The 112047-nt window shown below is 63.9% G+C and carries 104 protein-coding genes, 1 tRNA gene and 3 pseudogenes (1 of these 108 running past the window's edge); 55 read left to right on the top strand and 53 right to left on the bottom strand.

Features of this window, described 5'->3' with window-relative positions; translation table 11 throughout:
• From AC1RBA_RS02610 to ppc, 10 genes are all read right to left on the bottom strand, one after another.
• Positions 1-306: the 5' portion of a hypothetical protein gene (locus tag AC1RBA_RS02610; protein ID WP_070291444.1), read on the bottom strand. It extends 63 nt beyond the left edge of the window; the window shows 306 of its 369 coding nt (coding positions 1-306); the start codon lies at positions 304-306; the stop codon falls past the left edge of the window.
• 75 nt (positions 307-381) lie between these two features.
• Positions 382-2841: a TonB-dependent siderophore receptor gene (locus AC1RBA_RS02605; protein ID WP_492416416.1), complete on the bottom strand. Its 2460-nt coding sequence runs from the start codon at positions 2839-2841 to the stop codon at positions 382-384.
• A gap of 221 nt (positions 2842-3062) precedes the next feature.
• A complete protein-coding gene (locus tag AC1RBA_RS02600) occupies positions 3063-4040 on the bottom strand; it encodes a FecR domain-containing protein (RefSeq protein WP_492416414.1) in 978 nt (325 codons plus the stop codon).
• Positions 4037-4543 (bottom strand): sigma-70 family RNA polymerase sigma factor, encoded by a 507-nt coding sequence (locus AC1RBA_RS02595; RefSeq protein WP_492416412.1) that lies wholly within the window; start codon positions 4541-4543, stop codon positions 4037-4039. The genes AC1RBA_RS02600 and AC1RBA_RS02595 overlap by 4 nt, the downstream gene beginning before the upstream one ends.
• 135 nt (positions 4544-4678) lie before the next feature.
• The gene (locus tag AC1RBA_RS02590) at positions 4679-5161 is read right to left on the bottom strand and encodes a DUF3617 domain-containing protein (RefSeq protein WP_492416410.1); all 483 of its coding nucleotides are present in this window, start codon (positions 5159-5161) and stop codon (positions 4679-4681) included.
• Positions 5162-5567: 406 nt separating this feature from the next.
• Positions 5568-6476 (bottom strand): heparin lyase I family protein, encoded by a 909-nt coding sequence (locus tag AC1RBA_RS02585; RefSeq protein ID WP_070218465.1) that lies wholly within the window; start codon positions 6474-6476, stop codon positions 5568-5570.
• A gap of 25 nt (positions 6477-6501) precedes the next feature.
• Positions 6502-7299, bottom strand: a complete 798-nt coding sequence (locus tag AC1RBA_RS02580) for a heparin lyase I family protein (RefSeq protein ID WP_083287220.1) — start codon at positions 7297-7299, stop codon at positions 6502-6504.
• 164 nt (positions 7300-7463) lie between these two features.
• Positions 7464-8924: a pyruvate kinase gene (gene pyk, locus AC1RBA_RS02575; RefSeq protein WP_083287864.1), complete on the bottom strand. Its 1461-nt coding sequence runs from the start codon at positions 8922-8924 to the stop codon at positions 7464-7466.
• A gap of 85 nt (positions 8925-9009) precedes the next feature.
• Positions 9010-10020 carry a type I glyceraldehyde-3-phosphate dehydrogenase gene (gene gap / locus AC1RBA_RS02570; RefSeq protein WP_492416408.1) on the bottom strand — a complete coding sequence of 337 codons (1011 nt, stop codon included), beginning with the start codon at positions 10018-10020 and terminating at the stop codon, positions 9010-9012.
• Positions 10021-10146: 126 nt separating this feature from the next.
• Positions 10147-12900, bottom strand: a complete 2754-nt coding sequence (gene ppc, locus AC1RBA_RS02565) for a phosphoenolpyruvate carboxylase (protein ID WP_492416406.1) — start codon at positions 12898-12900, stop codon at positions 10147-10149.
• 341 nt (positions 12901-13241) lie between these two features.
• On the opposite strand from ppc, the gene AC1RBA_RS02560 reads away from it, so the two are divergent.
• Positions 13242-13697, top strand: a complete 456-nt coding sequence (locus AC1RBA_RS02560) for an RrF2 family transcriptional regulator (protein ID WP_058049224.1) — start codon at positions 13242-13244, stop codon at positions 13695-13697.
• Positions 13698-13765: 68 nt separating this feature from the next.
• On the opposite strand, the gene AC1RBA_RS02555 is transcribed toward AC1RBA_RS02560, so the two are convergent.
• The 4 genes from AC1RBA_RS02555 to AC1RBA_RS02540 all read right to left on the bottom strand — a co-directional run bounded on the left by AC1RBA_RS02555 (position 13766) and on the right by AC1RBA_RS02540 (position 17511).
• Positions 13766-15448 (bottom strand): cation acetate symporter, encoded by a 1683-nt coding sequence (locus tag AC1RBA_RS02555; protein WP_230502868.1) that lies wholly within the window; start codon positions 15446-15448, stop codon positions 13766-13768.
• The gene (locus tag AC1RBA_RS02550) at positions 15445-15753 is read right to left on the bottom strand and encodes a DUF485 domain-containing protein (RefSeq protein WP_230502866.1); all 309 of its coding nucleotides are present in this window, start codon (positions 15751-15753) and stop codon (positions 15445-15447) included. Before AC1RBA_RS02550 ends, AC1RBA_RS02555 begins: the two co-directional genes overlap by 4 nt.
• A 128-nt stretch (positions 15754-15881) precedes the next feature.
• Positions 15882-17063, bottom strand: a complete 1182-nt coding sequence (gene hmpA / locus AC1RBA_RS02545; protein WP_492416404.1) for an NO-inducible flavohemoprotein — start codon at positions 17061-17063, stop codon at positions 15882-15884.
• A gap of 34 nt (positions 17064-17097) precedes the next feature.
• Positions 17098-17511 carry a hemerythrin domain-containing protein gene (locus tag AC1RBA_RS02540; protein WP_070310643.1) on the bottom strand — a complete coding sequence of 138 codons (414 nt, stop codon included), beginning with the start codon at positions 17509-17511 and terminating at the stop codon, positions 17098-17100.
• A gap of 227 nt (positions 17512-17738) precedes the next feature.
• Between AC1RBA_RS02540 and AC1RBA_RS02535 the strand changes: the two genes are divergently transcribed.
• The 7 genes from AC1RBA_RS02535 to AC1RBA_RS02505 all read left to right on the top strand — a co-directional run bounded on the left by AC1RBA_RS02535 (position 17739) and on the right by AC1RBA_RS02505 (position 25081).
• Positions 17739-18617, top strand: coding sequence for an STAS domain-containing protein (locus AC1RBA_RS02535; RefSeq protein ID WP_070291455.1), 879 nt, complete (start codon positions 17739-17741; stop codon positions 18615-18617).
• Between the two features lie 7 nt (positions 18618-18624).
• Positions 18625-18987, top strand: a complete 363-nt coding sequence (locus AC1RBA_RS02530; RefSeq protein ID WP_034785745.1) for an STAS domain-containing protein — start codon at positions 18625-18627, stop codon at positions 18985-18987.
• 10 nt (positions 18988-18997) lie between these two features.
• The gene (locus AC1RBA_RS02525; protein ID WP_070291456.1) at positions 18998-19435 is read left to right on the top strand and encodes an ATP-binding protein; all 438 of its coding nucleotides are present in this window, start codon (positions 18998-19000) and stop codon (positions 19433-19435) included.
• Positions 19432-20517, top strand: a complete 1086-nt coding sequence (locus AC1RBA_RS02520; protein ID WP_492416402.1) for an ATP-binding SpoIIE family protein phosphatase — start codon at positions 19432-19434, stop codon at positions 20515-20517. The genes AC1RBA_RS02525 and AC1RBA_RS02520 overlap by 4 nt, the downstream gene beginning before the upstream one ends.
• A complete protein-coding gene (locus AC1RBA_RS02515) occupies positions 20514-22337 on the top strand; it encodes an ATP-binding protein (RefSeq protein WP_409028589.1) in 1824 nt (607 codons plus the stop codon). The genes AC1RBA_RS02520 and AC1RBA_RS02515 overlap by 4 nt, the downstream gene beginning before the upstream one ends.
• Positions 22324-23841, top strand: coding sequence for an ATP-binding response regulator (locus tag AC1RBA_RS02510; protein WP_492416399.1), 1518 nt, complete (start codon positions 22324-22326; stop codon positions 23839-23841). Before AC1RBA_RS02515 ends, AC1RBA_RS02510 begins: the two co-directional genes overlap by 14 nt.
• 118 nt (positions 23842-23959) lie before the next feature.
• Complete coding sequence (locus AC1RBA_RS02505; protein ID WP_492416397.1) at positions 23960-25081, top strand: metallophosphoesterase; 1122 nt, start codon at positions 23960-23962, stop codon at positions 25079-25081.
• Positions 25082-25084: 3 nt separating this feature from the next.
• On the opposite strand, the gene AC1RBA_RS02500 is transcribed toward AC1RBA_RS02505, so the two are convergent.
• Together AC1RBA_RS02500 and AC1RBA_RS02495 are read right to left on the bottom strand one after the other, a co-directional pair.
• Entirely contained in the window at positions 25085-25837 is a 753-nt protein-coding gene (locus tag AC1RBA_RS02500; RefSeq protein ID WP_492416395.1) for a DUF4303 domain-containing protein, read from the bottom strand.
• A 16-nt stretch (positions 25838-25853) separates the two neighbouring features.
• A complete protein-coding gene (locus AC1RBA_RS02495) occupies positions 25854-26777 on the bottom strand; it encodes a LysR family transcriptional regulator (protein WP_492416393.1) in 924 nt (307 codons plus the stop codon).
• 123 nt (positions 26778-26900) lie between these two features.
• Here AC1RBA_RS02495 and AC1RBA_RS02490 point away from each other — a divergent pair, with 123 nt between their 5' ends.
• Positions 26901-27662, top strand: coding sequence for an SDR family oxidoreductase (locus AC1RBA_RS02490; protein WP_230502852.1), 762 nt, complete (start codon positions 26901-26903; stop codon positions 27660-27662).
• Here AC1RBA_RS02490 and AC1RBA_RS02485 read toward each other — a convergent pair.
• From AC1RBA_RS02485 to AC1RBA_RS02440, 10 genes and pseudogenes are all read right to left on the bottom strand, one after another.
• Complete coding sequence (locus tag AC1RBA_RS02485) at positions 27590-28558, bottom strand: NAD(P)/FAD-dependent oxidoreductase (protein WP_492416391.1); 969 nt, start codon at positions 28556-28558, stop codon at positions 27590-27592. The two genes, AC1RBA_RS02490 and AC1RBA_RS02485, sit on opposite strands and share 73 nt — an antisense overlap.
• Entirely contained in the window at positions 28545-28997 is a 453-nt protein-coding gene (locus AC1RBA_RS02480) for an RrF2 family transcriptional regulator (RefSeq protein ID WP_070218570.1), read from the bottom strand. The genes AC1RBA_RS02485 and AC1RBA_RS02480 overlap by 14 nt, the downstream gene beginning before the upstream one ends.
• 117 nt (positions 28998-29114) lie before the next feature.
• The gene (locus AC1RBA_RS02475; protein ID WP_492416390.1) at positions 29115-30524 is read right to left on the bottom strand and encodes a c-type cytochrome; all 1410 of its coding nucleotides are present in this window, start codon (positions 30522-30524) and stop codon (positions 29115-29117) included.
• Positions 30521-32131, bottom strand: a pseudogene (locus tag AC1RBA_RS02470) (GMC family oxidoreductase). Before AC1RBA_RS02470 ends, AC1RBA_RS02475 begins: the two are co-directional and overlap by 4 nt.
• Positions 32132-32140: 9 nt before the next feature.
• Entirely contained in the window at positions 32141-32665 is a 525-nt protein-coding gene (locus AC1RBA_RS02465; protein WP_230502843.1) for a sorbitol dehydrogenase family protein, read from the bottom strand.
• A 28-nt stretch (positions 32666-32693) separates the two neighbouring features.
• Complete coding sequence (locus tag AC1RBA_RS02460; protein WP_409028579.1) at positions 32694-33860, bottom strand: porin; 1167 nt, start codon at positions 33858-33860, stop codon at positions 32694-32696.
• 324 nt (positions 33861-34184) lie between these two features.
• The gene (hpaR, locus tag AC1RBA_RS02455) at positions 34185-34640 is read right to left on the bottom strand and encodes a homoprotocatechuate degradation operon regulator HpaR (protein WP_226939756.1); all 456 of its coding nucleotides are present in this window, start codon (positions 34638-34640) and stop codon (positions 34185-34187) included.
• Between the two features lie 86 nt (positions 34641-34726).
• On the bottom strand, positions 34727-35704 hold the full coding sequence (locus AC1RBA_RS02450) for a DMT family transporter (RefSeq protein ID WP_492416387.1): 978 nt from the start codon (positions 35702-35704) through the stop codon (positions 34727-34729).
• A 60-nt stretch (positions 35705-35764) separates the two neighbouring features.
• On the bottom strand, positions 35765-37582 hold the full coding sequence (locus tag AC1RBA_RS02445; RefSeq protein WP_492416385.1) for a DUF885 domain-containing protein: 1818 nt from the start codon (positions 37580-37582) through the stop codon (positions 35765-35767).
• A 65-nt stretch (positions 37583-37647) separates the two neighbouring features.
• A complete protein-coding gene (locus AC1RBA_RS02440) occupies positions 37648-38688 on the bottom strand; it encodes a LacI family DNA-binding transcriptional regulator (RefSeq protein ID WP_492416383.1) in 1041 nt (346 codons plus the stop codon).
• A gap of 104 nt (positions 38689-38792) precedes the next feature.
• On the opposite strand from AC1RBA_RS02440, the gene AC1RBA_RS02435 reads away from it, so the two are divergent.
• A complete protein-coding gene (locus tag AC1RBA_RS02435; RefSeq protein ID WP_492416381.1) occupies positions 38793-39986 on the top strand; it encodes a phytanoyl-CoA dioxygenase family protein in 1194 nt (397 codons plus the stop codon).
• Positions 39987-40020: 34 nt separating this feature from the next.
• A complete protein-coding gene (locus AC1RBA_RS02430) occupies positions 40021-41139 on the top strand; it encodes a Gfo/Idh/MocA family protein (RefSeq protein ID WP_492416379.1) in 1119 nt (372 codons plus the stop codon).
• Positions 41140-41152: 13 nt separating this feature from the next.
• Here the strand turns inward: AC1RBA_RS02430 and AC1RBA_RS02425 are convergent, their stop codons facing one another.
• Positions 41153-43165 (bottom strand): glycoside hydrolase family 3 protein, encoded by a 2013-nt coding sequence (locus AC1RBA_RS02425; protein ID WP_492416377.1) that lies wholly within the window; start codon positions 43163-43165, stop codon positions 41153-41155.
• 217 nt (positions 43166-43382) lie between these two features.
• Between AC1RBA_RS02425 and AC1RBA_RS02420 the strand changes: the two genes are divergently transcribed.
• Complete coding sequence (locus AC1RBA_RS02420) at positions 43383-44420, top strand: helix-turn-helix transcriptional regulator (RefSeq protein WP_492416375.1); 1038 nt, start codon at positions 43383-43385, stop codon at positions 44418-44420.
• Between the two features lie 219 nt (positions 44421-44639).
• Here the strand turns inward: AC1RBA_RS02420 and AC1RBA_RS02415 are convergent, their stop codons facing one another.
• The 3 genes from AC1RBA_RS02415 to AC1RBA_RS02405 form a co-directional block, all read right to left on the bottom strand.
• A complete protein-coding gene (locus AC1RBA_RS02415) occupies positions 44640-47708 on the bottom strand; it encodes an efflux RND transporter permease subunit (RefSeq protein ID WP_492416373.1) in 3069 nt (1022 codons plus the stop codon).
• The gene (locus tag AC1RBA_RS02410; RefSeq protein WP_492416371.1) at positions 47705-48811 is read right to left on the bottom strand and encodes an efflux RND transporter periplasmic adaptor subunit; all 1107 of its coding nucleotides are present in this window, start codon (positions 48809-48811) and stop codon (positions 47705-47707) included. Before AC1RBA_RS02410 ends, AC1RBA_RS02415 begins: the two co-directional genes overlap by 4 nt.
• An 82-nt stretch (positions 48812-48893) precedes the next feature.
• Positions 48894-49514, bottom strand: coding sequence for a TetR/AcrR family transcriptional regulator (locus AC1RBA_RS02405; protein WP_492416369.1), 621 nt, complete (start codon positions 49512-49514; stop codon positions 48894-48896).
• A gap of 94 nt (positions 49515-49608) precedes the next feature.
• Between AC1RBA_RS02405 and AC1RBA_RS02400 the strand changes: the two genes are divergently transcribed.
• Both AC1RBA_RS02400 and AC1RBA_RS02395 read left to right on the top strand, forming a co-directional pair.
• Positions 49609-51084, top strand: a complete 1476-nt coding sequence (locus AC1RBA_RS02400) for an efflux transporter outer membrane subunit (RefSeq protein WP_492416367.1) — start codon at positions 49609-49611, stop codon at positions 51082-51084.
• A 129-nt stretch (positions 51085-51213) separates the two neighbouring features.
• Complete coding sequence (locus AC1RBA_RS02395; RefSeq protein ID WP_492416365.1) at positions 51214-51669, top strand: GNAT family N-acetyltransferase; 456 nt, start codon at positions 51214-51216, stop codon at positions 51667-51669.
• On the opposite strand, the gene AC1RBA_RS02390 is transcribed toward AC1RBA_RS02395, so the two are convergent.
• The gene (locus AC1RBA_RS02390) at positions 51666-52061 is read right to left on the bottom strand and encodes a winged helix-turn-helix transcriptional regulator (RefSeq protein ID WP_070218572.1); all 396 of its coding nucleotides are present in this window, start codon (positions 52059-52061) and stop codon (positions 51666-51668) included. The two genes, AC1RBA_RS02395 and AC1RBA_RS02390, sit on opposite strands and share 4 nt — an antisense overlap.
• 162 nt (positions 52062-52223) lie before the next feature.
• Between AC1RBA_RS02390 and AC1RBA_RS02385 the strand changes: the two genes are divergently transcribed.
• From AC1RBA_RS02385 to AC1RBA_RS02370, 4 genes are all read left to right on the top strand, one after another.
• A complete protein-coding gene (locus AC1RBA_RS02385) occupies positions 52224-52796 on the top strand; it encodes an FMN-dependent NADH-azoreductase (protein ID WP_492416363.1) in 573 nt (190 codons plus the stop codon).
• 121 nt (positions 52797-52917) lie between these two features.
• Positions 52918-53205 (top strand): putative quinol monooxygenase, encoded by a 288-nt coding sequence (locus AC1RBA_RS02380; protein ID WP_121669654.1) that lies wholly within the window; start codon positions 52918-52920, stop codon positions 53203-53205.
• Between the two features lie 124 nt (positions 53206-53329).
• Positions 53330-53857 carry a hypothetical protein gene (locus tag AC1RBA_RS02375; RefSeq protein WP_492416361.1) on the top strand — a complete coding sequence of 176 codons (528 nt, stop codon included), beginning with the start codon at positions 53330-53332 and terminating at the stop codon, positions 53855-53857.
• Positions 53857-54192 carry a hypothetical protein gene (locus tag AC1RBA_RS02370; RefSeq protein WP_492416359.1) on the top strand — a complete coding sequence of 112 codons (336 nt, stop codon included), beginning with the start codon at positions 53857-53859 and terminating at the stop codon, positions 54190-54192. The genes AC1RBA_RS02375 and AC1RBA_RS02370 overlap by 1 nt, the downstream gene beginning before the upstream one ends.
• Here the strand turns inward: AC1RBA_RS02370 and AC1RBA_RS02365 are convergent.
• Together AC1RBA_RS02365 and AC1RBA_RS02360 are read right to left on the bottom strand one after the other, a co-directional pair.
• Positions 54147-54443 carry a hypothetical protein gene (locus tag AC1RBA_RS02365; RefSeq protein ID WP_492416357.1) on the bottom strand — a complete coding sequence of 99 codons (297 nt, stop codon included), beginning with the start codon at positions 54441-54443 and terminating at the stop codon, positions 54147-54149. The genes AC1RBA_RS02370 and AC1RBA_RS02365 overlap by 46 nt on opposite strands.
• Positions 54444-54517: 74 nt before the next feature.
• Positions 54518-54865 carry a hypothetical protein gene (locus AC1RBA_RS02360; protein ID WP_492416355.1) on the bottom strand — a complete coding sequence of 116 codons (348 nt, stop codon included), beginning with the start codon at positions 54863-54865 and terminating at the stop codon, positions 54518-54520.
• 498 nt (positions 54866-55363) lie between these two features.
• Here AC1RBA_RS02360 and AC1RBA_RS02355 point away from each other — a divergent pair, with 498 nt between their 5' ends.
• Complete coding sequence (locus AC1RBA_RS02355) at positions 55364-55624, top strand: hypothetical protein (RefSeq protein ID WP_070312467.1); 261 nt, start codon at positions 55364-55366, stop codon at positions 55622-55624.
• A gap of 135 nt (positions 55625-55759) precedes the next feature.
• Here the strand turns inward: AC1RBA_RS02355 and AC1RBA_RS02350 are convergent, their stop codons facing one another.
• The 6 genes from AC1RBA_RS02350 to folE2 form a co-directional block, all read right to left on the bottom strand.
• Positions 55760-57298, bottom strand: coding sequence for a cryptochrome/photolyase family protein (locus tag AC1RBA_RS02350; protein ID WP_492416353.1), 1539 nt, complete (start codon positions 57296-57298; stop codon positions 55760-55762).
• A 31-nt stretch (positions 57299-57329) separates the two neighbouring features.
• Positions 57330-59780 (bottom strand): penicillin-binding protein 1A, encoded by a 2451-nt coding sequence (locus AC1RBA_RS02345; RefSeq protein ID WP_492416351.1) that lies wholly within the window; start codon positions 59778-59780, stop codon positions 57330-57332.
• A 74-nt stretch (positions 59781-59854) separates the two neighbouring features.
• A complete protein-coding gene (locus tag AC1RBA_RS02340) occupies positions 59855-60250 on the bottom strand; it encodes a hypothetical protein (protein ID WP_492416349.1) in 396 nt (131 codons plus the stop codon).
• Entirely contained in the window at positions 60247-61065 is an 819-nt protein-coding gene (blaOXA, locus tag AC1RBA_RS02335; protein ID WP_070218506.1) for a class D beta-lactamase, read from the bottom strand. The genes AC1RBA_RS02340 and blaOXA overlap by 4 nt, the downstream gene beginning before the upstream one ends.
• A gap of 86 nt (positions 61066-61151) precedes the next feature.
• Positions 61152-61319, bottom strand: coding sequence for a hypothetical protein (locus tag AC1RBA_RS02330; RefSeq protein ID WP_492416347.1), 168 nt, complete (start codon positions 61317-61319; stop codon positions 61152-61154).
• A 33-nt stretch (positions 61320-61352) separates the two neighbouring features.
• On the bottom strand, positions 61353-62264 hold the full coding sequence (folE2, locus tag AC1RBA_RS02325; protein WP_492416346.1) for a GTP cyclohydrolase FolE2: 912 nt from the start codon (positions 62262-62264) through the stop codon (positions 61353-61355).
• Positions 62265-62391: 127 nt separating this feature from the next.
• Between folE2 and AC1RBA_RS02320 the strand changes: the two genes are divergently transcribed.
• Genes AC1RBA_RS02320 through AC1RBA_RS02310 form a run of 3 tightly spaced genes read left to right on the top strand, consistent with a single transcriptional unit; the run spans position 62392 to position 63473 of the window.
• A complete protein-coding gene (locus tag AC1RBA_RS02320; protein ID WP_492416345.1) occupies positions 62392-62724 on the top strand; it encodes an ArsR/SmtB family transcription factor in 333 nt (110 codons plus the stop codon).
• Between the two features lie 21 nt (positions 62725-62745).
• Complete coding sequence (locus AC1RBA_RS02315; protein WP_230502795.1) at positions 62746-63003, top strand: hypothetical protein; 258 nt, start codon at positions 62746-62748, stop codon at positions 63001-63003.
• Positions 63004-63041: 38 nt separating this feature from the next.
• Positions 63042-63473 (top strand): hypothetical protein, encoded by a 432-nt coding sequence (locus AC1RBA_RS02310; protein ID WP_230502793.1) that lies wholly within the window; start codon positions 63042-63044, stop codon positions 63471-63473.
• Here the strand turns inward: AC1RBA_RS02310 and alkB are convergent.
• A complete protein-coding gene (gene alkB / locus AC1RBA_RS02305) occupies positions 63445-64107 on the bottom strand; it encodes a DNA oxidative demethylase AlkB (RefSeq protein WP_492416343.1) in 663 nt (220 codons plus the stop codon). The two genes, AC1RBA_RS02310 and alkB, sit on opposite strands and share 29 nt — an antisense overlap.
• 83 nt (positions 64108-64190) lie before the next feature.
• Here alkB and AC1RBA_RS02300 point away from each other — a divergent pair, with 83 nt between their 5' ends.
• Positions 64191-64661, top strand: a complete 471-nt coding sequence (locus tag AC1RBA_RS02300) for a heme-degrading domain-containing protein (protein ID WP_409028561.1) — start codon at positions 64191-64193, stop codon at positions 64659-64661.
• Positions 64662-64721: 60 nt separating this feature from the next.
• Here the strand turns inward: AC1RBA_RS02300 and AC1RBA_RS02295 are convergent.
• From AC1RBA_RS02295 to AC1RBA_RS02285, 3 genes and pseudogenes are all read right to left on the bottom strand, one after another.
• Positions 64722-64922 (bottom strand): annotated as a pseudogene (locus AC1RBA_RS02295) (aspartate racemase); the annotation flags it as partial.
• A gap of 17 nt (positions 64923-64939) precedes the next feature.
• Positions 64940-65707, bottom strand: a complete 768-nt coding sequence (locus tag AC1RBA_RS02290) for an SDR family NAD(P)-dependent oxidoreductase (protein WP_083287408.1) — start codon at positions 65705-65707, stop codon at positions 64940-64942.
• Complete coding sequence (locus AC1RBA_RS02285; RefSeq protein WP_492416340.1) at positions 65682-66410, bottom strand: GntR family transcriptional regulator; 729 nt, start codon at positions 66408-66410, stop codon at positions 65682-65684. Before AC1RBA_RS02285 ends, AC1RBA_RS02290 begins: the two co-directional genes overlap by 26 nt.
• Positions 66411-66553: 143 nt before the next feature.
• Here AC1RBA_RS02285 and AC1RBA_RS02280 point away from each other — a divergent pair, with 143 nt between their 5' ends.
• A complete protein-coding gene (locus AC1RBA_RS02280) occupies positions 66554-67009 on the top strand; it encodes an acyl-CoA thioesterase (RefSeq protein WP_492416338.1) in 456 nt (151 codons plus the stop codon).
• 139 nt (positions 67010-67148) lie between these two features.
• On the top strand, positions 67149-68513 hold the full coding sequence (locus tag AC1RBA_RS02275) for an amino acid permease (protein WP_070291489.1): 1365 nt from the start codon (positions 67149-67151) through the stop codon (positions 68511-68513).
• 100 nt (positions 68514-68613) lie between these two features.
• Here the strand turns inward: AC1RBA_RS02275 and AC1RBA_RS02270 are convergent, their stop codons facing one another.
• Entirely contained in the window at positions 68614-70218 is a 1605-nt protein-coding gene (locus AC1RBA_RS02270) for a hypothetical protein (protein WP_492416336.1), read from the bottom strand.
• A gap of 423 nt (positions 70219-70641) precedes the next feature.
• On the opposite strand from AC1RBA_RS02270, the gene AC1RBA_RS02265 reads away from it, so the two are divergent.
• The 6 genes from AC1RBA_RS02265 to AC1RBA_RS02240 all read left to right on the top strand — a co-directional run bounded on the left by AC1RBA_RS02265 (position 70642) and on the right by AC1RBA_RS02240 (position 76554).
• Positions 70642-72351, top strand: a complete 1710-nt coding sequence (locus AC1RBA_RS02265; protein ID WP_175444826.1) for a methyl-accepting chemotaxis protein — start codon at positions 70642-70644, stop codon at positions 72349-72351.
• 24 nt (positions 72352-72375) lie between these two features.
• Positions 72376-73005, top strand: a complete 630-nt coding sequence (gene cysC, locus AC1RBA_RS02260; RefSeq protein ID WP_492416334.1) for an adenylyl-sulfate kinase — start codon at positions 72376-72378, stop codon at positions 73003-73005.
• 33 nt (positions 73006-73038) lie between these two features.
• On the top strand, positions 73039-74157 hold the full coding sequence (locus AC1RBA_RS02255) for a sulfotransferase family protein (RefSeq protein ID WP_492416332.1): 1119 nt from the start codon (positions 73039-73041) through the stop codon (positions 74155-74157).
• 123 nt (positions 74158-74280) lie between these two features.
• On the top strand, positions 74281-75621 hold the full coding sequence (locus AC1RBA_RS02250) for a sensor domain-containing protein (protein WP_492416330.1): 1341 nt from the start codon (positions 74281-74283) through the stop codon (positions 75619-75621).
• A 40-nt stretch (positions 75622-75661) separates the two neighbouring features.
• On the top strand, positions 75662-76042 hold the full coding sequence (locus AC1RBA_RS02245) for a hypothetical protein (RefSeq protein ID WP_492416329.1): 381 nt from the start codon (positions 75662-75664) through the stop codon (positions 76040-76042).
• Positions 76043-76110: 68 nt separating this feature from the next.
• Positions 76111-76554, top strand: coding sequence for a DUF411 domain-containing protein (locus tag AC1RBA_RS02240; protein ID WP_070218523.1), 444 nt, complete (start codon positions 76111-76113; stop codon positions 76552-76554).
• 107 nt (positions 76555-76661) lie between these two features.
• Here the strand turns inward: AC1RBA_RS02240 and AC1RBA_RS02235 are convergent, their stop codons facing one another.
• Both AC1RBA_RS02235 and AC1RBA_RS02230 read right to left on the bottom strand, forming a co-directional pair.
• Positions 76662-78893 carry an NADP-dependent isocitrate dehydrogenase gene (locus AC1RBA_RS02235; RefSeq protein ID WP_099409459.1) on the bottom strand — a complete coding sequence of 744 codons (2232 nt, stop codon included), beginning with the start codon at positions 78891-78893 and terminating at the stop codon, positions 76662-76664.
• 308 nt (positions 78894-79201) lie between these two features.
• A complete protein-coding gene (locus AC1RBA_RS02230) occupies positions 79202-79438 on the bottom strand; it encodes a hypothetical protein (RefSeq protein ID WP_070218524.1) in 237 nt (78 codons plus the stop codon).
• A gap of 256 nt (positions 79439-79694) precedes the next feature.
• On the opposite strand from AC1RBA_RS02230, the gene AC1RBA_RS02225 reads away from it, so the two are divergent.
• The 18 genes from AC1RBA_RS02225 (at position 79695) to AC1RBA_RS02140 (ending at position 99988) form a co-directional block, all read left to right on the top strand.
• Positions 79695-79940, top strand: a complete 246-nt coding sequence (locus AC1RBA_RS02225; protein ID WP_070218525.1) for a Flp family type IVb pilin — start codon at positions 79695-79697, stop codon at positions 79938-79940.
• A 52-nt stretch (positions 79941-79992) separates the two neighbouring features.
• Complete coding sequence (locus AC1RBA_RS02220; protein WP_492416327.1) at positions 79993-81408, top strand: pilus assembly protein TadG-related protein; 1416 nt, start codon at positions 79993-79995, stop codon at positions 81406-81408.
• The gene (locus AC1RBA_RS02215) at positions 81405-82307 is read left to right on the top strand and encodes a hypothetical protein (protein WP_121669673.1); all 903 of its coding nucleotides are present in this window, start codon (positions 81405-81407) and stop codon (positions 82305-82307) included. Before AC1RBA_RS02220 ends, AC1RBA_RS02215 begins: the two co-directional genes overlap by 4 nt.
• The gene (locus tag AC1RBA_RS02210) at positions 82304-83125 is read left to right on the top strand and encodes a hypothetical protein (RefSeq protein WP_492416325.1); all 822 of its coding nucleotides are present in this window, start codon (positions 82304-82306) and stop codon (positions 83123-83125) included. The genes AC1RBA_RS02215 and AC1RBA_RS02210 overlap by 4 nt, the downstream gene beginning before the upstream one ends.
• 116 nt (positions 83126-83241) lie before the next feature.
• Positions 83242-83889: a hypothetical protein gene (locus tag AC1RBA_RS02205; protein WP_492416323.1), complete on the top strand. Its 648-nt coding sequence runs from the start codon at positions 83242-83244 to the stop codon at positions 83887-83889.
• Positions 83886-84074 carry a Flp family type IVb pilin gene (locus AC1RBA_RS02200; RefSeq protein WP_070291499.1) on the top strand — a complete coding sequence of 63 codons (189 nt, stop codon included), beginning with the start codon at positions 83886-83888 and terminating at the stop codon, positions 84072-84074. Before AC1RBA_RS02205 ends, AC1RBA_RS02200 begins: the two co-directional genes overlap by 4 nt.
• A 5-nt stretch (positions 84075-84079) precedes the next feature.
• Positions 84080-85015: a Flp pilus assembly protein CpaB gene (gene cpaB / locus AC1RBA_RS02195; protein WP_492416322.1), complete on the top strand. Its 936-nt coding sequence runs from the start codon at positions 84080-84082 to the stop codon at positions 85013-85015.
• Between the two features lie 71 nt (positions 85016-85086).
• Positions 85087-86616, top strand: coding sequence for a type II and III secretion system protein family protein (locus AC1RBA_RS02190; RefSeq protein ID WP_492416320.1), 1530 nt, complete (start codon positions 85087-85089; stop codon positions 86614-86616).
• Positions 86617-86624: 8 nt separating this feature from the next.
• Positions 86625-88409 (top strand): TadA family conjugal transfer-associated ATPase, encoded by a 1785-nt coding sequence (locus AC1RBA_RS02185; RefSeq protein ID WP_492417161.1) that lies wholly within the window; start codon positions 86625-86627, stop codon positions 88407-88409.
• Positions 88406-89278 carry a type II secretion system F family protein gene (locus AC1RBA_RS02180; RefSeq protein ID WP_492416318.1) on the top strand — a complete coding sequence of 291 codons (873 nt, stop codon included), beginning with the start codon at positions 88406-88408 and terminating at the stop codon, positions 89276-89278. Before AC1RBA_RS02185 ends, AC1RBA_RS02180 begins: the two co-directional genes overlap by 4 nt.
• Positions 89279-89286: 8 nt before the next feature.
• Positions 89287-90204, top strand: coding sequence for a type II secretion system F family protein (locus tag AC1RBA_RS02175; protein ID WP_492416317.1), 918 nt, complete (start codon positions 89287-89289; stop codon positions 90202-90204).
• 9 nt (positions 90205-90213) lie between these two features.
• On the top strand, positions 90214-91479 hold the full coding sequence (locus tag AC1RBA_RS02170) for a DUF192 domain-containing protein (protein ID WP_492416316.1): 1266 nt from the start codon (positions 90214-90216) through the stop codon (positions 91477-91479).
• Between the two features lie 83 nt (positions 91480-91562).
• The gene (locus AC1RBA_RS02165; protein ID WP_492416315.1) at positions 91563-96677 is read left to right on the top strand and encodes a phospholipase effector Tle1 domain-containing protein; all 5115 of its coding nucleotides are present in this window, start codon (positions 91563-91565) and stop codon (positions 96675-96677) included.
• A complete protein-coding gene (locus tag AC1RBA_RS02160; protein ID WP_492416313.1) occupies positions 96674-97267 on the top strand; it encodes a hypothetical protein in 594 nt (197 codons plus the stop codon). The genes AC1RBA_RS02165 and AC1RBA_RS02160 overlap by 4 nt, the downstream gene beginning before the upstream one ends.
• Positions 97268-97351: 84 nt before the next feature.
• Positions 97352-97945 (top strand): hypothetical protein, encoded by a 594-nt coding sequence (locus AC1RBA_RS02155; RefSeq protein ID WP_492416311.1) that lies wholly within the window; start codon positions 97352-97354, stop codon positions 97943-97945.
• An 84-nt stretch (positions 97946-98029) separates the two neighbouring features.
• Positions 98030-98623, top strand: coding sequence for a hypothetical protein (locus tag AC1RBA_RS02150; RefSeq protein WP_492416309.1), 594 nt, complete (start codon positions 98030-98032; stop codon positions 98621-98623).
• Positions 98624-98707: 84 nt separating this feature from the next.
• On the top strand, positions 98708-99301 hold the full coding sequence (locus AC1RBA_RS02145) for a hypothetical protein (protein WP_492416308.1): 594 nt from the start codon (positions 98708-98710) through the stop codon (positions 99299-99301).
• A 93-nt stretch (positions 99302-99394) separates the two neighbouring features.
• A complete protein-coding gene (locus tag AC1RBA_RS02140; protein ID WP_492416306.1) occupies positions 99395-99988 on the top strand; it encodes a hypothetical protein in 594 nt (197 codons plus the stop codon).
• 18 nt (positions 99989-100006) lie between these two features.
• Here AC1RBA_RS02140 and AC1RBA_RS02135 read toward each other — a convergent pair.
• A pseudogene (locus tag AC1RBA_RS02135) lies at positions 100007-100441 on the bottom strand (MFS transporter); the annotation flags it as partial.
• 189 nt (positions 100442-100630) lie between these two features.
• Between AC1RBA_RS02135 and AC1RBA_RS02130 the strand changes: the two are divergent.
• On the top strand, positions 100631-101545 hold the full coding sequence (locus tag AC1RBA_RS02130; protein ID WP_409028541.1) for a hypothetical protein: 915 nt from the start codon (positions 100631-100633) through the stop codon (positions 101543-101545).
• Positions 101546-101859: 314 nt separating this feature from the next.
• Positions 101860-102351, top strand: a complete 492-nt coding sequence (locus AC1RBA_RS02125) for a hypothetical protein (protein ID WP_070223482.1) — start codon at positions 101860-101862, stop codon at positions 102349-102351.
• A gap of 233 nt (positions 102352-102584) precedes the next feature.
• Here AC1RBA_RS02125 and AC1RBA_RS02120 read toward each other — a convergent pair whose 3' ends face one another.
• The gene (locus AC1RBA_RS02120) at positions 102585-103238 is read right to left on the bottom strand and encodes a TetR/AcrR family transcriptional regulator (RefSeq protein WP_492416303.1); all 654 of its coding nucleotides are present in this window, start codon (positions 103236-103238) and stop codon (positions 102585-102587) included.
• Positions 103239-103373: 135 nt separating this feature from the next.
• On the opposite strand from AC1RBA_RS02120, the gene AC1RBA_RS02115 reads away from it, so the two are divergent.
• Both AC1RBA_RS02115 and AC1RBA_RS02110 read left to right on the top strand, forming a co-directional pair.
• On the top strand, positions 103374-104267 hold the full coding sequence (locus tag AC1RBA_RS02115) for an NAD(P)/FAD-dependent oxidoreductase (RefSeq protein WP_121669685.1): 894 nt from the start codon (positions 103374-103376) through the stop codon (positions 104265-104267).
• A 365-nt stretch (positions 104268-104632) separates the two neighbouring features.
• A complete protein-coding gene (locus AC1RBA_RS02110; protein WP_492416301.1) occupies positions 104633-105496 on the top strand; it encodes a class I SAM-dependent methyltransferase in 864 nt (287 codons plus the stop codon).
• Between the two features lie 417 nt (positions 105497-105913).
• Here the strand turns inward: AC1RBA_RS02110 and AC1RBA_RS02105 are convergent.
• The 4 genes from AC1RBA_RS02105 to AC1RBA_RS02090 form a co-directional block, all read right to left on the bottom strand.
• Positions 105914-105988, bottom strand: a tRNA-Val gene (locus tag AC1RBA_RS02105).
• An 81-nt stretch (positions 105989-106069) separates the two neighbouring features.
• Complete coding sequence (gene dnaQ / locus AC1RBA_RS02100; protein WP_070288822.1) at positions 106070-106786, bottom strand: DNA polymerase III subunit epsilon; 717 nt, start codon at positions 106784-106786, stop codon at positions 106070-106072.
• Between the two features lie 202 nt (positions 106787-106988).
• On the bottom strand, positions 106989-107426 hold the full coding sequence (gene rnhA, locus AC1RBA_RS02095; protein WP_034784447.1) for a ribonuclease HI: 438 nt from the start codon (positions 107424-107426) through the stop codon (positions 106989-106991).
• Positions 107419-108195 carry a class I SAM-dependent methyltransferase gene (locus tag AC1RBA_RS02090; protein WP_121669758.1) on the bottom strand — a complete coding sequence of 259 codons (777 nt, stop codon included), beginning with the start codon at positions 108193-108195 and terminating at the stop codon, positions 107419-107421. Before AC1RBA_RS02090 ends, rnhA begins: the two co-directional genes overlap by 8 nt.
• A 19-nt stretch (positions 108196-108214) precedes the next feature.
• Between AC1RBA_RS02090 and gloB the strand changes: the two genes are divergently transcribed.
• Positions 108215-109024, top strand: coding sequence for a hydroxyacylglutathione hydrolase (gloB, locus tag AC1RBA_RS02085; RefSeq protein WP_492416299.1), 810 nt, complete (start codon positions 108215-108217; stop codon positions 109022-109024).
• Between the two features lie 80 nt (positions 109025-109104).
• On the opposite strand, the gene aceB is transcribed toward gloB, so the two are convergent.
• Positions 109105-110703: a malate synthase A gene (gene aceB, locus AC1RBA_RS02080; protein ID WP_121669760.1), complete on the bottom strand. Its 1599-nt coding sequence runs from the start codon at positions 110701-110703 to the stop codon at positions 109105-109107.
• A gap of 216 nt (positions 110704-110919) precedes the next feature.
• On the opposite strand from aceB, the gene AC1RBA_RS02075 reads away from it, so the two are divergent.
• Positions 110920-111831, top strand: coding sequence for a LysR family transcriptional regulator (locus tag AC1RBA_RS02075; RefSeq protein ID WP_492416297.1), 912 nt, complete (start codon positions 110920-110922; stop codon positions 111829-111831).
• Positions 111832-112047 lie beyond the last annotated feature (216 nt).

Genomic DNA, 112047 nt, shown 5'->3' with positions numbered 1-112047 from the left:
ACCATCGCCGTGCAGGATGACGATCTCGATCTCGGGAGGAATCGACGCGATCAGTTGCGCGCCCGTGACGGGAATCTTGGGAAAATTGATGCCGGCCAGGAAGGCCGGGTCTTCCGCCACCGTCACGCACTGGCGCTCGGGATTCGGCGACGGCACGAGGAACAGGTCGATCTGCTCGCTTTGCCCGCCGATCACGACGTGCAATTGCGCGGCCAGCAGTTCGGGCAGGATCAGCTCGATGTTATTCTCGGCGCGCGATTGCTGGAAAGCGCTTTTCAGGGGCGTGAGGACAGGCGTGGCGGACATGGGAACCGTGTAAAAGTGAAGACGGCGGCAGTGTAGCAGAGGCGCCCGGCCGGGCGCGCTCCGCTGGCGTCACCCCTACAGCTTGTAATTCAGGGACAGCAGCACGCTGCGCGGCGCGCCGTAGCGTTCCAGCCCGCCCGACCACGCATAGCCGAGGCCCTGGTAGTAGCGGCGGTCCAGCACGTTGTCGACGCTGACGCGCAGCTGCACCTGCTCGCTCAGGCGGTAGCCGGCCGTCAAGCCGACGATGGCGTAGCCGCCCTGTTGCGTCAGGTAGCCCGTGTCGCGGCGGTAGATCTTGTCCTGCGCGTACACGGAGCCGCCCAGATTCCAGCGCGCCAGGCTGCCGCGCAGCTGCACAGTCGTGTACAGCTTGAACAATTGCTTCGGCTCATCCGTGGCGATGCGCTGGCCGATGTTCGCCGCCACGCTGTCTTTCGTGTATTTGGCCAGCACATAGGTGTAGCCGCCGGCGATCTGCCAGCCCGGCAAAGGCGAGCCCGAGAGTTGCAGATCGACGCCTTCGCTCTGCACCTGCCCCGCCGCGCGGGCGCAATAGATGGCGCCGCCCGTGGGGCAATTGACTTCATCGGCCATCGCGCGGTTATTCTGCTTGATGCGGAACAGGGCGCCGCCGGCATTGAGGCGGCCGCCGAAGTACTCGCCCTTGACGCCCACTTCCAGGTTGGTGCCGCTCAACGGCGGCAAAGTATTGCCGCGCACGTCCAACGAGCTTTGCGGCTCGAAGATCTGCGTGCCGCTCGCATACACGGAGTGATGCTGGTCCAGGTCGTAGACGAGGCCCGCATACGGCGTAAACTTCGCGTTTTCCGTCAGGCCGCGCCGCCACGTGGGGTTGCTGGCATACCAGCCCGTCACGTCCTGCGCATACCAGCCGAAGCGCCCGCCCAGCACCAGGCGCAGCGGATCGGCCAGGCTGAAGTTGCCGGCCGCATAAATTCCCTTCTCATCCGTCTTGCGGCCCCAGTTGTACGGCTCGAACGGCGCGCCGTTCATGCGATAGGCATGGGGATTCCACTGGCGGATGTCGATCACGCGCGTCCCGGCGCCCTCCCAGCTCTGGCCCGCATCCGAATCGTCGTGGCGGTAGCTGGCGCCCACGATGAGGTCGTGCTGGCGGCCGAACCAGGTGACGGGGCCGCTCAGGCGCCAGTCAGCCACCACCTGTTCCGTGTTGTACTTCCAGCCCGTTTCCGACTGGCTGAGGCGATAGATCTCGCCATCGATGCGGCTGTTGGTGGTGTTGCGCGTGCTGGACGAGGCATCGATGCGCGTGATGGCAAAGCGGCTGCGCCAGCCCTTCTCCAGCCTGGTTTCCAGGTCGGCGAAGACGACGTTGTTGTCGCGTTTCTGGAACGAGTCGGCATTGTTCAGGAAGGTCGAGCGCGGCAAGTCCATGTGGCGGCCGTCGGCAAACGTCGGCAAGCCGACAAACACGCCATCGGTGCGGCTGTGCTGGCGCGAAAAGCCGATGCCGGCCGTGGTGGACGGCGTCAGGTCCGCTTCGACGATCGCATACACGGTGCCATTGGTGTTGTTGACCACATCGACGAAACTGTCGCTGTCGCGCCAGCTGGCCGCCACCCTCCCGCGCACGCTGCCCGAGGCGTTCAAGGCATTGCCGGCGTCCACCGTCAATTGCCGGTCCTTCCAGCTGCCAAGGTGAGCGGACGCGTTCAGCAGGGGCGTGGCCGTGGGGCGCTTGCGTATCATGTTGATGCTGCCCGACGGCGCGCCCGCCCCTTCCATCAAACCCGTGGCGCCGCGCACCACTTCCACCCGGTCGTACATCAGCATGTCGGCCGAGACGTTGCGTTCATTGAAACCCGTGACATCGAGCGGCAAGCCATCGACGTTGACGTGGCTCAAGGCAAAACCGCGCGCAAAATACGTGGTTTCCTGGTCGGACACGCCCTGCGTCTTGCCATAGATGCCAGGCGTGGCGCGCGCGACGTCCTGCAAGGTGGTCAAATCGAAATCTTCCATTTGCTGGCGCGAAATCACGCTGACCGTTTGCGGCGTGTGCCGTTGCGACAGGTTCAGGCCCGTGGCCGTCGACATCGCGCGCGCCGTATATAAACCCGTGCCTTCCGTGGCGCGGTCCGCCTCGGCGCTGACGACCACGGCCGGCATGCTGGCCAGGCCGCCATCGGCCGTGCTGGTATTGATCTTGCGCAACAGGTAATTGCCGCTGCCGCCGTCCACCACGTCCAGGCCGCTGCCTTGCAGCAACGTTTGCAAGCCGGCCGCGACGCCATAACGGCCCTGCAAGCCCGGCGTCACCAGGCCGTCGAGCGCCACGCCCTGCGTGGACAGGTTCACGCCGGCGGCGATGGCAAACGAGGCCAGCGCATCGCGCAGGCTGCCGGCGGGAATGCTGTAGTCGCGTGTGCTGGCTGCCTGGCTGGCCTCGGCCGCCAGCGCCATGTGCGGCAAAGTGGCGCCGGCGCCGCCCACGGCGAGAAACAAGACCAGCGCGGCGCGTACGGCGCCGGTGGTGGGATGGAGCGTCATGCGTGCTGCTGTCAAAGTGCGGTGCTGCAAAGCCATGTAAACCCTTTCGATGGTTCGGATTGTTCGTTCTCTACCTTGTATGACGAAGCAATCTGCAAAAAGGGACAGGCAAGAAGTAAATTGGAGCACGTCGGCTTACGCCCTGCGGGCTAAGCCGACCTACCATACCCGACAGGCGTAGGTCGGCTTAGCGTGGCAAGGCCACGCGTAAGCCGACAAGCTCAAGCCGCCTCGACACTGATCCAGTAGCGCGTGCGGCGCGCCAGCCGGATCGGCAAGGCGCGCTGCAGCAAGAGCAGGATGTTCTCCGGGTCGTGCAACTGGAAGATGCCGTCCACGGGCATGGCAGCGAGCGCCGGATCGCAGCGCAGCACGCCATAGCGATAGCGGGCCACCTGTTCGAGCACCTCGCCCAGCGGCATGCGCTCGGCGATCAGCACGCCCCGCAGCCAGGCGTCCGCATGCGGCGCCAGCGGCGTCAAGGCAGAAACGGCCGCGTCGTCGAAACTGCCCTGCCGGCCCGCATCGACCCTGCGCAAGGCGTCGGTAGCTTCCCTTGGCCGGATCTCGACGGCGCCCTCGCTGACGCTCACCTGCGTACGCGGTGCCAGCACGCTGCCGCCCTGGCGCACGCTGAAGTGCGTACCGAGCGAGCGCACGACGCCATTGCTGCTGCGCACGAGGAACGGGCGCGCCGGCACGGCCCCGTCGTGCGCCGTAGCGACGTGGATTTCCCCGACATGCAAAACCACCAGCCGCGCCGCGCCGTCAAAGCGCACGTCGATGGCCGTGTCCGTATTGAGTACCAGTTGCGTGCCATCGGGTAATGTCATGTGGCGGATTTCGCCCCTGGCCGTGCGGATGGCCGCGCGCCACGCCTGCCACGGCGCCGACTGGCTGGCCAGCCACAGCGCCGGTCCGCCAGCGATCAGCCCGGCCAGGCCATAGAGCACGGCACGCCGCTGCGGCGACTGCGGCGCCCCGTCCGTCGCCTGGCGCAGCACCGCCGGCACGCTGGCCAGGGTGCCGCACACGAGCTCGGCCCGTTTCCACGCCGCTTCGTGCGCGGGATCGCTGGTGCGCCAGGCCTGGAAGGCTTGCTGTTCGTCAACGTTCAAAGGCCCCCCGTGCAAGCGCACCAGCCATTGCGCCGCCGCGCGGGCGGCGCGTGGGTCGATGGCAGCCGTGCTGGCGTTCACAGGATCAAGAGGATGCAGCGCTCGAACGCCTGCACCATGTAGCGCTTGATGCTGCGCTCGCTCACGCCCAGGCGCCGGGCGATTTCTCCATACGCGAGGCCATCGACATGCGCCAGCAGGAAGGCGTCGCGCACCAGCGGCGGCAAACCATCGAGCATGGCATCGATGCGCTGCAAGGCTTCCAATACCAGCAAACGCTCTTCCGGCGACTGCATCAGCAATTCAGGCTGCTGCGCCAGGGTTTCCAGCCACGCCTGCTCCAGCGACAGGCGCCGGTAATGGTCGATCAGCAGGCGCTGCGCCACGGTGGTGAGATAGGCGCGCGGTTCGCGCAGGCTGTGCCGGCTCTCGGGCGGCGCCGTCAGCAGGCGCACGAAGGTATCGTGCGCCAGGTCGGCCGCATGGTCGGCGCACTGCAGCTTGGCGCGCAGCCAGCGCATCAGCCAGCCGTGGTGGCTGCTGTAGATGCCTGCTATCGACTCGCTGGACTGCGCAATGTTCACTCGGGACTCCAATGCGCGCAAGGCAAGGCGCGACTAATTGATAATAATTCTCATTATCACAAATCCTGGCCTCCGGCGTCAATGCCGGCGCCTGCCTATCGATGGAAACCGTTGTTTCAGCGCGCTTGCCGGCTCTTAGCGGCTGAGATACAAGCTCTTCATGACCATGCCACCGCGCATTTTCTTCGCGCCCGGCGCCAGCCCGGCGGGACAGGCACCGAGGAATACGCCCGCCAGTTCCGTGCGTTGCACCTCGGTCTTGCCGTTCAGTTCGATAGTGGTATCGGCGGTCAGAGTATAAGCCTTGGCCAGGTCGCCCTTGAAACTGCCCGCCAGCTTGGCGCCAGGACAGCTGGACTGGAAAGTATAGCTGTCGCCCTGGCGGCTTTGCGACGCGATCTGGCATTCCTGCTCGAAATCGCTCCACAAGTCGTCGTCGATCAGGCGGTCGCGTTGCTGATCAACGCAAATTTCCCAGGAAAACGGCGAGGTCGCGGGCGTCACCTTCCACAGCCCCGTGGCACGCTGCAAGCGCTGCGCCGGTTCCGCCGCCGAGGCGGACGCGGCTGCGCACAGGGGAAGGATCATCGTCAGGAACAGGGACGCGCTGCGTTTCATGGGCATTTCATTCGCTAAAAGTTTAAATATAGCAAAGAGGAACGCGCGCAGGCCGCACGCTTAGCCGTGCATCCCGGGCCTGGCGGCCAATACGAAGGGAATGGCAAACGGCCCCAGGAGCACCACCAGGATGGCCCTGACAGCCGTAGTTTTCAAGGAGCGGCGCTTGGCAATGAAGAGGCAAACGAAAGCCGACAGCGACCAGATCAAGGCAGGCAAGTATGCAGTCATCATGCACTCCGGATGCGCCTTGCAAGGCAGGAGAACCATGCTGACACGGAAACGCGGGCATCGCAATGGCAGATTGGGCGTCTGCAAGGCAATGCGCCGCTGAGCACGTTTTTTTCAGCAATTCTTAAGACTGAGGCTCATAGCACTGACGACAGTGGTGAAGCTGTCGCCTTGACTACGTTGCCGGCGGCACGGGGCATGGCGTCTGACCGGCCATTTGCGCATAGGTACTGGCGGCGCCGCCCAGATGGATGAAATCCGTGTACAGGACACGCTTGCCGTGCAGCGTGTCCTGAAATCCGCCCAGGTAGGCGCCCGTCTTCGGATAATTGCCGCGCAACGGCAAGTCCACATTCATATAGTGGGTCGGGAAATTGCTTCCCTCATACACCAACTTGCCATTGAGCCACAGGCGCGATGCGCCCGTGCCTGAGGCATGCTGCCAATCCGCATCGAGTACCACGCAATACCATTTCTCACGTTCAATTTTCCCCAGCACCAACCGTTGATGCATCGTGTTGTTCGGGGTCGCATCGGGCACCATCACACCGTCCTTCAGCGTGTAGGTGTCGCGGTGATTGGCCCGCGTCTCCAGCAGCAGGTCAGGGCCGTCGGCGACGATCGAGAACGGTGGCGACGTCACGACGATGCCCCTGGAGCTGTGCACCTGGAAGACGACGATCCAGCCATCCTTGCCCGTCAAGTCCCAGTCGGCGGGAAAATACACGCCGCCCGCATACCAACGGCGCCCCTGGGGCATGCGCTCATACGATGGCGTTACCTCTGTGCGCTTGCCATAATCGTCGGGATCGCTGGCATTGACCGTCATGCGAAATACCTTGCGCATCTCGACGCCTTGCGTCACGGCGGGATCGCCCACCAATTCCAGGCCAGCAGGATTGCCGGCGCTAATGCCATACAGCCAGCTGAAATAGCGTGTCGTCACATTGTCAAAACTGGCTGGCCTGGGCAAGCTGGTCGGCGCCATGGTGGTCACGGGTCCGCCGATGCTGTTGACGACCTGCGCGTGCAGCGGCGTGGCAGCCAGCAATGCCAGCATGGCGGTGGCGATAAATGAGCGCATGGGAAACCTTTGCTTCAGGGATTGCTCAAGGCGCTGCATGGCAAGGCGTCTTTTGCGTCAAGTCATTGAGTGATGCGGCGGCATCGCCCACCCATATAAAGTCGGCATACATCACGCGATGGCCGGGTGCCGCCCCCTCGGGTACGCTCAAGCCCACGCGCGGCACGTGCAGCGCGCCCGCATAGCTGTTGTGGCTTAAGCGGGCAAAGAAAGTTTCCTTCGCACTGCCATTCATGTACACCCGCAATTCACCGGTGCCGGCCACCGCAGACCAGTCAGCACGCACCACCATGCAATGCCAGCTGCCCAGAGTTGCCGGCCCAGCCAGCACCGTGCGGCGCGCAGAATTGGCGGGCGTGATATCGCTAGTCCGATGATTGAAATTCATGTTCAGCGTCAGCTGGTCGCCACGTATCTGCAGTGCAAGCGGCGGCGCCAATGCACCTGCCCCGCTGCCGTTGTCGACCTGGGCCACGGTGACGGGCACGCTGGTGGCAATCCAGTCGACCGGCAGGAAGATGCTCATGGCATACCAGCGCCGGGGCGATTGCACGGGATGCTGTTCGTTCAACAGGTAGGCATCGCTGTGCGGCGTGGCGTCCGTGCTGTACCAGTCAGCGCGCACCACGGGCCGCGTAACGCCGCCCAGCGTCGCCGTCGTCACCTGGACACGCTGCTGCGCATGCTGGCGCACGCCATAGTAATCAGTGAAATGCTGTGCGATGTCCGCCGCCGGGGTGGCAGGAAAGACGGCCGCCCCGGCATGCACCGGCAAGCCCGCAACGGTCAACAAGGAGATGGCGGCAAGACGAAATAACTGCATGCAAAGCCTTTATGGATGGGCTATCAAAAACACGATGCATGTAATTGTATTTAAATCTATTAATTTTTACAATTAATAAATATATTTTTTATAATTGCTGGATATACGGAGCAAAGCAGGATGAGGCCGGGTCCGCCAGGCGGGCACCGGCACCAGTGGACGATTTAGTGCTGACCGATCTTCATGATCTTCAACGCGTTCGTGCCGCCGACCTTGCCCATCGGCTCGCCCCAGGTCAGCACGACGGTGTCTCCCTTGGTCACGACTTTATGTTCCACCAGCAAATCTTCCGCCTGCTGCAAAACCTTGTCGCGGTCCGTGCCGGACGTCAGTTCCAGGGTGCTGACGTTGCGGTACAGGGCCAGCTTGCGGCGCGTGCCCACGCTCGGGGTCAGGGCCACGATGGGGATGTCGATGTTGCAACGGCTCATCCACAGCGCCGTGGAGCCCGATTCCGTCAGGGTGGCGATCGCTTTCACGCGCAGGTGGTGGGCTGTAAACAGCGCGCCGTAGGCGATCGACTGGTCGATGCGCGAGAACGTGGCGTTGAGGAAATCGGCATCGAGCTTGCAGGTATCCCACTTTTCCGCGTCCAGGCAGATGGCGGCCATCGCTTCCACCGTTTCGATCGGGTAGCGGCCCGAGGCCGTTTCCGCCGACGTCATGACGGCATCCGTGCCATCGAGCACGGCGTTGGCCACGTCGGACACTTCCGCGCGGGTCGGCACGGCGTTAACGATCATCGATTCCATCATCTGCGTTGCCGTGATGGCCAGCTTGTTCGACGCGCGCGCCATCTTGATCATGCGCTTCTGCAGGGCCGGCACGGCCGCGTTGCCCACTTCCACGGCCAAATCGCCACGGGCCACCATGATGCCGTCGGAGGCGTCGAGGATTTCTTGCAGCGCGGGAATGGCTTCCGCCCGTTCGATCTTGGCGATCATCATCGGCTTGTGGTCCCACGCTTCACCGGCGATATTGGCCAGCTGGCGCGCCATCACCATGTCCGTGGCGTTTTTCGGGAAGGACACGGCCACGTAATCGGCCTGGAAGCTCATCGCCGTTTTCACGTCTTCCATGTCTTTCGCCGTCAGGGCTGGCGCGGACAAGCCGCCGCCCTGGCGGTTGATGCCCTTGTTGTTCGACAATTCGCCGCCGATTTTCACGGTCGTGTGGATTTCGCTGCCGACGACCTTGTCCACCGTCAGGACGATGAGGCCATCGTTGAGCAACAATACGTCGGCGGTGCGCAAGTCGCGCGGCAATTCCTTGTAGTCGAGGCCGCAGCGCTCGATGTTGCCCAGTTCGCCGTTTTCGCCCCATTTCGCGTCGAGGATGAACTTGGCGCCGTTTTCCAGAAAAATCTTGCCTTCTTCAAACTTGCCGACGCGAATCTTCGGGCCTTGCAAGTCGGCCATGATGGCCACTTCGCGGCCGCACAGCGCTGCCGCTTCGCGCACCATGCGGGCACGGTCGATATGGTCTTGCGCCTTGCCATGCGAAAAGTTCAGGCGCACGACGTCGACGCCGGCCTTGAACATGCGGACGAGGGTATCGATATCGTTCGAAGCGGGGCCGATGGTGGAAACGATCTTGGTGGCGCGTTGCTGTACTTGCATGGTCATGGTGTGCTGCTTTCTATATGAGTTGCTACAAGGGCCGGCCTTGTGGGCCGGCCGTCCTGGTGCGCTGGATCAGCGCTGGTTCTTCTTACTTGGCCGCCATCAGGGCGACCGTGGTGTCGAGCATGCGGTTCGAGAAACCCCACTCATTGTCGTACCACGACGATACTTTCACCAGACGGCCCGACACCTTGGTCAGGGTCGAATCGAAGTTCGACGAAGCCGGGTTGTGGTTGAAGTCGATCGAGACCAGCGGTTCGGTCTGGTAGGTCAGGATGCCTTCCAGGGCGCCTTCCGACGCGGCTTTCATCAGCGCGTTGACTTCTTCCACGGTGGTGTCGCGCTTGGCGATGAAGGACAGGTCGACCAGCGAGACGTTGATCGTCGGCACGCGGATGGCGAAGCCGTCCAGCTTGCCATTCAGCTCAGGCAGCACCAGGCCCACGGCGGCGGCGGCGCCCGTCTTGGTCGGGATCATGCTCATGGTGGCCGAACGGGCGCGGCGCAGATCTTCATGCATCACGTCGGACAGCACCTGGTCGTTCGTGTAGGCGTGCACGGTGGTCATCAGGCCCGATTCGATGCCGATGGCGTCGTTGAGGGGTTTGACCAATGGCGCGAGGCAATTCGTCGTGCACGAAGCATTCGAAATCACTGTGTCCGATGCCTTCAAGACATGCTGGTTGACGCCGAACACGATGGTGGCGTCCACGTCCTTGCCGCCCGGCGCGGAAATGATGACTTTCTTTGCCCCGCCCTTCAGGTGGGCCGAGGCTTTTTCCTTGGTCGTGAAGAAACCCGTGCATTCGAGCACGACGTCCACGCCCAGTTCTCCCCACGGTATCAGGGCCGGGTCGCGCTGCGCGAAGACGCGGATGCGGTCGCCATTGACGAGCATATTGTCGCCGTCGATGGTGACGACGCCGGGAAACTTGCCGTGCACCGTGTCGTAGCGCGTCAAATGCGCATTCGACTTGGCGTCGCCCAGGTCGTTGATGGCGACGATCTCGATATCCTGTTGCTTGCCGCCTTCATAAAACGCGCGCAAGACGTTGCGGCCGATGCGGCCATAGCCATTGATGGCAACTTTGATGGTCATGCTGTCTCCTTGTTGTTTTCTACTGAGTTCGTAAAGCCAACCCAAGTGCAAAGCTGGGGTCAGACCCGGCGGGGGAATACGCCCCAGTGGGGCGCATTCCGATCACGCAGTGACTGACCCCAAAAATTAACCGCTGTTGCGCAACCCCGCCGCAATGCCATTGATCGACAAATGTATCCCCGTGCGGGCCGCCGCATCCTGTTTACCCTCGCGGAAACGTTTCAGCAGCTCCACCTGCACGTGATTGAGCGGGTCGATATACGGGAAACGGTTACGTATCGAACGCTGCATCAGCGGGTTGGCTTGCTGCAACTCTTCCTGGCCCGTGATCAGCTTCAAGGCGTCCAGGGTGGCCGCGTATTCGGTGCGGATGCGCGTAAAGATGGCGTCGCGCAGGGCCTTGTCCTTGACGAGTTCCGCATACTTGCCGGCGATGGCGATGTCGCTCTTGGCCAGCACCATGTCCATGTTCGACAGCAGGGACGTGAAGAAAGGCCAATCCGTGTACATGCCGCGCAGCACGTCCGCCCCGTCGGCGGGATGGGCGGCCAGGTAGGCTTGCACGGCGGAACCGAAACCGAACCAGCCCGGCAGCATCAAGCGGCATTGGGCCCAGCTCAACACCCAGGGAATGGCGCGCAAATCCTCGATCGAGGTCGACTTCTTGCGCGAGGCGGGACGGCTGCCGATATTCAGGGCGGCAATTTCCGCAATCACCGTCGATTCCCAGAAATACTGCTCGAATCCGTCCGTGCCGTAGACGAGGTCGCGGTAGGCGTTCAGGGCCGTGCCGGACAGTTCTTCCATGGCGGCCAAATGGCCCGCGCCGGCCGACGCCTTCGGCTGCAGCTGCGCCTGCGGCAGCAGGGTCGACTGGATGGTGGCGGCCACCAGCACTTCCAGGTTGCGGCGCCCTACTTCCGGGTTCGCATACTTGGCCGTGATGACTTCGCCCTGCTCCGTCAAACGGATCTGTCCCTGCACGGCACCTGCCGGCTGGGCCAGGATGGCTTCGTAGCTGGGTCCGCCGCCGCGGCCCACGGAACCGCCGCGGCCGTGGAACAAACGCAGCTTGATCCGGTATTCCTTGAACACCGTCACCAGCTCGATCTCGGCCTTGTAGAGTTCCCAGCCGGAGGTCAGGAAGCCGCCGTCCTTGTTGCTGTCGGAATAACCGAGCATGACTTCCTGCTGGTCCGCGCGCGACGCCAGCAAACCCCGGTAGAACGGCAAGCCGAACGCGCGCGCCATGATGGCGGGGCCGGCGCGCAAATCGTCGATCGTTTCGAACAGGGGAATGATGTTGACGTCCACTTCGCGGCGGTCCTGGCGCAGCAGACCCACTTCTTTCAGCAGCAAGGCCACTTCCAGCAAGTCCGACACGCTGGCCGCCTTCGAGATGATGCAGTTCGGCACCGATTCCTTGCCATATTTGACGTGGGCTTGGCGCACGGCGCGGAAGATGTCGAGTTCGGACGTCGTTTCTTCCGAATACTGCGCATACGGCGACGTCAGCAGGCGTGGCGACTCCAGCTCGGCCAGCAGCACGGCGATACGCTGCTCTTCATCGAGGTCCAGGTAGACGAGGCCCGGCTGGGCGCCGGCGAACAGTTCGCCCACGACGCGCTCGTGCACGTCGGAATTCTGGCGCAAATCGAGCGGCGCCAGCGAAAAGCCGAACACCTTGACGGCACGGCGCAGCTGGCGCAGCCGGCCCCGCGCCAGCGCGCGCAAGCCATTGCTGACGAGCGAATGCTGGACCACGTCCAGGTCGGCCAGCAGCTCGGCGGCGGCAGCGTAAGGCTGCACGCCGTCCGCTTGCTGGCCCTTGCCAGAGAGCACCACGCGCGTCGCATCGAGGCGCGCATGGATGCCGTGCAGGGCGCGGCGGTACGGCTCGTCGACCCGGTGCGGCGAGGCATCGGCCGAGCGCTCAGCCAGCGCGCGCAGCGGCTCGCTGCAGGCGTTCAGGATTTGTGCCAGCGACAGTTGCGAAGCGAGCTTGCGCAATTCACCCAAGTAAAAGTCGAGCACCTTGTCGGCTTGCGTCTGCAGGGTGCTGCGCAGGATGTCGGCCGTGACGAAGGGATTGCCGTCGCGGTCGCCGCCTATCCAGCTGCCCACTTTCATGAAATTGGGCAATTCCGCATCTTCCCAGCGGGCATCGCGCTGGGCCAGCATGGTTTCCAGCGACGAATACAGTTTCGGCAATTCGCGCAAGATCGTGTGGTCGTAGAACGACAGGCCGTTGGCCACTTCATCCATGACGGACAGCTTGCTCGTGCGCAACAGGCGCGTTTGCCACAGGGTCACGATGCCGCGGCCCAGCGCTTCTTCGTTCTGCTCCGCTTCTTCCGGCGTCATTTGTACGCGGTCGCGCTCGCTCAACAGGCGCGCGATGGCCATCTGACAATTCTGGATGCTCTTGCGCTGCACTTCCGTCGGGTGCGCCGTGAACACGGGGCTGACAAACGCATCTTCAAAGAACGTTTCCAGCGCATCGGCCTTGCCCGCGTCAAACACATTGCCGACGGCATGGCTGAGGCTACCCTGACGCGGCGGCGAACCGGCGATCAAATGGGCGCGCGTGCGGCGGATGTGATGCTGGTCTTCCGCAATGTTGGCCAACAGCGAGAAATAGCTGAAAGCGCGCGTCAATTGTGTGGTTTCTTCCTGCGACAGCGCTTGCAGCGCGTCCGACAGCTGCGCGCGCGCCGCTTCATCATTATCGCGGCGGAAACGAATGGCCAGCTGGCGCACATGTTCGATGCGCTCGAAGGCGGGGTCGCCCAGGTGGTTGCGGATGGCGTCGCCCAGCAGACGGCCCAGCTGGCGGATATCGCTGCTCAGCAGCTCGTCTTTCACTTCATTCATTTGCATGGTATGTATTTCCTGGGGCGGCCACGGTGGCACCGCACAGATTGCGTAGTACGCGCTCCCCGGCCGGGAAACGCCCATCATCCGATTTTTGTAGTAAATTTACCTTATTGCTTCACCATCCTCTTGATTTTCATCAATAAAATCCATGCTCAAAGGGCCAACAAGGGCCTGCAAGCTATTTACCAGGGCAACAATATGAAAATTTACTACGCATTTAAGCGAAAGGCAATCAACTTTTGTCTTTCGAGGATCAAAAGTGACGGCGCAACACACAGGGCCGGCGCTCTCCTGTATGCTGCGGATGAAACAAGGATGTAATCCACATCTTATGAACGATGCCCATGCGACTGACTGCCTACACTGACTACACCTTGCGCACCCTGATGTACCTGGGCGTGCACCGCGACCACCTTGTCACCATCCAGGACATCGCCGACCTGCATGCGATTTCCAAGAATCACCTGATGAAGGTGGTGCACCAGCTGGGCCTGTCGGGCATCGTGGAAACCGTGCGTGGGAGGAATGGCGGCCTGCGCCTGGCGCGCGACCCGGCCGAGATCAATATCGGCACCGTGGTACGCGAAACGGAAAATGACTTTTTTATGGCGGAATGTTTTAACAAGGAAAACAATACCTGCCCGCTGACGCCCGATTGCCTGCTGAAAGCCAAGCTGGGCCAGGCCACGGCCGCCTTCCTGGCCGTGCTCGACACGGTAACCCTGGCATCGATACTCGAAGCGACGCCGGGCGCGCCCGCGCTGGCGGCGGGCGTGATTCCCCTGCGCGTGGCCAAATAAGCGCGTGCCACAAACAACAATGCCCGGCGAACCGGGCATTGTTTCCTGCAGTAGCTACCTAAAAAACATCAATGCGCGCTGGCGCCTGCCGCGCCGATGCCCGTTTCCGAACGCATTTGCTGCGCTTCGTAGCCGGCGCGGTCGATGCGCGCGCGGGGGCTCTTGTCGAGCACCGAGAACAGCCAGATGCCGACGAAGCCCGCCGTCATCGAGAACAGCGCCGGCGAAGCGTACGGGAACAGCGCTTCGCCATGACCGAGCACGTCGACCCACACGGACTTCGACACCACCGTCAGCGCCACGGCCGTGATCAAGCCCAGGAAGCCGCCGATGGTGGCGCCCCGCGTGGTGCAGTCTTTCCACAGCACCGACATGAACAGCACGGGGAAGTTGGCCGAAGCGGCAATCGCGAAGGCTAGCGAGACCATGAAGGCGATGTTCTGCTTTTCAAAGGCGATGCCCAGCACCACGGCGATGATGCCCAGCACGATCGTCGTCACGCGCGACACTTTCAATTCGTTGGCGCCCGTGGCCTTGCCCTTCTTGATGACGGTGGCATACAGGTCGTGCGACACGGCCGACGCGCCCGACAGGGTCAGGCCGGCCACGACGGCCAGGATGGTGGCGAACGCGACCGCCGACATGAAGCCGAGGAAGACGTTGCCGCCCACGGCCTTGGCCAGGTGCACGGCCGCCATGTTGTTACCACCCAGCAATTTGCCGGCCGCATCCTTGAACTCGGGATTGGTGCTGACCAGCACGATGGCGCCAAAGCCGATGATGAAGGTCAGAATGTAGAAATAGGCGATCCAGGTGGTGGCCCAGAACACGGACTTGCGCGCTTCCTTGGCGCTCGGCACGGTGAAGAAACGCATCAGGATGTGCGGCAGGCCGGCCGTGCCGAACATCAGCGCCATGCCGAACGAGATGGCCGAGATCGGGTCCTTGATGAAGGAACCGGGGCCCATGATGGCTTCCTTGGTGGCATGCACGTCCACCGACTTGGCGAACAGCGCTTCCGGGCTGAAGTTGAATTGCGCCAGCACGGCCACGGCCATGAAGGTGGCGCCGCCCAGCAGCATCACGGCCTTGATGATCTGCACCCAGGTGGTGGCCGTCATGCCGCCGAACAGCACGTAGATCATCATCAAGGTACCGACCAGCACGACGGCGATCCAGTATTCGAGGCCGAACAGCAGCTTGATCAGCTGGCCCGCGCCCACCATCTGCGCGATCAGGTAAAAGGCCACGACGACGAGGGTGCCGGAGGCCGAGAAAATGCGGATCGGCGCCTGCTTGAAGCGGTAGGCGGCCACGTCGGCAAAAGTGTAGCGGCCCAGGTTGCGCAGGCGCTCGGCCATCAGAAAGGTGATGACGGGCCAGCCGACGAGAAAACCGATGGCGTAGATCAGGCCATCGTAGCCGTTCAAAAAGACGGCGGCGGAAATGCCGAGAAACGATGCGGCCGACATATAGTCGCCCGCGATGGCCAGGCCATTCTGGAAGCCCGTGATGCCGCCGCCGGCCGTGTAGAAATCGGAAGCCGACTTGGTCTTCTTGGCCGCCCACTTGGTGACGAACAGGGTAAAGATGACGAAGACGGCGAACATGATGATGGCCGTCCAGTTGGTCGGCTGCTTGACTGCCTGGCCGAGGTCGGCGCCGGCCGCTAACGCGGCATTGCTGGCCCCCAGCAAGGCCAGCGCGCTCAGGCCGGCCACGCCGCGCAGCGCATGCTTGGCGGCGCTCATGCCTGCACCCGTGCCTGGATGGCGCTGGTCAGGTCGTCGAATTGCTTGTTGGCACGGCGCACGTAGATGCCCGTGATCACCACGGTAAACACGATGACGAACAGACCGATCGGCATGCCCCAGGTCATCACGCCCGTGCCCGTTTTGGCAGCAAGAAATTCCTTGTCGAACGCGATGAGCAGGATGTAGCCGTAGTACACCAGCATCATCAGGCCCGTCAGGGCCCAGCCGAAGCGCGAGCGCACCTTGACCAGCCGATGATAATTGGGGTCGCTCTTGAGTTTTTGTACCAGATCGTCATGCATGGTGTTGCCTCCGTTATGTAAAAAACTGCTCTTTTCTTGTCGAGCTTGCATTCACGATACGGCGCGAGGCTTACCCGCCCCTTACGGCGGCGTTTTTTTCTCGCAGGGGCAACACACGGCAGTAGAAATCAGTTCAAGGCGGCTGCCGGTCCGAAGAATTCATGGTGCGTCTGCCGTTCCGGCACGCCCAGTTCGCGCAAGTATTGCTTGACGGCCCGCATGAACGGCTGCGGCCCCAGGAAATACGCATCGACGTCGCGCGAGGAGGGCAGCCAGTGATTCAACTGCTCTTTATTCAGCAAGCCGACGGCATCGGGCGCATCTTGTTCGCCGGCGTGTTCCGCGTAGCAGTAGTAACGCTTGAGCTGCGGATGCTGCGCGGCCAGTTCGTCGATCTGCGCGCGGAACGCATGCACGCCGTGGTGGCGCGCCGCGTGGATGAAGTGCACGGGACGCTTGCCGCGCAGGGCCGCGGTCAGCATGGCCAGGGTCGGCGTGATGCCCACGCCGCCGCTGATCAGCACCAGCGGCTTGTCGCTCTCGGTCAGGACGAAGTCGCCCGAGGGCGGCGTCAGCTGCACCGTGTCGCCCGCCTGCACGTGGTCATGGAAGAAATTCGACACCTTGCCGCCCTCTTCCCGCTTGATGCTGATGCGGTAGGTCTGGCCATTGCTGGCGGCGGACAACGAGTACTGGCGGCGCATGGGCACGCCATCGACGTCGACCAGCACGCCGATGTATTGACCTGGCGCAAAGTCGAGCACGGGCTGGCCATCGGCGGGCGCCAGCAGGAAGGATGTAATCTCGCCGCTTTCCACCGTCTTGCTGCGCACGGTAAAGTCGCGCGCGCCGCTCCAGCCGCCCGGCGCGGCCGCTTGCGCCTTGTAGATGCGCCCTTCCTCGCCGGCCAGGATGTCGGCCAGCTGGCCGTAGGCCGCACCCCAGGCGTCGATGACGGCGTCGCTGGCCACCTCTTCGCCCAGCACTTCACGGATCGCCTGCAGCAGGCTGGCGCCCACCAGCGGATAGTGCTCGGCGCGGATCTGCAGGGCCACGTGCTTGTTGACGATGGTGGCCACCAGGTCGCCCAACGCGGCAAGCTGATCGATATGTTTGGCATACATCAACACGCCATTGGCCAGCGCGCGCTGCTGGTCGCCGCTGTGCTGGTGCGCCTGGTTAAAGTACGGCAGCACTTCGGGATGGTCGCGGAACAGGTTCTTGTAGAAATGACGGGTCAGCGCTTCGCCGCCCTGCTCGAGGATGGGGACGGTGGCCGTGATGATGGCGCGTTGTTCTTGGGTCAGCATGTGGAATTCCTTTAGATAGATGAGCAGGCGGTTTTCAGGCCAGTGATTCAATGGCGGGATAAAGATCGTGGTCTTCGCGGCGCATGCGCTGGAACAGCGCGTGCAACACGGTATTGGCTTCGCTGCGGAAGGCGTCCGGTTCGGCTGCCAGGCGCACGGGCGTATTCCAGCGGCCGGCGAAATCGAGGTAGGCGCCGGCGATGCCGTGCATCTCGTGTTCGTACTGGCGCCCCAGCTGGGCCACCGTGGCCACGCCGGACGCCTGCGCGGCCGGATACAGGTAGCGCTGCTCGACGGCCAGGTGCAGCTTGATCAAGCCGCTCATGGCGACGATCTGTTCGGCGATGGCCTGCGCCTGCGCGGCGACACCGCCGCGCGCCAGCCGGCGCAAGTCATCGATGGCGGCCAGGATGGCCAGGTGCTGCTGTTTGAATTTGTCGATATTCATGGCGTGATTCTCTTGTTGAGTGCTGCCAGTGTAGCGGAATTCGCTTAAACATGCAAATTACATGCATCTTTAAAAGTTGCAAATGTTTCCCATAGGAATGTACATCGACATGCGCCACTATGTGCGGCACAGAACACAAGCCATGGCCATGTCTGCCTATAATTTATTCATCACAGCGCGTGCCCGTTTGCGGCCGTGCCGCACCCTCCACTCAGCGAAGGATCAGCATGAACATCAAGACGGGCATGGGCCAGGCGCAACAACTGGCCGGCATCATCAACGAACACCACACGGAACTGCTGGACGGCTGGATGGCCGGCCTGATCGCCCGCCTGGTGCGGCGCGACAAGATCGCCGAAAACGAGCTGCGCCAGCAGGCATCGCAATTCCTGCCGCTGCTGGCGGGCGCGCTGGATAGCGGCGACTCGTTCGACATCGAGGGCGGCGCCTGGGACGACACGCGCCAGCTGCTCGCCGAAATATCGCAGTCGCGCGTGCGCCAGGGCTATTCGCCGATCGACACGGCCAGCTTCATGTTCGCCCTCAAGGAACCGCTGTTCGCCTACCTGCGCAAGGCAATCACGGCGCAGCCGGAGCAGCTGGGCGACGCCATCGTCAGCACCAGCAAATTGTTCGACGAGCTGGGCCTGCTGACCATCGCCGTCTACCAGAAGGCGCGCGAACAGGTGATATTGCGCCAGCAGCAGGAATTGCTGGAGTTATCCACGCCCGTGGTGCAGCTGTGGCAAAACGTGCTGGCCCTGCCCCTGATCGGCACCCTCGACAGCGCCCGCACGCAGGTGGTAATGGAAAGCCTGCTGCAAAAGATCGTCGATACGGGCGCCCTGATCGCCATCATCGACATCACGGGCGTGCCCACCGTCGACACCCTGGTGGCGCAGCACCTGCTGAAGACCATCGCCGCCGCGCGCCTGATGGGCGCCGACTGCATCATCAGCGGCATCCGCCCGCAGATCGCGCAAACCATCGTGCACCTGGGCGTCAACCTGGAAGACGTGATGACCAAGGCCACCCTGGCCGACGCCTTCGTCGTGGCCCTGAAACGCACGGGTTCCAGCATCACCTACCAGCAGCAACAACACTGAGGCGCCTATGGAAAGAATCCCCATTTTACGCATGGGCCGGCTGTTGCTGGTGACGATACAGGTGGACATGCACGACCGCCTGGCGATGACCCTGCAGGATGACCTGACCACCCGCATCGTGACGGACCGCGCCACGGGCGTGCTGATCGACATTTCCGCGCTCGACATCGTCGACTCCTTCATCGGCCGCATGATCAGCAATACGGCGGCGATGGCGAAAATCCTCGACGCGCGCACAGTCGTCGTCGGCATGCAGCCGGCCGTCGCCATCACCCTGGTGGAACTGGGGCTGACCCTGGAAGGCGTGAGCACCGCGCTCAACGTGGAGCTGGGCATCAAGCTGCTGGAACGGGGCGGCGCATGCGCATGACGGGGGCGCCATGCTAGGCGCGCAGGCACAGGAGCGGGCGCAGCCGGGGGCGCAACAGATCCTGCCCCTGCATAACGACGAAGACGTCGTGCGCTTGCGCAAGCAGGTGCGCGACAGCATGGTCGCCATGGGTTTTGGCCTGATCGAACAGACCAAGATCATCACGGCGGCCAGCGAACTGGCGCGCAACACCCTGCGCTACGGCGGCGGCGGCGAGGCGCGCATCGCGCGCGTCAGCGATGGCGCGCGCCAGGGCCTGGAACTGCGCTTCGTCGACGCGGGACCGGGCATTGACGATATTCCCCTGGCGCTGACCGATGGCTATACCAGCGGCGGCGGGCTGGGACTGGGGCTGGGCGGCGCCAAGCGCCTGGCCGACGCATTTCACATCGACACGGCGCCCGGCGCGGGCACCACCGTCACCATCGCGAAATGGAAGCTGTTTTGAACCACCAGGAACCACAGCCTGACATTCTCAGGCAAAGAAGTTTTCCCATCGGCGAACCGAGCGAGATCGCCGCGGCCCGCCGCGCCGGCAACGAGCTGGCGCGCCGCATCGGCTTCGACGACGTGCGCACGGGCCAGCTGGCCATCATCATCAGCGAGGCGGCCACCAACATCGTCAAGCACGCGCAGCGCGGCGAGATCCTGCTGCGCAAGGTGCTGCGCGGCGGCACCAGCGGCATCGAAGTGCTGGCCATCGACAACGGCCCCGGCATGGTCAATGTGCGCCAGCACATGCAGGATGGCCATTCCACCACGGGCACCTACGGCGTGGGACTGGGCGCGATACGCCGCCTGAGCCAGGAATTCGACCTGTACACGGGACCCGGCAAGGGCACGGTGCTGATGATGGTGGTATGGGGACCCAACGCCAGCAGCGCCATTCCCGCCCATCCGAACTGGCGCATCGGCGCCGTGTGCCTGCCGCTGGCCTCGGAACAGGTGTGCGGCGACGCGTGGAACGTCGTGTGCGAAGGCCATGAACTGAGCCTGATGGTGGCCGATGGCCTGGGCCACGGACCGCTGGCGGCGCGCGCGTCGGAGCGCGCCAGCGCCCTGCTGGAACACGACACGCCCGGCCTGCCGCCCCTGCCCGCCCCCTTCATCGAACTGGCCCACGGCGCGCTGCGCACCACGCGCGGCGCGGCCATGGCGGTGGCGCATATCGACAGCGCGCGCCGCGAATTGCGCTATGCCGGCGTGGGCAACATCGCCGCCTGCGCCTTCGACGCGCAGCAGCGCCGGCATCTGCTGTCGCATAACGGCATCGTCGGCAGCAATCTGCGCAAGGTGCAGGAATTCTGCTATCCGTGGCAGCTGGGCACGACCCTGATCATGCACTCGGACGGCTTGCACACGCGCTGGGACCTGGAACAGTATCCGGGCCTGGCGCAATGCCACCCCAGCTTGATCGCCGCCGTGCTGTACCGCGATTTTTCGCGCGGGCGCGACGACGTCACGGTGGTGGTGCTGCGCGAACATGAGGAACATCAGGCTGTAACGGCAGAAAGGACAGGTGGGGCATGACGCAACGCATATTGACGGCCCATATCGGCAGCGAACTCGATGTGGTGGGGGCGCGCCAGCGCGCGCGGCAGATCGCCGCTCTGTGCGGCTTCGGCGTGCAGGATCAGGTGCGCATCGCCACGGCCGTGTCGGAACTGGCGCGCAACGTCTACAACTACGCGGGCAGCGGCAAGGTGCATTTCGCCATCGATGGCCAGACGGCGCCGCAGGTGCTCAGCATCCGCATCGAGGACCAGGGTCCCGGCATCGCGCAGCTCGACCGGATACTGGCCGGCACCTACCGCTCGCCCACGGGCATGGGCCTGGGCATCCTGGGCGCGCAGCGCCTGATGGACCGCTGCCATATCCACAGCGCGCCCGGCGACGGCACGCAAATCACGCTGCACAAGCTGTTCCCGCGCGACGCGCCCCTGCTCGACGGGCAAAGCATCGGCACCCTGTCCGGCAGCCTGCAGGCGCTGCCGTCGGATATCACGCTGTCCGAGGTGCAGCAGCAGAACCGCGAACTGCTGAGCACCCTGGCCGAACTGAAGACGCGCCAGGACGATTTGCTGCAGCTGACGCGCGAACTGGAAGACACCAACCGGGGCGTGGTGGCGCTGTTCGCTGAACTCGATGAAAAAGCCGACCACCTGCGCCGCGCCGACCAGATGAAGTCGCGCTTCCTGTCGAACATGAGCCATGAATTCCGCACGCCGCTCAGCTCCATCCGCGCCCTGTCCAAGCTGCTGCTCGATCGCATCGACGGCGAACTGTCGGAGGAACAGGAAAAGCAGGTGCTGTTCATCCTGCAAAGCGCCGTCAGCCTGAGCGACCTGGTGAACGACCTGCTGGACCTGGCCAAGATCGAGGCGGGCAAGGTCGACGTGCACGCCAACAGCTTCCAGGTGGCCGACCTGTTCAGCGCCCTGCGCGGCATGCTGCGCCCGCTGCTGGTGTCCGATACGCTCACGCTCACCTTCATCGACCCCGACCCGGCGCTGCAGATCCATACGGATGAAGGCAAGCTGTCGCAAATCCTGCGCAACTTCATCTCCAACGCGCTCAAGTTCACGGAGGCGGGTGCCATCGTCGTCAGCGCCACGCCCTTGCCGGAGCAGGACGCCATCCGCTTTTCCGTCTCCGACACGGGCCTGGGCATCGATGCCGAAGACGTGCAGCTGATCTTCGAGGAATTCAGCCAGGTGGAAAACCACATGCAGCGCAAGGTCAAGGGCACGGGCCTGGGCCTGCCCCTGTGCCGCAACCTGGCCACCCTGCTCAATGGCACGGTGTCCGTGGACAGCACGCCGGGCCACGGTTCGCTGTTTTCCGTGGTCCTGCCCACCAGCTACCATGCGCCCGAAGGCAGCCTGCCGCCGAGCGCGCCGGCCAACGACAACGGCAACGACCAGCGCATCGGCGTGCTGGTGGTGGAAGACAATCCGCCCGTGCGCCTGCTGTATGAAAAATTCTTGGCCGGCAGCGAATTTCGCGTCGTCCCCGCGCGCAGCGTGCGCGAGGCGCAGGAACGCTGGGAACAGCAGCGCCCCGCCGCCGTCATCCTCGACATCCTGCTGCACGGCGAAACGGCCTGGCACTGGCTGGCCGAGCTGAAAAACGACCCGCTGCGGCGCCAGGTGCCCGTCATCGTCGCCACCGAGATCGACGACGTGCGCAAGGGCCTGGCCCTGGGCGCCGACGCCTATTACGTCAAGCCGCTGTCGCGCCAGCAATTGCTGGCGACCCTGCGCGCGCTGATCGGCAACCAACACCACCGGCAAGAGCCGGTTCCGCCGCAAGGCACAACCACCTGGGACAATGCGCATGCTACCGGATAACAACAGCGATGCTCTGATCCTGAACGTCGATGACAGCGATGGCGCACGCTACGCCAAATCGCGCATCCTCAAACGCGCCGGCTTCAAGGTCATCGAAGCCTCGAACGGCGGCGACGCACTGCTGCGCGCCCGCCAGGACCGCCCTAACCTGATCCTGCTCGACGTCAAGCTGCCCGACATCAACGGTCTGGAAGTGTGCCGCCAACTGAAGGGCGGCGCCGAGACGAACACCATTCTGGTGCTGCAGACGTCGGCCTCGTGCATCGGCACGGCCGACAAGATCCGCGCCCTCGATGGCGGCGCCGACAATTACCTGGTCGAACCGATCGAGGCCGATGAACTGATCGCCAACGTCAAGGCGCTGCTGCGCCTTGGCCGGGTCGAGCGCGCGCTGCGCGACGTGGACCGCCGCAAGGATGAATTCCTGGCCACCCTGGCCCACGAATTGCGCAATCCGCTGGGCCCCATCCGCACGGCGCTGGCCCTGTTGTGCAAGCTCGACCCCGTCGTGCCGGCCGTGCAGGACAATGCGCGCCGCACCATCGGCCGCCATACGGACCACCTGGTGCGCCTGGTGGACGACCTGCTCGACGTGTCGCGCATTTCGCAGGGCAAGATCTCGCTGCAATGGGAAAGCGTGAGCCTGCTCAGCGTCATCCGCAGCGCGCTGGAAACGAGTTCGCACAGCATCGAGGCGCGCGGCCATGCGCTCGACGTGCATCTGCCCAAGGAAGAACTGTGGGTCTGCGGCGACGCCGTGCGCCTGTCGCAGATCGTTGCCAACCTGCTGCTGAACGCGGCCAAGTTCACGGCGCCGGGCGGACGCATCGCGATTTCCGCCGCGCGCGAAGGCGACAACGTGCGCATCCGCCTGAGCGACAACGGCATCGGCATCGCCGCCGCCAGCATCGACAGCATCTTCGGCCTGTTCGAGCAGAGCGGCCATTCGCCCGACCGGGTGCAGGACGGCCTGGGCATCGGCCTGTCGCTGGTGCGCAACCTGGTGACCTTGCACGGCGGCCAGGTCAGCGTGCACAGCCCCGGCGTGGGACTGGGCAGCACCTTCGAAGTGATGCTGCCCCTCGACGCCAACGTGCCCGTGCCGGCCGCCGCGCCGGCGCCCGAAGCGGCCAGCGGCGGCAGCCAGCGCATCCTCGTGGTCGACGACAACAGCGATGCGGCCGACACCCTGGCCGAACTGCTGGAGATGTACGGCCACACGGTGCGCACGGCCTACACGGGCGCGCAAGCGACCGAGCGCACCCTGGAATTCAAGCCCGACATCGTCTTTCTCGACATCGGCCTGCCCGACATGAGCGGCTACGACGTGGCCGGCAAATTGCGCCAGCTGCCGATACCGCAGCAATTCCAGCTCGTGGCGCTGACCGGCTACGGCCAGGAACACGACCGCCAGGCGGCACTGCAGGCCGGGTTCAACGAGCACTTCGCCAAGCCAGTCGATTTCGGCAAGCTGGCCATGCTGGGGCTGCATATCATGCCATGAGCGCAGCATGAGCGGGGGGGCCGGCTGCCGGTTGCCAAGGCGTCGGCTATAATCGGCGGCCGGCGATGGCGCCGCATCGCATCCGCCGCGCCGGGTACCCCACCATTGGAACGATCACATGAAAACCCGCACGCCGCTGCTGCGCATCACCATGATACTGGGCGCCCTGCATGCCCTGCTGGGCTGGCTGCTGCTGCCAGCGCTGCCCGTCGGCCTGGCCGGCTGGCTGCTGGGCGGCGCCGTCCTGCTGGCGTCGACCATGCTGATGCCGATGACCATCTTCGCCCGCGCCGTCACCAACGATGCGCGCCTGGCCGACCGTTTGAGCTGGGCCGGCTCGCTGTGCATGGGCTTTTTTTCTTCGCTATTCGTGCTCACCATGCTGCGCGAACTGCTGATGCTGGTTCCCGCCACCCGCCCCCACGCCCAGGCCTCCGCCGTGGCGGCGCTCGCCCTGGCGCTGCTGGCCACCGTCCTTGGTTTCATCAACGCCCGCCGTGTGGCGCGCGTGCGCGAAGTGACGGTGCCGATTACCGGCCTGCCGGCCGCCCTGCAAGGTTTTAACATCGTGCAGCTGAGCGACATCCACGTGGGCGCCACCATCAAGCGCGCCTACGTGGACGCCATCGTCGCGCGCGCCAACGGCCTGCAAGCGGACGTCATCGCCATCACCGGCGACGTGGTCGACGGCACGGTGGCGCAACTGGCCAGCCATACGGCGCCGCTGGGCGAGCTTCGGGCGCGCCACGGCGTCTTTCTCGTCACGGGCAACCACGAATACTATTCGGGCGCCGCGCCATGGGTGGCGGAATTTCGCCGCCTGGGCTTGCGCGTGCTGATGAACGAACATGCGGTGCTCGAGCACGACGGCGCGCGCCTGGCGCTGGCCGGCGTCACCGATTTCAATGCCGGTGCCTTCGATCCGGATCAACGCAGCGACCCGCAGGGCGCCATCGCCGGCGCACCGGCTGATATCCCCCGCATCCTGCTGGCGCACCAGCCGCGCAGCGCGCCCGAGGCCGAAGCGGCCGGCTACGACCTGCAATTGTCGGGCCACACCCACGGGGGCCAGTTCTGGCCATGGAATCTGTTCGTGCCGCTGCAGCAGCCTTACGTGGCGGGCCTGCACCGGCAAGGCCGCCTGTGGATTTATGTCAGCCGCGGCACCGGTTACTGGGGCCCGCCGAAGCGCATCGGCGCGCCGGCGGAGATCACGTTGTTGCGGCTGGTGGCGGCGTAGAACCTAGTCGGCCCAGCTGGCCATCCATGCCTCGAAACGCGCCACCACGGCCGGCGGATTCACACGCGCCAGCGCGCCTTCCACCGGCTCGCTGTCGCTGACCTCGAACAGCAGCACGAAATCGTCGCGCTGCGCGTCCGCACCAAAACAGCCTTCGGCATCGAGCTGGGCCAGCGCCGCGATACAGGCGTCGAACACGCCGGCGCGGAAGGTGGCGAATGCGACGTCGAACGGCAAGCCACGGTGCGCCTGCAGCAGCAAGCGGTAGGCGCTGTCGAAGTAGGCGCCGCCCTCGTCAAACGCCCACTCCGCCGGGTTCCACAGCATCTCTTCGTCGTATTCCGAGGCGGCCAGCGCTTCGCGGCTGTTCGCCATGGGGCCGATGGTCATGGCGCTGTCGTCGCTGACCAGCGCGAAAGCGTCGATATGCTGCTCCGGATGCGCACGGCGCACGCAGTCGAAAGCCAGGCGCGCGGCGTGCGCCACCAGGGATTGCAGCAGCGCGAAATCGAATGCGGCCGGGTCGATGACGCTCGCGCGCGCCAAGCTGTAGCCGTCGGCCAGCGCCGCCTGGCAACGGGCGACGTAGGCGGCGTGCGCCTCGGCTTCGCTGGCGTAGTGCGTGCGCGTCTCCGCGCCCCAGGTCATAGCCGCGCCGCTGGCCGTCCAGACGGTCGTACCGAATACGCGCGCTTCCTGGAAGCGGGCAGGCTGATCGCCGTCAAAGGTGTAAAACAGACTGTAGTTATCAGGCATGAGAATTTTTCTTTGTTTAATCGGGCCGCATCTGCGCGGCGAAATCGCGCTGGCGGAACTGCTCCAGCAAGAAATCGACGAAGACGCGCGTCTTCGCGGGCAGCAGCTTCTTGCTCGCATAGTACACGGACAGGGGGCCGGAATCGGCATGCCAGCCGGGCAGCAGGCGGATCAACGCGCCGCTGCGCAAGTGGGCCAGCGCGTGCGGCATGGGCAGCAGCGCCACGCCGACACCCTGGATGGCCGCCTGCGCCATCGCTTCCGGATCGTCGAAGATGGCGCGCGGCCGGCATTCGGCCACGCCTTCGCCGCCCGCTCCATCGCGCAATATCCAGCTGCGCAATCTGCCGCTGCCGGCCGAGCGGCGCGCCACGCCGTCGAGTTGCGCCAGATCCGAAGGATGGGCGGGCATGGCCTTGCCCTGCATGAAGGCGGGCGACGCCGTGGCGACGACGAGGGCGTGGCCGAGTTCACGGGCCACCACGCCGGGGGTCAGCTCGATGCCGCCGCCGATGGCCACGTCAAAGCCCTCGCCGATCAAGTCGACTTGCCGGTTGTCGAAATGGCAGTCGGGAATGACGCCCGGGTAGCGCGCGATGAAGTCGCCCAGCAAGGGCACCACATAGCTGCGCCCGAACGACGGCGCCATGCTGATTTTCAGGATACCGGCCGGCTGGCCGCCCTCTTCGGCCACGCCGGCGATCGCCTCGCGCAAGGTGGACAGGGCGCCGGCTATCTGCTGCAGGAAGCGTTCGCCCCCTTCCGTCAGGGTCAGGCGGCGCGTGCTGCGCTGGAACAGGCGCAGTCCCAGGCTCGCTTCCAGCCGCGCCACGTTCTTGCTGACGGCCGCCGGCGTCAGCCCCAGGCGGCGCGCGGCCGCCGAAAAACTGCCCAGTTCGGCAGACAGCACAAACGATTGCAAGTGATTGAGGGCATCCATGCGCCTATTCTACCCGCTCACTTGATCGTTTTAGTTGAAAGTGATTGTAGCGATTCATGGCTAGCGCGGCAGGAATGAAACCTAGATACTGAATTCCTCGACTCCTCACACAGAAAGCCCATCATGCAAACCCAAAGCAACCATACCCAGTCACTGCTGAACAAGATCGCCTTTGTGACGGGCGGCTCGCGCGGCATCGGCGCGGCCATCGTGCGCCGCATGGCCAGCCAGGGCGCCCATGTCGTCTTCACCTATCAAAGCTCGGCCGCCGAAGCGCAGGCGCTGGCCGCCAAGGTGGAAGCGGCCGGCGGCAAGGCGCTGGGCGTGCAGGCCGATGCGGCTGATGCCGCGGCCCTGACGGCCGCCATCGACCAGGTGGCTGCGCAATTTGGCCGTGTCGACATCCTCGTCAACAACGCGGGCGTATTCCTGCCCGGCGCCATCGATGATTTTTCGCTGGCCGACTTCGACAAGACGATTGCCGTCAACGTGCGCGCCGTGTTCGTGGCCATCAAGGCGGCCGTGGCGCACATGCAGACGGGCGGGCGCATCATCAATATCGGCAGCACGAATGCGCACCGCATGCCGTTCGGCGGCGCGGCCGCCTACGCCATGAGCAAATCGGCGCTGAGCGGCCTGACGCAAGGCCTGTCGCGCGACCTGGGACCGCGCGGCATCACCATCAACAACGTGGAACCAGGCCCCGTCGCGACCGACATGAACCCGCCCACGGGCGACTTCGCCGACCTGATGCACGGCCTGATGGCCCTGCCCCGCCACGGCACGGCCGATGAAATCGCCGGCATGGTGGCTTACCTGGCCAGCGACGAAGCGGCGTTCGTCACGGGCGCCGGGCTGAAGATCGACGGCGGTTTTGCCGCCTGATCCAGCCCGAACATCAGCGAACGGTGCGCCGCCACGCCCGCCATGGCGCCGTCGGCCACCGCGAACGCCACGCTGCCGGCCATGCGGCCCGCGTCACCGCAGCAAAAGACGCCGGGCACGCAGCTGGCCTTTTGCTCGTCGGTGCGCACGAACGGACCCATGGCGCCCTCTTCCAGCGCGCAGCCCAGCGTCACAGCCAGGGCACTGGCCAGGCGGGTGCGGGTGGCCACGAACAGGCCGGCCATCGCATGGCGACTGCCGTCGGCCATGACCACGTCGGCCACGCCGTCGATCCGCGCCACGGGCGTGCGCACCACCGTCACGCCGCGCGCCTCGAGTTGCGCCAGCTGCGCCGCATCGGGTTCGAACGCGCCATTCAGGAAAAAAGTGACCGTGCCCCAGTCGGGCAGCATCAGCGCATGGTGCATCGACAGGGGCCCCGTGGCCAGCACGCCGATGGTGCCCTGCTCCAGTTCATAGCCGTGGCAATAGGGGCAGTGAAAGACGCTGGCGCCCCAGCGCTCGGACAAGCCATCGACGGGCGGCAGCTCGTCGATCACGCCGGTGGCCAGCACCAGGCGGCGGCCGTGAACGACATTGCCGTCCGCCAGGATCACGTCGAAGCCATCGCCATTGGGGCTGGCCGCCGCCTGCACGGCCGTGCCGTCCAGCCAGGACACGGTGGCATACGCCAGCAGCTGCGCCTTGCCCTCGGCGGCGATGGCGGCCGTCCCGCTGCCGTCCTGGGTCAGGAAACCGTGGGAGTGGCTGGCGTAGCGGTTGCGGCGCTGGCCGCCGTCGATCACCAGCACGCGGCGGCGCGCGCGCGCCAGTTGCGTGGCGGCGGAAAGGCCGGCGTAGCTGCCGCCGACGATGATGGCGTCAAAGATGTGCATGGGGTGCTCCTCGGTGGATGGCATATTGTTGGCTGAAACGGTCGGCCAGGTCGGCCAGGGTGACGGCGCCGAAGCGCCGGATCAGCAGCGCCTCGGCTTCGTCGAAGGCGCCGGCCAGCGACTGGTTGACCACCTGCTCCACCAGGCAGCCAGGCTGGTCGACGCGGTTGCCCATGGCGAAGATGGTGGGCGAACCGACGGCCACGTAGATGTCTTGCAGGGTCACCCTGTGCAGGTCGCAGACGATGCGCCAGCCGCCGCCATGCCCCTTGCCCGAGGCCACGTAGCCGCGCTCGCGCAAGCCGGCCATCACGCGCCGCACCAGCACGGGGTTGGTGTCCAGGCAGCCGGAGAGTTCCTCGGACGTCATCGGGCGTCCCGCGTGGGCCATGTGCAGCAGCACATGGAGGATCGATGATAGTTTGCTGTCGCGTCTCATGTAACTCATGATAGTACATAAGTTCCGCATATGCAAACGAGTTGCAAAATCCTGCACAAAAAAAAAGGGGTCAGACCCTGTCGGGTCTGACCCCAGCCTTTGCTTCAGGGTGATTTTTTAAGCTGCGGATGTTTCCTTGCGACGCCGTCCCCGCCACCACAGCAGCAAGGCCAGCAGCACCAGCACGGCGACGATGATGGCGGCGCGGGCGAGGCCGATCAGGTTCGACGGCGCGCCGCCATTGCGCAGGGTCGTCACCTGTTCCGCCGTCACCTTCACGTCAGGATTGCCGTACATCTTTTGCACGTAATTGCCGAGGGTGACGATCTGCTCGTCCGACAGGGTCTGGCGGAAGGCTGGCATCAGGTGTCCCGCAGTATGATTACCCTTGCCATCCTGCCGCTCCACCCCATCGAGGATTGCCATCACCAGATTGTTGCTGTTGCTGCGGCCCGTCGCCGAGTTGTGGAACAAGGGCGGCAAGCTGCCGTCGAAACTGCCCTCGCCCTTCGCCTGGTGGCAGCTGGCGCACTGCGCATCGTACAGCTGCGCACCCGACATCTTGTTCAATTCCTGCGGCAGCGCCACGCCGCGGATCGCATTGAGCTCATCGCCCGCCTGGCCCCATTGCGTCACCGGTTTCGTATCCGCCTTGTCGCGGATGGCGGGTACGCTCTTGATGTAGTGCGCGATGGCGCTCAGGTCCGCGTCGCTCAGGTGCTTCAGGCTATGGTCGATGGCTTCGGCCATCGGTCCGGCTGCCTGCCCCCGGTGCGCGGCGCGGCCCGTGCGCAGGTAGTCGACCAGGTCTTGCTGGCTCCAGCTGCCGATGCCGCTGTTGGCGTCCGAGGTGATGTTCGGCGCAAACCAGGTACCCAGATCAAAGCCCCCCAGCTCCTTCGACAGCTGCTCGGCCATCAGCGCGTTGCGCGGCGTGTGGCAGGTGCTGCAGTGGGCCAGCCCTTGCGCCAGGTAGGCGCCACGGTTCCACTCCATGCTCTTGGCTGGATCGGCCACGAACGGCTTCTTGTCGAGGAAGAGCCAATTCCAGCCCGCCATCGACAGGCGGATGTTGAACGGGAACGGCAAGTCCGTCTGTGTTGCCGGCGCCGTGTCCACCGCCGCCACGCCATGCATGAAGTAGGCGTACAGGGCGGCCGTGTCGTCATCCGTCACCCTGGCGTAGGCCGTGTAGGGCATGGCCGGGTACAGGTGCGCGCCGTCGGCCCGCACGCCATGGCGCACGGCGTCGGAAAACTGCTTGAGCGTGTAGTTGCCGATGCCGTGCGTTGTCGATGGCGTGATGTTGGTGGCGACGATGGCCCCTAGCGGCGTGGCCAGGGACAGGCCGCCCGCCATCGGCTTGCCGCCAGGGACGCTGTGGCAGGCGATGCAATCGCCCGCCGTCGCCAGGTAGCGGCCACGTTCGATGGCCTGCACGTCGGCGCCAGGGGCGTTCGCCGCCAGCACGGGCAAGGCCAGTGCCAGCAAGGCGGCGCCGGCCGCCGTTCTGAAGGTCGCCATCATGCTGTTCCTCCCTGTTGTTCGTCGAGGATATGCTTGACGGTGCGCAGTGCCACGGCCAGGCCGTTTTCCGTCGAATTGCAGGTGCCGGACGTGGGCAGCACGCCGGTGCTGCACAGGAACAGGTTGGCATGATCAAACGTGCGGCCCCACTGGTCGCACACGGCCTTGGCCGGATCGGAACCCATCGACAGGGTGCCGCAGATGTGCTGGTTGTTGGCGAACACGCCTTCCTTGCTGTGGCGCAGATTGGTGCCGCCCATCAGTTTGGCGATCTGCTCGAAATCCTGCTTCGAGCGCTCGTGGCCCCGTTTCGTGTAGTCGTCGATCGCATAATGCGCCTGCGGCTTGGGGATGCCCATGGCATCCTTCTCGCTGCTGAGGGCGATGCGGTTTTCCGGGTTCGGCAGCACTTCCAGCACGTTTTTCAGGCTCATTTCGCGCGCCGAGCGGAAACGCAGCTGCTGTTCGAATTCCGCGCCAAACACGCCCTTGCCGATCAACTCCCTGGTCGCGCCATCGACGCGCGAAATGTTCGTGAAATCGAGGCGGTATGGCGAATGCTGGCTGCGGAAGTCGCCGTCGCGCATGGTGTTGATGGAATTGGGACTTTGCGGGCCCCGGCCCAGCCACAGGTCTTCATCGGCGTCGAAGGTGATCGAGGTGCTCGGGTGGTCCATCAGGTTGCGGCCCACCATGTCGCTGCTGTTGGCCAGGCCGTTCGGGTACTTGTCCGTGGCGGAAACGAGCAGCAAGCGGGGGCTTTCGATGCCGTTGGCGGCCAGGATGAAGGTCCTGGCCGTGACCCGGTGACTTTTTTTATCCACGTCGTAGTACAGGGCGGCCGTGATGCGGCCCTGCGCATCGTGTTCCAGCTTGTAGACATTGGCGTTGCAGACGATCTTCACGCCCGCGTCTTCCGCCTGCTGCGCGGCGATGCCGCCGTGGTATTGCGCGTCGATGGGGCAGATCGGCTGGCAGCTGTTGTTGCCGCAGCAGGCCGGGCGGCCATCGTAGCTGACGCTGTTGCGCGCCACCGTATTGCCGACCACCTTGAACGACGGGTCGAGGCGCTCGCGGATGCGGCGCATCGCGTACGGCTCCGTCACGGCATCCATCGGGAATGGCTGCTTGCGCGGCGAACCCGTGTTCTCGGCACCCGAGACGCCCATGATCTCTTCCGCTTCCTGGTAGAACGGCTCCAGGTCTTCGTAGCTGATGGGCCAGTCGACGCCCACGCCATACAAGGTATGGATGCGGAAATCGTTCGGCACGTTGCGCCACGCCTGTGCGGCCCAGTGCCACGAGGTGCCGCCGAACTGGCGGATGTACTCTGCCGGGTACGGGTACGGGCCCGCCTGCACCAGGTAGCCATTGTCCTTCGGCTAGTAGATCGGGTGCGGCGCCGTGGCCACCGACGGATACGGCGACATCCAGTCGCTGCGGCGCGTCGTGTTGCGGAAACGGGCGACGATTTCGCCGCGCGACACGCGCGGGCCTGCTTCCAGGATCAGCACCGAGGCGCCGGCCAGCGCCAGCTTGCGCGCGGCCAGCGAGCCGATGATGCCGGAGCCGATGACGAGGTAATCGGCGGAGAGTTGTTCAGCCATGATGGCTCCTTAAATGGGTTTTCTGGCCCAGCTGCCGTAGGCGCCGTAGGAATACGTGGGGGGCTTGAGCACGTCGGCCACGACGGCCGCGTTCAGCGCCTGCTCGTAGGCAACGCAGACGGCCGCCTCGCCCGTGCCGACGATGCCCAGGTACCAGGCGCTGGCGATCTGGCGCGGCAGGGCCGCCAGCGGCGACAGTGCCGGGTCGAGCGCATCGAGCGCTTCCTGCAGGCCGGCCGCCTGCAAGCCCTGCGCATTGATCAGGGCCAGCAGCGCGCGCACATTCGCGGGGAAGGCAGCGTCCTGCGCCACCAGCGCCTCATACAGGCGTTTAGCCAGCACGGGATCGAGCACCTGGCGCCCCACCAGCATGGCCGACACGCCGAGGAAGGCGCCCTGCTCCGCACTGGCGACCGGTTCGGCCAGCGCCCAGGGAATCAGCGCCGCGGCCGAAGCCGACAGCAAGCCGGCCAGCACCATGCGGCGGCCGGGATTCAGGGGGCCGCGGCCCTCCTTGTTGTGTGTAGCGTCCAATTGAAGCTCCCGTGAGTTCAGCAACCGTTCAGAAAGAATGCTTGAGACCGACCATCACCACCGTCTGGCCGCCGTTCGACGACGGCGTGCCGTTTTGCGAATCGCCGACCGAGGCGACGGCGTCGACGATGGCGCCGTTCTGGCCCAGGGTCTGGCCGCGCGCCAGCTGGCGCGCTTCGATCAGGTAGATCGCCGTGCGCTTGGACAGCGCGTAATTCTGTTCGAACGACAGCTGGCGGTAGCGCGCGCGGTCCGACACGCCGTTGGCGCGGCTGGCGTAGGTGTCGCTGTAGCCTGCGGACAGGAACCACTGCGGCGTCCACTGGTAGCTGGCGATCAGGCCGGCCGTGTTGAAGATGGCCGTGTCGCGGAACGTGGAATGGCTGCCCGCCTGGTATTGCACGTTGCTGGCGTTGGCGCCCACCATCCACTTGCCCATGGTGTAGCGGGCGCTGGCGGCGATGAATTCGATGCTGTCGGCCGAGGCGTAGCCCTGGTTGATGGCGGAGATGCCAAAGCTGGCCGAGGCCTTGTCGCTCCAGCCGGTGCCGTTCTCGCCATTCTTCAGTTTCAGGTAGCCGAGCGCAAATTCCGCCGGCGAGGTGCTGTACTTGACGGCGGCGCTGAAGCTGCTGCCCACGGCATTGCCCTCGGCCGCTTCGCCGAAGCCGTATTGCGCGCTGGCCTGCAAGCCGCGCCACGCTGGCATGCTGTAGGTGACGGAATTGCTGATGCGCACGGTCGTATCGAGGCCGTCGATATCGCCCGGGTGTGCGCCGGTGGCGCCCGTCAAGACGTTGCTCGACGCCAGGGAACCCACGAGCAGGTAGTACGGCGTGTACTGGCGCCCGGCCGTCAGGCTGCCGTAGGCGTGCGATTGCAGGCCCACGTAAGCCTGGCGGTTGAACAGGGCGCTGGCCGAACTTTGCGCACCCGTATCGCTTTCAAAGCCGTTCTCCAGCAGGAACAGCGCCTTCAGGTCGCCGCCCAGGTCTTCCACGCCCTGGAAACCGATCTTGCTGGCGGACAAGTTACCGCTGCGCATGTAGGTGTTCGACTTGCCGCCCTGGTTGCTCGCGTACGCGGTGGCCGCGTCGACCACGCCATAGATGGTGACATTGCTTTGGGCGCAAACGTTTGCGCCGATGAGCGTGGAAACGGCCAGCGCCGCAGCGCGCATGCATGTATGGTTCATTTTTTTCCTGACTTTCCTGTTTTATCTGGCGAAATACGGGCGTGGCGCCCCGTTGCCGCCCCATCAACAATGGGGCATCCGCGGTTCTTCTTGATTTAGATCAAGTACGGCAAATTATACGCTTATTTACTCATATGTAAGTGATTGACTGTAAGGCATAGTCTTATAGCAAAACATTGATGAGTCTTATAGCAAAACCGGAAGGCGCGCAGGCGCGCGCCCGGCAAGGTGCGGCAATGCGCGGAACAGGCATGGGAAAAGCAGCGGCGGCGCGTGTCGAAAAACACGCGCCCGATGATGCTCAGGCAAGGAGAAGTTCGGGGTTCAGCGCAGGATGGCGGGCGCCACCGGCAGGGTTTCGAGGGCAATGAAGGCTTCCAGGGTGCGGCGCATGTCTTCGAACACCTGCTTGCCGTAGGCCGCTTCCAAGTGGGCATATTGCAGGTCGATCAGCTTACCCATCTGCAGCAGCAAACTGGCACCCGCTTCCGACAGGTGCACCTTGCGGCGGCGCTGGTCGCCTTCGAACTTGCTGCGCCCGATCAGGCCGATTTCTTCCATGCGCGCCAGGATGCCGCTCATGCTGGGGCTGGAAATCTGGCAGATCTCGCACAGTTCGCGCGGTTCCAGGGTGGGGCTTTCGTTCAGCGCGCGCATGATGCGCCACTGCTGCTCCGTCACGCCGAAGTGATTGAGGATGGGGCGGAAATGCTGAAGCAGGCTGTCGCGCGCCTTCAGCAGCAGTTGCGGCATGTTCGGATAACGGATCGGTAGCTGCAAGCGGAACTCCCTGGGTGACCGGCAAATGAGCGTCATTATACGGCCGGCCCAGGGCAAACGGCGGACTGGCAACAATGTATTTTTCGCTACGTCCGCCCTGCCCCACGCCCTTCTCCCCGCCCCTCTGCCTCCTCGTGCGCATGCCGCTGCACGGACCACAGCACGCCCGCCGTCAGCAAGACCATCGCGCTCCACTCCAGCGGGCGCGGCATGCGCTGCGCGTAGGCAAAGCCGTACAGCAGCGCGAACAGGGTCTCCGACAGGATCAGCTGGCCCGACAAGGTGACCGGCACCCGGCGCGACGCCAGGTTCCACAGGTAGTTGCCGATCACGGAAGCGCCCAGCGCCAGCAGCAGGCAGACGAGCCAGAAGCGGGGCCAGTCGCGCGCCGGAGCGCCATCAGCGCCACCCGCCGGCTGCAGCGCCAGCATCACGGCGCCCACGACCAGCGCGATGACGCCGCTGGCCAGGCCATACAGCATGGCCCACTCCGCGGCGCTGACATGCGCATGGCGCTTGAGGAAACGGGCATTGTCGAGCGCATACCAGGTCCAGCACGCAAGCGCGCCGATGGCGCACAGCACGCCCGCCAGCTTGTGCGCCAGGCTGGCGCCGTCCGCACCCGCGCCGCCTGCATGGCTGAAGATATCGACATTGATGCAGGCAATGCCTGCGGCCACCACCAGCAGCGGCAAGGCCAGGCGGCGCAAGGGCGGCGCGCCGTGGTCCTTGTGGCCGAACAGCGTCACGCTCAGGGGCAGCAAACCGATGATCAGCGACGTGAGCGCCACACCGGCCAGCTTGACGCCATACGCCAGCAGCAGGTAATACACGACATTGCCCGCCAGCGCCTGGCGCAGCATGGCCAGCCAGTCGCCGCGCCGCAGCCGCCGCAGCAGGGGCAAGAGGCGCGGCAGCATCAGGCCGGCCGCCAGCGCGCCATAGCAGATGTAGCGGCCCACCATCAGCTCGGCCGGAGAAAAATCCGGCAGCAAGACGGGCACAATGAAAACGGCGCCCCAGAAGGCGCCGGCCAGCAAACCAGATACGATCCCACGCCACATGCAGCCACGCTCACGTCATTATTTCAGGGACGCCAGTATGGCATGCTGTGTGGGATGGCGTCAGCCCTTGGCTTTTCTCTGCCCGGGGATGAAGTGTTCGCGCACGGCCTTGGCCAGCAAGTCCGGCGGCAGCAAGCCCTGTCCCAGCAGGAAGTTGTTGAAGGCCAGGCGGTCGAATCGGTCTCCCAGCGCCAGTTCCGTTTCCGCGCGCAGCTGCAGGATGCGCGTATAGCCGTAGAAATAGCTGCCCGCCTGGCCTGGCATGTTGAAGGTGTAGCGGTCCAGCTCCTGGCGCGCCATCGGTTTCGACAGCATCACTTCGTCCGTCAGGATGCGTCCCGCCTCTTCGCGCGTGACTTGTCCCAGGTTCAGCATCGGATCGAGCATGGCGCGCGCCGCGCGCAGCATGCGGAACTGCAGCGCGATGAACTGGCCCTCGGCTGGCTCGTACGGGATCATCTCCGCTTCCGCGTACAGCGCCCAGCCTTCCACGTTGACGCTGTTGAACGCATACAGGCTGCGCGCCTGCGATACGCCCCGCTCCACCATGGCGCTGAACTGCAGTTCGTGGCCGGGACGGCCCTCGTGCGCGCTCAGGGTCCAGGCCGCGCCCGCGAAGTTGAAATCGTCATACGCCTCGCCCTTGCCGCTGGCAGCCGGATTGCTGACGGGCAGGACGAACTGGCCGTGCTCTCCCGTATTGCCGATCAGCGGAGGCGGACGCATATGCGGCGCCGGCTGGGCCGCCGATTCGGCGGCGGACGCCAGGCGCATGGTCATGGCGCGCGCAGGGATATCGACCACGCGCTGCCGGGCGATGCGTTCCTCGAGCTGCGTATTGACGCCCTTGTAGTGCGCTTCGAGCTGCGCGTTGGGGATGGAATCGCTCTTCAGCGCGCGCAGCACCTGGCGGTAGTCGCTACCGTCGACGCCCTTCAAGGCCAGCCTGGCCGCCACCACGGGCGCCAGCGCCTGCATGGCGGCGCGCGTTTCCAGGTAGGATACCTGCGCCCGTTCCACCAGCGCGCGCGGCTCGATGTCGATGCCCACCTGCTTCAGGCGAAACGCGTACAGCTCGGGCGCCATGCGGAAATCCGTGCGCGCCAATGGCAGCACCACCTGCTTTTCCCATGCCGCATAGTCGTTCAGCTGCTGCTCCATGGCGGCCAGCGCGGGTTCGGCGCCCGCGATCTTCATGTCGGCGAACAGCTTGCGGATGCCGGCGATATACGTGGGCACGTTTTCCAGCGACTGCGCCACCTGCAGGCGCACGGGACCGGCCAGGTCAGGCGTGCCGATTTTCTCCGTGAAGCGCGCCTTCGCCTGCTGCGTGATCGGCGTGCTGCCCGGGAACTGGCCCACATAGCGCCGCAGGCGCTCAAGCGCCTTGGCGCGGCGCGCGGCCGGGCGCTGCTCCTGCAGCAGGCTTTGCATGCTGCCAAAGACCATTTGCGGCACATCGACCCACGGCAAGGTGTATCTGGCTTCCAGCTCGGTGCCGGCGATTTCCTGGTCGACGGCGCCGATCAGAATTTCCAGGTCCTGGCGTATGCGTTCGTCGCGTTCCAGTTCCAGCTTCTGCTGCAACTGCGCGCGCGCCTTCCGCATGGCCGCGACCTGGCGCCCGGTGATGTCCGGCCCCAGGTCGGCGGCCAGGCCGTCGTACTGGGCCAGGCCCCTGTCGGACGCGTCTTCGGGCGAGAACTGCGCCTGCGCCGCCAGCACGATGGCCGCGTTGCGGTTGCTGGCCCCGACCCAGGCGGACGACGCGGAAGCAGCTGCGGAAACGACGGGGTCGGCCGCCATGGCGGGCATGGCCAGCGCGGCTGCAAGCGCGGCGGCGAGCACGGTCTTGCACAATTGCGGAGTGACGGACATCGGGGGATTCCTTCAAAGGTGAGCGATGAGCGAAGCGGCGAGTATCGGCCAGCCTCGCAGGCCTGTCAATTCACCCCGTTCAGGACGGGCAGGTTCCACGGCGTGACGATCTGGATGGCGGACAGTGACGGCGATTGCGCCAGGGCCGGCAGCGCGCCCTGTGCCCGCAGGATTTCCTGGCATGCACGGCGCATGTCCTGGCCCAGGTCGTGGTGCAGCACGGCCTGGATGGCGCCCGACTTGAGCAGCGCCACGTTGTCCGCGTCGAGATCATGACCGATGAAGACCTGGCAGGGTCGGCCCGCTCGCGCAAAGGCCTGCACGATGGCGGCATTGCCGCCGCCGATCGAATACACGGCGGCGATGCCCGGATGATCTGCCAGGGCTAGACGCACCAGCGCCCCCGTGGCCCCGTCGATGCCGTGGCCCTCGCTCACTTCGACGATGGATAAATGGCGGTGACGTTCGCGCAGCGCCCGGCGAAAGCCGATCTCGCGCTCTTCCTCGCCATGAAAGCGGTTGCTGCTCAGGGTCACCAGCACCTGCTGTTTTTTCCTGCTGCCCAGCCACTGGCCGACCAGGCAGGCGGCCGTCTCGCCCGCCGCGCGGTTATCCATGCCCACGTAGCTGCGGCGCGCGGAGCCTGGCAAGTCAGTCACCAGGGTCACCACGGGAATGCCGGCCGCCGCCAGCCGGTTCACCGCTTCCGCCACCGCTGGCAAGTCCGGTGCTTTCAGCAGCACGCCGTGGCTACCGTTCTTGCGGATGCGCTCCAGCAGGTCGACGATGCCGTCCACGTCCAGCGTTTCATGCAGGTGAAAGCGCGAACGCAGCACGGCCGGATGCAGCGACGGCAATTCGGCCTCCAGCGCGGCCCGCACGGCGTCCGTGAAGCGGCGCGGCGCCACCATCAGCACATCGAGCATGAATTTTCTGCCAGACAGGCCCACCTGCGTGCTTTGCCGCGCCAGTTCATCGAGCGCCTGCATCACGCGGCGCACAGTATTGGCGTGCACGCCCCCGCGCTGCTTGATCACGCGGTCGACCGTGGCCACGCTGACGCCGGCCTGCAGCGCCACGACCTTGACGGGGAACGGATGCGTCATGCCATATCCAATTCAGATTGATGGTTTTTTGATGAATTTTTTGATGAAAAATGCGGATTTTCATCCCTATACTGATTCTACAACTTAAACAACGGAGACACCGCATGCCCACCACAGACGCCACCGCAGCGCCGCCCAGCCCCTTCTGGCTGGCATCAGAAAACTGCGACCTGCAGGATTTCATCGCCACCGTCAGCCTATGCACGGCGCTGGCCGACTATCCCCACGCCGCTGCGGTGAAAGAAAACATTCTCGTCTACGACTGCGACCGGGTGCGCGCGCTGGCCGCCAGTGCGGTGTCGCTGCGCGCGCTGCAGGCCGAATGGGGCCGGGCGCTGATGGATGGTCCTGGCGTCATCGTGCTGCAACGCGCCGTCGCCGACATGGACACGCTGGAACAGGTAAGCGGCGTGTTTCGCGCGCTGATCGCCGAGCAGCATGCGAGCGGCCAGGCGGCCGGCGACCATTTCGCCAAGGCTGGCGCGAATGACCGCATCTGGAACGCCCAGCAAAAACTGTGTCTGCGCGCACCCGAGGCGTTCGCGCGCTATTACGCCAATCCCGTTTTCGCGTGGATCGCCGAGGCCTGGCTGGGTCCCGCCTACCAGATGACGGCGCAAGTCAATGTCGTCAACCCGGGCGGAGCGGCCCAGGCGCCGCACCGCGACTATCACCTGGGCTTCCAGAGCGCCGCCAGCTGCGCCGCCTATCCCGCGCCCGTGCACCAGATGTCGGCTCTCTTGACCTTGCAGGGCGCCGTCGCCCATTGCGACATGCCGCTGGTATCGGGCCCCACCCTGTACCTGCCCGGGTCGCAGCGCTACCGGGCCGGTTTTCTCGCCTGGCAGCAGCGGCCGTTCCGCGACTATTTTGCGCAGCATTGCGTGCAGCTGCCGTTGTCCCAAGGCGACGCCGTCTTCTTCAACCCCGCCCTGTTCCACGCGGCAGGGCATAACCGCTCGTCCGACATCCGCCGCATGGCCAACCTGCTGCAAGTGTCGTCGCCGTTCGGGCGCGCCATGGAAGCACTGGACCGCCGCGCCATGAGCGCCGCGCTGTATCCGGCCCTGCAGGCGCTGCGCGCGCAGGGAGTCCTGGATGACATTGGCATCAGCCACGCGATTGCCGCCTGCGCCGAAGGCTATGCCTTCCCCTGCAACCTCGACCGCGACCAGCCCATCGCCGGCATGGCGCCGCCCACGCAGCAGCAGCTGATGCACGAAGCGCTGGCGCAAGACTGGCCAGCCGCGCGCTTTATCGACGCGCTGGACAGCCACGCCTGCCGCCAGCAAGCCTGAATCCCTCACCGCGACACGAACGGAGTACCCGCATATGCAAGACATCCACATCGGCCTGATCGGCGCCGGCTACATGGGCAAGGCCCACACCATCGCCTATAAAGCTGTGCGCAGCATTTTTCACACGGCCCTGAATCCCGTGTGCGAATGCATCGGCACCAGCAGCAGCGAAGGCGCCGCCCACAGCGCGCAGGAACTGGGCTGGAACCGCTCCACGGGCGACTGGCGCGCGCTGGTCAATGATCCCGCCATCGACGCCGTCATCGTCGCCACGCCGCCGGCCACGCACAAGGACATCGTGCTGGCGGCGCTGGCCCTGGGCAAACCCGTATTCTGCGAAAAGCCGCTGGGCATGACGGCCGCCGAATCCCTGATGCTGGCGCAGGCGGCGGAAAGCGCGGGCGTGGCCAATATGGTCGGTTATAACTACATCCGCACGCCCGCCAGCCAGCTGGCGCGGCAGATCATCGAATCGGGTGAAATCGGCGAGATCATCCATGTCGCCGCCGAACACGTGGAAGACTACCTGCACGACCCGCGCGCGCCCGCTTCGTGGCGCACGCGCGAAGCGACGGCAACGCGCGCCGGCGCGCTGGCCGACGTGGGCTCGCACCTGCTCAACCTGGCCCTGCGCCTGGGCGGTCCCGTCGACGCGCTGGTGGCCGACATAAATACCGTGCACGCGCAGCGGCAAGGCCCGCACGGCATGGAAGCGGTGGAAAACGACGACCAGGGCAATATGATGCTGCGCTTTGCCAACGGCGCGCTCGGCGCCCTCACCTTCAGCCGCGTGGCGGCCGGCCGCAAAATGGGCTACACCTACCGCATCACGGGGACCAAAGGCGCGATCGCCTTCGATCAGGAAGACCAGAATGCACTATGGCTGTACGACGCCGGCCGTCCCGCGCAGCGCCAGGGTTTCCAGCGCCTGCTGATGGGGCCCGCCCACCCCGACTACCTGGCGTTCAGCCAGGGCGCGGGGCACGGCACCGGGTACAACGAGCAGATCGTCATCGAAGCGCGCGATTTTCTGCAGGCCATCGCCGGCGGTGCGCCAGTCTGGCCCACCTTCCGCGACGGCTACGAGGTGGACCGGCTGATAGCCGCCGCGCTGCGCTCCGTGCAGGAGCGCAGCTGGATTACCGTTCGTTGACGACAACGGCCGTTCAGTAGGCCAGGCCGTAACCGAACTTGTACAGCGGATGGGCCGTGTCATACGGCACGTCCGATTTCTGCACCTGCACTTCGGCCATCGACGACGGCAGCTCGAACGGCAGCTTGCCTTGCGGCTTGGCCTTGCCCGTCAGGACATCGAACAGCGCGCCGTCGCTCACGCCGAAGTTGGCGACGATGGCGCTGGCCTTGTCCTGCACATTGCCGAGGATGGCCGGGCGGTCCAGGTACACGGTGACGACCGTCTTCGGCGCATACTTGGCCGCGTTCTTGATCGCCTCGTAGTCGGCGTTGCCGTCGACGTAATCGAGGCGGCCCTCGTGCTGCATGCTGCCGAAGATGTAGTTCGGGTGCAGGGTTTCATACGGCGCGGCCACGCGCAGCAGGGCCACGTCCGCTTCCTGCGGCGTGGCGACCACCGTGTAGCCATACTGCTGCGCCACGGCCGCATCGATGCCGTACAGGTAGACCTTCTTGACCGTGGCGGCCAGCGGCAAGACCTTGTCCTTGTTTTCCAGCAAGACCAGCGAACGGCGCTGGGCTTCCAGGCCCGCCTCGACAAATTCCGCCTTGCCCACCGTGGCGGCCGCCTTGGCTGCATCGACGAACGGATGCTCGAACAGGCCCTGCTTGAATTTCTGGATCAGGATGCGCCGCGCCGACGCGTCGATGCGCGCTTCCGTCAGCTGGCCCCGTTGCACGGCTTGCGTCAGATACGGCGCTTCCGTCACGCCGCCAAACTGGTCCATCCCCGCCGTCACGGCCTTCACGTAGCGCTCGGCCTTGGTGGCGTCTTCCATGCCCCACGGCGTGCCGAAGCCGATGAAGGAAGGCGCGACGCCAGGCGCCGTGCCGTTGCGGCAGTTGGCGTCGCAGTCGGACGTGATGCCCCAATCGGACAGGATCACGCCCTCGAAACCGTATTTGCCGCGCAGCAGATCCGTCAGCATGGTCTTGCTGAAGCCGGCCGCCACTTGTTCCAGGGTGATGCCGTCGATGGTGATATTGCCGTCCGGCAGGGCGTAGGTCGGCATGACGGAGGCCGCCTTGGCCGTGAACGCCCCTTCGAACGGCTTGACGTGGTAAGCGAAGTTATTGCCCGGGTAGGTCATGTAGCGGCCATAGTAATTGTGGCCGTCGAAGCCCTCTTTCGTTGCGCCATAGCCGACCCAGTGCTTGACGACGGCCACCACGCTGCCGTCATGCAATCCCGTATTGCCATCCTGGAAACCTTCGATATAGTGCTGCACCATGCGCTTGGCCAGGTCCGCGTCTTCGCCGAAGGTGCCGTTGATGCGCGACCAGCGCGGCTCGGTGGCCAGGTCCGCCTGCGGCGACAGCGCTTGCGTGATGCCGACGGCCAGGTATTCCTGGCGCGCGATGTCGCCGAAGCGGCGCACCAGCGCATCGTCGCCGATGGCGGCCAGGCCCAGGGTTTCCGGCCACTGCGAGAAACCCTTGGTACCGGCGCTGGCGCCCACCGTGTACTGGAAATGGTGGCGCGGGTCCGTGCTGATGGAGACGGGAATGCCGTGGCGCGAGGTTTCGCTCAGCGCCTGCACCTTGTTGTACTGGGCCGCCATATTGGCCGTGTCGCCCGCCATGCGGGTGATGAAGGTGTTGACGTATTGCTTGACGATCAGGTCTTGCAGCGCCGTCAAATCGTAGGCGCCGCCCTGGCCGATGCCGGTGGGGTCGGCCACGGTGGGCGCCGTGCCGTGCATCATCAGGCCCGTTTTTTCGTCGAGGCTCATGCGCGACAGCAGGTCGTCGGCGCGCGCCTCGGCCGGCAGGCGCCAGTCTTCGTACGGGTCGATCTTGCCGTTGCGGTTCATGTCCTTGAAGGTATAGCCGTCGACTTTCAACTGGGTGTAGGTGGTGGCGCCGAACACGGGCTGCGTGTATCCCTCGCTGCCGGTGTGGTTGTTGCCGCAAGCGGCCAGGGCAAGCGTGGCGACGCAGCCGGCGACCACGCGGGCCATCGGTTTCAAAGTGCAATTCATCATTATCTCCAAGACTGTTTTTGTAGGTATCAAGGCGCGGCAGCAAGGCCGGCCGAAAACAATATAGCGTGAGAATGCGTGAGTTTCTTGACTGCGCAGCACGCGTTTTATACCCGCGAGAACAATTTTTGGTTAGATGGCACAACAACCAACAATCTCCTACAAAGTGCTAATATTTGTGAAAAATTACTACAACAAGCAGAATAAGCAGGAGGCAGCCTTGCACAAACCCGACACGCGCACGGTTTCGAACCGCATCGCGCAGCAATGCGCGCGCGCCATGCAGGCCGATGGCCACGATCCCGCCGACTTTTTTCGCCAGACGGGCATCACGCCGGCGCAGCTGGACGAGCCGGGCGGCCGCATCAACGCCGAGCGGCACCGCCGCATGACGGCCTACGCCCAGCAGCTGCCGCAGCACCGCGGTCTGCTCGATCTCGACGTGACGCACTGGTTCGCGCATTACTCGGGCATCGCCCACGTCTGCTTCAATCGCCCCACCCTGCGCAGCGCGCTGCACGAGCTGCTGCACTTGCGGGGCCTGATCGGCGAATTCGACTTCATGCTGATGAGTGAAAATGGCACGCGCATCGAGATCGAATACCTGTCCGAGTTCTGCCCGGCGGGCGGCGCCATGCAGGCGCTGGCCAATTTCCGCATGCTGTCGCTGGTCGCGCGCGCCTACGACGACGGCACACCCACCGCCTTCCATGCCGGCTTCCAGGGCAAGGCGCCGTGGTTCGCGCCGGCCATTGCCGAATGCTTCGGCGCCGCCGTCACCTTCGGCCAGGCGCGCAACACCCTGACGTTCGACGCGCCTGCGCTGGACCGTCCCTTCGCCCAGTTCAACGCCATGCTGGCGCCGCACGCGCTGTGCTACGCGCAGGGGCAATTGCAGCAATTGCAGGGAGCGCAGCTGTTTTCGGCCCGCGTGGAGCAGGCGATCATCGATTTGCTGGGCCGGCAAGACGCCGGGGACGCCGACGGCACCGCATTGCTGCCGGCCCTGTGCGACGGTCTGGCGATGAACCGCTGGACCTTGCAGCGCCAGCTGCAGCAGGAACAGACCTCGTTCCGCGCGCTGGAATTGCGCGCGAAAAGCCGCGAATCGCGCCGTTTGCTGCGCGAAACGAGCCTGAGCGTGGTGGAAATCAGCGAGCGCCTGGGTTTTTCCTCGCAAAGCGCATTTACCCGCTTCTTCAAGACCCAGTTCGAACTGCCGCCGGCGCGCTACCGGCAGGATGCCGCCGGAACCTAGAGAAAGAGACAAGCAACAAGTAACAAGTAACAAGCAACAAGCAAACCGCCAAACCATGAAAGGCCCAAGTCAGGGAGACAGGCCCCCCGGGCCAAGCGGACCTGAAAAATGTCGAGGGCCAGGCGCGGCGACGCAGACAGTACGCCAGTACGGCAAGGAAGCCGCAACGCCGCCATCGGCATTTTCTCAGGCCCGCGTCTCCGGCCCGCTGTTCTCAATCTACACCACCCTTGCCTGCGGCCGTATCCTGAACCAGATCGCATACATGGCCGGCAGGAACACCAGGGTCAGCACCGTGCCGGCAAACGTGCCGCCGATCAGGGTATAGGCCAAGGTGCCCCAGAATACCGAATGGGTCAGCGGAATAAAGGCCAGGATGGCCGCCAGCGCCGTGAGGATCACGGGACGCGCGCGCTGCACGGTCGCCTCGACCACGGCGTCGAACGGCGCCAGGCCGGCCGCCTCGTTCTGGTGGATCTGGCCGATCAGGATCAGGGTATTGCGCATCAAAATGCCCGACAGCGCGATCAGGCCGACCAGCGCATTGATGCCGAACGGCTGCTGGAACAGGATCAGGGTGGGCACGACGCCGATCAAGCCCAGGGGACTGGTCAGGAAGACCATGACCATGGCCGACATCGAGCGCACCTGCAGAATAATCATCAGCAAGGTCAGCGCCAGCATGATGGGGAACAGGGGCAGCATCGCTTGCGTCGCCTTCGCCGATTCCTCGATCGAGCCGGCCTGCTCGATGCGGTAGCCGGCCGGCAGCTTGTCGATGACGGCTTGCAGCTGCGCCGTGATGGCGCCCGAGACGTCGGGCGGCTGCATGCCGTCGGCGATGTCGCCGCGCACGGTAATCGTCGGCTGGCGGTCGCGCCGGCGCATCACGGGTTCTTCCGAGCGCACCTCGACGCCGCCCACCTGCGACAGCGCGATGCGCTCGCCATTCGCGCCGGCCAGGGTCAGGTCGGCGATGCGCGCCGGGTCCAGCCGCACGTCGCCTGCCGCGCGCGCCACCACCTGCACCGTGCGGATATCTTCGCGCACGGCGGTGACGGGCACGCCGCTGAGCAGGAACTGCAGCTGCTGCGCCACGGCGGCCGACGTCAGGCCCATCGCCTGCAAGCGGTCCTGCTGCAGGCTGAAATGCAGGGTGGGCGTGCGCGTGCCCCAATCGGTATTGACGGTACGCATCATCGGGCTGGCCTGCATCACGCGCCGCACCTCGTCGGCGATGCCGCGCAACACCTCGGGATCGGGGCCGCTGACCCGGTAGGCGACGGGAAACGGCGAGTACGGGCCGAACACCAGTTGCGTGACGCGCACGCGCGCCTCCGGCGCCAGGCCGGCGGCAACGGCCTCGCGCAAGCGCTGCTTGAGGCTGTCGCGCGCCTGCTGGCTGTCGGTGCGCACGACGATCTTGGCAAACGAAGGATCGGGCAATTCCGGCCCCATCGCCAGGTAAAAGCGCGGTGCGCCCTGGCCCACATAGGCCGTGACGATCTTCGCTTCGGCCTGGCGCGCCAGCCAGGCTTCCACTTTCGCCGCCGCGCCGCTGGTCTGTCCGATCGCGCTGCCGTAGGGCAGCTGCACTTCGATCAGCACTTCAGGGCGGTCCGAGATCGGGAAGAACTGTTTCTTGACGACGGCCATGCCCAGCACAGCCAGCACGAACAGGCCGATCACGGTGCAGAACACCAGCCATTTGCGGGCGATCACGCGCCCCAGCAGCCGGCGAAAGCGGTGGTAACGCGGCGTGTCGTACAGCGCATCATGGCCGCCGGCGACCTTTTTCAGCTCGGGCAGCAGCTTCACGCCCAGGTAGGGCGTAAACACCACCGCCACCACCCACGACGCGATCAGCGCGATGCCGACGATCCAGAACATATTGCTCGTGTATTCGCCGGCGCTGGAGCGGGCAAAGCCGTTGGGCATGAAGCCGACGGCCGTCACCAGGGTGCCGGCCAGCATGGGTGCGGCCGTATGGCTCCAGGCGTAGGCGGAGGCGGCGATGCGGCTGTAGCCCTCCTCCATTTTCACGACCATCATTTCGATGGCGATGATGGCGTCGTCCACCAGCAGGCCGAGGCCCAGGATCAGGGAGCCGAGGGTGATGCGGTCGAAATTCTTGCCTGTCGCGGCCATCACGATGAACACCACGGCCAGGGTCAGCGGCACGGCGGCGGCCACCACGATGCCGACGCGCCAGCCCATGCTGATAAAGCACACCAGCATCACCACCAGCAGCGCGGCGAGGAACTTGAGCATGAATTCGTCGACGGCCGCGCTGATATTGACAGCCTGGTCGGTAACCTTGACCAGGCTCATGCCCAGCGGCATGGCGGCACCGATGGCCGTCACTTCCCCGTCCAGCGCCTTGCCCAGGTCCAGCCCGTTCCAGCCGTCGCGCATGACCACGCCCAGCAGCAGCGCCGGCTCGCCGCCATTGCGCACTAGGAAACTGGCCGGGTCTTCCTGGCCACGGCGCACGGTGGCGATATCGGACAGGGCCAAGGTGCGCCCCTGCACCACCACGGGCGTATCGCGGATCTTTTGCAGCGCGTCGAGCGCGCCGTCGAGGCGGATGGACACCTGCGGCCCGCGCGTTTCGACCGAGCCGGCCGGCGTGAGGGCATTCTGGCCGTGCAGTGCCGCGAACACGTCCTGCGCCCGCACGCCCAGGGTGGCCAGGCGTTCCTGCGAAAACTCCACGTAGATGCGTTCGGCCTGTTCGCCGATGATATTGACCTTTTTGACGCCCGCCACGTGCAGCAGCCGCTGGCGCAAGGTTTCCGCCTCGCGCACCAGCAGGCGCTGCGGCTCGCCTTTGGCTTTCAGCGCATACAGGGCAAAGGTGACGTCCGCGTATTCGTCATTGATCATGGGGCCGATCACGCCGGCCGGCAGGTTGGCCGCCTCGTCGCCGGCCTTCTTGCGCGCCTGGTAGAACTCGGCCTGCACCTGCCCGGGCGGCGTGCTGTCGAGCAGTGTCAGGGTCGTGAAAGCCAGGCCCGGCCTGGTGTAGGTCTCGGCCCGTTCATACCAGCGCAGCTCCTGCAGGCGCTTTTCGATCTTGTCGGCCACCTGGTCCTGCATTTCGCGCGCGCTGGCGCCGGGCCAGGCGGTGACGATGGTCATCACCTTGACCGTGAAGGCCGGGTCTTCCGCGCGCCCCAGCTTGAAGAACGACAGCAGGCCGGCCAGCGAAATGAGACAGATCAGGAACAGGGTGACGGAACGCTCGCGCACGGCCAGCGCCGACAGGTTGAAGCCCGCCGCGCTCATGGATGCGCTCCCGCGCCGGCGGCCACTGGCGCCGGTTCGAGCCTGACCCGCTCTCCCTGGTGCAGCAGATGGGCGCCCAGCGCGACGATGCGTTCGCCCGCCTTCAGGCCGCTGACGTCGGCGCCGTCATCGTGCAGCCCCTGCACCTTCACCGGCCGCCAGGTCACTTGCGCCGGCGTACCGGCGATCACCCACACGCCCTGCCCCTTGCCCGCATCGTGCAGGGCCGCCAGCGGCACTTGCACAGTGCCGCTGGCGGCATGCGCGCCGGGCAGGCGCAGGGTGACGGTGGCGCCCAGCGGCGCGCTTGAGAGCGCCGCGTCGAGCACATAGCGCGCCTCGAAAGTGCGCGTTTGCCGGTCCGCCGTCTGCGCCAGCTGGCGCAAGGTGGCCGGCACGCTGGCGCCCGGCCTGCCGAACAGGGTGGCCTGGGCCTTGGAGCCGAGCGCGGGGCGTACGGTTTCCGGCAGCTGGATCGCCGCTTCGCGCCGGCCGTCATGGGCCAGGCGCACCACCACCTGCCCGGCCGCGACTACCTGGCCCGGTTCGGCCAGGGTGTCCATCACGACACCGTCGGCGTCGGCCAGCAGCACCGCGTACTGCAACGCATTGCGCGCCACCCCGGCCAGGGCTTCGGACGCTTTCAATTGGGCGCCGGCCGCGTCAGCCGCCGCCTTCACCTGGTCGTAATTGGATGCCGAGATGGCGCCGGTGCCGCGCAAGTCGCGGTAGCGCGCTTCCTCGTCCGCCGCCTGGCGCGCGCGGGCGCGGTCGGCCGTGACGGACTCCTGCCGCGCCTGCGCCAGCAGTTGCAGGTCGTCGGCGTCGAGGCGCAACAATGGCTGGCCACGGCGCACGGCCTGGCCGGCGTCGACCAGCCGTTCGCGCACCTTGCCGGCCACGCGGAAACCGAGGTCGCTTTGCACGCGCGGCGCGACCACGCCCGTAAAGCTGCGCGTGCCCGCTTCGGCGCCCTGCACCGGGACGGCGCGCACCAGCGGCGTGGCGGTGCGCGGATCGGCCTGCGCCTTGTCGGCGCAGGCGCTCAAGGCCAGGGGCAAGGTGGAGATGACTACAGATAAAGCGAGGCGGCGCCAGCGCATAAGAATCCCATGAATGAGTGATCAGGGTTCTCATTCTGGTACTAGTGACCAAATAAGTCAATGGTCACAAATTAGTGCAAAACTATGGCGACAGGCTGCGCAGCACCAAGCTGGACAGTTGCAGCACCGCCGTTTCGCTGCTGTCGACGCTGTGCTGCAGCAGCAAGGGATTGACGTAGGGGCGCATCACCAGATAGATCGCGCTGGCCGTTTCGTCGAGCGGCGTCTTGCGTTCAAAGTCGCCCGTCTTGCGCCCCTGCTGCAAGATATCCTGCAGCAAGGCGCCCATCGCCAGCTCGTAGGCCTGCACGGCAGGCCAGCGCCCGGTGGCGGCCGAGGCGGCGATGTCGTACAGCTTGCGGTCCTGGAAAAACAGCCGCAAGCTGGCCTCGACGCTGGTCCAGAACATGCGCCGCAGCTGCTCCGGCGGCTGGCCGGCCGCCGCCACCGCGTTTCTCACCTCGGTTTCGATCTGGCGCAGGCAGCTGGCGCAGATATGCTCGCCGATGGCTTGCTTGGATTCGAAGAATTTATAGATATAGGCCTTGGAAAAGCCGATCGCCCTGGCCAGGTCGGAGACCGTCGTCTTTTCATAGCCGTAGCGGCTGAAGTAATCGGTGGCGGCGGCAACGATCTGGTCGCGCACGTCGTGGCCGGCCGGGCCGCGCGCAGGGCTTGGTGTGTCGGGTGTGGTGGAATTCATGGCGACAGCTTAACGCGCCGCGACGGAATGCACAATAAGTGACCAATATGTATTATAGTCACACATTATTTCTTTTTTAAACTGGAAGACCACCATGCCACTGCCACGCCTGCGCCTCCCCTTTCTGCTGATCGCCGCCGGCCTGGCCGCCACCGGCTGCACTGCTGGCCTGGACTACCGCCGGCCCGAAGCGCCGCTAGCGGCGCAGTATCTGCACCAGGCGGCGCTCGGCGCGCGCCAGGACGCGGACGCTGCCGAACTGCGGCAGTGGTGGACAGCGTTCGGCGATCCGCGCCTGACCCGTCTGGTAACGGTGGCGCTGGCGCAAAACCTCGACCTGGAGCAGGCGCAGGCCAGGGTCAGGCAGGCGCGCGCCGCCACCGGGGCGGCAGACGCCGCGCTGCTGCCGTCGGCCAGCATTGGCGGTCAGGCGGCGCGCGCCTACCAGTCCGTGCAAACGCCGCTGGGCAAGGTCTTGAACGCCACGCCAGGCCATGACCGCGCCGGCAGCGCGCGGGAATTGAACCTGCAGGCGTCGTGGGAACTCGACCTGTTCGGCGGCCTGCGCCGCGAACGTGAAGCGGCGCGCGCCGATTACGAGGCCAGCGAGGCTGGATGGGCCGCAACGCGCCTGGCCGTGGCGGCGCAAACGGCGGACCTTTACCTGTCCATCCAGGGTCTGCAGGCGCGGCTCGACCTCGCACGCCGGCAGGTCGACACCGACGCGGCGCTGCTGGAACTCGCCACGCTGCTATACGACAAGGGATTGGCGAACGAGCCGGCCCTGCGGCAGGCCGAAGCATCGCTGGCGCAGGCGCGCGCCGCCGTGCCCGGCCTGGACACGGCGCGCGAGGTGGCGCTGCATGCGCTCGACGTGATGCTGGGCGCGGCACCCGGCACCTACGGCGATGAAATGGCCGCCGCCGGCGTGATGGCGCGCGCGCCGCGTATCACGGCCGGCGGCTCGCCAGGCGAACTGCTGCGGCGCCGGCCCGACCTGATCGCCGCCGAGCGGCGCCTGGCCGCCGCCAGCGCGCGCACCGGCGCGGCCGTTGCCGAGTACTACCCGAAATTCAATTTTGGCGCCTTGTTTGGCAGCGCCACGGCCAGCGGCACCCTGTTCGGCAGCGGCTCCGGCCAGGCCGCCGGCATGCTGGGCCTGCGCTGGCGCCTGTTCGATTTCGGCCGCATCGATGCGCAGATCGAGGCTTCGCATGGCCAGGAAGCCGAGCTGCTGGCGGCCTACCGGCTGGCTGTGCTGCATGCTGCCGAAGACGTGGAAAACGCCTGCTCGGCTCTGCTGCGCCATGAAGAACAGGCCACTCTACAGGCGCATGGCGTAGAGGCGCTTGAGCGCGCCCGCGCCGCTTCGCTGGCAGCCTACGAGAAAGGCGTCACCAGCCGGCTTGATGTACTGCAGGCCGATACGAGGCTGCTGCGTGCAAGGGACGCGCGCGCGCAGGCGCAAACGGCGTCGGCGCGCGCGGCAGTCGCCGCCTACCGGGCGCTGGGCGGCGGCTGGCAGGCGCCGCAGGCCGGGGCCGAGGCGGTCGCTGCCAGGTCAATGTGATGGCGGCCCGAGCCACAGCCGCCGTGCCCTCGGTGTTCCACCGCCGTTTGATGCGGGTGGTGGAACAGTATTGCCAATTGAGTAATTCCTCCCCATACTGCCAGGCATTGCCCTTCATTGCCGTCCACTATGCTTATCAGCCTGCGCCCCGTCACCGTCGACAATTTCGACCTCGTCAGCGACTTGCCCCTGTTGCCGCAGCAGCGCGACTACCTGGCCAGCAACGACTATTCCATCGCGCAAGCGAGTTTCCATCCCGCCATCCTGCATACGCGCGCCGTGTATGGCGACGAGGAAGTGATCGGCTTCCTGATGTTCGTCTCGCCCGACGCCGACGACCCGCCCGGCCACTACCAGATCTGGCGCTTCATGATAGACCACCGGCGCCAGGGGCAAGGCCATGGCCGCGCCGCCCTCGCCCTGGCGCTGGCGGAAATCCGCGCCCGCCCGGATGCGCGCAGCATCGAAATCTGCTACAAGCCCGGTAATGCCAACGCGAAACAGTTCTATGCCAGCATGGGTTTCGTGGAAAAAGGCATGGACGCGGATGGCAATGACATGCTGGCCGTGATCGAACTAAGCTAGCTGCCTGACGTCGCGCCCGCATCGGCCCTGGCATCGAACGCCAGCCGCGCCGCATCGATGGCGTCGCGGTGGCCGTAGGCCCAGGCGCCCAGCGCGCTGATGGGGATCAATAGCGAACGCCCCAGGTCCGTCAGCGCATAGTCGACGCGCGGCGGCACGGTGGGAAACACGGTGCGCGTGACGAGACCGTCGCGCTCCAGGCCGCGCAGGGTCAAAGTCAGCATGCGCTGCGAAATGCCGCCGATCAGGCGGCGCATCTCGTTGAAGCGCTTGGTGCCATTGCCCAGCAACATCACCACCATCACGCTCCATTTGTCGCCCACGCGGGTCAGGATATCCGTGATCGGGCGGCACGAGTCCGCCACGCCCGCATGGCCGCCGTGGTCGCGCATGCGCTTTTCCAGCTCGGCCCCGCGCGCGGCCACCTCACCCATGGTCACATCCGTGTGCCCCAGTGTGGAAAAAGTGCCTTCTTGTGCGTTCATTTGATAGTCACTATATTTAACCCGGTTACAAAAACATACCACCCGATCATACCATCCAAGAAGGCAACCATGAACATCCTGCATATCGATTCCAGCGTCCTTGGCGAGCATTCCGTCAGCCGCCAACTGAGCGCCGCCATCGCCGCCCGCCTGCAAGCGGCCGCGCCCGGCGCCACCGTCCACTACCGCGACCTGGCCGCCCAGCCCCTGCCGCAATTTACGGCCGCACCCAGCGACGCGGAAGGCGCCGCGCTGGCTGGCGCGCTGGAACAGGTGCTGGCCGCCGACGTCATCGTCATCGGCGCGCCCATGTACAACTTCGCCATCCCCAGCCAGCTCAAATCGTGGCTCGACGCGCTGGCCGTGCCCGGCAAGACCTTCCAGTACGGCGCCAATGGCCCGGCAGGCTTGCTGGGAACCAAGCGCGTGATCATCGCCTCGACGCGCGGCGGCTACTACGGCGCCGACACGCCGATGGCCGCCCTGGAACACCAGGAAAGCCATCTGCGCGCCTTCCTCGGCTTTCTCGGCATCCAGCAGATCGAGATCGTGCGCGCCGAAGGCGTCAAGGTCAGCGACGCGGCCAGGGCGCAGGCCATGACGGCGGCCTTCGAGCAGATCGGCGCGCTGCAGGCGGCGTAGGTTCAGCTTGATTCTCTGGCTGCGGCGGAAACTGTTTCGGCGCCGCCAGACTGGGCATGGCGGACAAGAAAGGGCAAGATGCGCTAAGCTGCATCCGCCCCACCACTTTACAAGGACCACCATGACCCTGACCGTCGTCGCCACCATCGATGCCCAACCTCAACATATCGACGCCGTGCGCGCCGCCCTGGAAGCCGTCGTGCCGCCGAGCCGCGCGGAAAGCGGCTGCCTGCGCTACGAACTGCACCTCGACAACAAGATTCCCACGCGCTTCATCATGCTGGAAGAATGGACGAACAACGCGGCCCTGACGGCGCACTACGCGATGCCCCACTTCCATGCACTCGTGGCCGCCACCGAGGGCAAGGTCGTCAAGATCGACGTGGCGGAATTGAGCAAGCTGAAGTAACAAGCGGCGCGCTGCGCAAGCGCGCGGCCATCTTGGCAAGTTGCCATCTATAATATGGCAACTTTTCTTTATGGCCATCATGATTCCATTTTCCTGCCTACGCGGCGCCACAGCGGCAGCCGCCTTGACCCTCTACACCGCCGCCTTCGCCCAAGCGCCCCTTCCCCTGACCAAGCTGGTGGGCGAATACAATCTGCTCTCGTCGAAGACCGTGCCGCCCAGTAACTGGGGCTATTCCAAGGGACGCATCTCGGTCAAGCAACTCGATGAGCATCACCTGCTGATCGTCCTGTCCTGCGAGTGGAAACGCGAGCCGAAGGCCGTCTGCGGCGATTATTTCTACGCCCAGCAGCGCGACGACGGCCTGTACCTGCAGGACATGAACACGTTTGCCATGCGCCTGTACTTCGATCCCGCCACGCGCAAGCTCACCATCATTTCGCGCGGCGCCGACGCCAAGCAAAGCGTGCGCCACGAAGTGTTCGGCACGACGACCGAACCGCTGGTCGATACCGCCCTCGTGCGGCGCATGAAGCGCGAGCAATCGAATGCCGACAGCAAGGAAAACCGGCGCGTGTTCGGCCCCTACACCAAGTGGACCTACCAGGAAAACCGCATCGAATTCCAGCGCCAGGACTTGACGGCGCCGTGATGCAACGGCTGAGCCAGCCCCTGCGGCGCCAACTGCTGCGCCTCGCCGGCGTCCTGCTGTGCTCGCCCGTGCTTGCGCGCGCGGCAGACAACGACCTGCCCCGCGCCGTGCGCCAGCGCATCCTGTCCACACTAGACTCTCTGCTGCCCAAGGTGCTCAATGTGCACCATCCGGCGCTGATGCGGCGTTTCAATATCGGCTGGTCGCCCGTGGAAAGCGGCGGCCGCACGCCATGCAAGCAGGAGTCTGTTCCAGCAATGAACCGGCACAGCAGCTTATTCCCGTGCTGTCAATCCGATTCGGCGCCTGTCTCGCTCATGCTCGACGGGGGATGATGGGCAGGCCCTTTTTCGAGTCCGATCATTTTGGGCGGCGATGGATCTTTTCTGCGCTCGCAGACCAATACGCGCAATGCGACAGATAGCGGCACGCCATTTGTATGCAGGTATTTTGCTGCCACGGCAGTGCCAAGCATTTCCTGAAAAATAATCGCCACATCAATTTTTTGTGCTGTCAATGCATCGATCCGCCTGGGATGATCCGGCTCCACCTGCACGGGGCCGCCGATGTAATTTTTAGTCACCATGTCAATTCATGTCAAGTAGAGGGACAAGCACCGCATGCTCCCGCTTCGGGCTACCGCAATTCGGCAGGCCGCCTTTATTGATACTCTTCCGGTCTCTTGCGTATCTCCGCCCTTACTCTGTGCATACGGCTTCGCACTGTTCCCATTCGGTACGCCATCTTTATCGCAATTTCGCCATCGCCCATACCTTCATCCTCACGCAACAATAATGCCTTTCCCAGGGAAGGCAGGAAATGGGCGATAAAAAGAACGATGTTCATTCCAGTTTCCATTGCACCGAAAATCTCTTCTTCATGAAAAATATTCAACGCATCAATTGCACAATCTACGCCGCCAATTAAACCATCAGAACCTGATTTAATTCTGCCGGCATTGCAATAATGGGTTTTATACCATTCACGACCATTAACAATCTGAACCATACCATCAATATATTTCTCACGATGAATATATTGGCGCGGAAAATATCGTATGCGAATACGCTATCTGCTATACGGCACCTCAAATATCTCTTCGGCACCCGCACAAAAAATTTTCCAAAAATAACTTTCATTTCCCATGAGCATGCATCACTCGCCGAAGCCAGAGTTGAGCCATATCCTAACAGCAAGAATACCTCCTCAAATTAATACACAGAAAACATTGATTTATATCAATATAAGAAATACAAGATAATAAATATTACAAAACATATAAACATATATCCATCGAGAAACAATTAACCTGAAACTGTTCCTGCGATGTGCAAAAATAACGCCGCTCCATAGTTGAGCTTTAATTTATTAAAAATAATAAATATTTCTTTCGGGAAAATTTTTATAATGCCGTCTTCTTTGTTACATTCGCCTTCGTGCGCGATGGAAATTTTTTATGTAGTAATATTTAAAAAAATTTCAAAGCATTTTGGGTGAGCATTTCCAATGACAAAAAAGACAAGCACTTCATACGTCATCGAGTTTACGCAACGAACGACGCGAGTGTTGAGGTCGCTCAATGTGAAGTCTGGAAGAGTGAAGATTGATATCAAAGATACGGCGATGCCGTTCGACACGCGAATAGTCGATGCCTGGGTCAGCATCGAAGACGGAGTCCTGTGGCTGGAGCATGAAACGGGAGAAGACTATACGGTGAGAATCAGGCTTGCCACAGTGCTGCGCTGGTCACGTCAACCAAAATGGTAGGCAGCCTGCCGCCACCGCTCGGCAGTTTTTCGGGCCTTGCCCGCTACCGTTTCCCATAACATGAGGAAATCCTGAGTCCCGGCTCCATCGTCCGGTTGGACATCCACCGTGGGAAACAGACCACATTGCCCTGCGTTACAAGGAATCGAGCCTGGCCAGCATCGTGGCCGCCTGCTGCCGGAAAGCGGCGACTGTTTCCTCGTCCATTTTTTCCAGCTGGCGATACGCCATGCCGATGCGGGGATTGTGCTCCAGCGTGGCCGCGTTGCGGTGGAAAAAATCCCAGTACAGGGCATTGAAGGGGCAGGCGCGCTCGCCGATGCGCGCCTTCTTGTCGTAATGGCATCCCTTGCAATAATCGCCCATGCGGTCGATATACGCAGCGCTGGAGACATACGGCTTGGTGGCCAGCAGGCCGCCGTCGGCGAACTGGCTCATGCCGACGGTATTGGGCAGTTCCACCCATTCGAAGGCATCGATGTAGATGCCCAGGTACCAGCCGTGGACCTTGGCGGGATCGAGGCCGGCGAGCAGCGCGAAGTTGCCGATTACCATCAGGCGCTGGATGTGGTGCGCGTGCGCCTGTTCCAGCGACTGCGTGATCGCCTGCGACAAACAATGCATCTTCGTCTTGCCGTCCCAGAACCAGGAGGGCAGCGCACGCGCATGGCCAAAGAAATTCTTTTCCGCATAACCGGGCATCTGCGCCCAGTAGACGCCGCGCACATATTCGCGCCAGCCCAGGATCTGGCGGATGAAGCCCTCGACCGCGGCCAGGGGAGCGTGGCCGGCGTAATAGGCGGCCTGCGCCCTGTCGACGACTTCGCGCGGGTTCAGCATTTTCACGTTCAGCGCGAACGACAGCAGGGAGTGGAACAGGCGCCAGGCCTTGCTGCTCATGGCATCCTGGAAATCGCCAAAATGCGGCAAGGCCCGCTCGATGAAGGCATCGAGCTGCTGCAGCGCCTCATCCCGGTTCAGCGCCCAGGCCAGCCGGTCCGCACGGGGCGCGCCGAAGCTCTTCACGCCGGCGGCGACGATGCTTTCCCATAGACGGGAATGGTCATGCACGGTGCGCGGGTCTTGCGGCTCGGCGGGCGTGCCGCGCCAGGGCTTGCGGTTATCGTGATCGAAATTCCACTGGCCGCCGACGGGTTTTTTCGCGTCTTCCATCAACACCTGATGCGTGCCGCGCATCTGGCGGTAGAAAAACTCCATCAGCCATTGCTTGCGCCCGGCGAAAATATCGGCCGCCTCGTTGCGGGCCGTATAGAAATGCTCGCTGTCGACCATCAACCACGGGATGGCCGAGCGTCGCCCGGCCTCATACAGCTGCTGGTCGAGGCGCCACTCGTCGGGCGCCTGGTACTCGACGGCGCCGGCGTCATAGTGGCGAATCAGCGCTTCGATATTCTCTGGTATCGAGCGCGTGCTGGCCACGTCGTCGATGGCGATGTAATGCACGGTGTGGTCCGCTTCGCGCAGCTGGCGCGCAAAGTCGCGCATGGCAGCGAAGATGGCCAAGATTTTCTGCGCATGGTGCAGCACATAATCGGTTTCTTGCCGCACTTCCATCAAGACATAGATGGTGGCGTCATCGACGTCGGTAAACCAGCGGTGCTGCGTATTGAGCTGGTCACCGAGGATCAGGCGCAAGGTGGGCTTCGGTGTCATTATTGTCCTGTATCAAATAACATCGTGGCCGCTAGCCTTGCGGCATTGGCTGCGGCGCCGGGACGGGCGCGGGAGCCGGTTCCGGCACCGCCTTGCCATGCGCTTCCTGCCCGCCCTCTTCCGCCGGCACGGCCAGCGGCGCGGGCGGCGCGCCTTCCTGCAACAGATCGCCCGGCTCTTCCACCGGTTCATCCTGCGGCTCCTCGACGGGTTCCACGTGGCGCAGCGGCGGCGGTGGCTTGCCGCCAGGGAAGATGGCGTCGCGCGCGATCTTGCCCGTGTCGAGCGCCGTCTTGAAGAAGTCGCCCACCACCAGCACGGCGTTGTGGCCACCCTGGCCCCAGTAATTGCTGCGCATGGTGACGCGCGCGTCGTTGAAACCGACCCAGGCGCCGCCGACGAGTTGCGGGTGCATCAGGATGAACCAGCCGTCCGCATTGTTTTGCGTGGTGCCGCTCTTGCCGGCCACGTCGGAACGGATGCCGAAGCGGCTGCGGATGGCCGTGCCCGTGCCCCGGTCGATGACGCCGCGCATCATGTCCGTCAGGGTGGCGGCCGATTCGGCCTGCATGGCGCGCTTGGGCTTGTCTTCGCCGAAACGGGCGATGACCTTGCCTTCGCGGTCCGTGATGTGCGTGACGACGAACGGCAGACGGGCCTCGCCCTGGGCCGCGATGCTGGCGTAGGCGTTGACCATTTCCAGCAAGGTGACAGGACTGGTGCCCAACGCCAAGGACGGCACTTTTTCCAGCTTGCTGTCGCGGATGCCGAGCGCGCGCGCCAGCTTGATGATCGGCGGCAAGCCGACGTCCTGCATCACCTGCGCCGTGATGGTGTTTTTCGAGTAGACGAGGCCGTCGCGCATGGTCATGTCGCGGCCCGTCGTGCCGCTCATGTCCGTCGGGCGCCATTTGGTGCCGTCGGCCGCCTTGATGTCCATCACGGCATCACGGTAAACGTGGTCAGGGCTGAGTCCCTTTTCCAGCGCCGCGCCATACACGATGGGCTTGAAGGTGGAACCGGGCTGGCGCGCCGCCTGCGATACGTGATCGAATTGCTCGCGCGCAAAGTCGCGGCTGCCCACCCAGGCGCGCACGGCGCCCGTGGCCGGGTCCATGGCCGCAAAGCCCGCTTCCAGCCGCGTCTTCGACTTGCGCAGGGCCGCCATGAAGGCGCGGTCGCCCTTCAGCTGCGCCAGCGCCGTTTCGGGCATGCCGCCGGCCGCCGTCAGCTTGCGGTAGTCGGCGGACTCGCGCACGAAGGCGTCGAGCAGGGCCGGATGCGATTTCCAGAAATAATCGAAGGGCACGCTGCCGCCCTGCATGCCCGCGTACATGCCCGTCGACGTGGACGACGGCACGCCGGCGCGGCTCCATTCCACGTCGGCGATCGCCTGCAAGGCATTCGCCTGGCGCTCGACGGCGCGCTCGGCCGCCTGCTGCAAATCGTGGTCGAGCGTGGTGTGCACCACCAGCGCATCGAGTTCCAGGTTGTAGTCGTTCTCGTCGGCCCAGTCGATCAGCCACTTGCGCACATAGGCCGTGAAATGGCTGTCCGACTGCGCCCGCTCGCTCTGGCGCTCGAAATGCAGGCGCAATGGTCGCTTGATCAGCTGCTTGTAGCGCGCCTCGTCGATGACGTCGTGCTTGCGCATCTGGCCCAGCACCACGTTGCGCCGCTGCAGGGAGCGTTCGGGATTGCCGACGGGATTGTAGTAATTCGTCCCCTTGAGCATGCCGACAAGGGTGGCGCTTTCCAGGATGTCGAGGCGCGCGGCGGGTTTGTCGAAATACGTGCGGGCCGCCATTTCGATGCCGTAGGTGTTGTACAGGAAGGGAACCGTGTTCAGGTAGGCTTCCAGGATTTCCGTCTTGCTGTAGGTGGCCTCGATTTTCAGGGCCGTGATCAATTCCTTGAGCTTGCGGTTCAGGTTGCGCGAGCGGCCGATTTCCTCGGGAAACATATTGCGCGCCAGCTGCTGCGTGATGGTGGAACCGCCTTGCGGGTTGCCCCCTGCCGTATGCAGAATGGCGCCGGCCGTGCGCGTGAAGTCGATGCCGTGGTGTTCATAGAAACGGTGGTCTTCCGTCGAGATCAGCGCACTGATCACGTTCGGCGAAATCTGCTTTAACGTGACCCGCTCCTGCAAGCCCTGGTCGAAGCGGGCCAGTTCCTTGCCGTCGGCGCTGACCATGGTGGTCGGCGCGGCCGCGCGCGCCTGGCGCAGGTCGTGGATGCTCGGTGTCAGGGGGATCAGCAACAGCATGTACAGGATCACCAGCGCCAGCAGGGCCAGAAACGACCATAAGGCCAGCACCAGCGCACGCCGCACGGGCGGCAAGGTCATCAAGTGCGCGTGGCCGCGCCGGTACAGCGCCACTGCCTTGACCCATGCCACTCCCGCCACGCGCACTGCCTGCGCGCGCGCCCGTATGAACGCCTGCCGTGCTTTTTCCTGAAACTGCTCCATGCCTGATGCCATGCTTATAACCTTGTCTGATGCCGGGAAATCCGTTTCAGCAAGTATATAGGGCGGGCAACAAAGCGGGCCGGAATTTACGCCAGGCAAGCATCGAGGCGCGCCAATGTGACGCCGACATACGCGCCCACGCAGCGCCCGTCATGCGTCGCAAACGGGTTGTCCACTTGCAGCAGGCCGCAATCGCAGACGACGGGATCGACCTGGGTGACGACGCCGAGCGCCAGGTAGCGCCAGCCATCGAGGCGCACCAGGCGCTTTTCCCGGCCAGGATTGGCGCGGAAAATGGCATCCCAGTCGTCGATTTCGCTGGCCATGGGCCACAGTTCGAGCTGGACCTGCGCGCCGGCGGCCAGTTGCCCGCCGCCGAACTCGTCCATCACGTGCAGGCGCTGGCCGCCCACCTCGATGACGGCTTCCAGGTACTCGCCCTCGGTAGCGATGAAGGTGGCGGCGACGATGCTGGCCGTCACTTCTGCGCCTGCTCCAGCAGGGCCGGCAATTCCTTCAGCATGGCCTCGCGCGTGCGCAAGCCTGCGGACTGCTGGCCCTTCTGCTCATCCTGCACCAGGCGCGCGAACACGATGCTGCGCCCGCCCTTGCTGGCCCAGCCCACGAACCAGCCGTAGCCATGCGCTTCGTCGAAGCTGCCGTCAGGCTTGCGCGGGAAGGCGGCGCCCGTCTTGCCATGCACTTGCCAGCCGCCCACGTCCGCCAGGCGCGTCAGGCGTCGCGTCTGCTCCATGGCCTGCTTGGTGACGGGCAATTGATCGTTGACCAGTTTGCGCAAGAAGCCCAGCTGTTCCAGCGGCGAGATTTTCAGCGAAGAGCTGATCCACGAGCGCTCCAGGCTGTTGTCCTTGCCCGGGTCGCCCGACACATCCGCATTGCCGTAGCGCAAAGCCTTGGCGTATTTCTGGAAGCGCTCGGCGCCCAGCGCCTGCGTGATCTGCTGCGAATACCAGACGACCGAATACTGCATCCAGCGCGACGGGTCCGTATCCTGGCGCCACGCTTCGCCACCCCAGTCCACATAGCCCTGGCGAAATGGCAGGCTGGGCTTGTGCTCGTCCTTGAGGAAGCCGGCGTCATAGCCCATCAGGCTGAGTGCGATCTTGAACGTGGACGCGGGCGTAACGCGGTCGATGCAATTGCCCTCCTGCAGCAGGACGGCGCCTGTCTTGGCGTCGGCCATGGCGGTGCAGATGGTGGCGGAATGGGCTTGCGAGCCGGCCAGGACGGCGCCTGTCAGGCCGAGGATAAACTGGAACAATGCGCGATATTTCATGGGCCTCCGGGGCTGAGGGAGAATGACAAAGCGAAATTGTACCGGGCGGCGCGGCGCGATGCCAGCGCTGATGCAGTGCATGCGCGCTAGCGCCCCGCCGGCACGCCCGGCTGACGTTCCCGCTTCAAATGCTCCTCTTCCAGCTCGTCCATGCCCAGCTTTTCCTCGTCGATCAGCGCATGCTCGCGCCGCTCGCGCTCCAGTTCCTCTTCCAGGCTGTCTTCGCCAGGCTCCTGCGTGATGTTCTCCGGCATGCGGTCTTCCTCCACGGTGGTTGAGTGAAAAGCTCAGGCAAGCTGGCCCGCCTGCGCCACGGCATCGTGCGGATGCAGGCTTTCCATATGCCGTACGGTAACACGCGCCTGCGCATAATGCGGCGCCAGTGCCGCCTGCACGCGGCGGGCCGCGTCTTCCACGTACATCAGATTAGCACCATTGAGGCGCGCAAACGCCTGTTCGTCGGCCCGTTTCACGGCCGTCTGCAGGGGCGTCGCCAGCGCCGCTTCCACCCGATCGATCAGGGGAAACAGGCCCAGCTCCGCCTGCTGCGTCAATGGCACGGTCACCGTCGCCGTGCTGCGCTGGCTGTGCGGCGTGGCCAGGCTCGCGTGTTCCTGCAGCCAGTCGCGCGCGGCCGCGCCGTCGATGCCGCCTTTGCCGAACTGCGCCGCAAACGCGTCGGCCAGCAATTGCCGCGCCAGCGCCGCCGAGCACGGACAGGTCGACGAGTAGCCGATCTCCACCGTCAGGGACAGGGCAAAACCCTGCGGAGAAACACTGGCCTGCAGGCGCACGGGATACGATTTCCATCCCGCCAGCCCCGCCGTCAGCAGCGCCGGCCGGCGCAGCAGCACGGGAAACGCCAGCGCGATGCGCGCCTGCGTGCTGCCGCAGTCGGCGTGACTGTCCACCATGCGCCGCAACACGGCGGCCAGGGCGCCCGCATCGAGCGGCTGCGCGGCGGCAAAGGCATCGAGCAGCAAATACAGGCGCGACATGTGGATGCCCTTGATGCGCGGAGCGGGCAGATCGACATGCACGTCGGCCCACGCATGCACTTGCTGCGCCTGCCCGCCCTCTTCCAGCCACAGCGGCAAGGCGATGCCCTGCATGCCGACCCATTCCAATGGCAAAGGGTGGCCCAGATGGGGGCCGGCCGCCACGTCGGGCAGGGGCGAAGAAAGGGAATCGCGCTTCATGGTCAAGGCTCCATATGCAAACAAGTTGCATATCATGGAGAAAATGCGCCGTATTTGCAAGTATCTTGCATTAAAACGGCGAATGTTTTATCTTGACTCACTAACACATGTCAGATAATGTTGACACATGACAGATACAAATACACCCCATCCCACCGGCGAGCGCTTGCTGGCCATGCTGGCGGCGCTCGACAATCCGCACCGGCTACGCATCATCGCAGCCCTGGCCAGCGGCGGGCGCAACTACATCAGCCAGCTGGCGCGCGACCTGGGCATCAGCCGGCCCCTGTTGCATTTGCACCTGCAAAAGCTGGAACACGCGGGCCTCGTCACCAGCCAGCTGGAACTGTCGCATGACGGCAAGGCCCTTAATTACTTCGAAGCCAGCCCATTTGAATTGCTGCTGACGCCGGCCAGCATCGCCGCCGCGGCGTCCTCGCTCACCCCCAACGCCGATTAATCCTGAACTGTAGAGGTCATCATGTCTGAAAATGTCTTTTTCGCCGCCTTCTTCTTCCCCTGCACGGCCGCCGTCATCATCTTCGCCCTCAAATATACGTCCGGCATCGTGCAGGCGCGCGCCCGGCTGGCGCAGGACGGCGCCTACCAGGAGCTGGCCAAGTCCATGGCCGCCGCGCAAGCGGAAACGGCCGTTTCGCTGGCCGCGCTAAACGCTTCCGTGGCGCAGATCCAGGCGCGCCTGGGCAGCCTGGAAACGATACTCAAAGAAGTCGAGTAAACCCTTTCATAGCCACCCCACGACCAGGAGACCGCACCATGAATACCGTATCGACCGCCCGTCTGTATGCGCTGCGCGCCATGTATCTGCTGGTTGTCCTGGGGCTGGGCAGCGTGCTGTGGCCCGGCATCGTCACGCCGCACGCGCCGTGGGAACTGGCGCGGGGCACCGTCAACTGCATGCTGGCCGCGTTTTCGCTGCTATGTTTGCTGGGCTTGCGCTATCCGCTGCAGATGCTGCCCCTGCTGCTTTGGGAGGCGCTGTGGAAGACCATCTGGCTGCTGCTCGTGCCGCTGCCGCAATGGCTGAGCGGCCAGATCGATCCCGCCACCGCGGCAACCGCGTTTGAATGCGCGTTCGTGGTGCTGGTCTACCTGGCCATTCCGTGGCGCCATGTGCATGCGCACTACATCGTCAAGCCGGCCACGCCGTGGCGCCAGCTCAGGCAGCCTTGCGAAACGTCAAATTGATGCGCTGCGCGCCCAGCAGCGCGTGTTCGCCCTCCTTCAGCGGCGCCACGCCGTGGAAGCGCAGGCGGTCGGCGCCGCCCCACACGACCACGTCGCCGTGCAGCAGCGCGATGCGCGCCGCCTTGTCGCTGCGCTCGGCGCCGCCGAACAAAAAGGTGGCGGGCAAACCGAGCGAGACGGAAACGATGGGCGCGTTGAAATCGCATTCGTCGCGGTCCTGGTGCAGGGCCATGCGCGCACCGGGCGCATAGCGGTTGACCAGGCAGGCGTCGGGCGTGAAGCCCGGATAGCCGGCCGCCAGCGCCGCCTGCTGCGCCAGGCGCAGGAAGACGGGCGGCATGGGCGGCCAGGGTACACCGCTGGCGGGATCGAGCCGCGCATAGCGGTAGCCGCGCCCATCCGTGACCCAGCCCAGGGGGCCGCAATTGCTCATGGCCACGGACATGCGCAAACCGCCCGGCGTGGCCATGTGGCGCAGGGGCGCGGCCAGCACGATGGCGTCCAGCGCCGGCAGCAGCTCGGGCAGATACGGCAGCGCAAAACGGCGCAGCAGGACCGACGCGGACGAGCCGGGCACCAGCGGCACCGGTCCGGTCGGGACGTCGTCTTCATCGGCAAACAGGGACAGGTTCATGCCGCCTATTTTAGCCGCATTACACAAAAAGCCCCCATGGTGCGCTACAGTAGCGCTTCCAGCCACCACCACCCGCCTCCACGATGGATCATTACGCCGATTTGCTGCACACCCTGGCGCAGCAGGAAGAATCCCTGCAATTCGAACGCTTCGACAACGATGCGGCGCTGGCCGTGGGCCTGTGGATCGTCGAGGAAGTGCGCAAGCGGGGCAAGGCCGTCACCGTCAACATCACGCGCAACGGCCAGGTCCTGTTCCACCACGCCATGACGGGCGCCACGGCGGACCAGGCGGACTGGATACGCCGCAAAAACAACACGGTGCAGCGCTTTTGCCGCAGCTCCTACTACATGGGCATCTCGTATAAAAGCCGCGGCAGCACCTTCGAAGACGTGAAGTACCTCGACGACGTCGAGTACGCGGGCCACGGCGGCGCCTTTCCCCTGCTGATACGCGGCGTGGGACTGGTCGGCACGGTCACCGTGTCCGGCCTGGCGCAGGCGGACGATCACGCGCTGGTGGTGGCGGCCCTGCAGGCACAGCTGGACAAATAGTCAGGCGTCCAGCGCCCGGCGCAAGGCGGCGCGCGCCAGCAAGCGCGTGGAATCGAGCGTCGATGCCAGCATCAGCTCTGCCACGCCGGCCAGGTCGCCCCCGTTCAGGCAAGCCACATAGCGCGCCAGCGGCGGCGTATGCAGCGTCACTTCCGGATGTTCATACGCTCCCAGCGCATGCGCGCCCTCTTCGCAAATCGTGCGGTAGCACAGGGCCGCGCCTTCGGCCGAGCGGCCGACGATGCCGATATGTCGTGTGATGCGATCTTCCCTGTCAGTTAAATGCGCTGGCCGCCGTCGATGGGAATTTCCGCGCCCGTGATGTACGAGGCGCGCTCGCTGCACAGGAACTCCACCAAATCCGCCACTTCGGCCGTCGTGCCCAGGCGGCGCAGGGGGATTTGCGTGTCGACGATGTGCGAGGTGCCCGGCGATAAAATCGCCGTGTCGATCTCGCCCGGCGCGATGGCATTCACGCGCACGTTCAGCGGCGCCATGTCGTTGGCCATCTCGCGCGTCAGCGAGGCCAGCGCCGCCTTCGAGCTGGCGTAGGCGGAGCCGGCGAACGGGTGCACGCGGTAGCCGGCGATCGAGCACAGGTTCACGACGGCGCCGTGCGCGTTCGACAGTTCCTGCGCAAAGCCACGCGTCAGGGCCAGCGGCGCAAAGAAATTCGTGTTGTACATTTCCTGCCAGGTCTGCATGTCGGTGGTCAGCGAATTGACGCGCGAACCGCCCGGCCCCTTCGGCGACACGCCCGCGTTGTTCACCAGCGCGTGCAATTTCGAGTCGCCCAGCATGGGGCGCAGGGTGTCGACCATCTGCCCGATCTGGCTCAGGTCCGACAGATCCATGCACACATGCGTGTTGTGCTCCTGGCTGCGCGGGCAGCCGCCCGGAATCGGGCTGCGCGACACGGTGATCACGCGCCAGCCCAGACTGCGGAAGCGCTCGGCCACGGCGTGGCCGATACCGCGGCTGGCGCCCGTGACGATGGCCGTTTTCTGTTCAATCTTCTGTTCAGTCTTGTGCGTGTTCTGCGTCATGTGCTTCCTTGTCTAGTTGTGTTGCGCCGGCGTGGATGCGCTCCTGGCGCATCACATACGCCAGCATCTGCGTGCCGCCGTCGAGAATATCCTGTTCGATGGCGCGCCGCGCAGCCGCCCCGTCGCGCTGGCGCAGCGCGGCGATGATGGCGTGGTGGTGGCCGACGCGCATGTCGGGCGAAAAGCTGGCGTAGCCGGCGGCGATCAGGGGCGCCGTCTGCATCCACAGGTGGTCGACGAAGCGCTTTAATGTCGGCATGCCGGCCGCCTGCGCCAGGCCCAGGTGAAACGCCTGGTTGCATTGCAGGGCCGCCGGCAGGTTGTGCCGCGCAATCGCCTCTTCGTTCGCCTGCAGCAGGCGCTCGAGGTCGGCCAGGGTGGCGGCGTCGATGCGCTGCGCCGCCTCGAACGCGCCCAGCCCTTCCAGCTCCAGCCGCAGCGCGCGGATTTCCAGGTAGCGCGCCACGCTGAGCACGGGCACGCGGAAATCGCGCGGCGAGCGCAGCACCAGCGCCTCTTCCTGCACCAGCTGCAGCATGGCGTCGCGCACGGGCGTGACGCTGGTGCCGAGCTGCAGCGCCAGCTCGCGGATGCGCAGCCGCTCATTCGGCTGGTAACGTCCTGCCGCCAGCGCCTCGCGCAGCATGGCGTACACGGACTTGCCCAGGTTGACGTGCTGCAGACTGTCCAATTGGTGCTTCATGCGTACTTTTGATCTTTTGAAATTATGATGCATCATACATCAATTTGAAAAACAGTGTTTTTCCAGACGTGCGCCGCAGACAGGAAACAAGGAAACACCGCAAGCACGTACAATCAGCCGCCACCGCATCGAAAGGAGCGCTCTTGAACTGGGATTATCCGCACGCCCACACCCTGCCCGTCATGCCCGAACCGGGCGACATCGACGGCTTGCAGCACACCAACAATGCCGTCTACGTACGCTGGTGCGAGCATGTCGCCTGGCACCACTCGGCCACCCTGGGGCTGGACCTCGACGATTACCGGCGCCTGGACCGTGCCATGGCGATACGCCGCGGCGAATACGACTACCTGCTGCCGACCCGGGCCGGCGAAGCGCTGACCCTGGCCACCTGGCTGTGCGCCAGCGACGGGCGTTCCAGCATGGAACGGCGCTTCCAGCTGATCCGCGACAGCGACGGCGCCACCGTCGTGCGCGGACGCTGGGACTTGATCTGCATCGAATTGAGCAGCGGCCGCGCGCGCCGCCTGCCGCCCGAGTTCCTGGCCGTGTATGAACCGGCCATCGTCGCGGCCGGCGCGCCGCGCGGGCAGGACTAGGCCGCCGTTTTGCGCGCCGTTCGGCGAAGATGCGGGGCGTTTCTTGCGCCTCCGCAGTGCAACATGCATTTCGCTCCTGCTTTGCCCGTGCATGCTTTAGAATCAGCGACCTCAGCCCCGTAAAAACAGGATAAAACATATGACGGCAGTCGGGAATACCGAACCACAAGAGCTCAAGCGCGGCCTGAAAAGCCGCCACATCCAGCTCATCGCCCTGGGCGGCGCCATCGGCACCGGCCTGTTTCTGGGCATCGCGCAAACAATCAAGATGGCCGGCCCTTCCGTGCTGCTCGGCTATGGCATTGCCGGCGTCATCGCCTTTCTGATCATGCGCCAGCTGGGCGAGATGGTGGTCGACGAACCCGTCGCCGGCTCCTTCAGCTACTTTGCCGACAAATACTGCGGCCACCTGCCCGGCTTTTTGTCGGGCTGGAATTACTGGGTACTGTATGTGCTCGTCAGCATGGCCGAGCTGACGGCCGTCGGCATCTACGTGCAGTACTGGTGGCCCGGCGTGCCGACCTGGGTCTCGGCACTGATCTTCTTTTGCGCCATCAACGCCATCAGTTTGCTCAATGTCAAAGCGTTTGGCGAGATGGAATTCTGGTTCGCCATCATCAAGGTGGTCGCCATCATCGGCATGATCGTCTTCGGCGCGTATCTGCTCGCTTCCGGCGACGCGGGGCCGCAGGCGTCCGTGGCCAACCTGTGGCAGCACGGCGGCTTTTTCCCGAATGGCTGGCAGGGGCTGGTGATGGCCATGGCCGTCATCATGTTCTCGTTCGGCGGCCTGGAGCTGGTAGGCATCACGGCGGCCGAGGCGGATGATCCGAGCACGACGATTCCGCGCGCCACCAACCAGGCCATCTACCGTATCCTGATCTTTTACATCGGCGCGCTCGGCATCCTGCTGTCGCTGTACCCGTGGCAAAACGTCGTCACCGGCGGCAGCCCTTTTGTCCTGATCTTCCATGCGCTCGACAGCAACCTGGTGGCCACGGCCCTGAACGTGGTGGTGCTGACGGCGGCACTCTCCGTCTACAACAGCGGCGTGTACTGCAACACGCGCATGCTGTTCGGCCTGGCCAAGCAAGGCAATGCGCCGCGCGCGCTGCTGCACCTGAACCGCCGCGGCGTGCCGCTGGTGGCGCTGGGCGTGTCCGCGCTGGCGACGGGCGCCTGCGTGGTGGTCAATTACTTCATGCCGGGCGAAGCGTTCGAAGTGCTGATGGGCCTTGTCGTGTCGGCGCTGATCATCAACTGGGCCATGATCAGCTGGATCCATTTGCGTTTCCGCGCGCAAAAGAAGGCCGAGGGCAAGACGACCCTGTTCCAGAGCCTGGGCTACCCGTTCACCAACTACCTGTGCCTGGTGTTCCTGGCCGGCATCCTGGTGATCATGTACCTGACGCCGGGCCTGCGCATCTCCGTCTACCTGATTCCCGTGTGGCTGGCCGCGCTGGGCGTCGGCTACTGGATCAAGCAAAACAAGGCCAAGGCATAGGCTGTTTTACACCGCATCAAGCCAAGCAACAAGCAAACAAAAAGCCCGTCTTCGCAGGAAGGCGGGCTTTTTGCATTCAACGCGGTCTCGCCGTCTGTTGTTAAGCGGCGGCCCCGCCCTCTTCCGGCAGCACGTCGGCGCGCCACAGGCCGATGGTCTGGCCCGCATACGATTGCAGCAGCACCTCGTCGCTCAGGGTCAGCATCGCCTGCTGGCGCTGCTCCGCCTTCTTCTCGGGCGTCATGCCCAGCTCGTCCGTCCGGTACGGCCCCAGCACGGGCAGCAAATCGCGCAGCACAGAATAATTGCCTGGTATGGTCTTGTCCGATTCCAGCTTGCCCAAGAAATATTTCATGACATGCTCGGACTGATTGCCCTCCTGCCGCAAGCTCGCCTTCACCATCTTGCCATCCTTGTAGGCCACCTGCGCGTCGCTGCTGGCCGTATCCTCGATCTGGTGATAGGTATAGTTCTGCGATTCCGTGCTGGTCGTCAGGCGCAGCGGCACGCCGGGGACGAGGGTCTCATGGAAGCTGGCGCTGAGCTTCGATTGCTGCTGCTGCCTGACCGAACGTGCATCCTGGCTGGCGCCGGCCTGCAGCGTCTTTTGCGACACTTCATAATTGAAGCCATCCTTTTCCGAACTGCGCATGGGATTGCTGAATTTCACGGCTTGCGATACGGAGGCGCTGAAATCGGCCAGCCCCGTCAGGATGGACTTGTCCTCGGCCGCCAAGCGCCACTTGCCCGTCGCGGGCGTGTCCGTGGCCGCTTGCGGCGCGGCGGTATTGCTGTGCAGGGCCGTGAAGCTATCCTTGAGCATGGCCATCAGGCCCGCGTCGCCATGGCCGCGCGACGCCGCCTGGTCGAACTGCTTCATGTAACTGCCCAGCGCCTTGGCTTGCCGTTCGCGACTGCCCAGGGTATTGAGTTGGCTGGCGTCGACCTTCAGGTCCAGGGAGCCGGCCACGCCGCTGAAGCTGACCTGGCGCTGCGCGCCATCGGCCTGGAAATCCAGGGTTTGCACGCCCTCTATCTCGCCGCGCACCTTGACTTCCGCATGCAGTTTCACCGACGCCAGCAACTGCTGGTCGAACTGCATCAAGCCTTCCAGCTTGATTTTCGGCGTATCCCGTCCCATGCCATCGATGGCGTCCTGAAAACCCTTCGCCAGGTCGCCCAGGGCGCTGGCTTCAGCGTCGCTGAGGTCGCCACTGGTCGTCATGCTCACGGCCAGGCCGTCGCCCTGGCTGTCGAGCGACAGCTTGACTTCCACGCCGCTTTTGGTCGTGATGCTGAGGGTAACCTTGTCTTCGCCATTGCCATGCAGGCTGCCCGGCGCGATGCCGGACGCCGCATACACATTCGGCGTGGTGCTCGGCGGCGGCTGCCGCATCGCCTGCGAGAAATTGTAGTTGCCCAGCTTGGCCTGCCCCAGCATGGCCGCGCCCAGGCCGCTGAAGCGGCCGCCAAACGCATGCGAAGAGAAGCTCTTTGTCATCGCGTCGCTCACCTTGTTGCGCGTCGCGCTTTCCCATATCGTCGGCGAAGGCAGCAGCTGCGCGACGGCTTGCGTCGCCCCGATGTCAACAATGGAGGACGGGCTCGGCGCCGGAGACGGCGCGGCATCCGCCTTGGTGGCAGCGGCATTGAGCGCGCGTGAGGGACTTGGATTCCAGCTCGGGATCGAGGAGACGGAGGTCATGGGTCTTATGCCTTGCTAAACGAAGATGGATGGTTAGGTAAAGTATGCATAACTTTCATTTTTTGATAACTGGTAGCCGTCGAGTACTGCCATGTTTTCTCAGAGCAAGGGATGGGTCGCATCTCAAGCGCTAAGCAGACACTGCTATAACGACGTGAAATGTGAAATCATGAGCGCAAAGGAGCATGAAAATTTTTCATTCTTGATACAAATCATGCTCCGCCGCCATGCCAGCGTTCGCAGGTGTTCGCCATCTAACTCAATTTAAACAGTTGCCACAAGTAAATTTCTACTGTTGCTCAAATGCTGAAAGTGACGAAGTGTGATATTTCGCCGGCCCGCAATCAATATGATCGCTGAGTGCTTCGTGATAAAGCTGCATATGCTTATTCGGAACCGCAAGCACGGCCTTAAGGAGGCAATATGAAATTTATGCACTTAACCATCGCCAAGCGGCTCGGCATGGGCTTTGGCCTGGTCGCCCTGTTCCTGTTGCTGGTCATCGCGCTGGGGCTGACCAGCATGCGACAAATCCAGGACCGCATGGATGAAGCGACCAAGGTCAACAACGTCGAAACCAGGCTGGCCCAGACTATGGACTTGACAGTGACCGAGCGGGCGCTGGCGCTGCGCAACCTGATTTTGCTGAAGGAGGAGAAGGAGATCCAGATCGAGGTCGCGCGCATCGCCGAGCAGGAAAAAAAATACGCCGCTGCCCAGCAAAAGCTGGGGGAAATGTTCGCCAAGCTGGAAGGCACCTCGAGCGAAGAAAAAAGCCTGCTCGAACAGATCCGCACACAAAGCGACCTGGCGGCGCCCTTCATTCAGCGGGCCGCCGCGCTGGCGCTGGAGCACAAGCAGGACGATGCCTACAAACTGCTGCGCTATGAATTCCGCCCCGTGCAAAAGCGCTGGTGGGAATTGCTGCGCACCTTGATCGCCGTCGAGGAAAAGCAGAATAACGAGGCTTCCAGCATGGCCGAGGCGGCCTACAGCCAGGCGCGCCTGGTGATGCTGAGCATCGGCTCGCTGGCCCTCATCACCAGCCTGCTGGCCGCCGTGCTGATCACGCGCAGCGTGACGCGCCAACTCGGCTGCGAGCCCGACGAAGCGGCGGCGATCGCCGGGCAGATTGCCAGCGGCAACCTGGCCGTGCCCATTCATACCCGCCCCGGCGATACGCACAGCCTGCTGCACGCCATGCAATCGATGCGCGACAGCCTGGCGCAGATCGTCCAGCAAGTTCACGCCAGCACCGAGACCATCGCCACGGCGGCAGGCCAGATCGCCATGGGCAACCTGGACTTGTCTTCGCGCACGGAACAGCAGGCCAGTACGCTGGAGCAAACCGCTTCATCCATGGAAGAACTAACCAGCACCGTGCGCATCAACACCGACCATGCACGCCAGGCCAACGGGCTGGTCGAATCGGCCTCCAATGTCGCCACCAAGGGCGGGGCCGTGGTGGCGCAGGTGGTCGACACCATGGCGGCCATCGATGTCTCGGCGCGCAAGATCGTCGACATCATCGCCGTCATCGACGGCATCGCCTTCCAGACGAATATCCTGGCGCTGAACGCGGCGGTCGAGGCGGCCCGTGCCGGGGAACAGGGGCGCGGCTTTGCCGTGGTGGCCACCGAGGTGCGCAATCTGGCGCAGCGCTCGGCCGCCGCAGCCAAGGAAATCAAGGACCTGATCGGCGACTCGGTCGACAAGGTCCAGGCCGGCAACCGGCTGGTCGAACAGGCAGGATCGACCATGCACGAGGTGGTCGCCAGCGTCAAGCGCGTCACCGGCATCATGTCTGAAATGATGTCCGCCAGCCAGGAACAATCCGCTGGCATCGAGCAAATCAATATGGCCGTGACGCAAATGGACAATGTGACGCAGCAAAATGCGGCACTGGTCGAAGAAGCCGCCGCCGCAGCGCAAGCGATGCAGGAACAGGTCAACAGCCTGAACGATGTCGTCAGCGTCTTCCGCGTGGGCAACATCGCTGGCGGCCGCGATGCGGGACTGCGCCTGGTCAGCCGTCAGCCACCGCCGCCGGCGGTGCGGCGCGCGCCCGCCACGGCAAAGCCGGCCCGTCCGGCCGTCGCCAAGCCCAGCGAAATCGAGTGGGAACAGTTTTGAGCCGGCAACGGGGGAGTGGCACACGTGGGTAAACTGGAACAGATCGCCGCTGCGGGCGAAGTGGTAGCGACGCACATCTTCCCGCATGCAAGCCATATCGGCAAGGAACAACGGGGCCTGCTGGCCGGTCAGCAAGGCGCGACGCTGTGGCTGACCGGCCTGAGCGGCGCAGGCAAGTCGACGCTGGCGTACGCGCTGGAAAGGCGGCTGCTGGCAGAGGGTCACCTGAGCTGCGTGCTCGACGGCGACAATATGCGGCACCACCTGAATGGAGACCTGGGTTTCTCTCCCCGCGATCGCCAGGAAAACATCCGCCGCAGCGCCGTCGTGGCCAGGCTGATGAACGATGCCGGCATGATGGTCATCTGCGCCTTCATCTCGCCGCTGCGCAGCGACCGCGAGATGGCGCGCCAGATCATCGGCAGCGACAATTTTATCGAAGCCTATATCAGCACGCCGAGCGCGCTATGCGAGGAGCGCGACCCCAAGGGACTGTACAAAAAAGCGCGAACCGGACTGATCCCTGCATTTACGGGCGTCTCCGCGCCCTACGAGGCACCGCTGGCGCCGGCGCTTATGCTGGACACGGGCGTGCTGTCGCTGGAACAGGCCTGCGAGCGGCTGTTCCAGCAACTGTGCCCGCACTTCATCTGATGCCGCGCGGCCACCTTTTCGAGGAATGATGAGATGATCAGCAGCCACCATCCCGGCGACGACGCGCGCCCGCGCCCCGTCATGATGATCCCCTTGCGCCGCTGCGGCAGCCATGCCCTGCGCCTGCGCCTGAACCTGTCGCCGCAGTTTTATTCGCCGTATCCACTGCACCTGGTTGACATGATGCCGCTGCTGCCCCTGTACGGCGACTTGCGCGATGACCGCGCCTACTTTCGCCTGGTGGTCGATGTGGTGGGCCTGGCGGCGGCCAGCATGGTCAAGTGGCCGGGGGTCGTCTTCGATCCGGTGGAAGTGTTCGAGACGCTGCGCGGCCAGCCGCGCAGCATCCACCGCGTGGCATGGGAGCTGCTGCTGCGCGCGGGCGAACGCCGCCAGGCGCAGGTGGTGATGGACAAGTCGCTCGACAGCGTGCACTACGCCGACGACATCGTACGGCTATATCCCGACATGCTGTTCCTGAACGTGGTGCGCGATCCGCGCGCGCAAGTGGCGTCGATGAACCGCGCCATCATCCACGATTTCGACACGCTGCTCAATGCCAGGACCTGGCTGGCCGCCCATGCGGCAGCCGACCATGTCGTGCAACGCTATCCGCAGCGCGTGCTGACGATACGCTATGAAGATTTCCTGTCGCGGCAACAAGAGACGCTGGAAACAGTATGTGATTTTCTCGGCATCGCCTTCCTGCCGCAAATGCTGGACGTGGCCGCGTCGGCGGAGGCGCGGCAAATCGCGCAGTTGTCATCGCTCTGGTCGGCCAACTGCCATGCGCCGATCGCGACCAACATCGACAAATTCAGGCAGCAACTATCGGACGATGACATCAACCTCATCGAAACGCTCACCGGCCCGTATATGGACCGCTACGGCTACGCGCGCCTGAGCCGCGGCGACGCCAACATCACGCCGGCGCTGATCGAGCTGGCCGGCAAGCGCTCGGCGCAAGGACGCGAACGCGCCTGGCACGCCTTGGAACAGGATAACTTCCGCGATTACGTGCTGCGCCGCTGCCGCGCCGACTATCTGGCCCAGCTGCATGCACGGCTCAGCCAGGCCAGCGGCGCGCAGGGCAGCAGCACCATCGTCACGCTGGATCAACTCGACCAGGGCTCGTTTGTCGTCAGTGATTAAAGTCTGGCCATCGCCAGTTCCACGCTGCCCTCCTGCGCCGGGCAAGTCGCGCTGCCCAGTCACTTATCCCTAAAAACAACAATTTCAATATCGATCGGCAATGTCCACTAGAATGGTGGGCATATGAAACATATGATTAGCGCGCCGGTCGCCAGTTTCACCGATTTGCTGCTTGACGCCGTGTGCATGGTTGACGTGGACGGGCGCTTCGTGTTCGTCAGCGCCGCCTGCGAACGCATCTTCGGCTACACGCAGCAGGAAATGATCGGCAAGCTCATGCTCGACATGGTCGCCCCCGCCGACCGCGCCCGCACCCTGGCCGCCGCGCGCGCCATCATGGATGGCCATGCGCAGACGCACTTTGAAAACCGCTACCTGCGCAAGGATGGCAGCCTTGCCCACATCATGTGGTCGGCCCGCTGGTCCGCCGCCGACCAGCTGCGCGTGGCCGTGGCGCGCGACATCACCTTGCTGAAACAGGCGCAGGCAAAGCAGGCTGCGCTGTACGCCATTTCCGAAGCCATGCAGGCGACGCAGGATTTGCCCGCCTTGCTGTACCGCATACAGCACATCATCGGCGAGCACTTGCCTGCGCGCAGCCTGACCTTGCTGCTGCAGGACGAACATGGCGCACAGCCTTTGATGACCTGCCATGCCGGCGACAGCGCGCCGCAGCCGACGCCGTCCCTGGCCAGCCTGCTGTGCGACGAAGTCCTGCGCAGCGGCCGCCCCTTGCTGCTGCAGGCGGGACAACTGGCCGGCCTGCCGCCGGCGCTGCAAACGGCGGCTGGCGCCCTGTCCTCGTGCTGGCTTGCCGTGCCCCTGTATTCCTCGCTGGGCAGCATCGGCGCGCTGGCCTTGCAAGGCGGCCAGGATGCCGTCATCGGCACGGCGCAAGACCAGGATTTGCTGCAATTTGTCGCAAAGCAACTAGCGACCGCCATCGAGCGCCGGCAGTTGCAGACGCAAATGCAGTTCATGGCCATGCATGATGAACTGACCCGTTTGCCGAACCGCCGCCTGTTCCACGACCGTCTGCACACGGCGTTCGCGCGCGCACACCGCCAGGAAGGCCGGCTGTCGCTGCTGTTCCTGGACTTGAACAACTTCAAGCGCGTCAACGACGACCACGGCCATGCCTGTGGCGACCTGCTGCTGCAAACGGTGGCGAGCCGCCTGCGCGATTGCATGCGCGAAACAGACACCTTGGCCAGGATGGGCGGCGATGAATTCGTCGTGCTTCTGGAAAGCAATGTCACACTGGCCGATGTCAGCCTGATCGAGCAAAAGATCCACGCGGCCCTGGCCGCGCCGCTGCACCTGGGCAACGGACAGCAATTGCGGATCACCGTCAGCATCGGCGTGGCCCACTATCCGGAAGACGGCGATACCATGCAACTGCTGTTGCGCCATGCGGACCGGGCCATGTATGCATCGAAGATGCTTGCCGCCGCCTCGCGCTAGCCTGCCTGGCGACAGTACCTGCATGCTATACTTTCCGGCGATGCTAAGACTCTTCAAAACATGGCTGATCCTGCTGCTGATCGCGGCGGTGCCGCTGCAGGCGGCGGGCGCCATGCGGGCGTGCGCGCCGCTTGCGGCATCGCCTGCCGCCGCGATGGCAGGGGCTTGCCAGCATCACGCCGTGCAGTCATCCGCCATCACGGACAGCGCCGGCACGCCGGAAGAAAACAAGACCCCTGCCAAGCATGCCGCGTGCGGCGCCTGTTCCCTCTTTTGCCTGGGCGCCTTGATGCCGCCCGGCCTCGCCCTGCCCGCCGCGCCCGTCAACGGCGCGGAACATGCGGCCCTGACCACTGCCACCTTGCTGCCGGGATTCATTCCCGATGGCCCGCGCCGGCCCCCGCGGCCGCTTTCCGCTTAAATTCCAAGCTCGTCCCAAGCAGGCCACCGCAGTGGCCACGATAGCCCTATTCCGTCTGAAAGCGACACATGATCAAACATTACATACTGCGCGGCGCCTTCGCCGCCATGCTGGGCTTGCCCACGTTCGCCATGGCGGCCCTGCCCGTCATTGAAGTCTACAAGAGCGCCTCGTGCGGCTGCTGTTCCGAATGGATCAAGCACCTGGAAGCGAACGGTTTCACGGTGCGCGCGAAAAACGTCGAGATGCCGGCGCAATACCGCAAGCTGGCCGGCATTCCCGACGCGCTCGGCTCCTGCCACACGGGCCTCGTCAACGGCTACGCCATCGAAGGCCATGTGCCGGCCAGCGACATCAAGCAGCTGCTGCGCGAAAAACCCAAGGCGAAAGGCCTGGCCGTGCCGGCAATGCCGATGGGCTCGCCAGGCATGGAAGGGCCGCGCAAGGATGCATACGACGTCTTGCTGGTCAAAAGCAATGGCAGCACCAGTGTTTACAAGCACTACCAGTAAGATGCAGGGCCAGTAAGATGCAGGGAAAATGAAAAACGCCGCCGGAATCGCTTCCGGCGGCGTTTTTTTGTCAGGCAGTAAAGAACCTACTGCCTGTCAGGACTGCATCAGATAGTGTCGAGCACGGCATTCAGGCTGGCGCTAGGACGCATGACCGCTTCCGTCTTCGCGGGATCCGGCAGATAGTAGCCGCCGATATCCGTTTCCTTGCCTTGGACTGCTTTCAGCTCGGCAACGATCTTTTCTTCGTTGTCCGCCAGGGCTTTTGCCACTGGCGCAAAATGCGCTGCCAGTTCCGCATCGTCCTTCTGCGCTGCCAGGGCTTGCGCCCAGTACATGGCCAGGTAGAAATGGCTGCCGCGGTTGTCCAGTTCGCCCGTGCGTGGCGATGGCGACTTGTTGTTGTCCAGCAGTTTGCCGGTGGCTTCGTCGAGGGTTTTCGCGAGGATCTTGGCTTTCGCATTGCCCGTCTTGATGCCCATGTCTTCCAGCGACACGGCCAGGGCCAGGAACTCGCCCAGCGAATCCCAGCGCAGATGGTTTTCTTCCACCAGCTGCTTGACGTGTTTCGGTGCCGAACCGCCGGCGCCCGTTTCGTACATGCCGCCACCAGCCATCAATGGCACGATCGACAGCATCTTGGCGGACGTGCCCAGTTCCAGGATCGGGAACAGATCGGTCAGGTAGTCGCGCAGGATGTTGCCGGTCACGGAAATGGTGTCCAGGCCGCGGAAGGCGCGTTCCAGCGTGTAGCGCATGGCGCGCGTCTGCGACATGATCTGGATGTCCAGACCCTTGGTGTCGTGCTCCTTCAGGTAAACCTGTACCTTCTTGATGACTTCGTTCTCGTGCGGACGATAGGAATCGAGCCAGAACACGGCAGGCATGCCCGAATTGCGCGCGCGCGTGACGGCCAGCTTGACCCAGTCGCGGATCGGGGCGTCCTTGACCTGGCACATGCGCCAGATATCGCCCTCTTCCACCGTTTGCGTCAGCAGCACTTCGCCCGTTTCCAGGTCGGTGATGTTGGCGGTGCCGCCTTCAGGCACTTCAAACGTCTTGTCGTGCGAACCGTATTCTTCCGCTTGCTGCGCCATCAGGCCCACGTTCGGCACGGTGCCCATGGTCTTCGGATCGAAGTTGCCATGCCATTTGCAGAAGCCGATCATTTCCTGGTAAATGCGTGCGAAAGTCGATTCCGGCATGACTGCCTTGACGTCTTTCGGACGGCCATCGGCGCCCCACATCTTGCCGCCGATACGGATCATGGCGGGCATCGACGCGTCGACGATGATGTCGTTCGGCGAATGGAAGTTGGTGATGCCCTTGGCCGAATCGACCATGGCCAGTTCCGGACGATGCGCGTGGCAGGCGTGCAAATCTTTCAATACTTCATCTTTTTGCGACGCTGGCAGGGTCTCGATCTTGTCGTACAGGTTGCTCATGCCATTGTTGACATTCACGCCCAGCTTGTCGAACAGTTCGGCGTGCTTGGCAAACGCGTCCTTGTAGAAGATGCGCACGCAGTGGCCGAAGACGATCGGGTGCGAGACCTTCATCATGGTGGCCTTGACGTGCAGCGAGAACATCACGCCCGTCTTGAAGGCGTCGTCGATTTCCTTCTCGTAGAACTCCAGCAGCGCTTTCTTGCTCATGAACATGCTGTCGATGATCTCGCCCGCTTGCAGGGAAACCTTCGGTTTCAACACGATGGTCTTGCCCGAGGCCGTGACCAGTTCCATCTTGACATCGCGCGCTTTTTCCAGGGTCAGCGATTTTTCGCCGTGGTAGAAGTCGCCATGGTGCATGTGCGAAACGTGGGTTTGCGACGACTGGCTCCACTCGCCCATCGAATGCGGGTGCTTGCGCGCATACTCTTTGACGGCTTTCGGTGCGCGGCGGTCGGAATTGCCTTCACGCAGGACCGGGTTGACCGAGCTGCCGATGCACTTGCCGTAGCGGGCCTTCAAGGCTTTTTCTTCTTCGGTCTTCGCATCTTCCGGATAGTCGGGCAGCTTGTAGCCACGGCCTTGCAGTTCGCGCACGCAAGCGATCAACTGGCCTTGCGAGGCGCTGATGTTCGGCAGCTTGATGATGTTGGTGTCCGGATTCTGGGTCAATTTGCCCAGTTCAGCCAGGGTATTCGGAACTTTTTGCGCGTCCGTCAGGAATTCGGGAAATTCAGCCAGTACACGTGCCGCCACCGAAATATCGCTGGACACCACGTCCACGCCAGCCGGCGCGGTGAATTTTTTGATAATCGGCAGCAGGGAATACGTCGCGAGCAGCGGCGCCTCGTCAGTCAGCGTGTAGATGATTTTGGATTTTTGTGTTGCCATGTTCATTCCCTTGTATGCGGTGATGCGTGGTGGTTAACTTTCTTCATTCCAAACACAGGACGGTTAGCCTTGCTTTGGACGGCTAGTGTGCCGGCGGTGACGCCGTGCTTGCCCACCGCGTATTTTAGACTGTCCTGCCGCTGTTTGTGTATCCGATGGCGACGAATCTTATATAAGACAGCAAATATCCGGAACTACCGGGCCAGAATGGCCATTTTCCGCCTTGAAATGGATGCGGGGCAGCGGCACGGCATGTATGCCGCCTCGAAAAAACATTCCATATTGACAATATTCAAGTGGAAGCGACGTCACGGTCCCTCGTTCTTGACGATGCCGCGCACATTCGTCAGCGCCAGGCAAACGTTCAGCACGATCAAGGCCCAGGCTTCGTCTTGCCAGCCCCAGCACACCCACAGCACGTTGCTGAACAGGAAAACCCAGAACCCGGCAAGGCGCCGCGCGGCCATGCGCGAGCCCACCAGCCAGGCCGCCAGCAGCGAAGCGGCCATGGCGGGCCATTGCAACAGTTCGATAATGTCCGACATGGCGCCTCCTGTGCATCGTTCAGTTGGCAATATTGTCTGTTGTTTTATCAGCGCACGCCTGCCCATCCCGCCCCACTTCCCCGTAAATCCTCAGTCGGCTTGATGTCGATTAAGCCAGCTTATTAAAACAGCCATACGATGAGCGTGCTTGCTTCTTTTATTCATCCATTGTTTGTCTTTTCTCAACTGAAAGGTATTTCAAATGAAACCTGCTATGCGGAAAATCAAGTCAATACGGCAACAATTGGGACAGGGCATGACGGAATACATCGTCATCGTGGCCCTGATCGCCGTCGCCGCCATCGGCGTATATCAATTGTTCGGCGCCACCATACGCAACCAGACGGCCGGCATCGCCATGGAGGTGTCGGGCAAGAACGGCACAGCCGCCATCGCCAAGGCCGGCGGGGCCGCCACCAAGGCCGAGACCGCCGCCAAGGACACGGCGAAGAACAGCCTGTCCACGTACGGCGACCAGGCCACCACCGGCAAGCAGGACTAGGCTGCCGCCGCCAGCGAGCCCCCGAGCCAATGAGCGCCTCATCCACATCATCATGACACCGCTACAGGCAGTCCGCCTGCCCCCCTTCGCGCAACGCCGCCAGCAAGGCCAGGCGCTCATCTATGGCATCGTCGTTCTCATGGGCGGCCTGGCCGCCCTGCTCTTCGTTTTCAATACGGGCCAGCTCACGGCGGAAAAAACCAAGCTCGTCAATACGGCCGACGCCGTCGCCTACAGCGCCGCTGTCATGCAGGCGCGCGCCCTCAATTTCGACGCCTACACCAACCGCGCGCTGATGGCCAACGAGGTCATGATCGCGCAAGCCGTCAGCATCGCCGCGTGGTCCGCCCATGTCGTCAAACATACGGAAAACGTCACGCCCCTCAACTGCCGCAGCTATTACTCCGTGCCGGCGGCGCTGCTGCTGATCGATTACATCCCCGTCTGCTACCTGCTCAGCTTGCCTACCGCCAGGAATACCGCGCAAGCCGTCGACCAGGTGGCGCAGCAAGCAGCGCAGGCCAGCGTGCTGGCCTCCGAAGCGGCCAAGGCCGTCCTGCAGGGCGCGCAGGCGAACATGGCGGCCACCATCCTGCCTGCCCGTAAAACGCTGATGCAGCAGGTGGCCGACGCCAACTATGCGGGCGACGGCAGCGTACATGTCGACAGCATGCCCATCACCGATACGTTCACGCAGTTCGAGGGAAGCAGCTTCATCCGCGCGTATGCGGGCGCCGAACGGGGCCGCTTCAAGCAGGCGGCGCTCGCGGCCGCCCAGCGCGATGCCTTCGTCCGGCAGCGCTCCTGGACCTCGGCCAATCACCTGCCTTGCCTGTTGGGCAACAAGGCGGAGTTCCGCCGGCGCGGCGGTACGGAGCTCGTCGACTTCGACGAGTGGAAAGCCATGGACACGGCGTCGCTGCACCACTGGTCCTGGCATACGCACGGCCTGTTTCGCCTGCCCACCTGCGACGACGATGAAATGCCGCTCGGCTACGGCACGCAGGCGGCGGCCCACGGCACGCCCGACGACAGCGGCGCCGCTTACGGCCAGTCGCGCCCTGGCAATCCCCGCGCCAGCGCCCTGGCCAGCAGCAGCGACTGGCATTACAGCGGTTTGCCCACCTTTTACGACATCGCCGTGCCGGCCCTGGCCTACGCGTCGACGGACCCGCAGCCGCGCCTGACCTTCGCCATCCGCCTGACGCGGGCGAAAGGCCAGCTCAGGACATCCGATGGCAGCTCCGCCATCAAGCCGGGCGGCCGCCTGGCCCTCATCGACGGCAAGCCGGCCCACGCCGTGCTGGCGGCAGTGTCCTCCGCACAAGTGTATTTCGAACGGCCAAGCGGGCGCGACGATGGCATGACGGAGTTGGCCAGCCTGTTCAACCCTTATTGGCAAGTGCGCCTCGTGCCGACCTCGGCGGCCGATCTGGCGGCCGCCACAGCAATGGGAGGCGCGCGATGAAGCCGTTTGGCCTGTCCTTGTTGCTCCTGCTTTGCATCCTGCTGCCGGCCAGGGCCAGCACGCAGGCCGAAGATGCCGTGCGTCAAATGCCCATGGTCCACGAAGCGCTGGCGGCGCGCGACGCCACCGTCAAGGTGCACCTGGTCAGCGCGCGCGGCTACCTGAACGGCAAGCCCGGCGACGCGGCCGGCCTGGCCCGCTTGCACGCGGAAGTACAGGCTTGCGTCCAGCGCAACAGCGAACGGGGCATCGCCTCGAAGCCGCCACACGCCTGGCCCGAACATGTCATCAGCATGCGTCTGGACACCTATGCTGCCGTCAACCGCAGCATCGTGTACGCCGCCGGCCTGTCCTATGCCATCGATCCCCGCGATTGCAGTCTGATGGAAGCGCGCACCAGCAAGGCCAGCCTGTCATCGAGCCTGGGGACCTGCGAAGTCGATTTGCTGGCAAAGACGGCGCACGGTCATTGCGATGCCACGGGACAGGCGCGCGCCGCGCCGCCGCGCCGCCAGCCGCCGATGACGGCGGCGCAAAAGGCCGACATCGTGCGCCTGGCGGCCGGCAGCCCGGCCATGGCCGCATTCGCTGCCGCCATGCAAGCGCACCCGCAGGCGGGCATGGGCGAACGCAAGGTCATCCTCGGCCTGGAATGCGAGGTCCGGCCCAATCCGCTCGACCCGGAAGGCAAGAACTGCGTGTCGCGCGGCGGCTCCTTTTCCTCGCTGGACGCCATCGGCGAAGCAGGCATGTCCGGCATGACCTTGGAAATGAGCTCGTCCAACGGCATCGAGCTGCGCGCCACGCAGGCCAGGCTCGACACCCTGGTGCCGAACGCCGTTTTCGCGCCCTACCTCGAGGGCGGCTTTCGCATCACGCGCCCGGAGAACCGGCCATGAAACGGCACAGCTTTCGCCCCAGGCACGACCGCGGCCAGGCGCTGACGGAGTTTCTCGTGCTCGCCGCCGCCTTGTTGCCGCTGTACCTGCTGCTGCCCCTGATCGCCAAATACCAGGACATCGCCACGCAGGCCGGCATGGCCAGCCGCTACGTCACCTTCGAGGCGATCACGCACAACGATGCGCAGAGTGCCTGGAAGCCGCCGGCAGCCCTGGCCGGCGAAGTGCGACGGCGCTTTTTCAGCAATGCGGACGCCCCCATCAAGACGGGCGATACGGCCGGTAATTTTCTCGCGCACCAGAACCTGTTCTGGCGCGGGCCTGCCGGCATCGCCCTGATCGCGGACTTCGACAGCGACGTGGCCGTCAGTTTTGGCCCCGGCAACGCGGCCAGCCATGCCGGCGCTTTCACGCCCGCCAGCGACGGCGCACCTTTCAACGGCTTGCCGGGCGCCTCCGCAGGCCTGCACACCGCCGACGAACTGGGCTTGCCAAGCCGCGGCATTTACCGGGGCAACGTCAGCGTGCGCCTGGCCAAGTTGCCGTCAGGCATCGTCGCCTATCAACCGTTTGACAGTTTCGACCTGGCCATCCACCGCCATACGAGCGTGGCCATCGATGGCTGGGCAGCCGGGGGACCGGCCCAGGTGCAGTCCCGTCTCGACAGCAAGCTGCTGGTTCCCGCCACGGCGCTGCGCGATGCGGCGGGCGTGGTCAATGCCAGCGTGACCCTGGTGGAAATGGGGCACATCCAAGGTCCGAAGCTGGGGCAGCTCGACTTCTGGCGCGATGTCGTGCCGCCCGACCGACTCAGGTAGGCATTGCGCCATCCACCTTATCCGCATCAGGGGAGATTGCAGAAATGACAGCAAAACAATATCTTCGGCGTCTATCAGGCGCGGCACTGGCGCTGTTGCTGCCCTGCAGTGCCGCTGTGTCGGCGCCGACAGCCTGGCCCGTGATCGCTGTTCCCGCCGGCATTGAAACCTTTGCCACGGGTGGCGAGATGCGCGTCAATGGCCTGCCGCTGCACGTGCGCGGCGTGCTGTCCGCCAGGACGCCGGTCCAGGTGGCGGCGCTGTTCCGCGCCAGCCTGGGACAACCGCTGACGGAACACACGCGGGACGGCACGCTGGTGCTGGGACGGGCGCTGGGCGAATTTTACGCCACGGTGCAGCTGCAGCCAGCGGGAAGCGGTACGCGCGGCCTGCTTGCCGTCAGCCACCTGGGCGCCGCGCCGGGGCCGCACGATAGCGCCACGGACAGGCTGCTGTCGCGCTTTCCTGCCGGCTCGCGCTTGCTGACGCAAACGCGTTCGGTGGATGGCCCGCGCCGCGCCGAGTTGCTCACTGTCAGCAACGCCATGGGCGTCGAGAGCAATGTCCGTCACTTGCGGCGCGCCCTCGAAGCGCAAGGCTACACGCTCGAGCGTGCGGACTCGGCTGCCAGTGCGCCCGGCGGCGCCACCTCGCTGTTTTTCAAGACCTCCGCCAGTGAAGCGCTCGCGGTGATTTACCGCGACAGCCAGGGCCACACGGCCATCGCCCTGAACACCATCACGCGCCGGGAGTCCGCCAGATGAGGCCCCGCTTCCGCCGCCGGCCGCAAGAGGGCCAATCCAGCGTCGAGTACGCCATCGTCTGCGCCGCGCTGGCCATCGCCCTGGGCGTGGGCATGAGCGGCGAGACCAGCGTGCTCAGGCAACTGCTGGCCGCCTTCAAGTCCGTGTACCAGGACTTCAGCTACGCCATTTCCCTGCCCGGCTGAGCATCATGAAAATTCCCTTCCCCCCGTTTTCGAAGATCAACAAGACCTGGGTGGTACTGGGCGCCGCACTCGCCATCGGCCTGCTCGCCGCCTTCGCCACGCGCAGCTTCCTCAGCTCCCGGGTGGCCGAAATCGAGGCGCGCAATGTGCATCAGACGCTCAGCGTCGTCGTCGCCAAGACGGATCTGGCGCAAAACACGATCTTGTCGAACGACAACGCGGCCGTGCGCAAGATTCCCGTCGAATATGCCCACTCGGGCGCCGTGCAGCCGGGCGATTTCGAGCGCATCGCCGGCAACGCCATCGCGTTTCCCGTCAAGGCGGGCGAAATGATCATGTGGAGCCAGATGGCGGGCAAGCGCGTGCCCACCTTTTCCGCGCGCCTGGCGGCGGGGCGGCGCGCCATCACGGTGGTGGTCGATGAAATCAATTCGATCTCCGGCATGCTGGAACCAGGCGACCTGATCGACCTGATGCTGACCATCGACCAGAACGGCAGGAAGGTCGTGCTGCCGCTGTTGCAAAGCATGCAAGTCATGGCCACGGGCCAGCGCTCGGTGGATGACGCGAAAAACGGCGAGGCCGCGCAATTTGCCACCGTCACCCTCGACACCACGCCCGCGCAAGCGCGTAACCTCATCATCGCGCGCGAAAGCGGCAAGCTGACGGCCTTGCTGCGCAATCCGGCGGACAAGGCCGCGCCTGGCCAGCAAGACTATGACCTGTCGTTGCTGTTCGACACCCGGCCGGATAGCCTTCCCCTGCCGCAGCGGCGCGGCATCCCCGTGCTGTATGGCGGCAGCGGCATGCCGGCGCCGCCCGACGCCCTGCGCCTGCAGGGGCATCGCAGCGGTACCGATCCGCCAGTGGCGATGCCGCCGGCGCCAGTGGCCGCCCCACCGCCCATTCCGCTCATCAACGCTGCCGCCGCGCCGCCCTGAGGCGTACCGGCGACAGCCTGCCTTGCGCCAGCGCGCAAGCCACCGCACGCCCTTTGTATGGACACAGTCCCATGAAACGCTACTTCCTCACCCTGCTGTCAGCCCTTTGCGTAACGCTCGTGCTGGGCGCGAGCCTGGCGGCACCGGCCTGCGCCCGCGCCCAAACGGCGTCCCAGGGCGTGATCGAAGGCAAGGCACCGCTCGCAGCCAGGGCCGGCAGCATGCCAAAGACCGCCAATACCAGCAGCGCGGCAGCGCGCTACCAGCCCATCGCCAAACAGGACGATGCCGAATCGGAGCCCGAACTGGAGCTGTACCTGGGCGAATCACGCGTCTTCCCCACGCCGGGCGTGGCGCGCATTGCCGTGGGCAATGGCCAGGTCATCACCGCCAACGCGCTCGACGACAGGGATGTCATCATTTTCGCCAACGGCGCCGGCAACTCCTCGTTGTTCGTCTGGCACCAGGATGGCCGCTACCAGCGCGTGAAAGTGACGGTGCTGCCGCTCGACATGCGCCGCTATGCGCGCGATATCGCCAGCTTTTTGTCGGCCATCCCGAAAGCGAAGGCCAGCGTGGTGGGCGACAAAGTCGTCGTCGAAGGCGATGAATTGTCCGACGCGGACCGCGACAAGGTGGCGGAACTGGCCAGGCGCTATCCGCAAATCGTCAATTTCACCAGCCCCATCGGCTGGGAACAGATGGTCATGATGGACGTCAAGGTGGTCGAGTTCCCCCGCACGGAACTGCGCGAGCTGGGCCTGAAATGGAGCGCCACGGGCGGCGCGGCCATCGGCGGCATCTGGGCGCCGTCCAGCCGCGGCGATGCGGGCCGCTATGCGATCAACGTGCGTACGGGCGAGGCCAATGCGCCGCCGATCTCCGTACCGAATGGCGGCAACGGCGGTTTCGTGCCCCTGCCCTCGAACCTCACCATCCTCAGCGCCATCAACCTGGGGCTGAACGCGCAGTTACTTGCACTACAACAAAATGGCACTGCCAGCATCCTTGCCGAGCCCCAATTGTCGACGCGCAGCGGCTACAAGGCCAGCTTCCTGGCCGGCGGCGAGATTCCGTATTCCGTCGCCTCCGTCAACGGCGTGACGGTACAGTTCAAGCCCTACGGCATCAAGCTCGACATCGAACCCAAGGTGGGCAGCAATGGCGTCATCCGCGCCGTCATCGAGTCGGAAGTCAGTTCCATCGACGCCTCGCTGTCCACCAGCAGCGGCCCGGCCTTGCTGACGCGGCGCACGCGTACGGAGTTCAATGTGCGGCAGGGCGAAACCATCGTCCTTGCCGGACTGCTGCAACGCAATAGCAGCAGCGACGTCGACAAAGTGCCCCTGCTGGGCGACATCCCCATCCTGGGCACTCTGTTCCGCTCGAAGCGCTACCAGAACAAGGAAACGGAGCTGGTGGTATTCGTCACGCCCAGCATCGTCGACAGCCGCAGCGCCGGCCTGGCGGACCGGGTGCGCAGCGCCACGCAACGGCTGGAGCAGCAGCTGGGCCAGCCGCCCCACCTCAGCGACGCCTTGCAGCCCGGCGCGGATGCGGCCCGCTTCAACCAGGCGCCACCGTCCGTGCCGGCGCAATGAAGGCCATCATGTTCCAGGTCGACATCCTCCACCCCGACGGCAGCGCCAGGCAAATGAGCGTGCCCGACGATTGCATGGTCGGCAGCAAGACCAGCAACGACATCTGGCTCGACAGCTGGCGCATCGGCAAGGAACACGCGCGCCTGCTCAGGACGCCTTCCGGCGTGTTGCTGGAAGACATGGGCTCTTATGCGGGCACCAGCGTCAACGGCGTGCGCATCCGCAGCCAGCATGGCCCGCTGGCGCCTGGCGACGTGATCGCCATCGGCCCCTACAAGCTGCAGGTGCAGGAACTGGCCGGCACGGCACGGCCCGTGCAGGCGGCCGCTTTCCACTCGCGCTCGAGCAGCGCCGCCACGCGCAACCAGCGCGCCACGGCGGAAATCCACGCCTCGCGCCTGGCGGCGGAAAAAATGCAGCAGCACATGCAGCGGCAAGCGGGCGACGGCGCCGCGCCGGAAGAGGACTTTGCCATCATCCTGGCGCCGCAGGCACGCCAGCAGCTGGAATTCGAATGGCGTCAGCGCCTGCACGCGATCTTGCTCGAAACCATGGATTTGCGCCGCCACGACGTATCGAAAATGAGCGATGAGCAATTGCGCGCGGAAGCGCGGCGCTACATCCACGACATCATGCGGGCGCAGCGGGCCGAGATCCCCGAGGAACTCGACTATGAACTGCTGGCCAGGCAAGTGCTCGACGAAGCCGTGGGCCTGGGGCCGCTGGAGGAATTGCTCGACGATGCAGGCGTCACGGAAATCATGGTCAACCAGTTCGACCGGATTTATATCGAGCGCGACGGCAAGCTGGAAAGGCATCCGCTGACGTTTACCAGCGAACGGGCCGTGCTGGGCGTCATCGAGCGCATCGTCGCACCGCTGGGCAGGCGCATCGATGAATCCTCGCCTATGGTCGACGCGCGCCTGAAGGATGGCTCGCGCGTCAACGCCATCATCGCGCCGCTGGCCCTGAAAGGCCCGGCATTGACGATCCGCAAGTTCGCCAGATACGAGATGACGGCGGACAATCTCGTGCAACTGGGCGCCCTCAGCGCCGACATGGCCGCTTTCCTGCAAGTGTGCGTGGCGGCGCGCAAGAATATCGTCGTCTCGGGCGGCACCGGTTCCGGCAAGACGACCTTGCTCAACATCCTGTCCAACTTCATTCCCGCGGGCGAGCGCATCATCACGGTGGAAGACGCGGCCGAGCTGCAACTGCACCATGAACACTGGGTCAGCCTGGAGGCGCGCCCCGCCAATGTCGAGGGCAAGGGCGCCGTTTCCATCCGCGAACTGGTGCGCAACACCCTGCGCATGCGCCCCGACCGCATCGTCGTCGGCGAATGCCGGGGCGGCGAGGCGCTCGACATGCTGCAGGCGATGAACACGGGCCACGACGGTTCGCTGACCACCCTGCACGCCAACAGCCCGCGCGACGCCCTGGCGCGCCTGGAAACCATGGTCTTGATGGCCGGTATGGAATTGCCCCTGTCCGCCATCCGCGACCAGGTCGCCTCCGCCATCCACCTGATCGTGCAGCAGACGCGCTTTGCCTGCGGCACGCGCCTGGTCAGCAGCATCACGGAAATCACGGGCATGGAAAGCGGCAAGTTCCAGATGCAGGAACTGTTCCGTTTCGTCCACCTCGGCTACGGCGGCGCGGGCGAAGGCGAAGGCGCTACCGTACGCGGCTATTTCAGCGGCTGCGACCTGCTGCCGGGCTTTTACGAAGCCTTGCGCAGCCAGGGCCAGCCGCTCGACACGACGATCTTCCGCCAGCGGGAGGCGACATGAACAGCGCCATGAACGCCGCCCACATGCTGCTGTTCATCACCGCCATCGCCGCCCTGGCGGCGGCCATCCTCGCCTGGCTGGTGATCGACATCGGTATCGCCACCATGCTGCGCTACCGCGCCCACTTCACGGAACGCACGCGTTTCCAGGTGCGCGAATTCTTCCTGTTCGTCGATCCCGCGCGCATCTTCCTGGCCCACGCGGCCACCATGACCCTGGGCGCCATCATCGCCGGGCTGGCCAGCGGCAGCATGCTGGTGGCCGCCCTGGCCTTCCTCGGCCTGGCCCTGCTGCCGCGCGTCGTGTATGCCTGGCTGCGCCGGCGGCGCCTGCGCAAGTTCGAAGAGCAGTTGCCGGACGCGCTGATGATGCTGGCCGGTGCCCTGCGCGCGGGCCTGAGCCTGAACCTGGCGATGTCGCAGCTGGTCATCGAGGCGCAGGCGCCGCTGGGCCAGGAATTTACCCTGCTGCTGCGCGAGCAGCGCCTGGGCGTGACCCTGGAGCAAAGCTTGAACGGCCTGGTACGGCGCATTCCCACCCAGACCACGATCCTCGTGGTGTCGGCCATGCGCATCGCCACGGAAACGGGCGGCGGGCTGGCGGAAATGCTCGAACGCACGGCCAGCACGGTGCGCAACCGATTGCACATCGAAGGCAAGATCCGCGCGCTGACATCGCAGGGCAAGTTACAGGCGTGGATAGTCGGCCTCTTGCCCGTCACCCTGATGCTCGTGCTCGACCACATGGAGCCGCAGGCGATGGACCAGCTGTGGCACACGCGCATGGGCTGGGGGGCGCTGGCCGTCATCGCCACCCTTGAAGTGCTGGGCATCCACGTCATCCGGCGCATCGTCGCCATCGATGTGTAGGCGCCGCCATGTCTCCCACCCGCATCGAACTCACCATCACTGCCCTGGCCACGCTGTCCGGCCTGGCCATGGCACTGCTGGCGACTTTGCTGGCCAGGACGGTGGCCGCCATCCCGGCCGAGGACCGCAGCTACAAGGATGCGCCGCCCCTCGCCTTCCGCCTGCTGTGGTGGCCCATCCACTGGGGCGGCCATGCGCTGCGCCCTTTCATTGCCAGGGCGCCCACGGCCTCGCTGCCCGTGCGCTTGCGCAAGGCGGGCCTGGACTACAGTCTCAGCCCCTCGCAATTCGTCGCGGCGCGGCTGCTGTGCGCGCTGATCGTCGCCGCCTTTTCGTGCTGGGTGCTCGATTCGCTGGCCCAGGGCAGCCGCAGCGGCGTCGGCGCCGCCCGCTACTGGCAGGCAGGGCTTGCCGGCGCCGGATCCGGCTGGTGCTACCCGGCTATCTGGCTGCGCGACCGCATGGCACTGCGCAGGAGCGCGCTGAACAAGTCCCTGCCCTTTTACCTCGACCTCATCACCCTGTGCGTGGAAGCGGGACTCAATCTGCAGGGCGCGCTGCAACAGGCGGCGCTGAAAGGGCCGAAAGGCGCGCTGTGCGACGAAATCAAGCGCGTGCTGCGCGATGTGCGTAGCGGCAAGGCGCGTGCCGACGCGCTGCGCGCCATGAGCGAACGGGTGCAGGAACCGGCCGTGACCAATTTCGTCACGGCGCTTATCCAGGCTGAACGCATGGGCATGAACCTGGGACCCGTGCTGCGGGCACAAGCGGATCAGCGGCGCTCCGAGCGCTTTCTGCGCGCCGAAAAACTGGCCATGGAAGCGCCCGTCAAGCTGCTGTTTCCCCTCATCGCCTTCATCTTTCCCTGCACCTTCATCGTCCTGTTCTTTCCCATCGTCGTGCAATTCATGCAGTCGGGCCTATAAGGAGCTGCCATGCCCACACGCCATTCCAGCATCCTGCACACGGCCAGCGGTGCGCACGCGCTGGAACTGCGCCTGGCGGACAGCTTTCTCACGCGCCTGCGCGGCCTGATGCTGGCCGCGCCGCTGCATGGCGCGCAAGGTTTGCTGATCACGCGCTGCGCCAGCGTGCATGCAGCCTGCATGCGCTACCCCATCGACGTGGTCTACCTGGACCGCCACGGCGTCGTCACCCGCTGCGCCGCCGGCCTGCGCCCGTGGCGCGCCAGCTTCGGCGGCCTCGGCTGGCGTGCGCCGCGCACGGCGCACACGCTGGAACTGGCCGCCGGCGCCATCGCGGCCCTGCACATTCGTCCTGGCGACCGCCTGCAGCATCCACGGCTGGAAGCTGCGCCCGCAACGGTGGCCGGCACGCGGGACAAGACCCAGCGCGGCTCGGCGATGATCGAATTTACCGTGGTCGGCCCCATCATCACCCTGCTCGGGCTGTCGATCCTGCAATACGGCATGTTGTTTTTTGCCAGGACACAAATCAACTACGCGGCCTTCATGGCCGCGCGCGAAGGGGCCGTCGCCCATGCCAGCGTCAGCAGCGCCTACGCGGCGTACACGCGCGCGCTGATCCCCCTGTACGGCGGGGGCCAGACGCCAGCCCAGCTCGCTGCTTCGCTGGCCAAAGCGAACGCAGACCTCGGCGCCAACGGCACCGGTAACGCCAGCATCGAGCTGCTCAACCCGACCCGGCAAAGTTTTGATGACTGGAACGACGTGCACAGGCAAATCGCGCTGCATACGGGCAACCGCCGCGTCATCCCTTACAGCGGCCAGAGCCTGAAGGAGCAGAAAGTGGGCGCTACTTCCGGCCAAACCATCCAGGACGCCAACCTCATCAAGCTGCGCATCACGCATGGCTACCTGCCAAAAGTTCCCCTGGTCAAGAACCTGTATGCCACCTACCTGAAATGGCTGGACCCGCACACGGACGCCTTCCATACCAAACTGCTGGCCAGCGGCCGCATACCCGTGGTCACGCACGTCACCGTACACATGCAGTCCGACGCCATCGAGGGCAACAGCCCCGTTTCCACGCCGGGGCCGGGCAACGGTGGAGCGCCCGTCAACCCCGGCAACCCGCCCGTCACAGACCTGCCGCCGCCCGCGTGCGACAACCTCAGTTGCACCGATCCGCCCGTGACGCCGCCCCCTTGCAACCCGTTCACGGACCCGCGGCATTGCGTGCCGGAACCGTGCTCCATCGTCTGCTGCGAACCGAGCTGAGGTAAACCATGTTGCCATCTCTATATATTCATCGTCTGCGTCCCCGCAGTATCAGCTTGCCGGCCTGGTTCTTGTTATCCTGCATGCTATCTTTTACCTTGCCCGCGCGCGCCTGCGGCCCCGAACCGGGGGGCCCCCCATCCCCCTGCAGCGGCGCCGTCGCCGGCGTGGGCGGCAGCGGCGGTCCCGATGCGGGCGCGGGCAATCCCATCAACGTCATCACCGGCAATAAATACCAGCGCGAGGAAGACTTGCCCGCCCTGCCCGGCGTGCTGGGAGTGGAAATCGTACGTCACTACAACAGCGCCTACAGCAAGCCAGGCAGCCCCAACGGTCCCATGGGACGCGAATGGAAACTGTCGTATGAAACCGAACTGATCGACAAGGATGGCCGCATCCAGATCCTGCAGGCCGACGGCGCCCGCGTCATCTTTGACCGCGATCGACGGCATCCGGACCTGTGCAGCACGGCGCTGCCGGCCCACGGCCGCCTGATGCTGGCGCCCCAGGCCAACGGAGCCAGCGACTACACCTGGACCCTGCCCGACGGGCGCCGCCTGCATTTCAATACCTTGGGCAAGCTCGACAGCATCACGGCCGCCACGGGCGAAATGCTCAGGCTGCTGTATGACGACAACCATCTGCTGGTGCAAGTGACCGACCCGCAAGGCCGCAGCCTGCACCTGCGCTACCTGGCGCCCACCTCGGCAGGCGCCAGGGCCGGCACGCAATTTCGCGGCGTGCAACACATCGACAGCCCCGTGGGACGCTTTTCCTACGACTACGGCGGCGCGCCGCCACCGGGAGCACTGTCCTTCGAGCGGCGCATCCTGCTGGCCAACCTGCTGCGCGTGCACTTGCCGGCGGGCGACAAGGCGCAGCCCGCCGTCAGCCGCCGCTACCACCACGAAGACCCGCGCCTGCCCTGGCTGCTGACGGGCATCAGCATCGAAACCGGCAGCGCCGGCGGCCCGCCCGTGGCCACGCGCTACGCCACCTTCGGCTACGACAGCAACGGCCGCGCCAACCTCAGCACGCATGCCGGCAATGTCGGCAAGGTCACGCTCGATACCAGCGAGGGGGGAAAAACCGTGCTCACCAACAGCCTGGGCCAGCGCACCGTCTACCGCCACGCCATCGTCGGGGGCCAGCAGCGCCTGCTGGAAGTACGCGGCGCCGGCTGCGCCAGCTGCGGCGAAAGCAATGTGCGCTACGCCTACGACAAGCTGGGGCAACTGCTGGAAACGACCCGCCTGGACGACAAGGGCGAGCCCGTCAGTGCCAACTGGCGCGAACTGGATCCGCTGGGCCGCACCGTCCGCGCCGGCAGCGTGACATACCAGCACGGCAAGCGGGACGCCGCGCAATGGCGGCTACGCCTGGAATACACGGGCGACGATCCCGCGCCCACGCTGATCGCCCGCCCCAGCGTCGTGCCGGGCAAGGAGCGGCAAACGCGCATCGATTACAACGCCATGGGCCAGATCCTGCGCGTGACGCAGACGGGATGGGTGCCAGGCCACGACGGCCAGCAGGCAACGGCCGCCATCGCGCGCACCACCAGTTACCAGTACGCCATCATCGCCGGCCGCAGCCTGCAGACCCGTATCGACGGCCCCCTGCCCAACGGCAAGACGGGCACGCCGCTGGACTCCGACGTCACCGTGTTTGAATATGGCCAGCCGGCGGACAAGAGCGACGCGGGCAAGCTGGCGCGGTATGACGAACATGGAACAAACGACGTCCCCCTGACCGCCATCATCGCGCCTGGCAATCTCAAGCGCGCGTTCACCTATGACGGCGCCGGCCGCATCGCCACCATCTCCGATGCGCTCGGTCAGATCACGCAGTACGCCTACACGCCGCGCGGCCAGTTAATGCGCCAGACGCGCGACGGCGCGACGTATGCGGCGCGTTACGACGGCCTGGGTAATCCGCTCGAAATCGCATACAGCGACCAGGCAGGCCAGCAGTCGCTTGCCCGCCTGGGGTACGACGCCGCCGGCCGCCGCATCTGGAACGCCTCACACCTGGGCATCGTGACGCGCCATCGCTACGACACGGAAAACCGCCTGCTCGACACCACCACGCAATCGAGTACCATCAAGCAAACCCTTGGCTACCGCTACGACCCGTTGGGCCATCTGCTGGCCATGACCGATGCGAATGGCGCGCGCTCGATGATCAGGTGGAACGCACGCGGCCTGCCTGATACGGTGGCCGATGCGCTGGGGCGCGTCACGCGTTTGCGCCATGACGCCATGGGCAATATCGTCGGCGTGACGCAGTGGGCGAACACGCCGGAGGCATTGGGACAAAACACGGAAACCCGCTTCGAACGCGATATCGACGGCCAGCCCACGGCCGTGACAGCGCCAAACGGCACCACTACCCGCTATCTGCGCGATGATTTCGGCCAGGTCATCGCCACCATCAGCCCCGACAGCGGCATGACACGCCGGCAATTCGACGCCGCCGGCAGGCTGATAGCGGGCACCGACGCCATGGGTAACCAGGCCAGCTACGCCTACGATGGCGCCGGGCGCATCGTGCGCCAGGTCATCACCGATGTCGGCGCTCCGGCCGGCCAGCGCCAGACCGTCACCACCTGGCGCTACGCGGGCGCACACTTGGTCGCCATCGATCACCCGCAACAATCCGAGCGCTACAGCCACGACGCGCATGGGCGCCTGTCCGTCAAGACCGTCATCATCACGCTCCACGGCGGCAGGCAGGCCAGCTATCACACCCGTTACCGCTACGACAGCCTGGGGCAGCTGAGCGGCATCAGCTTGCCGGACGGCAGCCTGCTCGAATACCGGCGCAACGGCCAGCAGCAAGTAGTCGCGCTTGAGCGCCAACTCGTCCACAGTCCCTGGCTGCGCTGGCTGCTGCCAGGGACAAGCATCGTCAAGGACCTGGAGCGCGACGTGATGGGACTCAAGCGCTACACCTATGGCAACGGCATCGAGGCCCTTTACCAGCGCAGCAAGGAAGGGGCGCTGGCGCGCATCGTCTACCGCAACGCGCGGGGGGACCAATCCGGGCAGCAAGCCGTCTTGGCGTTGCAAGCCGTGCTGGGCATCGGCCAGGCCGTGGCCGCGCCGGAATCCGCGCTGCCAGCCGAAAATGCGCAGCACGCCGCTCAGGCTGGCGCGTTGGGCCTGCCACCCGATCTGGCCGCCCTGCTCGATCACCGCTACCTGTGGGACGTGCAGGGCAACTTGCTGTATACGAGGGACAGGGACGCTGCCAGCAGCTACGCCTACGATGCCCACGACCGCCTGATTGCAGCGGCAACGGCCGCCCCGACCCCGTCAACGGCGGCAAGCTTCGACCGCTACCACTACGACAGCGGCGGCAACCGCCTTATCAGCCAGGAAGATATCGCCAGCCAGGATGAACTGCGGCGCAACACCGTCCGCGCCAGCGATACGAAAGACGCCCGCTACGACGCGGCCGGCCAGCCGCAGCGCATCGGCCAGCGCCGCTATGCATGGGATGCGCTGGGCAGGCTGTTGTCAGTGCATCAGGGTCAGGACCTGCTGGCGCGCTACCGCTACAACCATCGCGGGCTGCGCATCGCCAAGGAAGTGCGCGGGATGCGTACTTATTATCTGTACGACGACGACAGAAAGCTGCTGGCGGAACTCGATGCCGACGGCAAGGTCAGCCGGCAATACATCTATCTTGCCGGCCAGCCGCTGGCGCTGATCGACACGGCGGCCGACGCCGCCGCCGAATTACGGGAACAGCGTGGGCCGCTGGCGCAAGCCATGGCCGACATCTCGGCCATCTGGAAGGCGTGGTTCAGCCGCGGCGAGAGCATCGCCTTCCTGCACAACAACCATCTGGGGGCGCCCGAGCTGGCTACCGACGCCCATGGCAAGCCCGTGTGGCAAGCCGCATATGCGCCATTTGGCAAGTTAAGAAAAACAAACACCCAGTACGCCTTCCAGCTCAAGCTGCGCCTGCCGGGCCAGTATGCCGACCAGGAAACGGGCTTGTACTACAACGACCAGCGCTATTACGACCCGGCCCAGGGCCGTTACCTGACGCCCGACCCGCTGGGCCTGCGCGCCGGCGCCAACAGCTACGTCTATGTCGCGGGCAATCCGCTCAAGTATGTCGATCCGAACGGGCTGATCCTGTTTGCGTTTGATGGCACGGGCAATAGCGAACATCCGAAGCCGGACAGTTCGATTTCCAATGTGCTGAAGTTCTACGAGGTCTATGACCAGATCAAAAATGGAAAGGCTTTTTATATCACCGGCATCGGCACCACCAACCCGGATATGCCCTACGCCGGCAGCGCCATTACGGGCGAAGGCTTCGACCAGCGCGTAAGCCTGGGATTGAAATTTCTCAACAATTTCATAGGAACCGATAGCGATACCAGCATTCTTAATATTGACGTGGTCGGCTTCAGCCGTGGTGCAGCCGAGGCACGCTTTTTTCTCAATGTCGTTGCCGACAACCTCAAGAAAAATAACGGCGCCTATGTCATCGATGGCAAGAGCCGCTGCCTGAACCTGCGCTTTGAAGGCCTGTGGGATACCGTGCCGCATCTCGGCATACTCCATGAAGATGAAAAACAATACTTCTTTTCAGTACCGGCCGCCGTCAAATACGCGGTGCACGCAGTGGCGCTGAACGAGCACCGCGGTGGGCCGCCTGACTTCGATCTGCGCTCCATCATGGACACGCCGGGCCAGACAAATTCCTCCACGCGCATTGAGAAGGCATTCATTGGCAGCCATTCCGACATCGGCGGCGGCTTCGGTACCGGCGACCTGTCCGATGTGGCGCTGATGTGGATGGTTGAACAGGCGAAGGGACAAGGAATAGCCATTGACAATGACACTCTAAAAAGCCAGGGATGGAATATGGTCACCAATCCCATCTTGCATGACCGGAGCGGCAACAGGTTCCATGCCGATGACATCACCATCACCAGATACGTCGGCTATGAGAACGGCAAGGAAGTATCGCAGACAGACGCGGTCTTTGATGGTGTACGGACCTCGGACACCAACGATTTCATCAATTTTTTTCCCGATGCTTACAAGTGCGGCACGATGGCCAATCCCGATATCGGGCTGGTGGACATGAACAAGTACAAGCTCTGGCTCGCCAGTTATGGCTTAAGCATCACCACCGCCCCTACCATCAACACTTCCTGTAAGGCGCCATCATGAAAACATATCTGCTCCAGGCAGTTTGCTTCCTGGCGGCCATCGCCCTCTGTGCAGCCTGCTCTGTAACACGGTCGCAGGACGGCCCCGGCATGATCGTAACCTTCAACAACGGCATCAAAGGCAAAAAAGTCTACGTCATACGTGCGAGAACGGCGAACGGCATATTTTTTCCGACCCCCGGCTCCCTTGGTCCCGACAAGAATCCGATGACAGGAGGCAAGACCATGGGCGCCGCTCCCGATGGCCGCGAACTGCCGCAATGGGTGGAGTTCGAATGGACCGAATGGCCCTATCCAGCACCGCCTCCACCAACAGAGCCAAGCGCCCTACAGGCATGGAACGACCGTGTGGACTTGCTGACCCGGACTTTGCCGCACAAACGTGCCCGCGTCGCCGTCCAGTCACGCGTGCCGCAAGACGTCATTGACGAAGTACTGGCGTCAAACAGGCAAAGAGCGCCCAACGCGCTGTCGGACAAGGATCTCTGGGTGTATTTCATCTGGTACAACACGGGCATCAAGTTTCGCTGGAGGCTGCTGCAAGGCTGTTGCAAGATGCTGCGCGAAGGCGGCGACGAGCTTGCGCCATGACCAAAACCCCAGGCAACCAGCACCGGCCGGCGCGCCCGCCGTGGCCGTCCCCCCCACCTTCAACACTTCCTGCAAGGCGCCATCATGCAAAAATATCTGCTTCAGACGATCTGCTTCCTGGCGGCCATCGCCCTCTGCACTGCCTGTGCCGCACCACACTCACAGCAAGGCCCCGGCATGATCGTGACCTTCAGCAACGGCATCAAAGGCAAAAAAGTCTACGTCATACGTGCGAGAACGGCGAACGGTGTATTTTTTCCGACACCCGGCTCCCTTGGTCCCGACAAAAATCCCATGACCGGCGGAGCCACCATGGGCGCCGCGCCGGATGGCCGCGCACTGCCGCAATGGGTGGAGTTCGAATGGACCGAATGGCCCTATCCAGCACCGCCTCCACCAACAGAGCCAAGCGCCCTACAGGCATGGAACGACCGTGTGGACTTGCTGACCCGGACTTTGCCGCACAAACGTGCCCGCGTCGCTGTCCAGTCACGCGTGCCGCAAGACGTCATCGACGAAGTACTGGCGTCGAACAGGCAAAGAGCGCTGCGGGCGCTGCCGGACAAGATGCTGTGGGTGTATTTCATCTGGTACGAGACGGGCATCAAACTCCGCTGGAAGCTGAAAAGCAGCTGCTGTGGCTTGCTGCGCGAAGGCGGCGACGAGCTTGCGCCATGACCAAAACCCCAGGCAACCAGCACCGGCCGGCGCGCCCGCCGTGGCCGTCCCCCCCACCTTCAACACTTCCTGCAAGGCGCCATCATGCAAAAATATCTGCTTCAGACGATCTGCTTCCTGGCGGCCATCGCCCTCTGCACTGCCTGTGCCGCACCACACTCGCAGCAAGGCCCCGGCATGATCGTAACCTTCAGCAACGGCATCCAAGGCAAAAAAGTCTACGTTATACGTGCGAGAACGGCGAACAGCACGTTTTTTCCGACCCCCGGCTCCCTTGGTCCCGACAAGAATCCGATGACAGGCGGCAAAACCATGGGCGCCGCTCCCGATGGCCGCGCACTGCCGCAATGGGTGGAGTTCGAATGGACCGAATGGCCCTATCCAGCACCGCCTCCACCAACAGAGCCAAGCGCCCTACAGGCATGGAACGACCGTGTGGACTTGCTGACCCGGACTTTGCCGCACAAACGTGCCCGCGTCGCCGTCCAGTCACGCGTGCCGCAAGACGTCATCGACGAAGTACTGGCGTCAAACAGGCAAAGAGCGCCGCGGGCGCTGTCGGACAAGGATCTCTGGGTGTATTTCATCTGGTACGACACGGGCATCAAGTTTCGCTGGAGGCTGCTGCAAGGCTGTTGCAAGATGCTGCGCGAAGGCGGCGACGAGCTTGCGCCATGATCAAAGCGCCAGGCAACCAGCACCGGCCGGCGCGCCCGCCGTGGCCGCCAACCCCACCTTCAACACTTCCTGCAAGGCACCATCATGCAAAAATATCTGCTTCAGACGATCTGCCTCCTGGCGGCCATCGCCCTCTGCACTGCCTGTGCCGCACCACACTCGCAGCAAGGACCCGGCATGATCGTGACCTTCAGCAACGGCATCAAAGGCAAAAAAGTCTACGTCATACGTGCGAGAACGGCGAACGGTGTATTTTTTCCGACCCCCGGTTCCCTTGGTCCCGACAAAAATCCCATGACCGGCGGAGCCACCATTGGCGCCGCGCCGGATGGCCGCGCACTGCCGCAATGGGTGGAGTTCGAATGGACCGAATGGCCCTATCCAGCACCGCCTCCACCAACAGAGCCAAGCGCCCTACAGGCATGGAACGACCGTGTGGACTTGCTGACCCGGACTTTGCCGCACAAACGTGCCCGCGTCGCCGTCCAGTCACGCGTGCCGCAAGACGTCATCGACGAAGTACTGGCGTCGAACAGGCAAAGAGCGCCGCGGGCGCTGCCGGACAAGATGCTGTGGGTGTATTTCATCTGGTACGAGACGGGCATCAAACTCCGCTGGAAGCTGAAAAGCAGCTGCTGTGGCTTGCTGCGCGAAGGCGGCGACGAGCTTGCGCCATGACCAAAACCCCAGGCAACCAGCACCGGCCGGCGCGCCCGCCGTGGCCGCCGTGGCCACCGCCCCTACCATCAACACTTCCTGCAAGGCACCATCATGCAAAAATATCTGCTTCAGACGATCTGCTTCCTGGCGGCCATCGCCCTCTGTGCAGCCTGCTCTGTAACACGGTCGCAGGACGGCCCCGGCATGATCGTGACCTTCAGCAACGGCATCAAAGGAAAAGAGGTCGACGTGCTGCGTGCGCGAACGGCGAACGGCGTATTTTTTCCGACCCCTGGCTCCCTGGGACCCGACAAGAATCCCATGACAGGCGGCAAGACCATGGGTGCCGCGCCGGATGGCCGCGAACTGCCGCAATGGGTGGAGTTCGAATGGCAGGTATGGCCCTATCCCTACCCAGATCGGCCCTCTGATCCTGTAGCGCGGCAAGTCTGGAGTGACGGCGTGCACGCCCTGTCGCGCGCCTTGCCCATCCAAACGGCCCGCGTCGCCGTCCGGTCGCGCGTGCCGCAAGACGTCATCGACGAAGTACTGGCGTCGAACAGGCAAAGAGCACCCAACGCGCTGTCGGACAATGATCTCTGGGTGTATTTCATCTGGTACGAGACGGGCATCAAGTTTCGCTGGAGGCTGCTGCAAGGCTGTTGCAAGATGCTGCGCGAAGGCGGCGACGAGCTTGCGCCATGACCAAAGCGCCAGGCCCCACAGAGCGACCAAAAACATCAGGCCTGTTCCTTGGACTGGCAGCAGGATCTTGCCGAGTGCCGCCAAGCCCGCCAGCGCAGGCATGAGCACTAAAGTGGCACGCAGGCTACGCTCCACTAGCCAGCCGGCCAGCAGCGTGCCAACGAAGTTGGCGACACCAAAACCCAGGAGCATCAGAGACAAACCGTTTACATCTATATGGACAACGCTTTCAAGAGCGGGGCGAATATAGGTGAACAATGCATATTGCCCGGTATGGGCCAGTACGCAGCCCAACATCCCGATCCCGATCCCCGGGCGACGGAGCAATCGCAGTACCGATGTGGTGCGCGTCATCGTGCGCGGCGCCATACGGGGCAGCGTGAACAATTGAAACAAAAGTGTTAGCCCTCCGACAGCCGCGGCTGCTATAAATGCACTGCGCCAGCCATATATGCCCCCTAAGTAACTGCCCAGCGGTACGGAAACGACCGTCCCGATGGCGATGCCGCTGAATAATCAGAACGGCTAAAATGAGCAAGCAAAATCAAATTTTTCCATTGTCTAATCTCGTCAGTGAACTATTGACAAGTACTGAAGCATCAGCGGGCAAGACTGAACTTTCATTAAAAATATTAAAAAGATATGTCCATTTTCGATCTCGTCCTCAATATCTCTCCCTCCTTCCATCGCCAATGTTCAATTCGGATTGAAGGTGAGGCCACGGGACTGGCCACATTTGAAGCCCTTCAGACAGGCCTTCTTCCGCGCATTACATATAGTTTGCCAGTCGAAAGTGAACAAATGGCGACACTCCATAGAAGTTCTTCCGCCATGTTAATGGAGTGGGATGAACAGTGGAATCAGCTTGGCTTGGATGGAATTAGCATTAACGGAGTTTTCGGTTCCTCGAGTTCGAAGCCTCAGTTGTTTTCGTTGTGGAGTCCGAAAGAAGGGTGCGCTGCACACACGATGCTGGCTGCTGTGTTTGAATGTTTGCCCTTTGACCGTTGCAGCGGGCCTGCTGGCGAACTGCTCGAGATTGTGCGGAGCTATTTAGACCTGCAGCCGCCCGTCAGCATCATCAACTATAAGCCGACGCATCTTCGGCTTGCACCGTGGGTGCATGCAAATGACGCGTGCGAGGTCGAAAGCCATTTGCGGATGCTTGCCGATGACGGTGACTTGATAGTTGATGCGTCCGGTATGGAGCGATTTTGCGGAGCGCTAACGCAGCTACTGCCTGTTGAGCATCTGCTGAAAAGACGTGGGGAAGTACGTTGGATAGTCCGCAGCGAGTTTTCAAATGCTCTCATACAGGCTGGTGTTGCACAGTCTATGATTGAAATTGTTCCAGCCCTTCCGATTTCGCGCAAGGGTGAACCGATAGTGCTCGGCGGTATTTTTGTGGGTTCTTCAGAATTGATTTCTTTTGCCAAAGCCGGAGAAAGGATGCAATTGGTTCGCAGTTTTAGAAAAGAATACTCACTGACGATCGAGCAAGCCTCTAAGGCTGCAGCGGAGCTAATGGAAATTGTCGCATGCCATCCAATGCATTGAAGGAAACAAAAGCACGTTTTTCTTCGCTCAATTTCCAGTGATGAATCGGCGCCAGTAGCTTAGACGCTCCTGAGACATAGTTCTTGAAAGATGAAAAACCGATGGATCGTGTTTGGCATGGGCGTCCTGCCAGGCACCTGGTGTGCGATCTCGTAGCTGCCCGCTCCAACGACGAGATCGGGTCTGGCCTATCTATTCAGCTCTGCAATGATGCATTTAAGTTAAAGTGTTGCGTTGATCGATTGAACCCGCAGCCAAAAGCAGCCTTTGTCAGTGATGGATTTGCTCAGTTCCCTTCTGCCTGAATCGCGACCATGAAGAATCAATACCGTGTAACAAAATATGACCCCTCGCTGAGAGATGCGACAGGCGGATACACAGGCTGCGATTGGACTTCGCGATCTGATATCGGACGGGTATTTGACGGTGGGATGCTGTCTGAGGCGGTGTATCTGAATGTTGAAAATAGCTACCTGTCCGCTATGAAAAGTTTCCTGGATGAGGCAGGTATCGAGTCATTGGCGTTGACGGCATTGGAATGTCGCGACGCCCCCGCAGATGGCTTTCTGCACCGGGGGAACCTATCTATTGCTCAAAGCCTCGATTTCGCGCGTCTTGTCCTTCGCGAAGAGGCCTGGGGAAAACTCGTCGTGCCAGGCAAGGCGTATGTCCATTTTGGCTACGACTACTACATGTACATCGGAGTACCCTCGAAATGCGAGCGGTCGATTGCGATCGCACGCGATCTAGGTCTATTTGTCGAACGAATTCGCTCGCCTCATCTTCGTCAACAGCCATTCAGATAAATTACCCGACTTCGGATGAGGCAAACGAGTCAGTGCAGTGGTTTAATGTACCCGTCAGTCAAAAAGTAATCGAGTGGGATGGTCCCGCGTCAGGCATAAGCCGACACCAAAGAGCACTAAAGCACCTCTCAGCCCGCCTAAATGCGGGCTGTTTTCGTTTTCAGCCTGGCACTGTCTGGCAAGTTTTCACACCACCAAGCCCCCCTCCCGCTACTATGAATTGCCCGGAGCAATCAGCTGCATCTGCCCGCATGGTCGTTGCCACCGTGCGCGGCGATGAACATGGCGACTGCGGACCGGCAATAGGATTCGATTTCGTTGTCGTCCTCTGCTATCGCTTCATTGAAGCGTGCGATGATCAGCAGATCGGAACCTTTTAACAGCGCGGCAAACAAGCGGGCGGACAGGAGAGGGTCGGGCACATGCAGAACTGCCCTCGCGTGCAACTGACGCAACAGGGCCTCGATTTGGGCGATGACATGGGCGGGGCCTGCTTCGTATTGGAGCTTGCTTAGCGACTGTTGATTCGTCTTGTCGGCCATGATCATGGCTTCGATATGACGGACGTCCGGGTTCAAGAACGTGTGAAGCAGGGATGATCCCACCGCCATGAGCTGATCCTCGGCCGAACCGTCTACGCCTTCAAACAGGGCCTGCGGTGCAAACTGATGGCAGCGGGCCGCGATGGCAGCGCTAAACAGCGCCTCCTTGTTCTCGAAGTGCCGATAGATGCTTAGCTTGGATATCTTCGCCCGCTGGGCGACCTTGTCCATTGTCGTCGCTTGAAAACCCAATTCCACAAAAAGCTCGCACGCGGCGTCGGCGATCGTTTGGCCAAGCGCCTCGTTGGTTGGCCGGCCGCGCCGGCCCTGATTTTTTTCAGTCATAAAAATTCCAGTACTTGACAGTATCCAATTCTTTAATTAGGATACCACATAGTATCCAAAAGATGCAAACCCAATGGCCAGGTTATTGCGCGCCAAGCCCTGCCCAGCCCTCACCCACACACGGAGTCCATCACCATGAATGACGTCATCATTATCGGCGGCAGCTTTGCTGGCCTCGCCGCTGCCCTGCAGCTCGGCCGTGCCCGCCGCAAGGTCACGGTCCTCGACAGTTGCCGGCCGCGCAACCGCTTTGCCGGCCATTCGCATGGTCTGCTCGGCCACGATCACAAGCCGCCGCTGGACATCCTGGTCGAGGCGCGGCAGCAGCTGGCGCGCTATCCAACGATCAGGCTGGTCACTGCCCGTGCCGAATGCATCTCCGGTACGATCGACGATTTCTGCGTCGTCACTGACGATAACGAAAGCCTAAGGGCACGTCGCCTGATCCTGAGCTATGGCGTCGTCGACCAAATGCCTGATATCCCGGGCTTCGCCGAAGGCTGGGGCACGTCCATTGTGCCCTGCCCCTATTGTGACGGTTTTGAAGTCGCCGGCCAGCATTGGGGCCTTGTCTGGTCCGGTCCGCAGTCGCACAATTATGTCAGGCTGTACGGCGATTGGACCGAGACGCTGACGGTCTTCGCCGATGGTCACGACATTCCACCCGATATCCGGGCCGATCTGGCGCGCCGCAACATACCTGTCGTCGATGGCCGAATCATGGAAATCACCCGACACGGAGGCGAAAATGCCACTGTCAAGCTCGATACCGCCACCAATGTCGCGGTCGACATCCTGTTCGCACATCCGCGCAACAAGCCGTCCGCAAGCCTGCATGAATCACTGGGCCTCGCTACAGTCAATACGCCACTGGGCATCGCCCTCAAGGTCGACGAGCGCCGCGAAACCAGCATACCCGGCATCTACGCCGCCGGCGATCTTGCAAACCCAGCCATGGCCTCGGTCACCACGGCAATATCGCAGGGCGCAACGGCGGGTATCTCCGCTCAGCAGTCGATGCTGGTTTGAGGGCACAGATTTATGATGAGCATGGCCATCGAACCCGACAGCGCCGGTGTACGCATCCCTCCGCCCGTCATCTATCCGGGAGCGCTGCTGTCGGGGTTGGCGGCGGAGCAGATCGAACGCGCGGCCGCGCTCGCAATTCCTCACCCACTCACGTTCATGAGATCCTCTCCGCGCAGGTCGAGGACCGCCATCGGTTCGCCGCACGGCATGCGATGGCGGTCGTCCCCCGACGTCGACCACTTCCTACACATCGAGGCCCCCGAGGCGATCGCGGAACGGATCGCGGCGTGGGGCCGACTCGCGTCATCCCCCCCTGCCTCGACAAAAGGGGTCTAGTCAAGAACAAATCAGAACAAGGAGATAGCATGACAGAGCAAAATGCCTATCAGGTCGCCGACTGGAATCATCAAAGCGGAGAGCGCTGGGTCGCAAACCAGGCCCGGCTTGATGCCATGGTGGCGGTGTTCGGCCAAGCCGCGATCGAAGCCGCCGCGCCCGCGACGGGCGAGCGCGTGCTGGACGTCGGCTGCGGCGCAGGCGCGTCGAGTCTGGCTCTGGCCGCCCGCGTCGGCGCGCAGGGGCAAGTGCTGGGCGTGGACATATCCGAATCGCTAATCGGCCGCGCACGCACGCTTACGCCACAACATACGCCGGCCCAGTTCCAGGTAGCCGACGCCAGCAGTGCCGAGTTGCCGGAAGGCGCGTTCGACATCCTGTTCTCGCGTTTCGGGGTGATGTTCTTCGGCGATCCAACAGGGGCGTTCGCCCATATGCGACGCGCGCTGCGGCCGGGCGGGCGGGTCGCTTTCGTCTGCTGGCGCGGCGCGGCCGAGAACGAATGGATGCGCCTGCCGATGGGCGCGATACAGGGCATCGTCGCGCTGACCGCGCCGCCCGATCCCGAAGCGCCCGGCCCGTTTTCGTTCGGCGAGCGGGATCGGGTGACGCGCATCCTGACGGCAGCCGGTTTCACCGATATCGCTATCGCGCCCTTCGATGCTTCCGTCCCGTTCGGCGAGGGCGGAACGCGGGACGCTGCGATCGACGACGCTGTGAAGATGGCGCTCGAGGTCGGCCCGCTGTCGCGCGTACTCGCCGCTCAGCCCGATGATATCCGTGCCCGCGCCGCGGTCGCCGTCCGTACCGTCTTCGCGGGCCGCCCCGGCGAGCGCTCGGTGATGATCGACGGCGCGGCATGGATCGTCACGGCGCGCAATCCGGCAAGTTGACACGGATTAACACGGGGGACGCCCGCCGCTCGGTGGAACGGGGCGCCTTGGGCCGGGCAGATTGATATCCCGTCTGGCGTGGCTCTGACGGCACTGGCGCTGCGATGAAAAATGTGCCGTCTAGGATGTCCGACTTTATTGTTCGTCCAGATAAAAATATGAGCTTGCAGGGACTGCTGAAGGTCGCGACCGACCGTTTCCGCCCGGCCGATAGCAGACGACATGCGTGGCTTAGGCTTTGAGAGCAAGGAAGAGATATGATAGGCGTAAGCCTGCTTGATATGAAAACGGCCGCAGGAAGCGGCCGTATCGTTTGGGACTGGACAATGGACGAAAATCCCATTGCCCCAAGTTTGCCCCAAGTTCGTATTCAGACAAAAGATGAAATCCTGAGTCATTGAATACAAACGAAAAATTTGGTGGGAAGTGCAAGTTTCGAACTTGCGACCCCTGCAGTGTGAATGCAGTGCTCTACCCCTGAGCTAACCTCCCGAAGCGAGGCGAATTATCGCATAGGTGTTGCGGCATCTGCAAGGGCTGGCAAGAGGAAATTTACCATGCCCCGCTTTTTTCTCAGGCGGCCGCTGGCGGCGACGTGACGGCGGTCCAGATGCACTGGCCTTTGGCGGCCTTGTCGAGGCCGGCGATGGTGGCTGCGTGGGCGGCGAGTTCGTCGGCCGTGGCGCTCTGGAAGATGACTTCGGCCAGGGGCACGATTTCCAGCACGGCGCCGTCGGCGGCCACTTCCACCTCTTCTTCCATGCTCAGGCTGTTTTGCCCGCGCGTCATGGCCAGGTAGACGTCGGCCAGCAATTCGGAGTCGAGCAGCGCGCCGTGCAGCTTGCGGTGGGCGTTCGAGACGCCGTAGCGGTCGCACAGGGCGTCGAGCGAGTTGCGCTTGCCCGGATGCATTTCCTTCGCCTGCACCAGGGTATCGATCACGCCAACCACTTGTTCATGCACGGGCGGCAGGTTCAGGCGCTTGAATTCCGCGTTCAGGAAGCCGATATCGAACGGGGCGTTGTGGATGATCAGTTCGGCGCCGGCGATGTAGGCGCGGAATTCGTCGGCGATTTCCGCGAATTTCGGCTTGTCGCTGAGGAATTCCGTCGTCAATCCGTGGACGGCCAGCGCGCCCTCTTCCGAATCGCGCTCGGGATTGATGTAATGGTGGAAATTATTCCCCGTCAACATGCGGTTGTTCAGCTCGACCGCCCCGATCTCCAGGATGCGGTCGCCCGTGCGCGGGTTCAGGCCGGTGGTTTCAGTATCGAGAACAATTTGACGCATGGCGGATTCATTCGTAAAAGCAAAAAGCGAAGGGCACAGTATAGCAAACCTGTGTGCTGCAATCGCACCCAGACATGTTCGAACGCCCAACAAAACCGTAGCGAGCTGCAGTGATTTGTGGCCGAGAAGCGCAACCGTACTCTAGTACGGTGAGCATCACAGGCCGCAAAGCGCGCCGCGCAGTAGGTTGGGTTGGGCGTTCTTAGGCGCGCACGGTTTCCACGCCCAGGTTGGCCAGCTGATCGGCTCGCTCATTGCCAGGATGGCCATTGTGGCCGCGCACCCAGCGCCATTCCACTTCATGCACGGCCTGGGCCGTATCGAGCGCCTGCCACAGGTCGACGTTTTTCACGGGCGCCTTGGCCGCCGTTTTCCAGCCGCGCGCCTTCCAGCCGTGGATCCATTCGCTGATGCCCTTCTGGACATACTGGCTATCGGTATACAGCACCACCTGGCAGGGACGTTTGAGCGCCGTCAAGGCTTCGATCACGGCCTTCAATTCCATGCGGTTATTTGTCGTATTGAGTTCCCCGCCGTAAATTTCTTTCTTGGCGCCATCGGCTACCATCAGCGCGCCCCAACCGCCCGTGCCGGGATTGCCCTTGCATGCGCCATCGGCGTAAATCTCTACCTTATCCATCTTGCTGTTCCCGCCTTTTATTCGTGACCGGTGCGCCTGCGGGCGCCGTCGCCGGTTTCTTGGTCCACGCCGGACCGATCAAACGCATCCCTTTGACGCGCTTGATCGCCTGCACTATATACACTGCGCCCAGATATGGCCACCAGCGCGCGCCCGCCTTGTCCATGAAAGCGTTGCGGCGCAGCCATTTTTCTGTCCTGCAGGCAGGTGCGTAGCAGCCGAAGTAGCTTTGGCTGACGCCCATGTTCAGCAATTTTAACCAGTCTTTCATGCGCGGCATAGAGATCAGCTCGCCCGCCTGCGGCAGGTAATGGCGTCCCGTGACCCGCCCCAGGCCTTGGCGCACGCCCCACAGGCTGGCCGGATTGAAGCCGCAGACGATCACGCGCCCCTCGGGGATCAGCACGCGCTCGACTTCGCGCAAGACCTGGTGCGGCTCGGCGGCAAATTCAAGCACGTGCGGCAAGACCACGAGGTCTAGGCTTTGCGAGTCGAACGGCAGCTCGTCAAAAGCCGACACGAGGGTCAAACGACTCTCTTGCGGCGGACGCGATGGCAGGCGCGAATCGAGCAGCCATTTGTTCGGCATGCGGTTGGCGGCCAGTGCGTCGAGCTGGGGCAAACCTATCTGCACGGCATTAAAACCGAAGATGTCGACGGTCAGACTGTCGAGACATTGCTGTTCCCAGGCGCGCACGTACACACCGGCCGGCGTCTGCAGCCAGCCGTCAAGCGCTATAATGGATTTTTCGGATGCCACACTGTCCATTCAGTTTTCTCTTTTGCTCATGACACACTCCCCTGAACACGCTTTATCGGTACTTGCCGTGCCCGCTTTTGCCGACAATTACCTGTGGCTGATCCATGACGGCCGCCACGCCGCCGTGGTCGACCCCGGCGATGCAATGGCCATCCTCGATGCGCTCAAAGCCCATCAGTTGACCTTGTCCGCCATTTTACTCACGCATCACCATGCCGACCACACGGGTGGCGTGCCTGAATTGTTGCAGCATTTCGCCGTCCCCGTCTTCGGCCCTCGCAATGAGGCTATCACAGCCATCACGGAACCGCTTGCCGAAGGCGATGTCGCTTACGTGCCCGAACTGGGCTTGCAAATGACCGTCATCGACGTGCCTGGCCATACGAAGGGGCATATCGCCTACGTGCGCCAGCGCGACGAGCGCAGCGGCGCACCGTGGCTGTTTTCCGGCGACACCCTGTTTGCGGGCGGATGCGGCCGCCTGTTCGAAGGCACGCCGGGCCAGATGGCCGACTCGCTGGGAAAGCTGGCCGCCCTGCCCGACGATACCGAGGTATTTTGCGCGCATGAGTACACCTTGTCCAATTTGCGCTTCGCTAACGCCGTCGAGCCGGGTAATGTGGCCTTGCAGGAACGCATCGCCATCGACACGGAAAAGCGCCAGCAGGGTTTATCGACCGTGCCGTCGACCATTGCCCTTGAAAAGGCCACGAACCCCTTCCTGCGCTACCGCGAACCGGCCATCCTGAGCAGCCTGAAGGTGGAAGGCAAGCTGACCACCAATGCTTCGCCCGTCGAAGCATTTGCAGCCTTGCGGATGTGGAAAAATAATTTTTAAACGTACCCTTTCGCCATAAAAAATCCCGGCAGATGCTGATCGCATCGCCGGGATTTTTTTATGCTGTTATTTGATCAGGATCAGATTTCCTCGTACAGCGGCAAGGTCAGGAACTCGGCGAACGATTCCGACGTCGACATTTCCTCGAAAATCTGGCCGGCGCGCACATAGGTCGGACCATTGCCGCCCGGCGCATCGCGCTGCACCTTGGCCAGCTCTTCCGGAATCATGGCGCGCACCATGTCTGCCGTCACCTTGCGGCCGTCTTCCAGCACGCCCTTGCTGGAACGAATCCACTGCCACACTTGCGAGCGGCTGATCTCGGCCGTGGCCGCGTCTTCCATCAGGTTGTGGATGGGCACACAACCGTTGCCGGCCAGCCAGCTGCCCAGGTAGTGGATGCCCACGTTGATGTTGTAACGCAAACCCGCTTCCGTAATCGGCGCTTCCGGCTGGAAGTTCAGCAAGTCCGATGCCTTGACGTCGATGTCGGGACGCTGTTTCTCGATCTGGTTCGGCTTGTCGCCCAGCACTTTGGTGAACTCGCCCATGGCCAGTTCCACCAGACCCGGATGGGCAACCCAGCCACCGTCATAGCCGTCGGTGGCGTCGCGCGCCTTGTCGTTGCGCACGCCACCCATGGCGATGTCGTTCTTTTCCGGATCATTCTTGATCGGGATCAAGGCCGCCATGCCGCCGATGGCCGGTGCACCACGTTTGTGGCAGGTTTTCAGCAGCAGCAAGGCGTAGGCGCGCATGAAGGGCGCCGTCATCGTGACTTTCGCGCGGTCGGCCAGGCAGAAATCCTTGTCCAGCTTGAATTTCTTGATGCAGGAGAAGATGTAATCCCAGCGGCCCGCGTTCAGGCCCGAGCTGTGTTCCTTCAGTTCGTACAGGATTTCATCCATCTCGAACGCGGCCAGGATGGTTTCGATCAGCACGGTCGCCTTGATCGTGCCTTGTGGCAAGCCCAGTTCGTTTTGCGTCATGACGAAGATGTCGTTCCACAGGCGCGCTTCCAGGTGCGATTCCATCTTCGGCAGGTAGAAATACGGGCCGGCGCCGCGCGCCAGCTGCTCCTTGGCGTTATGGAACATGAACAGGGCGAAATCAAAAATGCCGCCGGAAATGCGCTTGCCGTCGACCAGCACGTGCTTTTCATCGAGGTGCCAGCCGCGCGGACGCACAACCAAGGTCGCGATCTTGTCGTTCAGCTTGTACGACTTGCCATTTTGCTCGAGCGAAATCGTCTTGCGCACGGCGTCATACATATTGATCTGGCCCGTGATCTGGTTATCCCAGTTCGGCGTGTTCGAATCCTCGAAGTCCGTCATGTAGCTGTCCGCGCCGGAATTGAACGCGTTGATGACCATCTTGCGCTCGACGGGACCGGTGATTTCCACGCGGCGGCATTCCAGCGCCTTCGGAATCGGCGCGATCTTCCAGTCGCCGTCGCGGATGTGCGCGGTTTCTGGCAGAAAATCAGGACGCTCGCCCGCGTCGAGGCGCTTGGCCCGTTCCACGCGCACGGCCAGCAACTCCTGGCGGCGCGGCTCGAATGCACGCGTCAGCTTGGCCACCAGCGCCAGCGCGGCCGGCGTCAAAATCCGTTCGTAGCCTGGGGCGATGTCACCCGTGATTTGCATGCCATCGGGAAGTGCGATCGTGTTCTGCGTCATGAAGTTCTCCGGTTTTTAGTCAATATAAGCAAAGGAAATCTGGTGATCCAAGTATAAGCGCAACAACTGCGCAGGCAAGCTGGACAGAGGCGCAAAAACACTCTGCCAGGCGGCGCGTTTGTTCTATAGTATTGCACTATAAGGCATGGAAACGAGATTAAAAATCACTTCATCTATGCGTTTTTATCACAAGTGATGACATAGCGGGAGCAACACATGGGCCAGTTCAGACAAATATCGACCTTCGTGGAAGTGGTGGCCAAGGGCAGCCTGTCGGCCGCCGCACGCGCGGAAGGCATCGCGCCGGCCATGATAGGCCGCCGCCTCGATGCGCTGGAGCAGCGCCTGGGCGTCAAATTGCTGCAACGTACGACGCGCAAGCTGGCGCTCACGAATGAAGGCGCCGCCTTCCTGGAAGATTGCCAGCGCATCCTGGGCGAGCTGGAAGAAGCGGAAGCGGCCGTGGCCGAGCGCAGCGTCAAAGCCAGCGGCCATCTGCTCATTTCCGCGCCGGCCGGCTTCGGACGCCAGCACGTGGCGCCACTGATCCCCTCGTTTGTCGCCGAGCACCGCGACGTGACGGTGTCGCTGAATCTGAACGACCGCCTCGTCGACCTGATCGGCGAAGGCATCGACGTGGCCATCCGCATCGCCAGCCTGTCCGATTCCTCGCTCGTGAGCACCAAGCTGGCCGACAACCAGCGCGTGCTCGTCGGCTCGCCCGCCTATCTGAAACGGGCGGGCACGCCGCGCACCCCGGCCGACCTGGCCAAGCACAATTGCCTGGCGATCAGCAGCGAAGGCAGCCAGCGGGGCTGGACCTTCCGCGAAAACGGCAAGAATGTGATTCTGAAAGTAGCAGGCAATATGGTGTGCAACGATGGCGAAGTGCTGCACGACTGGGCCCTGGCAGGCAAGGGTCTGGCGTGGCGCTCGATGTGGGAAGTGGGCGCGGAGATCGAATCGGGCCAGCTGGTGACGGTGCTGGACCAGTTCGCCGCGCCGGGCAACGACATTTATGCCGTCTTCGCCCAGCGCCGCCACTTGCCGCTGCGCATACGGGCATTTGTGGATTTTTTGCGGCATGCATATTCCCAACCCGACTACTGGCGCGAGCGCGCCATTTGAGGATGCCGGACCCAAGCTGCTGCGCGACGGTTTTGCCCCCGTCGTGACGCATGAGGGAACAACTTCAGCCCCATGATCGTGCGTAGGTCGGCCAAGGGCGGCGTAGGTCGGCTTAGCGCAGCGTAAGCCGACACCCCCAGCCCATGCACCTCGCCAGCACCGCCATTGTCGGCTTACGCGCAAGCGCTAAGCCGACCTACCAGCTACCCGCCTGCC

The organism is Janthinobacterium sp. GW823-FHT03B06, assembly GCF_058796955.1.
The sequence above is the reverse complement of the archived record's forward strand: the minus strand, read 5'-3'. Positions and strand labels throughout refer to the sequence as shown.

Excerpts from the sequence above, each read along its gene's own strand:
- AC1RBA_RS02605 (WP_492416416.1), bottom strand. The coding sequence starts at position 2,841 with ATGACGCTCCATCCCACCACCGGCGCCGTACGCGCCGCGCTGGTCTTG.
- AC1RBA_RS02590 (WP_492416410.1), bottom strand. The coding sequence starts at position 5,161 with ATGAAACGCAGCGCGTCCCTGTTCCTGACGATGATCCTTCCCCTGTGC.
- AC1RBA_RS02585 (WP_070218465.1), bottom strand. The coding sequence starts at position 6,476 with ATGCGCTCATTTATCGCCACCGCCATGCTGGCATTGCTGGCTGCCACG.
- AC1RBA_RS02580 (WP_083287220.1), bottom strand. The coding sequence starts at position 7,299 with ATGCAGTTATTTCGTCTTGCCGCCATCTCCTTGTTGACCGTTGCGGGC.
- pyk (WP_083287864.1), bottom strand. The coding sequence starts at position 8,924 with ATGACCATGCAAGTACAGCAACGCGCCACCAAGATCGTTTCCACCATC.
- gap (WP_492416408.1), bottom strand. The coding sequence starts at position 10,020 with ATGACCATCAAAGTTGCCATCAATGGCTATGGCCGCATCGGCCGCAAC.
- ppc (WP_492416406.1), bottom strand. The coding sequence starts at position 12,900 with ATGCAAATGAATGAAGTGAAAGACGAGCTGCTGAGCAGCGATATCCGC.
- AC1RBA_RS02560 (WP_058049224.1), top strand. The coding sequence starts at position 13,242 with ATGCGACTGACTGCCTACACTGACTACACCTTGCGCACCCTGATGTAC.
- AC1RBA_RS02555 (WP_230502868.1), bottom strand. The coding sequence starts at position 15,448 with ATGAGCGCCGCCAAGCATGCGCTGCGCGGCGTGGCCGGCCTGAGCGCG.
- AC1RBA_RS02550 (WP_230502866.1), bottom strand. The coding sequence starts at position 15,753 with ATGCATGACGATCTGGTACAAAAACTCAAGAGCGACCCCAATTATCAT.
- hmpA (WP_492416404.1), bottom strand. The coding sequence starts at position 17,063 with ATGCTGACCCAAGAACAACGCGCCATCATCACGGCCACCGTCCCCATC.
- AC1RBA_RS02540 (WP_070310643.1), bottom strand. The coding sequence starts at position 17,511 with ATGAATATCGACAAATTCAAACAGCAGCACCTGGCCATCCTGGCCGCC.
- AC1RBA_RS02535 (WP_070291455.1), top strand. The coding sequence starts at position 17,739 with ATGAACATCAAGACGGGCATGGGCCAGGCGCAACAACTGGCCGGCATC.
- AC1RBA_RS02530 (WP_034785745.1), top strand. The coding sequence starts at position 18,625 with ATGGAAAGAATCCCCATTTTACGCATGGGCCGGCTGTTGCTGGTGACG.
- AC1RBA_RS02525 (WP_070291456.1), top strand. The coding sequence starts at position 18,998 with ATGCTAGGCGCGCAGGCACAGGAGCGGGCGCAGCCGGGGGCGCAACAG.
- AC1RBA_RS02515 (WP_409028589.1), top strand. The coding sequence starts at position 20,514 with ATGACGCAACGCATATTGACGGCCCATATCGGCAGCGAACTCGATGTG.
- AC1RBA_RS02510 (WP_492416399.1), top strand. The coding sequence starts at position 22,324 with ATGCTACCGGATAACAACAGCGATGCTCTGATCCTGAACGTCGATGAC.
- AC1RBA_RS02505 (WP_492416397.1), top strand. The coding sequence starts at position 23,960 with ATGAAAACCCGCACGCCGCTGCTGCGCATCACCATGATACTGGGCGCC.
- AC1RBA_RS02500 (WP_492416395.1), bottom strand. The coding sequence starts at position 25,837 with ATGCCTGATAACTACAGTCTGTTTTACACCTTTGACGGCGATCAGCCT.
- AC1RBA_RS02495 (WP_492416393.1), bottom strand. The coding sequence starts at position 26,777 with ATGGATGCCCTCAATCACTTGCAATCGTTTGTGCTGTCTGCCGAACTG.
- AC1RBA_RS02490 (WP_230502852.1), top strand. The coding sequence starts at position 26,901 with ATGCAAACCCAAAGCAACCATACCCAGTCACTGCTGAACAAGATCGCC.
- AC1RBA_RS02485 (WP_492416391.1), bottom strand. The coding sequence starts at position 28,558 with ATGCACATCTTTGACGCCATCATCGTCGGCGGCAGCTACGCCGGCCTT.
- AC1RBA_RS02480 (WP_070218570.1), bottom strand. The coding sequence starts at position 28,997 with ATGAGACGCGACAGCAAACTATCATCGATCCTCCATGTGCTGCTGCAC.
- AC1RBA_RS02475 (WP_492416390.1), bottom strand. The coding sequence starts at position 30,524 with ATGATGGCGACCTTCAGAACGGCGGCCGGCGCCGCCTTGCTGGCACTG.
- AC1RBA_RS02460 (WP_409028579.1), bottom strand. The coding sequence starts at position 33,860 with ATGAACCATACATGCATGCGCGCTGCGGCGCTGGCCGTTTCCACGCTC.
- AC1RBA_RS02450 (WP_492416387.1), bottom strand. The coding sequence starts at position 35,704 with ATGTGGCGTGGGATCGTATCTGGTTTGCTGGCCGGCGCCTTCTGGGGC.
- AC1RBA_RS02445 (WP_492416385.1), bottom strand. The coding sequence starts at position 37,582 with ATGTCCGTCACTCCGCAATTGTGCAAGACCGTGCTCGCCGCCGCGCTT.
- AC1RBA_RS02440 (WP_492416383.1), bottom strand. The coding sequence starts at position 38,688 with ATGACGCATCCGTTCCCCGTCAAGGTCGTGGCGCTGCAGGCCGGCGTC.
- AC1RBA_RS02435 (WP_492416381.1), top strand. The coding sequence starts at position 38,793 with ATGCCCACCACAGACGCCACCGCAGCGCCGCCCAGCCCCTTCTGGCTG.
- AC1RBA_RS02430 (WP_492416379.1), top strand. The coding sequence starts at position 40,021 with ATGCAAGACATCCACATCGGCCTGATCGGCGCCGGCTACATGGGCAAG.
- AC1RBA_RS02425 (WP_492416377.1), bottom strand. The coding sequence starts at position 43,165 with ATGATGAATTGCACTTTGAAACCGATGGCCCGCGTGGTCGCCGGCTGC.
- AC1RBA_RS02415 (WP_492416373.1), bottom strand. The coding sequence starts at position 47,708 with ATGAGCGCGGCGGGCTTCAACCTGTCGGCGCTGGCCGTGCGCGAGCGT.
- AC1RBA_RS02410 (WP_492416371.1), bottom strand. The coding sequence starts at position 48,811 with ATGCGCTGGCGCCGCCTCGCTTTATCTGTAGTCATCTCCACCTTGCCC.
- AC1RBA_RS02405 (WP_492416369.1), bottom strand. The coding sequence starts at position 49,514 with ATGAATTCCACCACACCCGACACACCAAGCCCTGCGCGCGGCCCGGCC.
- AC1RBA_RS02400 (WP_492416367.1), top strand. The coding sequence starts at position 49,609 with ATGCCACTGCCACGCCTGCGCCTCCCCTTTCTGCTGATCGCCGCCGGC.
- AC1RBA_RS02395 (WP_492416365.1), top strand. The coding sequence starts at position 51,214 with ATGCTTATCAGCCTGCGCCCCGTCACCGTCGACAATTTCGACCTCGTC.
- AC1RBA_RS02390 (WP_070218572.1), bottom strand. The coding sequence starts at position 52,061 with ATGCGCGACCACGGCGGCCATGCGGGCGTGGCGGACTCGTGCCGCCCG.
- AC1RBA_RS02385 (WP_492416363.1), top strand. The coding sequence starts at position 52,224 with ATGAACATCCTGCATATCGATTCCAGCGTCCTTGGCGAGCATTCCGTC.
- AC1RBA_RS02380 (WP_121669654.1), top strand. The coding sequence starts at position 52,918 with ATGACCCTGACCGTCGTCGCCACCATCGATGCCCAACCTCAACATATC.
- AC1RBA_RS02370 (WP_492416359.1), top strand. The coding sequence starts at position 53,857 with ATGCAACGGCTGAGCCAGCCCCTGCGGCGCCAACTGCTGCGCCTCGCC.
- AC1RBA_RS02365 (WP_492416357.1), bottom strand. The coding sequence starts at position 54,443 with ATGGTGACTAAAAATTACATCGGCGGCCCCGTGCAGGTGGAGCCGGAT.
- AC1RBA_RS02360 (WP_492416355.1), bottom strand. The coding sequence starts at position 54,865 with ATGGTTCAGATTGTTAATGGTCGTGAATGGTATAAAACCCATTATTGC.
- AC1RBA_RS02355 (WP_070312467.1), top strand. The coding sequence starts at position 55,364 with ATGACAAAAAAGACAAGCACTTCATACGTCATCGAGTTTACGCAACGA.
- AC1RBA_RS02350 (WP_492416353.1), bottom strand. The coding sequence starts at position 57,298 with ATGACACCGAAGCCCACCTTGCGCCTGATCCTCGGTGACCAGCTCAAT.
- AC1RBA_RS02345 (WP_492416351.1), bottom strand. The coding sequence starts at position 59,780 with ATGGCATCAGGCATGGAGCAGTTTCAGGAAAAAGCACGGCAGGCGTTC.
- blaOXA (WP_070218506.1), bottom strand. The coding sequence starts at position 61,065 with ATGAAATATCGCGCATTGTTCCAGTTTATCCTCGGCCTGACAGGCGCC.
- AC1RBA_RS02330 (WP_492416347.1), bottom strand. The coding sequence starts at position 61,319 with ATGCCGGAGAACATCACGCAGGAGCCTGGCGAAGACAGCCTGGAAGAG.
- folE2 (WP_492416346.1), bottom strand. The coding sequence starts at position 62,264 with ATGAAGCGCGATTCCCTTTCTTCGCCCCTGCCCGACGTGGCGGCCGGC.
- AC1RBA_RS02320 (WP_492416345.1), top strand. The coding sequence starts at position 62,392 with ATGACAGATACAAATACACCCCATCCCACCGGCGAGCGCTTGCTGGCC.
- AC1RBA_RS02315 (WP_230502795.1), top strand. The coding sequence starts at position 62,746 with ATGTCTGAAAATGTCTTTTTCGCCGCCTTCTTCTTCCCCTGCACGGCC.
- AC1RBA_RS02310 (WP_230502793.1), top strand. The coding sequence starts at position 63,042 with ATGAATACCGTATCGACCGCCCGTCTGTATGCGCTGCGCGCCATGTAT.
- alkB (WP_492416343.1), bottom strand. The coding sequence starts at position 64,107 with ATGAACCTGTCCCTGTTTGCCGATGAAGACGACGTCCCGACCGGACCG.
- AC1RBA_RS02300 (WP_409028561.1), top strand. The coding sequence starts at position 64,191 with ATGGATCATTACGCCGATTTGCTGCACACCCTGGCGCAGCAGGAAGAA.
- AC1RBA_RS02290 (WP_083287408.1), bottom strand. The coding sequence starts at position 65,707 with ATGACGCAGAACACGCACAAGACTGAACAGAAGATTGAACAGAAAACG.
- AC1RBA_RS02285 (WP_492416340.1), bottom strand. The coding sequence starts at position 66,410 with ATGAAGCACCAATTGGACAGTCTGCAGCACGTCAACCTGGGCAAGTCC.
- AC1RBA_RS02275 (WP_070291489.1), top strand. The coding sequence starts at position 67,149 with ATGACGGCAGTCGGGAATACCGAACCACAAGAGCTCAAGCGCGGCCTG.
- AC1RBA_RS02270 (WP_492416336.1), bottom strand. The coding sequence starts at position 70,218 with ATGACCTCCGTCTCCTCGATCCCGAGCTGGAATCCAAGTCCCTCACGC.
- AC1RBA_RS02265 (WP_175444826.1), top strand. The coding sequence starts at position 70,642 with ATGAAATTTATGCACTTAACCATCGCCAAGCGGCTCGGCATGGGCTTT.
- AC1RBA_RS02255 (WP_492416332.1), top strand. The coding sequence starts at position 73,039 with ATGATCAGCAGCCACCATCCCGGCGACGACGCGCGCCCGCGCCCCGTC.
- AC1RBA_RS02250 (WP_492416330.1), top strand. The coding sequence starts at position 74,281 with ATGAAACATATGATTAGCGCGCCGGTCGCCAGTTTCACCGATTTGCTG.
- AC1RBA_RS02245 (WP_492416329.1), top strand. The coding sequence starts at position 75,662 with ATGCTAAGACTCTTCAAAACATGGCTGATCCTGCTGCTGATCGCGGCG.
- AC1RBA_RS02240 (WP_070218523.1), top strand. The coding sequence starts at position 76,111 with ATGATCAAACATTACATACTGCGCGGCGCCTTCGCCGCCATGCTGGGC.
- AC1RBA_RS02235 (WP_099409459.1), bottom strand. The coding sequence starts at position 78,893 with ATGGCAACACAAAAATCCAAAATCATCTACACGCTGACTGACGAGGCG.
- AC1RBA_RS02230 (WP_070218524.1), bottom strand. The coding sequence starts at position 79,438 with ATGTCGGACATTATCGAACTGTTGCAATGGCCCGCCATGGCCGCTTCG.
- AC1RBA_RS02225 (WP_070218525.1), top strand. The coding sequence starts at position 79,695 with ATGACGGAATACATCGTCATCGTGGCCCTGATCGCCGTCGCCGCCATC.
- AC1RBA_RS02220 (WP_492416327.1), top strand. The coding sequence starts at position 79,993 with ATGACACCGCTACAGGCAGTCCGCCTGCCCCCCTTCGCGCAACGCCGC.
- AC1RBA_RS02215 (WP_121669673.1), top strand. The coding sequence starts at position 81,405 with ATGAAGCCGTTTGGCCTGTCCTTGTTGCTCCTGCTTTGCATCCTGCTG.
- AC1RBA_RS02210 (WP_492416325.1), top strand. The coding sequence starts at position 82,304 with ATGAAACGGCACAGCTTTCGCCCCAGGCACGACCGCGGCCAGGCGCTG.
- AC1RBA_RS02200 (WP_070291499.1), top strand. The coding sequence starts at position 83,886 with ATGAGGCCCCGCTTCCGCCGCCGGCCGCAAGAGGGCCAATCCAGCGTC.
- cpaB (WP_492416322.1), top strand. The coding sequence starts at position 84,080 with ATGAAAATTCCCTTCCCCCCGTTTTCGAAGATCAACAAGACCTGGGTG.
- AC1RBA_RS02190 (WP_492416320.1), top strand. The coding sequence starts at position 85,087 with ATGAAACGCTACTTCCTCACCCTGCTGTCAGCCCTTTGCGTAACGCTC.
- AC1RBA_RS02185 (WP_492417161.1), top strand. The coding sequence starts at position 86,625 with ATGTTCCAGGTCGACATCCTCCACCCCGACGGCAGCGCCAGGCAAATG.
- AC1RBA_RS02180 (WP_492416318.1), top strand. The coding sequence starts at position 88,406 with ATGAACAGCGCCATGAACGCCGCCCACATGCTGCTGTTCATCACCGCC.
- AC1RBA_RS02175 (WP_492416317.1), top strand. The coding sequence starts at position 89,287 with ATGTCTCCCACCCGCATCGAACTCACCATCACTGCCCTGGCCACGCTG.
- AC1RBA_RS02170 (WP_492416316.1), top strand. The coding sequence starts at position 90,214 with ATGCCCACACGCCATTCCAGCATCCTGCACACGGCCAGCGGTGCGCAC.
- AC1RBA_RS02165 (WP_492416315.1), top strand. The coding sequence starts at position 91,563 with ATGCTATCTTTTACCTTGCCCGCGCGCGCCTGCGGCCCCGAACCGGGG.
- AC1RBA_RS02160 (WP_492416313.1), top strand. The coding sequence starts at position 96,674 with ATGAAAACATATCTGCTCCAGGCAGTTTGCTTCCTGGCGGCCATCGCC.
- AC1RBA_RS02155 (WP_492416311.1), top strand. The coding sequence starts at position 97,352 with ATGCAAAAATATCTGCTTCAGACGATCTGCTTCCTGGCGGCCATCGCC.
- AC1RBA_RS02150 (WP_492416309.1), top strand. The coding sequence starts at position 98,030 with ATGCAAAAATATCTGCTTCAGACGATCTGCTTCCTGGCGGCCATCGCC.
- AC1RBA_RS02145 (WP_492416308.1), top strand. The coding sequence starts at position 98,708 with ATGCAAAAATATCTGCTTCAGACGATCTGCCTCCTGGCGGCCATCGCC.
- AC1RBA_RS02140 (WP_492416306.1), top strand. The coding sequence starts at position 99,395 with ATGCAAAAATATCTGCTTCAGACGATCTGCTTCCTGGCGGCCATCGCC.
- AC1RBA_RS02130 (WP_409028541.1), top strand. The coding sequence starts at position 100,631 with ATGTCCATTTTCGATCTCGTCCTCAATATCTCTCCCTCCTTCCATCGC.
- AC1RBA_RS02125 (WP_070223482.1), top strand. The coding sequence starts at position 101,860 with ATGAAGAATCAATACCGTGTAACAAAATATGACCCCTCGCTGAGAGAT.
- AC1RBA_RS02120 (WP_492416303.1), bottom strand. The coding sequence starts at position 103,238 with ATGACTGAAAAAAATCAGGGCCGGCGCGGCCGGCCAACCAACGAGGCG.
- AC1RBA_RS02115 (WP_121669685.1), top strand. The coding sequence starts at position 103,374 with ATGAATGACGTCATCATTATCGGCGGCAGCTTTGCTGGCCTCGCCGCT.
- AC1RBA_RS02110 (WP_492416301.1), top strand. The coding sequence starts at position 104,633 with ATGACAGAGCAAAATGCCTATCAGGTCGCCGACTGGAATCATCAAAGC.
- dnaQ (WP_070288822.1), bottom strand. The coding sequence starts at position 106,786 with ATGCGTCAAATTGTTCTCGATACTGAAACCACCGGCCTGAACCCGCGC.
- rnhA (WP_034784447.1), bottom strand. The coding sequence starts at position 107,426 with ATGGATAAGGTAGAGATTTACGCCGATGGCGCATGCAAGGGCAATCCC.
- AC1RBA_RS02090 (WP_121669758.1), bottom strand. The coding sequence starts at position 108,195 with ATGGACAGTGTGGCATCCGAAAAATCCATTATAGCGCTTGACGGCTGG.
- gloB (WP_492416299.1), top strand. The coding sequence starts at position 108,215 with ATGACACACTCCCCTGAACACGCTTTATCGGTACTTGCCGTGCCCGCT.
- aceB (WP_121669760.1), bottom strand. The coding sequence starts at position 110,703 with ATGACGCAGAACACGATCGCACTTCCCGATGGCATGCAAATCACGGGT.
- AC1RBA_RS02075 (WP_492416297.1), top strand. The coding sequence starts at position 110,920 with ATGGGCCAGTTCAGACAAATATCGACCTTCGTGGAAGTGGTGGCCAAG.